The following is a 115343-nucleotide window of genomic DNA, read 5'->3' as shown; positions in this document are numbered from 1 at the left end:
GCCAGGCGCACTTCTACACCGTCGTCTCCCGCGACACCATCGACACCGAGTACGCCGCCCACCGCCAGCGCTTCCTGGCCGAGCAGGGTTACGCGTACACCATCGTCGACGCCGACGACGTGCTCAGCGGCCCCGCAGGCGCCTGAGCACCCGCGCCACCTCCGGAAAGTCGGCCTCGACCGCTGGTAGGCCGCGCACCGCCACCCGGTGCTCCTCGCCCTCCGCCAGTCCCGGGATGGTGAGGAGCACCGGTGCCGGAAGCTCAGTGCCGGTCGAGTCGCGCCTGGTCGTCAGTCATGCCCCATGGTCGCGCGCCCTCCGATGTCACGACAGCCCCTGTGGACAACCGGCTGGAGCCTGTGGATATCCCGACCGCAGGCACACATGCCGCCAGCCGCTGCTCGTTTCGGGACGCTTCAGCGTCCCGAAGCGAGCACTCGCCAACGCGATATACCTGCCGGACGCCCGCTCGGGTCACGATCAAACTTCCGCCACTGATTCGCCCCGGCCGCGAGCGGCCGATCCGGTCCAGCCACACTGCGGGCGAGAGGTGCGGTTCAGGGCGCGGTCAGCAGACCGGCGTGGAGGTCGCCGTGGTGGGCGACGCGGTCGAGGACCTCGGCGGGGCCGAAGGAGGCCGCGGTGAAGTCGCCGTGGGTGACCTCGTCCCAGGTCAGCGGCGTGGAGACGGTCGGCGTGGGGCCGGCGCGCAGGGAGTACACGCATACCGTCGTCTTGGCCTGGTTGTTCTGGCTCCAGTCGATGAAGACCTTGCCGGGGCGCAGCTCCTTGGCCATCTGGTCGGTGACCATGTCCTTGGCGGCCGCGGCGAACTCGGCCGCGATGTCGCGGGCGTAGGTCATGACCTCGTCGAAGGTGCCCTCGAAGACGCTGCTGACCTGCATGCCCTTGCGGCCGGAGGTCTTCGGGAAGGCGTCGCGGCCGTCGGCGGCCAGGCGGTCGCGCAGGGCCAGCGCGACGGCACGGCACTCGTCGAGGCCCGCGGGCGGGCCGGGGTCCAGGTCGAACACGACGCGGTCGGGACCGGGTGCGCCGACCTTCCACTGGTGGGTGTGCAGCTCCAGGGCCGCGAGGTTGGCCAGCCAGACCAGGGTGGCCGCCTCCTGGCAGATGATCAGGCCGTCGGGGGAGACGGGCACCCAGGCGGGCTTCCTGGGCGGGGCGTTCTTCTCGAAGAAGCCGGGGCGGTCCGCGCCGTCGGGGAAGCGGATGCGGGTCAGCGCACGGTCGGCCAGGTGCGGCAGGATCACCGGCGCGATCCGGTGGTAGTAGTCGATCACCTCGGCCTTGGTGGTGCCGTCGGGATAGAGCGGCTTGTCCAGGTTGGACAGGGCCAGCTCGCGGGAGTCGACGCTGACCTTCATCCGCAGTCCTCGCCCAGGCAGTCGCCGGGCAGCTTGTCGGGGCGCAGCCGCAGGAAGATCGGGAAGCGCAGGCGGCCGTCGGGGGTGATCTCGCTGTAGCGGACCTCGGCGACCAGCAGCGGCTCGACCCAGTTCGCCGGTTCGGTGTGGCCGGTGAACGGCGAGGCCGGCCGGACCAGTTCCCGGAGCACGGGCAGCAGCGCCCGTTCGGTGCGTACGGTCAGGCCGCCGCCGACCCGGCCCCGGTAGCGCAGCGTGCCGTCCGGCAGCGGCGTGCCGACGAGCAGCGCACCCAGCGGGCGGGCTCCGGCGCGCCACCCGCCGATCACGAAGTCGCCGGTGTGGACGAACTTCCACTTGATCCAGTCGGGTGAGCGCACTCCGGGCTGGTAGCGCGAGGCTCGGCGTTTGGCCATGACCCCTTCCAGGCCCAGTTCGCGGGCGGCCGCCACGGTGGCCGGTCCGTCGTCGAAGCTGGGTGACACGGTCACGGCGGCGGGCAGGATCAGCCTGTCCAGGATCTCGCGGCGCTGGTCGTAGGTCAGTTCCGGGCGGATCACGTCGAAGGCGACGTACACGGGCGGGGTGCCCTGTTGCATGGCGTGGAAGCTGGGCAGGCCGGTGGCGTCCAGGGCGACCAGTTCGCCGTCGAGCACCTCGGGCAGCCGTGGGAGCGGCGGGCCGGACAGCTGTCGCCCGGACCGGCCGCGGAAGCGCCCGTCGGCGTAGACGGCCCGGAAGCCGTCCCACTTCACCTCGTACGCCCACTGTGGGCCGGTCGGCAGCGGGCCGGCCGTCGCCAGCATCGGCGCGAGGGCGGACCGGCCGGGCGCGACGCGGATCAAGCTGCCTTGGCCTTCTTCGCCGGAGCCTTCTTCGCGGCCGCCTTCTTCGCGGTGGACTTCTTCGCCCCGTCCTCGGTCCCGGCCTTCGCGGATCCGGCGCGGGCTGCGGCGGTCTTCGCGGGCTCGGCCTTGCGGGCCGTCGCCTTCTTCGGCGCGGCCTGCTCCGGCTCTGCCCTGGCGGCCTTCTTGATCGGGTGGACGGTGGCGTGACCGGTGCCCTCGGGCTCGGCCGCGCCGCCACGGGCCGCACGGGCTCTTTCCACCGACTGGCGCAGCGCCGCCATCAGGTCGATCGTCGGCGCGATGGGCTCCTCGGTGGTCGGCTGCACCACCGTGTCCTTCTTGCCGATCTTGACGTCGATGACCTGCTGCAGCGCCTCCCGGTAGGAGTCGGTGAACTCCTCGGGGCGGAAGTCGCCCGACATCGAGTCGACCAGCGAGGCGGCCATCTTGACCTCCTGCGGGCGCAGCTTCACGTCGTCGTCGAGGAAGTCGAACGCCGCCTCGCGCACCTCGTCCGGCCACAGCATCGTGTTGAGCACGAGCACGCCCTCGTGCACCCGTACCGTCGCCAGGGTCTCCCGCTGGCGCAGCGCCACCTTCACCACCGCGACCCGGTCCACGTTCTCCAGCGCCTCGCGCAGCAGCAGGTACGGCTTCACGCCGGCCGCGCCGTCGGGCTCCAGGAAGTAGGCCTTGTCGTACAGGATCGGGTCGATCTGCTCGTTGGGCACGAACTCCAGCACCTCGATGGCGCGGGAGCTGGTCAGCGGCAGGTTCTTGAAATCGTCGTCGGTGAGCACCACGATCTCACCGCCGCCCACGTCGTACCCCTTGGCGATCTGGTCATAGCTGACCTGCTCGCCGTCGATCGCGCAGACGCGCTGGTACTTGATCCGTCCCCCGTCGGCGCGGTGCACCTGGTGGAATCGGATGTCCTTCTCCTCCGTTGCGGAGTAGAGCTTCACCGAGATGGAGACCAGGCCGAACGAGACGGCGCCCTTCCAGATCGCCCTCATATGGGCAGTATGCCCGTATGAGGGCGTGTACCGCGGGAAGTCCGTGGGATCTAGGCTGGCGGCCATGGGTGCTGAGGACGGCTGGGTGAACTCGTACCACGGCAGGATGCGCGCGGCCATGGGCGACGCGACGCTCTTCTTCCTGGGTGCGCGCGGCGTCATCCGGGACGAGCAGGGCCGGGTCCTGCTGATCAAGCGCACCGACAACGGGTACTGGGCGTTCCCGGCGGGGGCCATGGAGCTCGGCGAGTCGATGCGCGACTGCGCGATCCGGGAGACGTTCGAAGAGACGGGACTGAAGGCCGGGAGCGCGACGCTGTTCGCCTTCCTGTCCGGGCCGCAGTACACCTTCACGAACATCTTCGGCGACACGTACCAGCACATCTCCGGGTCGTACCTGCTGACCGAGGTGTCCGGCGAGCTGACCCCCGACCCGGACGAGGCCGCCGACGCGGGCTGGTTCGCCCTCGACGACCTGCCCGAGCCCACCTCGGGCGCGGTGCGCTGGACGCTGGACCATCTGGCCCGCTTCGAGGAGACCGGCCAGATCTACTCCGACTGAGCCCGATAACGGCTTGCCGCGACCGCGTTCCACCAGGCAGTATCGGCGCACGTGACGAGCAAGAGGCGCTTCGCGCTGGACATCTCACCGCTGCGACGGCGCGACTTCCGGCTGGTGTACACCGCGGCCGGGGTCAGCAGTTTCGGGTCGATGATCACGTACGTGACCATCCCGTTCCAGCTCAAGCAGATGACCGGCGACCCGCTCATCGTCGGCCTGCTGGGCGTGGTGGAACTGGTCCCGCTGCTGTTCATGGCGTTCGTGGGCGGCGCGCTGGCCGACTACATGGACCGGCGCAAGCTCGTCTTCTGGGCCGAGGCCACCCTGGCCGTGCTGACCGGCCTGCTCCTGCTCAACGCGCTCGTCGGCAGCCCTCAGGTCTGGGTGCTGTTCGTGATCGCGGGGCTGTCCGCCGCGGTCGACGGCATCCACCGCCCGGCCATGGACGCGATGATGCCCCGGCTGGCCCCGCCGGAGGAGATGGCCGCGGTCGGCTCCCTGAACTCGCTGCGCTGGCAGGTGGCGCAGATCGCCGGGCCGACCCTGGCCGGTCTCATGATCGCCAACATCGACGTGGCGTGGGTGTTCGGGTTCGACCTGGCCACGTACGCCGTCGCGCTGGTCTGCTTCGGGCTGGTGCGCGCGGTCGCCCCACCGGAGGCCGCCGAGCGGCCGTCGCTGCGCTCGGTCGTCGAGGGCATCCGGTACGCCCGCAGCCGCCCCGAGCTGATCGGCACGTATCTGGTCGACATCAACGCGATGTTCTTCGCCTTCCCGGTGGCCCTCTACCCGTGGGTGGCCGACAAGTACGGCGGCGCGTCGGTGCTCGGCCTCTTCTACGCGGCGCTGGCCACCGGCTCACTGCTGGTCACGGTCACCTCCGGCTGGACGGCCAGGGTGCACCGGCACGGTCTGGCGGTGCTGGTCGCCGCAGGTGCCTGGGGCCTGGGCATCGTGCTGTTCGGGATGGCCGGATCACTGTGGCTGGCGCTGGTCGGCCTGGCCGTCGCGGGCGCGTCAGACATGATCTCCGGCCTGTTCCGGGGCATCATCTGGAACCAGACGATCCCGGACCACCTCCGGGGGCGGCTGGCCGGGATCGAGATGCTGTCCTACCTGACCGGACCGATGCTGGGCCAGACCCGCGCCGGGCTGAGCGCCCGCTGGTGGGGCTACAGCGGCGCGGTCGTCTGGGGCGGGGTGCTCTGCGTCGCAGGCACCGGAGCGCTGGCCGCCGCGCTGCCCGCGTTCCTTCGCTACGACGGCCGCGACGGCCTGGCCCGTAAACAGGCGGAGGAGGCGGCCCGCGCCGCGGAGATCGCCGCGCTCCGTCCCGCCGGGGACAAGACCCTCGCGTGAACGATTCGTACGCCAGAAGGTTTCTGCCCGTTCGGTCATTTTGTCCGTGATAGTGGATTAGCCTCCTTAATGGGGCAATTCGCTAGGCGGAACGGAGCGGTCGCCATGCAGACCACGGCTATCGACGTCATCGACTACGACGCAAACGGCTACGACTACCGCGATTACTGGTCGGGCCGGGACTACGAACTCTGGGCCGAGCAGCGGGTGCTGCGGCGACTGGTCCCGAAGCTGGGCCGGGCCCACTGGTTCGCCGACTTCGGCGGCGCGTTCGGCCGCAACGCGGGCCACTACCTGCCCCGCGCCGAACACTCCGTCATCGTGGACTTCTCCGCGACCAACCTGCGCAACGCGGGCGAGCGCCATTCCGCCGAGGTGTCCACCGGGCGGCTGCACCTGGTCCGCGCCGACCTGTACCGCATCCCGTTCCGGGACTTCGCCTTCGACGCGGGCATGGTGGTCCGGGTGCTGCACCACCTGTCCGAGGTCGACCGCGGCCTGACCGAGATGAGCCGCTGCGTCGGCGACCGCTGGCTGGTCGACGTGCCGATCAAGCACCACGTGCTGAGCCTGGCCCGGGGCCTGCGCTGCGGGCAGCTCCGCGCGGTCCGCAGTCCCGCCCCCGTGGCCAAGGGCGTCGAGGAGCAGTTCTGGAACTTCCAGCTCGGCGCGGTCCGCGAACGGCTCGGCGACCTCGGCTGGCGCACCTCGCTCGGCGCGAGCGTGAACAACTTCCGGCAGTGGGAGAAGGTCGCCCCACGCGCGAACCGGCTGGCCCGGCCCCTCGTACACGGCATGGAGGTGGTCGCGCAGACCTGCGGCAGGGGCTGGTGGGGTCCGAGCCAGTTCGTCGTCGCCCGGCGCCACGATCCGGCCCGGCCCGCGTACGACCGACCCGGAGGGCACACCATCGACCTGCCGCCGGAGCTGGCGGGCCTGGCCCGGCGCATGGTCTGCCCGGTCTGCGTGACCCGGCTGAGCTGGACGCCCGAGACCGCGACCTGCACCCGCTGCGAGCACACCTACCACCGCCGCGGGGCGTACTGGGACTTCCTCCCGCCGCAGTGAGCCGACGGGCCCGCGTGGTTCCAGCCCATCGGCAACCCCATTGCCCAATGAGGACCACGTGCCATACCGTGACCCCCTTTGGTGATCACGGGGAGGCAACAGAAGATGCGTTGGAAGATTCTGGCCGGCGCGGCCATCGCCCTGGCATGGCTGGCACCGGCGGCACCGGCGGCAGCCGCCGAGCCCGCGCAGATCGGGCTGAGCCAGGCCTGCGGGCTCGGCCAGCCGGTGACCTACCCGGATCTGGGACCGCTGCTCGACCGGGATGTCGACGCCATGACCGACATCGAGGCGCGCATCGCGGTCAACCAGGTCCTGGCGGCGAGCAAGGGCGTCTACAACCGCACGGCCGAGGTGGCGCAGGAGGCGCTGGACGGCAAGACGGACCTGCGCACCTTCCTGAAGTCCGGGGCGCGGTCGGTCTGGTACACCGACGTGCGGCTCCGGACGTCTCAGACCATGGCCGCAGGCGGCGTCCACGTGAAGGAGGCCGCGAGCACGGCGCTCGACGACGGCTCCGTCGGCGCGCTGCTCGGCTTCCTCAACGAGGGCCAGCACACCGCACGTACGCAGGACTACCGTGACCTGGCCACCACTGCCAAGGAGACCGGCGGTCCCGCAGTGGTCGAGGCCGCGACGGCGGCGCTGAACGGCACCTTCGAGGACCTGCGGGTCTTCCTGTGCAGCGGCTGGCAGGCGGCCCACGACAAGGACCAGGCGGCGGGCACCCCGTCGGCGACGCCCACGGCGGCTCCCACGCTGTCGGCGACGCCGTCCCCGGGCACGCTGCCGATCACCGGCCCGAACACCATGTCGCTGCTGATCGTGGGCGCGTCACTGATCACCGTCGGCGCGGCCGGAATCATGATCGCCCGCCGCGTCCGGGCGTAGCCCACGGGACGATACCCCTGGTACGACAAACCGCCCCCCACAGACGTGGGGGGCGGTTTCGTTGCAGAGCCGCCTAACGGAATCGAACCGTTGACCTTGTTATTACGAGTAACACGCTCTACCGACTGAGCTAAGGCGGCAACGTCGCATCACTATACGCGATCAGTGGCGTCGGAGGCCAACGGGTAGGCGGCGGGTCACATTTTCACGCGGAGACGGGCGTGAACTGCCCGAACTTGAGCCCGTCCTTCTCCCCGAACCGCTCGGCGTGACTCACGATCACGCGCTCGACGGTCGCGGCCCGCTCGGCGTCCTCGGCCTCGATCCGGACCACGAGGGCGTCGGCGGTCGCGGTCAGCTCGGCCCGGCCGGCCTCGAAGCGGGCGCTGCCGTGCTCCTCGCCCAACTCCACCTCGATCTTGTGGCTGAAGTGGGTCAGCGTCTGCTTGAGGTAACGGGCGGCACGGGTGGTGGGGGCGTTCCCCTCAACGATCATCATAGACTTAGGTTAACCTAACTTTTGCTGGTCGCCCACACGACCGAACCCACAGGTGTCCGGTTGGCGGCAGCCGGTGCGGATTGCCCGATCGGGCCGGTGCGACCTGTTCCACTGCGGACTAGGCTGCGCTGCTGTGACCGTGATCCCTCCGCGCAGTCCCTCAGACCCGACGCCGGTGTCTGGCCGGGCGCCTCGTCCGAGCAAACTCGAACCCGCGCAGCTCGGGTTCACCCCCCAACCTCCGGTGGCCTGGCTGAGCCCCTTGCAGCTCGCCGCCACGGGCGTACGCGTCGCGTTCGCCGCACAGTTCGGCGCCTATCTGGACAAGCGCGAACTGCAGAACGCCTTCCCCACCAAGGTCCACGACGAGCACGTCAACGACGAGGAGCTGTGGCTCGACTACGTCGCCGACCTCGGCGACGGGTTCAACGCCACCTACTCGGTCGCCTACCTGCTGGCACAGGACGAGGTCGAGGCGAGCGGCGAGCACCTGCCCCGCGGCCGGGTGCTGGTGCTCGGCGGCGACTCGGTGTACCCGACGGCCAGCGGCAAGGCGTACGAGGACCGGTTCGAAGGCCCGTTCCGCGCGGCGATGCCGCAGGTCCCGGCCGAGAACGGCCCCACGCTGTACGCGCTGCCCGGCAACCACGACTGGTACGACGGCCTGACCGCGTTCCTGCGCCTGTTCGCCCGGCGCGACGGCTCGCGCATCGGCGGCTGGCGCACCAAGCAGACGCGCTCGTACTTCGCGCTGCAACTGCCCCACCGCTGGTGGCTGCTGGCGCTGGACGCCCAGGGCGCGGCCTACATGGACGACCCGCAGCTGGAGTACTTCAAGGGCGTCGCCGCCAACATCGAGGAGGGCGACCGGATCATCCTGGTCACCCCGCAGCCCGCCTGGGTCCAGTCCGAGGAGCACCCGCTCTACTACGACACCATCGACTACTTCCTGCGTACGGTCATCGACCCGACCGGTGCCAGCGTCGCGCTGATGGTCAGCGGCGACCTGCACCACTACGCGCGCTACGCGCAGACCGACAGCGGCCAGCAGCTCATCACCTGCGGTGGCGGCGGGGCCTACATGGCGGCCACCAACCACCTGCCCGAGGCCATCACCGTGCCGCCCAAGCACTCGCAGATGCGGCGGCAGAGCACGGGCATGCCGTACAAGCTGCAGAAGACGTACCCGACGAAGCTGCGCTCGCGCTGGCTGGGCGGCGGCGTCTTCGCCCGCCTGCCGTGGCGCAACCCCGGCTTCGCCACGATGCTCGGCATCATGCACACGCTGCTGATGCTGTCGCTGAACAACGCGGCGGGCCGCATCCTCACCGTGCCGATCTTCATGATGACCGCGCTGGTGATGTTCGCGTGCGTGTTCTTCTCCGTCGGCCTCACCGAGGCGGCCGCCAAGATAACCCCGGTGGTGCTGGGCGCCCTGCATGGTTGCGCCCACATCGCGCTGGGCGTGGTCGGGCTGACCCTGTGGCGGCTGCTGCCCTTCGACGAATACCGGCCCGCGGTGCAGGCCGGGCTGGCAGTGGTGATCTACCTGACCCCGGCGGGCGTCGCGGCGGCGCTGCTGGTCTCGCTGTACCTGCTGATCGCGGCCACGTTCAAGGTCAACGTCAACGAGTTGTACGCCGGGCAGGGCATCGAGGACTTCAAGAGCTTCCTGCGTATGCGCTTCGCCCCCGACGGCACGCTGAGCATCTACGTCGTCGGCGTCGACAAGATCTCGAAGAAGTGGATCCCGCAGCCCGCAGGCTCCTGGTTCCGCCCCTCCACGGCACTCAAGCCGCGCCTGGTCGACGAAGTCATCACGCTCGGCCCGGCCAAGCAGCACGCGGCCCCGCCCGCCGTGCTGCCCTCCGACGCGCCAGACCCGAGCCACACGGCATAGCGGTCCCCACCCGAACCACGGCTCCCGTCCCCTGACGCCCCTGGCGCGGGGCTCGGGAGCCGTTCGCGTTCGTGCCGTGTCAGAGCCGTGTCAGGGCGGTGGCAGGACGCGACGCGATTCTCGACGGCATGGAGAACACGCTGACCCGCCCGGCCACGTCGACCGTACGCCCGAACCGCCTCGTCGAACTGCTGCTAGCGGACCGTCACCCGCTCACGCTGTCGATCGCGCTGCACCTCGTGCCCGGCGCACTCGTCGTCGCGGCCTACCTGTTCCTCGCCGAGCCGTTCGTCAAGGCGATCGACTACCCGGTCTTCCTCGCCTGGGCCATCGCCCTGGTGATCGTGCTGGTGCCGCTCATGTTCGGACTGCTGTGGCTGGGGCGTGTGCGCACCGGCCGCTACACGCTGCGCACCGTGGCGCACTACCGGGATCGGCCCATCAGCCGCGGGAAGATCATCGCGCTGATCGCGGTCCTCATCGTATGGATGACGGTGGTCTCGCTCGCGCTCGTCCCCCTGGACGACTTCATGTTCGGCAACTTCTTCACCTGGGTCCCGTTCGAGGGCGCGGGCGGCAGCGCCACCACCTACATCGACGGGTACGCCCACTCGCAGCTCGTCGTGACGATGCTCATCTGCCTGCCGCTGACCGGTTTCACGCTGCCCCTGATCGAGGAGTACTACTTCCGCGGGTTCCTGCTGCCCCGCATCGCCCACCTGCGCTGGGGCGCGCCCGTACTCAACACGGTCCTGTTCTCGGTCTACCACTTCTGGGCGCCGTGGACCGTCCTGTCGAAGATCGTCTTCCTGTTCCCTGCGGTCTGGCTGGTCTGGCGCAAGCACGACATCCGGATCTCGATCGGCATGCACCCCGGCACGTGCCTGCTGATGGCCACGATCGGCACCATCGCGATCATCCTGGGCGTCACGCCGTAGCGCCCGACCGGCTCAGACGGCATGGCAGCACCTGCGGCTCCCGCATACCGCCCCCGGGCGGACCGTGCGGGAGCCGCCATGCGAACCGGTCAGGCCAGGGTGGCGACGATGTGGTCGAAGATGTCGGCGTCGGTCTCCTGCTGCCAGCCCGGCAACTGCTCCCAGTCGGCGACGTACGCGGGCTTGGGGTCGGGGATGTGCCGGTAGATCTGGGCGATCCAGCACAGTGCCACGAAGCGGCCCCGCTGCTCGCGCGAGAGCTTGTCGGTGCCGCCCTGCCGGATCAGGAGCGCCACCTGCTCGTAGACGGCACCGGCGCTGGCCCGTTCCCAGGCGGGAGTGTCAGCCCAGGGCACGATGTACGACGGCTTGGGCTCACCGGGGAAGTGCCTGCGCACCCCAGCGATCCACGCCTCGCGGAAGATCTCCCCACCGGTCACTGCGCCCCCAGCATCTCGGCCTGAACGTTCAACAACTTTCGCGACAGTAGCCCCGAGCCGCGCCAGATCACCAGCTCTCCTCGCCGAACACGCACAGGGCCACCGTGGCGTCGTCGTGGCTCTTGAACCGGGGCCGCGCGCGGCCGTCGGCGTCGGCGGTCTCGGCGATCCGGACCTGCCGGATCAGTTCGTGTGGCCCGTTTTCGGTGATGAGGTCCAGCATCGCCGTCCAGTCGTAGAGGCCGAACGTGTCCACCGCGCAGGAGGCGCCATCGGTGAGCAGCGCGGCGCGCCGAACAGCGCCCTCCCCCAGCAGCGGGAACCTGCCGGCGAGAGCGTGGGCGGCCGCTTCGGGATCGGCGGCCGCGATCCAGTAGCCCTCGGGCGTGTTGGTGAGTTCTCGTTTGCGGGTATTGGCGGCGATCCGGCGCGCCTGGTGGACCTCGGAGCCGATGGGCACGTCTCCGAGCAGATAGTCGTCGCGTATTCGCTGCATGGAGCGGGCGAACCGGTCGTCGACGAGCAGGACCGGCTCCGCCCCCGTGTCGACGACCAGCGAGCTGTCGCACAGGATCAGGTATTCCAGTTCGGAGCCCGCATCCCTGATGAGGCAGACCGTCGCTGCGGCGGTGCTGGGGTTGGCGAGATCGCACCCGGGATGATCGCGCGTCACCCGTTCGATGGCGCTGCCCAGGATCCCCGCCAGCGACGCGTCCGGAGCGTCGTCGAGCGCGCCCGCCAGGTGCGTCACGAGCCTTCGGGAGTACCAGGCGGCACCGTGCGCGCATCCGGTGTCGAAGCCCTCGGGGACGGTCACGCCGTCGAGGACTCCCACCACGGATCGGTGATGGAAGACCTGGTCTTCGTTGACACGACCCGGCGCGGCCTCGCTCGCGGTGACGACACGCATCATCGTCGAACCTTCCCACCCCGCACCCGATGAGCCAACAGTCGCAGTTCTCGGAGCCCTCGCTCGGGGTCCCGAGCGTTTGCGGGTCAGACGGCGTAGCGGTCCTCGTACGACTTGCGGCTGCCGCACACCGACGCCTTCGGGCAGACGGTGCGGGAGCCGTCCGCCGCCAGGCGGATGACCACGGCGTCGCGGGGCACCGAGTGCCCGACCACGCGGCCGTCGCCCTCGGGCGTGCTGACCTGCTCGCCGATGGCCGGGGCGTTGCCGTGGAAGTCCTGGTACATGGGGTGTTCGTACTTGAGGCAGCACATGAGCCTGCCGCACGCCCCCGAGATCCGCATCGGGTTGAGCGGCAGGTCCTGCTCCTTGGCCATGCGGATGCTGACCGGCTCGAACTCGGTCAGGAACGTGGAGCAGCACAGGTCGCGCCCGCACGAGCCGATGCCGCCCTGCACCTTCGCCGAGTCGCGGGCCGACAGCTGGCGCAGTTCGACCCGGCAGCGCAGGGTCGCGCCGAGGTCGCGGACCAGCGAGCGGAAGTCGACGCGGTGCGGGGCGGTGAAGTAGACGGTGGTGCGGGGGCTCGGGCCGGGGTCGTCGCCGTCGGCGGGGCCGCCGGGCACGTGGTCGACCGCGATGACCTTCATCGGGAGCTGGTGTTCGCGGATCAGCCGGTTCGAGGCGACCCGCGCTTCGGCTTTGCGCTGGCGGATCAGCTCGTCGCGGCTGACATCGTCGGCACCGGCGATGCCGATGACCTTCGGGAAGCCGGAGGTGTCGTCCTCGCTCCACTCGGCGGCCCATACGCAGTCGGCGACTTCGGGGCCGTCGTCGGTGGCGACCAGCACCTTGTCTCCGACACGCGGCCGGAACTCGCCGGGATCGAGGTAGTACAGCTTCCCGTACCGGTTGAAGGTGACCGCGCAGAGCATGCCCATCGGCACACGATAGCCCTGATTCGTGCAAGTGCGGAGATCCGCGACGACCCGGATCGCCAAGGACCTGCTGGAGGAACAGTTCTAGTTGCGTACCTTTTCGGCTGATTGGTCGTTAGCTCATGTGGATAGGTCTTCGGATTCGGCCGTAACCCTGCCCATGAGCCTTCGTTGGGCCACGACGTAGGTGCACGCCCCCGTGCACCCGTCGCCCCGGAGGAAGCATGCGCCGCCATTTCGCCGCAGCCAGCACGGTCGCTCTTGTCGCGCTCAGCTCACTGACGATCCTGTCCACACCCGCCACGGCCGGGGTGTGTGACCGGCCCGCCGGGTACGCCGCGCGTGCCGGTGCGGACCTGTTGAAGGTGGGTGTGCTGAACCTCGGCCCGCTCGGATTGAAGCTGCCCACGGTGGCCGACCTGACGATCGCCTCGGCCAACGCCGGCATGTCCGCCACGAGCCGGGTCACCAGCTCCGCCGCGGCCCGCTACGCCGACGCGAAGCTACTCGGCCTCCAGCTGCCGACCGGGCCGCTGGACGGAAAGGTCTACCAGCAGGCCCCGCCGACGAACGCCAACAGCGTCAAGAACCGGGCGGCCTCGCTCGACCTGGGCCTGGTCAAGGCCGGGACCGGTGATCTCACCGCGCACGCCCGCTGGGCCGAGGGCATGGCCTGCGGCAAGACCGAGGGCCCCGCCGGCGAGTCCGACGCGGCGCTGGTCGACGCGGAAGTCCTGCCCGGTGCGCGGGGCGCGCTGGTCAAGGCGACGCACAACGCCTCCGGCGAAGCCCGGACCGGGACCGTGCGGATGGACGCGCGCACCATCGCGTCCGGCGCGCAGGCCGAGATCGGCCTGGCCGACCTGGAGCTGCTGGGCGGCGCGATCGACGTCGAGGTGCTGGAGCCGCCGAAGCTGACGGTGCTGGCCACCGGCCGCGCCGCCACGACCGTCGTGGACTACGACGCCCCGGTCCTGAAGGTGTCCGGGCCCGGCATCGGCACCAAGACCCTTTCCGGCGTACACCGTGAGATCGAGTTCGCCGTCCCGGCTCCGCCCGCCGGTGGGCTGCTCGGCTCGCTCGACCTGGGTGCCGCGCAGCGGCGTGCCAAGGCCGAGGGCCTGCCCCTGCTCGGCGCGAACCCGCTCGGCGGGCTGCTCGACGGCCTGCCGCTGGGCAGCCTGACGCAGACCGTCAAGGGCCTGGGCGGCTCGGGGGGCGGCGGGACCGGACTGCCCGCGCTGCCGGAGCTCGGCGGCCTGCCCGACCTGGGCGGCCTGCTCGGCGGCAGCGGCGGCAACCTCGCCGGGCTGTGCGAGATCGCCGTCGTGAAGATCTCGATCGGCACGCTGGAGAAGCGGGTCACCGACCGGGGCGCGACCGCGCAGGCGGCCAGCATCCGGATCCAGGTGCTGGCGCTCAGCCGCCCCAACAGCAAGCCCGCCACCGTACTCGACCTGGGCGTGGGCCTGCTCAACGCGTCCGCGACCGCACCGGCCCGCACCACGCCGACCGCGAGCCCGACGGCGCGGCCGTCCAGCTCGCCGAGCCCGAACGGGCCCGGCAACGGCGGCGGCGGCCCGACCCCCTCGCCGGCTTCCGGCACCGATGACGACGACGACGGCTGCGACGGTCCCGGTTGCAGCCTGCCGCGTACGGGCACGAGCATCGCCCTGATCGCGGGCACCGGCACCCTGCTGTTCGTGGCGGGCCGGTTCCTGCTCCTGCTGACCCGCCGCCGCACCTCGGGCGGGCCGGAGGACCTGCTGGGCTGACGCCGTATCTACAGCTCGACGCGCAACGTGGTGGCGGTGGACGTGACGTCCGCCGCCACCACTCTCTCGTCCGGGGGCAGCACCGGGCCACGGGCCAGCAACGCTTCGATCGCGGTCAGCGCGGTGTCGACCTCCGCCAGCAGCACCTGCCCGATCGCCGCCGCCGCCCTGGCCTGGGCGACCGGGTCCAGACCTGGCACGCCCGCGGCCACGCCGCCCGGAGCCGTGTCGCCGGGCACCGGGCCCTCCCCGATGACGAGCACGACGGCTTCGGCGCTGCCCGCGACCTGGGCCAGCCTCCGGGCGACGCGAGCCCGGCCGTCGCCGAGGGCGGCGACCAGCTCCTCGTGGAACGTGACGTCGGCCCGCAGGCGTTCGGCCCACTGCTCGAACTCCCGGCTCACCCTGTCCCGCGACGCGGCGAAGGCGTCGCCGGCCCGCCCGTCCCAGGCCCGCACCCTGCCGAGCTGTTCGCCGATCTCTTCCACCTCGGACAGCTGCAGGCACAGCCGGGCCTTCTGCTCCAGCCACGGCGCGACCGCCCAGCCGATCAGCCCGGCCACGGCGTCGCCGGGCAGCGCGCCCGTGCGCCGCAGCAGCGCCCACACCGGATGGCCCTCGGGCGCACCCCAGCGCACCAGGCAACCGTCGACCCGGGCGAGCAGCCCGCTCGTGCTGTGATGCAGGTGCGTCAGGGCGTCCACGTGGCCATCCCTTTGCCGTCGTCCACGATGTGATAGCCGCCCTCGGCGGCGCGCACGCCCCGGGCCAGCTCCTCGAGCTCCTGGCCGCAGCGGCGTGCCGTGTCCAGGTGCCCGGACCGGCTCGTGCGCTGCCACTCTGCGATCGCGCCGGCCAGGCGGGCCATCCGCCCCGGCGCTTCCGGCCACGACACGGTGGGTTCCGCGCGGTCGATCGTCACCCGCAGCGAGGCCGTGTCGGCGGCCAGGGCCTCGATCCGCCTCACTGACTCATGCATCACCGGGCACCTCCGAGCGCCGTGAAGTCGCCGAACGTCTCCTCGTACACCTTGCGCCGGGCCCACGCGGCAGCGTCGTGCGCCGCGGTGATGGCCTGCTGGATGGCGCGCGACAACTGCGGCCCGGTCAGCCCGTCGAGCGAGCCGGTGACCACCACCCGGCGCACCGCGCCGTCGCCGCCCACCACCACCTCGACCAGGTCGTCGGGGTCGCGCACGGTCACCTCCAGCTCGGCCAGGGCGCGGGCGAGGCTCGCCTGCCGCTCCTCGATCCGCCGGTATGACGCGATCGCCTCCTCGATCCAGGCGTCGTCGATCTCCCGGGGCATAAAGGGGCTCCTCAATGGACGGCAGCATGTCGCCAGAACGCTACCGGTAAATCCCCCACCCCCAACACCCCTGTGGAAAACCCCTGTGGACAACCGCCTCCCCTCAGCCCGCCCCCCACCCACCCTCAATCCGCAACTCTTAAAGAGTCGGGCCTACCAAGGCAGCCTGAAGGCGCGACTCTTTAAGAGTTGCGGCAGGTGGGGCATGCGCGCGGCGGCGGGGGGCCGCCGGGGCGGTGGCGGGGCGCCGGGTGGCAGCAGGTGAGGGGGTGCGCGGTCGGGTGGGGTGGTGGGGCCGGGTCAGCCGCGCCAGAGTTCGAGCATCATGGCTTCGACGGCGATGCGGGGTTTGACGTTGGCGTCGATGGCGGTGCGGCACGCGAGGATCGCTTCGAGGCGGCGCAGGGTGCTTTCGGCGGTCCAGCGCTGGGCGGCGGCCTCGGCGAGCGTCGACGTGTCGGCGTGCACCGGGGAGACGGGGCCGCCCCAGCGGGCGTTGAGCACGTCGCGGTAGAAGCCCGCCAGGTCCAGCAGGGCCCGGTCGAGGGCGTCGCGCTGGGCGCGGGTCGCCCGCGACTTCTGCCGCTTCTCCAGGTCCTTGAGCTGCCCGGCCATGCCGCGGGAAGCGCCTGCCGCACCCTTGCCGGTGCCGCCCGCGCCCAGCGCCGTCTCCAGCGCCGACCGCTCGGCGGCGTCGGTCTCGGCGACCGCGGCGGCGGCCTCGGCCTCGGCGGCCTCGATCAGGGCGCTCGCGGCGTCGAAGCAGGCGCCGACCCCGGTCAGCTGGCGCGGCACGGCCAGCACGGCGGCGCGGCGGTCACGGGCCTTGGCGTCGCCGGCGAGCCGCCGTGCGCGCCCGACGTGGCCCTGCGCGGCCGCGGCGACCCAGGCCGCGGTGCGGGCGTCGACGCCGTCGCGCTCGGTGAGCAGTGCGCTCACCGCTTCGGCGGACGGCTGGCGCAGCGGCACGACCCGGCATCGCGAGCGGATGGTGACCGAGACGTCGTCCGGGTGGTCCGACGGGGCGCAGAGCAGGAAGATCGTCCGCTCCGGCGGCTCCTCGACGGCCTTGAGCAGGGCGTTGCCGGCCGCTTCAGTGAGCCGGTCGGCGTCTTCGATGAGCAGCACCTGCCAGCGGCCGTTGGCCGGGGTGGTGGCCGAGCGCATCACCAGCTCGCGCATCAGCGCGACCGGGATGCTCAGCCCGTCGGGCACCACGAGCCGTACGTCGGGGTGGGTGCCCGCGAGCGTGGTGTGGCAGCCTGTGCAGTGGCCGCAGCCGGGCCCGGCGTGGGGGTCGGTGCACTGCAGCGCGGCGGCGAAGGAGCGGGCGGCGACCGAGCGGCCGGACCCGGCCGGGCCGGTGAACAGCCAGGCGTGGGTCATCGCGCCCGCGCCGACGGTCTCGCCGCGCAGCACGGCCGCGCCCGCGACGGCGGCGGCACGCAGGGTCGCGGTGGCGTCGGGCTGGCCGACGAGCTGGTCGAAGACGTCCGTCACGCTGCCTGCCGCCCCTTCACGCCTGTTCCCGCTTCACTCACTCTCCGACCCTACGGCGACCCGCTGACACGGTCCACGCGCCCGGTCGTCAGCTGCGGGTGGCCCGTAACTCGGCGGAGTGCTCACCGGCGGTGCGGGGCTCGCCCGGGGCCGGAACCCGGCCGGCGGTGCCACCGTCCCCGTCGGCTACCGGCGGCAGCGGCGGCACGGGCGGGAGCAGCTTGGCGACCCGTAGCGCGATCTCCCCGGCCAGGTCCTGCTCGTCGCGGGTGGCGTCGAGCACCAGGTAACGCGAGGGCTCGGCGGTGGCCAGGTCGAGGAAGCCGTGCCGGACCCGCTCGTGGAAATCGATCGACTCCTGCTCCAGCCGGTCGGCCTCGCCGCGCCGGCCCACCCGGGCCAGCCCGATCTGCGGGTCGATGTCGAGCAGCACCACCAGGTCGGGCTTGAGGCCGCCGGTGGCCCAGGCGGACAGCCAGGAGATCTCGTCGACGGGCAGGGTGCGCCCGGCTCCCTGGTATGCCAGGGAGCTGTCGACGTAGCGGTCGGAGATGACGATCTCGCCGCGGCGCAGGGCGGGACGTACCACGGTCGACACGTGGTGGGCCCGGTCGGCGGCGTAGAGCAGCGCCTCGGCGCGCGGGGCCAGCGGGGTCGCGCTGCTCGCGGCGGACTGGGCGTCGAGCACCATCGTGCGGATGCGGGCGCCGATGTCGGTCGCACCGGGCTCGCGGGTCACCACCACGTCGCGGTCCTCGGCCCGCAGCCGCCGGTCCAGCAGGGCGATCTGGGTCGACTTGCCCGCGCCCTCGCCGCCCTCGAACACGATGAACACGCCGGTCTTCGCCGACGGCTCGGCGATGCCGAGCGGGCGGCCCCGCATGGAGCTGAACAGGTCGGCCATCAGCGGCACGCCGGGCTTGTCGTCCATCTGACGCAGCGCCCAGAACCCGGCCAGCACCCCGAGCACCCCGGCGACGGCCAGCAGCACCCGCGTCGACGAGATCGGCACGCCGGTGCTGCCCACGTCGTGCGAGCCGCCCAGGCCGACCAGCACGCCGGACAGCGAAATGGCCAGCATCAGCACGACCCGGGTGCCGGTCTGGACCACGGCGAAGACGCGGCCGCGCACCTCGTCGTCGACCTCGCCGCCGAGCAGCGTGGTGCCGGACAGGAAGGCCATGCCCGCGCCTGAGCCGACCAGCAGCGCGCCGACCACGGCCAGCGACAGGTGCGGGGCCAGCGACAGCAGCGCGACGGACACTCCGGCGAGCATGATGCTCAGGCAGAACCAGCGCCGCCGGGACAGGCCGCCGATCAGGCGCGGGCCCAGCGCGATGCCCAGCCCCAGCCCGATGAAGATCGCCGCGAACAGGATGGCGAAGGTGGCGTCGCCGCCGCCGAGCGACAGCGCGAAGAACTGGCCGGTGCCGATGACGACGCCGCCGGCCGCGAACGCGCCGAGGATGCCGAGCACGAGCCCGCGCACCATCGGGGTCTTGCCGATGAAACGCCAGCCGTCGGTGAACTGGCGCAGCATGCTGGTCTCCTGCTTGCCGCCGCCGTTGTGGCCGGAGATCTCGCGGATGCCGTAGAAGACGACCAGGGCGCTGGCCAGGCGGGAGAAGGCGAGGAAGTACAGGGCGAGGCTCGACGGGGCCGCCCACGCCGCGACGGTGACCCCGGAGCGCTCCAGCCACTGGTAGAGCTGGTTGAGCCCGGCCAGCACCGCGGCGGCGAGCACCGGGGTGATGCCGTACGTCGTGATCAGGGTGAGCTGGTTCGCGGCCTCCAGCCTGGCGCGCGGGATCAGGTTCGGGACCGAGGCGTCCTTGGCCGGGATCCAGATCAGTGTGATCGCCTCGATGAGGAACGTCGCGGCGGCCGCCCAGCCGACAGTGATCTTGGCGTCGGAGGAGTACAGCGCGACGGTCGGGATCGTGGCGAACAACACGAATCGCAGCAGGTCACAGATGACCATCGTGTAGCGCCGGTCCCACCGGTCGGCCATCACGCCGGCCAGCGGGCCGAGCACCAGCGCGGGCAGCAGGCGCACCGCGATGACCGAGCCGAAGGCCAGGCCCTTCGCGGCGTCGCCGGACACCTGCGCGGAGGCGAACGTCGCCGTGGCCAGCAGGCCCAGCCAGTCGCCGAGCGAGGCCACGCTGAGCACGAGCCAGAGGCGGCGGAACGGGCGGATGCGCAGGATCGCGCGCAGCTCCGCGCCGCCGCTCAGATCCGCCTGGGCGGCCAGGAACGGCGCGGCGTCCGCTCCCTGCGATGGCGTGCTGATGGCCGTACCCTCCCCGCGTCACTGCCCGTCCTGGCCCCAGCGTGCTCGCTGTGCCTCGGCCATGGCAATAGCGCCCGGGCGTCCTGCGGCTTCACTCTAGTCCTGCCCCGGCGAGGGCCGACCCTGGTTCGACCCTGAAGACTTGCCACAAAAACGAGGGAGTGGTACGGCCCTACCGTGCCTGCTCAGGCCAGAGCAAAGGTCTGCAGGTAGCCGCGTACCAGCCGCTTCGATTCTGCCAGGACGGCGGCGTCGCCGTCCGGGTGACGGCGGAACGCGAGCTTGATCAGCGCGTCGGCGGCCTCGACCGAGACGGTCAGCGCGAACCGCAGTTCCCGCCCGTCCGGGGCGTTGTGGAAGCGGACGAGCAGGTCGGCCAGGTGATCGGCGATGACCGCGTTGTTGTCGCGCTCCGGGTCGATCAGGTGGACGTCGACCACGTCGCCGAAGTGCAGCGTACGGAAGCCCGGCACGCTGCGGTGCAGCTCGATGTACTCCTCGATGGCCCCGTCGACGCCGTCCCACCAGTGTGCGAGCTCGCCGGCGGGGATCCGCTCGGCCAGCCGCTCCAGGTACGCCTCGACGTTGCGCAGGGTCAGCGCCTGCACGATGGCCCGCTTGTCAGGGAAGAACTGGTAGACCGACCCGATCGCGACGCCGGCCCGCTCGGCGAGCAGCGTGGTGCTGAGCCCGTCGTAGCCGACCTCGTCGATCAATTCAGCGCACGCGTCGAGCATGCGCTGCACCCGCGCGACACTGCGCCCCTGTACCGGCACCCGGCGCAACGGCCCGGCACTGACAGCTGGTGTGGACACTGATCCGCTCCTCACCGCGGCGTACGTTCCGGGAACCGAACCGGTCGCCACGCTCGCATCGACACCCTACCCAGGGTCAACGACCCTGGGCAGGGTCGGTAAGCGGTCAGTCCGCTGTCTTCTTCGCGGCAGCCTTCTTTGGCACGCTCTTGGCGGCCCCCGTGGCGGCCTTCTTGGCGGTCGCCGCCTTGGCCGTGGTGGCCTTCTTCGCAGCTCCTGCCTTTGTGGCCTTGGTCGCCGCCGCCTTCTTCGCGGGCGCCTTCTTGGCCGGAGTTTTTTTCGGAGCCGGGCCCTTCGCGCGCTTCTCGGAGAGCATCTCGCTGGCCTGCTCCATGGTCAGGCTCTCCGGGGTCTGCCCGCGCCGCAGCGAGGCGTTGGACTCCCCGTCGGTCACGTACGGGCCGAACCGGCCGTCCTTGATGACGAGCGGCTTGTCGGTGAGCGGGTCGACGCCCATCTCCCGCAGCGGGGGCTGCGCCGCGCGGCGGCCCCGCTGCTTGGGGGCGGCCAGCAGCGTCAGCGCCTGGTCCAGGGTGACCGTGAACAGCTGCTCCTCGTTCTCCAGCGACCGGGAGTCACCTTCGCGCTCGATGTACGGGCCGTACCGCCCGTTCTTGGCGAAGATCTCCTGGCCCTCGGCGTCCTTGCCGACCAGCCGGGGCAGCGACAGCAGCCGCAGCGCGTCGGCCAGCGTCAGCTGGTCGGGCACGTGCGTCTTCAGCAGGGACGAGTTCGTCTCGCCGCTGGACACATACGGGCCGTACCGGCCGGACTTGAGCACCACCGGCTCGCCGGTCTCCGGATGCTCGCCGAGTTTGCGCTCGCCGCCGCCGCCCAGGAACAGCTCGTCGACCTTCTCCGGGGTCAGCTCGTCGGGAGCCAGGCCCTCGGGGATCGAGGCACGGTCGCCGTCGGCCGCGGTCTCCGCGTCCTGTCCGGCCTTGTCGGCAGGCAGATCCTCTTCGGCTACGGGCGCCTTGGCGGCACCGCCCTGCGGACCGCGCTGCAGGTACGGGCCGAACTTGCCGACCCGGACCACGACGTCGCGGCCCTGGTCGTCGGTGAACAACTTGATCGAGTTGATGCTGCGCGCGTCGATCTCGCCGAGGTGCTCGGTGACCAGCTTCTTCAGGCCGCCCGCCTGCGCGACGCTGCCCTCGGCCGCGCCCGGCGAGCCGAAGTAGAAGGAGGTCAGGAACTCCAGCGCGGTGGCGTCGCCGCCGGCGATCTGGTCGAGCTGGTCCTCCATCGCGGCGGTGAAGCCGTAGTCGACCAGGCGCGGGTAGTGCTGCTCCAGCAGCCCGATCACCGCGAACGCGACGAACGTCGGGATCAGCGCCTGGCCCCGCTTGATGACGTAGCCGCGGTCCTGGATCGTCTGCATGATCGACGAGTACGTCGACGGGCGGCCGATGCCCAGCTCCTCCAGTGCCTTGACCAGCGAGGCCTCGGTGTAGCGGGACGGGGGCTGGGTGGTGTGACCCACCGCCTCCAGGCCCTCCTCGGTCAGCTTCTGGTCCTTGACCAGCACCGGCAGCTTGCGCTCGGCGTCGTCGGCCTCGGCGGACTCGTCGTCGGAGGACTCCACGTACGCCCGCAGGAAGCCGGGGTCGGTGATGGTCCGGCCGCTGGCCGCGAAGTCGGCCTCCTCGTTCTGCGCCGTGGTCGCGCGGATGCGCACGCTCATCGTCATGCCGACCGCGTCGGACATCTGCGAGGCGATGGTGCGCTGCCAGATCAGCTCGTAGAGCCGGTACTCCTCGGTGGACAGCTCGCTGCGGACCGCGCCCGGCGTCCGGAAGGTGTCCCCGGCGGGGCGGATCGCCTCGTGCGCCTCCTGCGCGTTCTTCACCTTGCCGGAGTAGCGGCGGGGCTGCGGCGGGACCGCGCCGGAGCCGTACAGCTCGGCTATCTGGGTGCGGGCCGCGGCGATGGCCGACTCGGACAGGTTCACCGAGTCGGTACGCATGTAGGTGATGTAGCCGTTCTCGTACAGCCGCTGCGCGGTGCGCATCGTGGCCGCCGAGGAGAAGCGCAGCTTGCGGGCCGCCTCCTGCTGCAGCGTCGAGGTGATGAACGGCGCGTACGGCTTGCGCCGGTACGGCTTCTCCTCGACCTTGGTGACGGTGAACGGCCGGTCGTCGAGCCGGGCGGCCAGGCCGCGCGCGCCGTCGCCGTCCAGCTGCACGACACCCGAGCCCGGCCGCAGCCGTCCGGTGGTCGGCTCGAAGTCCTTGCCGGTGGCGATGCGGTCGCCGTCCAGCGCGATCAGCGTCGCGGTGAACGTGCGCGGGCCGGTCTCGCTCGCCTTCTCGACGGCGAGGGTGGCGGTGATGTCCCAGTAGTCGGCGGCGCGGAACGCCATGCGCTGCTTCTCGCGCTCGACCACGATGCGGGTCGCGACCGACTGCACCCGGCCCGCGGACAGGCCGCGCTGGACCTTCTTCCACAGCACGGCGGACACGTCGTAGCCGTAGAGCCGGTCCAGGATGCGCCGGGTCTCCTGGGCGTCGACCAGGTCGCGGTCGATCTCGCGCGGGTTGGCCACGGCGGCCTGGATGGCCGGCTTGGTGATCTCGTGGAAGACCATCCGCTTGACCGGCACCTTGGGCTTCAGCGTCTCGACCAGGTGCCAGGCGATGGCCTCGCCCTCGCGGTCCTCATCGGTGGCGAGGAAGACCTCGTCGGCGTCCTTCATGAGGGCCTTGAGCCGGGTGACGTGCTTCGCGCGGTCCGGGTTGACGATATATACCGGGGCGAAGCCGTTGTCGACGTCGACGCCGAGGTAGGCCCACGGTTCCTTCTTGTACTTCTCCGGCATCTGCTTCGCGCCGGCTGGCAGGTCGCGGATGTGCCCGAGGCTCGCCTCGACGACGTAACCCGGGCCGAGGTACCCCGAGATCGTCTTCGCCTTCGCCGGTGATTCGACGATGACGAGACGGTTCCTGGAAGCTGTCGGCACGTTCTCTCTCCGCAGTGGTCCGGGTGGCTGGCGCCGCCTCCCGAAGGGGGCGGCCGGTCAGGGATGGCTCGGTCTGAGATGGCTCGTCTGAGGTTACGCAGCGGGCGGTCCGCGGTGGGCATCGCGGGCGCGACACGGTCCGCGGATGTCCAAGGTAACGCTCAGTGTGCGCCAGGGGTTGCGCACCCCATCGACGTACGGGCACATTCCTGTGACCGCAGACACCATACTCCCCGCCACAATACGGACAAGGGTGATTCCCGGGTGGCAATCATCTGACCCCCGCCCGGCGGGCTCAGCCCGCGGCGGCGCGCGCCTCCGCCTCGGCCCGCATGTCAGGGAACTCGGGCCACTCCCCAGCCAGGTCGACGCCCAGATCGGGAAAGAGTTTCTCCAGGTCAGAGGTGTACGAGGCGCCGTCCTGCGGCACGAACAGCTCGGGCCGGTCGCCCAGAGTGATCTTCACGGGGACCATGGACAGGCTCAGCATGCCGTCCGGTCCGGGAGCGCCGCAGACGGTCTTCGCCCAGATCGTGGTGAGCTGGCCGACATTGTTCGCTCCTTCGGGAGCCGCCCCGAACGCGCGGACACTGCACGCGACCCGTCCGGGCTCGGTCGAGGTACGGTCCTTGAAGTCGATCTCCATCAGCTGCCGGACCAGCCGGTCCGCGTCGATGGTCAGCGCCTCGCCGCGCCGCAGCGGCATCGCGCCGTCGTCGTCGCCGCACCCCGCCAGCGTCGTCAGCAGCAGTGCCGCACAGAGCAGCGGGGGGAGTGCTCGCAACATGTCAGGCCCATTCGTGTCGGGCGGCGTGCCAGCCCAGCTGCATCCGGGTCTCCACGCCGGCCAGGTCCATCAGGTGGCGCAACCGGCGCTGCAGGGTGCGCAGCGACAGGTCGAGCTGCGTCGCGACGGCCTGGTCGGTGAGGCCGGACAGCAGCAGCGACAGGATCCGGCGGTCCAGTTCGGTGGGTCCGTCGGTGTCCAGCTCGACGTACGGTAGCCCGTCCGCGCCGAAGCTCGACAGCTCCAACGGGTAGGCGCGCTGCCATACCGTCTCGAACAGGGCCTCCAGCGCGGCCAGCAGTCCGCTGCGGTGCAGCAGCACCGCCCCCGGCTCGCTGCCCGGCTGCGCCGCCTGCGGAGCGGTGACCGGCACCAGGGCGAGGTCGCCGTCGGCGAGGATGAGCTTCATCGGCAGCCGGTCGGCCACCCGCAGCTCGACGCCGCGCTCCAGCGAGTCGACGACCTCGTCGATGATCCCCGGCTGGGCGAGCACCGAGCGCTCCAGCACCACCCGGAAGCGCACCCCGCGCGCGGCGGCGGCGTCCTCCTGCGCGTTCGAGCCCGGTGGCACGGCGAGGTAGGGCGCGGTGACGAAGTTGCGGATCTCCGTACGGGCCGCCTGCTGCACCTGCTGGAAGCGGTGCCGGATGGCGTCGACGCCGGAGACGACCTCGATCAGCTCGCTGATGCTGCGCCCGGCGACCGCGGTCCGGTGCTCCTCGGCGAGGCTGACCAGGGCCTGCTCGGCGATGCGCAGCCCGTCCCTGCGCTCGGTGATAAGCGCGCCGAGCGCCATCGCGGGCGGCGCGGCGAGGTACGCCTCGCCGCCGGAGCGCAGCGCCAGACCGGTCTCCACCAGGCGGGCCAGGGCCTTGTCGACTACGGCCTCGGGGCGGTCCAGCAGGTCGGCGAGCAGCATCGCGGTGGCACTGGGCCGGCCGAGCAGGGCGCGGTAGACGAACTCCTCCTCGGGTTCGAGCCCGAGCGCTCCCAGCATCGGCGACCTGCCCCTCTCCGTCAGCAGCGGCGGGGAGAGTATGCGCCATACCGGCAGATCTTGAATAGCCCCTGTTGGGGACCCCGGTGACGGGAAGGGCCCCGAGGAGTCGCCTCCCCGGGGCCCGACACTCTTGCTCATCGCAGGCCGTACGCCCGGATGATCTCGTGCTTGACGCCGAACCCGGCGTCGGTCGCCGCGCTGCCGCGGATCGACAGGAAGCCGCCTGACTTGCCGCTCGCCTTGAACGAGCCGGTCCAGTAGCCGTCGGCGCCCCTGCTCAGGTTGACCTTCTGCCAGGACTTGCCGTCGTCGAAGGACACGTCCAGGGTCACCTTGGTGACCTTGCCGGGCACCTTGCCCAGGTCCATCGACACCGGGTGCAGGCGGATCTGCTGCTGGGCCCCGGCCTTCACGTCACCGTGCAGGTCGCTGTCCAGCAGGTAGTCCATGTTCAGCACCGAGAACGGCTGGAAGAAGTCGCCCTTGACGGTGTCGGACATGAAGGTCCACTCACTGTGCGTACGGGTCGACAGGCGGAACTGCTCGGCGGAGCGCTCGGCGTCGAGCACGGCGCGGTAGGGCAGGTTGCCCGCCGGCACCTCCTGCCACTGCATGTCGGCGCTGTACGCGTTGTCGTGCAGCAGCGTGTCGCCCTGGAACACCTGCAGGTGGGTCGGCGTCGCGCCCCACGGCAGGTAGCCGCCCAGGCGCAGCGTGTCGCTGGCCGAACTCCACGGCTGCACGTTCCAGGTCAGGTAGTTCTGCCAGCGCGAGTTGAACACGCCGAACGAGTCGCTGAAGCCGGGGCGGACCGCCGGGGCGAACCAGTCCAGCCGGTTGGCGCTGCCCTTGGCGTACGTGTTGACGCCGGACACCATCTCCCACGGGAACTCGCCGTAGACGTTCTGCGCGTGCGACTCGACCCAGACCTGGCCGGGGGTGACCCACTCGGTGCGGGTGCCCGGGTGCCACTCCCGCTCGTGGAAGCCCGCGGCCGGGGACAGGGTCAGGTCGTAGCGGTAGCCGGAGCCGTCGGCGGGGGTGGCCGCGTTGGTGTACCGCGCGTCGATCCGGGCGAGGTCGGCCTGCTTCGGCTTGTAGACCAGGGGCTTGTTCGGCACCTGTTGCGGGTAGTCGCGGGTCAGGTCGTAGACCCAGTTCGTGTACTTGACCCGCTTGTTGACCAGCGGGAAGATCCCGCACTTGGCGAGCGCGACGAGCAGCTTGCCCTCCTCGCGGTGCACCGAGGCGACCGGGATGGCCGACTCGCCGACGTACTCCAGCAGGCCGCCGGGGCCGTCGTTGACCACGACCAGCGCCTTGGCGCCCGCCGCGACGGCCGCCGCGGTGCGCTCCTCGGGGCTGACCGCGTCGCTGCGCTCGATCACGACCAGCTTGCCCCTGGCCTTGATCCGCTTGTAGTCGGCCGCCGCGCCCTTGCCCGCGTACACCGTGGTCAGCAGCTCGGTCTTGGTGTCGAGCGCCGAGCCGGCCTGCGCGATGGTCGAGAAGTTCACCAGCCCGGCGAGGCCGGACAGGCCGAACACCGGCTCACCCTTGCGCCAGCGCGTGGTGAGGACGAAGTCGCCCTTGGTCATCTTCTCGGTCGGCGAGACGTACAGGTCGTCGTACATCGTCGGCAGCTGGAACGCGCTGCGGAAGTCGTAGTAGGAGTCGAGGCCGTCGTAGTGGACGTTGAGGTCGACCTTGCGCTGCCGGTCCTCGGACCGCTGCGGCGCGGCGGTGTCGAGCAGGCGTGCCTTGCTCGCATCGAGCACCACCTCGGCCGGACCGCCGCCGAGCACCGTCTCCGGGTCGATCAGCGTGGCCACACCGATGCGGTCGGCCTTCTCACCCGGCACGTCCAGGTACGCCAGCACGGAGTAGGTGCCGGCCGGCATGCGCAGCGTGGCTGTGCCCTGCACCTGAACCTGCCAGGTGAACTCGCCCCCGGCCTGGTTTACCGCGACCAGCGCGGACGCGGGCTTGCCGTCCCGGCCGACCAGCTTGATGTTCAGGTCGTAGCGCTCGTCCTCCTTGACCAGCGCGACCGAGGTACGGGTCACCGGCTTGCCGGTGGCCGCGTCGGTGCCGATCACGTAGCCGACGTGCCGGGCTCCGGCCGCCGCCGCCTGCGGGTCGCCGGTGACCGGGACGGTCGCCTTCGCGCCCGCCGCGATGGTCACCGAGGTCGCACCCAGGGTGAACGGGCCGCCCGCGTTGGTCAGCGCCAGGTTCAGCGTGACGTCGGCGGCGCCGGTGTTGGTGAGGACCAGGTCCTTGGTGACCGGGACGTCGTTCGCGTCGTGCGGCCAGGTGTAGTTGCCGTAGAACAGCGAGCCGGTGGCGCGCACGCCGGTCTTCACGGCGGCGGCCACGTCGAGGCGGCCGGTGCCGACCTCGTACGGCGAGTAGTGGTCGGCCAGGCCCTTCGCGCTGCTCATCAGGTGTTCCTTGAGCATCGCGCCGGTCCAGTCGGGGTGCTGCTGGGCCAGGATCGCCGCCGCGCCCGCCACGTGCGGGGTGGCCATCGAGGTGCCGCTGATGGTGCGGTACAGGCCCTCGCCGCCGTCGGTCATCTGCTGCGAGCGGGCCGCGGTGATGTCCACACCGGGGGCCGCGATGTCCGGCTTCATGCCGCCCGAGTACGCCAGCGGGCCGGTGCTGGAGAAGTACGCCAGCTCGTCGGCCTTGTCGGTGGCGGCCACGGTCAGCGCCGAGGCGGCCGCGCCCGGGGTGGAGATGCTCTCCGGGCCCGCGTTGCCCGCCGCGATGACGAACAGCGCGCCGTACTGCGCGGACAGCGCGTCGACCGCCTGCGACATCGGGTCGCTGCCGTCGGTCGGGTAGGTGTCGCCCAGGCTCATGCTGACGACGTCGGCGCCCTGCTGGACGGCCCACTCCATACCCGCGATGATCCACGAGTCCTGGCCGTAGCCCTCCAGCCCGCCGAGCACCTTGCCGACGATCATGTCAGCGTCGGGGGCGACGCCCTTGTAGTCGCCGTTGGAAGCCGCGCCCGTGCCGACGATCGTCGAGACGACGTGGGTGCCGTGGCCGTTGACGTCGTCGGTCGCCGACTCGCCCGGCACGAAGCTGGCCGTGCCGTCGACGACACCGGCCAGGTCAGGGTGGGTCACGTCGACGCCGGTGTCGAGCACGGCGACCTTGGCGCCCTTGCCGGTGTACCCGGCGGCCCAGGCCTCGGGCGCGCCGATCAGCGGCACGCTCTCCTTCAGGTTGACCGAGACACGGCCGTCCAGCCACAGCTTGGCCACGCCCTCACCGAGGGTCGCCTTGACCGGAACGGCCGTCGCGCCGCCCTGACCCGCCGTCGTGCTGCCCTGTGGCGCGACGGTGGTCCAGAACGAGCGGGCCTGCTTCTTGTCGGCGGTCAGCGCCGCGCCCCGGATGCCCTTGAGCTTGCGGGTCAGCTTGCTGCCGCGGGGAGCCTTCGGCTCGGTCACGGCGCGCGACTGCGCCGCGGTGTACGTCGCGATCAGCGGCACACCGGCCGACTTCGCGTCGTCGTAGCCCATCTCGATCAGGTCGGTGACGTTGAACAGCCGCCGGTCGAGCTTGTTCGCACCGAGCAGCGCCACCGCCTCGTCCGGGATCACGAACAGGTCGCCCTTGATCTCCTGCAGCTTCACACCGCCGACCGCGTCGGCCGGGCGGTCGACATCGGCGATCTGCTTGCCGTCGGCCATCGTGACGACCGTGACGACATCGCCGGTGACCAGCGTGACCTGGTGGGTCGCCGACGGCTTGGCGGGGGTGGAGGGTTTGCTCGGCGCGGCGGCGACCGCGGGCGTCTGCAGGACGGCGAGACCCGCCGCCAGCAGCGGTGCCACGGTGGCCGCCGAGATCAGCTGCCAGCGCCTGCGCCGGGAGCGGGAAGGCTGTGAGGGGGAGAACATGACAACGGTCTACCGGCCCGCCGTCACCGAGTGAATAGGCGGCGATGGCGGGGTTACGCCATGGCGAAACTCCGCCATCGCCGCAGGTGGAACCGGTGTCTGCGCAGCTACGCCGGGTGAAGCGGGACAATGTGGTCAACCGCGCCATGCGCTAGCCTCTGACCTGCGATGTCTTGTCGGACGGTGGTCCTCTGCCCCGGTCCGGCCGTACGCTGAATCGATCTAGTAACGCGGCGGAGGAGTGCGAGGTGGAGTTCCGGTTGCTCGGACCCGTCTCGGCATACGCCGGTGACGAGGCCGTGCCGCTCGGCGGCGCGAAACCGAAAGCGCTGCTCGCCGCCCTGCTGCTGGAGCACGGCCGGGTCGTCTCGGCCCACCGGCTGGTGGACGTGCTGTGGGGCGAGGACCCGCCGGACACCGCCCGCGCCCTGGTCCAGACCTACGTGTCCACGCTGCGCCGCACGTTCGCCCGGTACGGCGCCGGTGACCTCATCACCACCGCGGCTCCCGGCTACGTGATCCGGATCGAGCCGGAGGCGCTGGACGTGGAGCAGTTCACCTGGCTGCTGACCCAGGGGCGGGCCGCGGCGGCCGCCGGTGACTCCCCCGCCGCAGCGGACCTGCTGCGCGCGGCGGACGCCCTCTGGCAGGGCCCGGCGCTGTCCGGCCTGGACGCCACCGAGCTCACCGCGCAGGCCTCGCGCCTGGACGAGCTACGGGCCACGGCCGTCGAGGAGCGCATCGCCGCGGAGATCGCCGCGGGCCAGTGGGGCGACCTGGTCGCCGAGCTGACCGTGCTGGTCGGGCAGCGGCCCACCAACGAGCGGCTGCGCGGCCAGCTGATGACCGTGCTGTACCGGCTGGGCCGCCAGGCCGAGGCGCTGGCCTGCTACCGCGAAGGCCGCGACGTGCTCATCGGCGAGCTGGGCGTCGAGCCCGGCCCCGAACTCACCGCGCTGCACCACGCGATCCTGCGCGGCGGCACCGAGCAGCTGGCCGCCGCCTCACCGGAGCTGACCGGCCCCGGCGCGGTGCACCCGGTGCCCGCGCAACTGCCGCCGGTGCCCGCCGACTTCACCGGCCGCGCCGCCGAGATCGAGGCCCTGGCGCAGGGCCTGCTGCCCACCGACGGCGCTCCCGCCGTACAGGTCATCGCCGGGCCGGGCGGCACCGGCAAGTCCACCCTGGCCACCGCGGTCGCGCACCGGCTCGCCGAACACTTCCCCGACGGCCAGCTCTACGCGGAGCTGCGCGGCATGAGCGACGCGCCCGCCGAGCCGGGCGAGGTACTGTCACGCTTCCTGCGGGCGCTCGGCGTCGAGCAGGCCCAGCTGCCGGAGAGCATCGAGGAGCGGGCCGACCTCTACCGCTCGCTGCTCGCCCAGCGCCGCATGCTGCTCGTGCTCGACGACGCCGCCTCCGAGCAGCAGGTGCGCCCGCTGCTGCCGGGCCGGGCGGGCAACGCGGTCGTCATCACCAGCCGGGACCGCCTGTCCGGGCTGTCCGGCACCACGCTGACCGACCTGCGCGTGCTGGAGCCCGACGAGGCGCTGCTGCTGCTGCGGCGGCTCGCCGGGGACGGGCGGGTCGACGAGGACGTCGACGCGGCCCGGCGGATCGTCGAGTACTGCGGCAACCTGCCGCTGGCGCTGCGCATCGTCAGCGCGCGGCTGGCCGGACGGCGGGCGCTGCCGCTCAAGCCGCTGGCCGACCGGCTCGCCGACGAGAGCCGCCGCCTCAACCACCTGTCCGCCGGTGACGTCGGCGTACGCAGCAGCATCGAGCTGAGCTACCGGGCCCTGGACGACGGCTGCCGGACCACGCTGCGGCGGCTGGGCTGGTTCGGCGTGCCCGACTTCTCCCCGTGGGTGGTGTCCTGGCTCGCCGAGACCTCCCCGACCGAGGCCGAGGAGCTGGTCGAGCAGCTCGTCGACGCGCAGCTGGTCGAGTTCGTCGGGGTGGACCGGATGGGCGGGCTGCGCTACCGCCTGCACGACCTGATCCGGCTGTACGCCCGCGAGTGCGCCGCACTGGAGGAGCCCGCCGAGGACCTGGCCGACGCGGTGGCCCGCGCGCTGCGCGGCTGGCTGGCCCTGATCCACCGCGCCGCCGTCGACTCGCCGCCCGCCGAGATCCGGTGGCGGCGGCCGTTCAGCCCGCACGACGTCGCCGAGGAGCTGACCGCGCTGGTCATCGCCGACCCCTGGGACTGGTTCGAGGCGGAGCAGTCCGCGCTGGCCTCCGGGGTGGAGCGGGCGCTCGTGCTCGGCCTGTACGACCTGGTCTTCGAATTCGCCTCGGCCCGCAACGCGTCGGCTTTCATGGGCGCGAACCGGTTCGCCGCGCGCACCCGCGTCATCGAGGCGGCGCTGACCGCGGCCCGGCGCGCGGCCAAGCCGCACGACGAGGCGGTGATCCTCACCGAACTGGGCCAGCTGCGCTACGACCAGGACCACTACACCGAGGCGCGGCGGCAGTTCCGGGCCGCGCTGAGCCTGTTCCGCGAGCTGAACGACCTGCCCGGACAGGCCACCGCGCTGGCCGGGCTGGGCATCGCCTGCCGCGAGCCGGGCCGCTTCGCCGAGGGTGTGCACTTCCTCGACCAGGCCACGGCGCTGCTGCACGACGCCCGCGACGACATCGGCATCGGCTACTGCCGCCGCATCGCCGGGTCGGTGCGGCTGGAACTCGGCGACTACGACGGGGCGCTGGCCGACCTGACCGAGTCGCTGGCCGCGTACCGGCGCGCGGGCAGCCGGCTCGGCGAGGGCCACACCCTGCGCACGCTCGGCCTCTACCACCGGGCCAGGGACGAGTGGGACGACGCCGAGCGGCGCTGCGCCGAGTCCGCCGAGATCTTCCACGAACTCGGCGACGAGCTGATGGAGGCGTACGCGGTCCGCGCGCTCGCCAAGGCGCGCATGCGGCAGGGCCACCACGGCGAGGCGCTGCCCCGGCTCGAATGGGCGCTGTCGGTCAGCCACACCATGGGCGACCGCTGGGGCCAGGGCGCGACGCTGCGCGTACTCGGCCAGCTCCACCTCGCCGAACACCGGCTCGACCTCGCCCAGGCCTGCTTCGACGCCGCGCACGACATCTGGCAGTCGATGGACGTGCCGGTGTGGCAGGCCCGGCTGGACCTGGACCGGTCCCGGCTGCTGGCCGCACGCGGCGACACCGCCGGGGCGCGGACCGCCCAGGCCCGCGCCCGGCAGGTCTTCCACGACCACGGGGCCCGCGAGCTCGCCGAACTCGACGCCCGCGGCTAGCGCCCGAGGTCGCGACACCCGTCTATTACAGAAAAGTTCCAGCGCCGCCTGGAAGTGTCCGTCCTGTCGGAGGTACGGGTGGCTCGGCACGGGGCGAGCCACCCGTCCCGACGTTCACATCACGACCGGGCAGGTGGGGGACCCCTCGGGCGTACACACCGGGGGCGGGCCCGGCTGGGAGGGATTGCCAATGGCGGAGATGGTGCTGCTGTCGGACACTGCGGTCGTGGAGACGCCGGTGGCCGAGTGCGACGAGTGCCTGATCGACCTGCGTACCGTCGGCGCGCTGCGGCTCGACCGGCGGCTGGCCGACGGCGACGGGGCCTTCGCCCACGTGCGGCTGAGCGTGGTCGACCGGCTGGTCACCGCGCAGACGCTGCTGCCTGCCGGGCTGCGGCTGCTGATCGTCGAGTGCTACCGCCCGCTCGCCCTGCAACAGGAGTACTTCGACTCGCACAAGCAACGGCTGCGCGTGATCCAGCCCGGCAACGACGAGGCCTGGTACCACCGCCGGGCCAGCCGGTACATCTCCCCGCCCGAGGTCGCCCCGCACGTCGCGGGAGCAGCGGTGGACCTGACGCTGTGCACCGCCGACGGCACCGAACTGTGGATGGGAACGCAGGTCAACGACACCGACAGCGAAGCCTGCCACACCGACTCCGCCAACGTCTCCGCCGAGGCCGCCCGCAACCGGCGCTACCTGGGCGACGCACTGACCTCGGTCGGCATGGTGAACTACCCGACCGAGTGGTGGCACTGGTCCTACGGCGACCGCTACTGGGCCCACGTCACCGGCGCACCGGTGGCCCGCTACGGCCCGGTCAGATCGCTGCCGGTCCGGACCGGTCCGGTGGTCCCGGCCTGATCCGGCAGGTCCGGCAGCCCCTGGCCCGCTTCCGGCTCGCCTGGTGGGGTCCGGCCCGCGTCCGGTTTATCCAGTGTGATCCGGCCAGCGTCGGGCTCGACCGGTGGGGTCTGGCCTGCGACCTCCCCCGGCGGCACCTCGCCGTGGGCTGGATCGGGCCGCACGGCCGGCAGGACCTGGCCGGTGTCCAGCTGGCCAGGTGCGACCGGGCGCAGCCGTGACGTCCGGACCGTCCGCACGGGACGCGATCCGGCCTGCTCCGCGCTGTCAGCCTCGGGACCGGTCTCCGAAACCAGCGGCTGGTCGCCGGGCCACGCGCCGAGCGGGGCCATGGCCGGGCGCTCGCCGACCAGCTCGCGCAGGCGGGTCACCCGCCGCCGACCGGCGATCCGCAGCACCGGCCCGCGGCCCAGTTCGGCCATGCAGGCCAGCGCGGTGAAAGCGCGCAGGCCGGTGGCCGCGCAGTGCTCGTCGTTCGCACCGAGCCGCAGCACCGCGCCGTCGCCCTCCGGGTCGACCGCGCCCGCCGCCGCGAACCACAGCCGCAGCCGCGCGCCGTCCAGCGCGAACCCGGCGGGCGGGCGCTTGCCCGACCCGCGCGTCCAGGCCTCGGCCAGCGGCGCGAGCATCCCGGTGTACGCGGTGCGCACCCCGAAGTGCCCGTCGACCGCCGCGGGCTCCCAGCTCGTCTCCAGCCCCCGCGCGGTGAACTCGGCCGCCAGCGCGTGCACCCGCCACGCCGCGTCGACCACCACCGACACCCGGGCCGTGCCGCCCATCCGGGTCACCTGGCCGGGCCCGATGAGCAGCCCGGCCAGGTCGTACGCCGAGGGGCGGGCCGACTCGGCGGAGAACATGGCGAGCTGCCGGTTCACAGACACTCGGGCACCTCACCGAAGGCCTGCTGCAGTTCCGTGGAGCGCAGTTGGCTGGTGTCCAGCGCGCTGGCGTCGTACTCCTGCTGCAGGGTCGTCATCGCCGTACTGACGCCCTGGTAGAAGGCGGGCGGGTCGTCGGTGGACAGGGTGCGCACCGTCTCGCCCGCGCGGCCGTACGCGTCGCGCACCTTGGCCAGCGACCCGGTGACCCCGTCGGCGATGGCGTCGCCGTCGTCCACCTCCGGCACTCCGGCGTCGGCGATGCGCCCGCGCGCCTTCTCGCTGGCGTCGCGGGCCCCCTCCAGCATGCGGACCAGGTTCTCCTTGGCCTGCTGGGGTGTCGTCGAGGTGGGCGTCTGCTGCTGCGCGCGGGTGGTCAGCGTGGCGATCTCGTCGCGCCACGGGCTCAGCGCCGAGCACACCGACGCCGCCCAGACCCGCGGTGGAGGGCCGTCCGCCACACATCCACCCGAGACCGCCGCCACCACGAGCAGCAGCGGCAGGAAACCAGCGCGGGGCCTACGCATGATGTGCAGCCTAGCGCCGCCCCCGGCCGCCGCGGCGATCTTGCACGGATGTACCCCGCGACACGGGCAAACGGGGCGGCGGCGCCGGTGCCGCACCTAGAAAAGCGGCGCCCTCCCGGATGGGGAGGGCGCCGCCGAGGTGCGATGCGTCAGGCGCTGACCTTCTCGCGCTGCGTAGGCGCAGCGTCAGCTTTTCCCGAGTCGCCGCCGACCGTGATCGGCTTGCGCTTGCTGATGAACACCGCCACCACGATCACCAGCGTCGCGCCGAGCGCGATCAGGTTACGCACGGTGGCGTTCTCGGTGCTGCCGTACCAGAGCGACACCACGCCGGGGGCGATCAGCAGCGACACCAGGTTCATCACCTTGAGCAGCGGGTTGATGGCAGGACCGGCGGTGTCCTTGAACGGGTCGCCGACCGTGTCGCCGATGATGGTCGCCTCGTGCGACGCCGAGCCCTTGCCGCCGTGCGCACCATCCTCGACCATCTTCTTCGCGTTGTCCCAGGCCCCACCGGAGTTGGACAGGAACACCGCCATCAGGGTGCCCGCACCGATCGCGCCGGCCAGGTATGCCGCCAGCGCGCCCGCGCCGAGGCCGAAGCCGACGGCGATCGGGGCGAGGACCGCGAGCAGGCCCGGGGTCAGCAGCTCGCGCTGCGCGTCCCGGGTGCAGATGTCGACGACCTTGCCGTACTCGGGCCGCTGCGTGCCGTCCATGATGCCCGGCAGCTCGCGGAACTGGCGGCGCACCTCGTGCACCACCGCGCCGGCCGAACGCGACACCGCGTTGATGGCCAGACCCGAGAACAGGAAGACGACCGCCGCACCGATCAGCAGACCGACCAGGTTGGCCGGGTTCGCCACGTTCAGCATCTCGTCGATGAAGCCCGCGGTGGTCTCGCCGGCCTCGGCCAGCGATACGCCCAGGGTGTCGGTGTACGACCCGAACAGCGCGGTCGCGGCCAGCACGGCCGTCGCGATCGCGATGCCCTTGGTGATCGCCTTGGTGGTGTTGCCGACCGCGTCGAGCTCGGTGAGCGTGCGCGCACCCTGCTCGTCGATGTCGCCGGACATCTCCGCGATGCCCTGCGCGTTGTCGGAGATCGGGCCGAAGGTGTCCATGGCCACGACGACGCCGATGGTGGTCAGCAGGCCGCAGCCGGCCAGCGCGATGGCGAACAGCGACACGATCAGCGTGCCGCCGCCCAGCAGGAACGCGCCGTAGACGGCGGCACCGATGAGCAGCGCCGAGTAGACGGCCGACTCCAGGCCGACGCTGATGCCCGCGAGCACCACGGTGGCCGGGCCGGTCTCCGACGACTTGCCGATGTCCTGCACCGGACGGCGCCCGGTCTCGGTGAAGTAGCCGGTCAGCGCCTGGATGGCGGCGGCCAGCACGATGCCGATGATGACCGCGCCGATGGCGACGATCTGCGGGTTGCCGCTGATCTCGGGCTTGCCGAGCTCGGCGAAGGTCTTCGGCAGGTAGTACAGCGAGGCGCCCGCGACCGCGACCGCGGACAGCGCGGCCGAGATGTAGAAGGCACGGTTGATCGCCTGCAGGCCGTTCTTGTCGGACTTGCGCAGGCGGGTCAGGAACACGCCGACGATCGCGATCAGCACGCCGATGGTCGACACGATCAGCGGGAAGACGAGGCCCTCCACGCCGAACGCGGCCCGGCCCAGGATCAGGGCCGCGACCAGGGTCACCGCGTACGACTCGAACAGGTCGGCGGCCATGCCGGCGCAGTCGCCGACGTTGTCGCCCACGTTGTCGGCGATGGTCGCCGCGTTGCGCGGGTCGTCCTCGGGGATGCCCTGCTCGACCTTGCCGACCAGGTCCGCGCCGACGTCGGCGGCCTTGGTGAAGATGCCGCCGCCGACCCGCATGAACATCGCGAGCAGCGCCGCGCCGAAGCCGAAGCCCTCCAGCACGGTCGCGGCGTCGGCACGGTAGATGAAGACCACCACTGCCGCGCCGAACAGGCCGAGGCCGACGGTCATGAAGCCGACCACACCACCGGTGCGGAAGGCGATCGCCATGGCGGCCTCGCGGCCACCCTCGGCCGCGCGGGCCGCCGCGGCCACCCGCAGGTTGGCGCGGGTCGCCATGGCCATGCCGGCACCGCCGATGAAGGCGCTGAACACCGCGCCGACCACGAAGAATGCCGAACGGCCGATCTTCAGCGCGGTGTCGTTGTCACCGTCGCCGTGGACCGGCAGCAGGAAGAGCAGGATGACCGCGAGCACCACGAAGATGCCGAGCGTCTTGAACTGGCGGAACAGGTATGCAGAGGCGCCCTCCTGGACGGCCCCGGCAATCTCCTGCATCTTTTCGGTGCCCTTACCGGTTGCAAGCACGGACTTGACCAGCACGGCGGCAAAAGCCAGAGCCACCAGTGCGATCACAGCCGCGACGATCACGTACGAAACGTTTGCGCCGGTAAGGGCCAGCTCGCCGCCGGGGGCGGCGAGAGTGGACCCGGACATCTTTGTCCTCCCAAAGATCACGATCTACTTGTGAGGCAGCCGCGCCGGCGGTCATGGGTGACGTCGGTTACGGCCTGGAAACAACCCGTGAACTGTAAACCGGACACGTGGTCCGGGTCACACCCGCCACCTGCTGTGTCGCGGTGATCTTCGTTGCTGCGGGGCTACGGGGTTGTGCGGTACGCTCAGCGACTCTATGCCCGCGGGTGAGTGAATCAGCGCCCAAGCCGCGAGGCGCGCCGGACCGGCCAGGCCATCTGCACCTCGGTGCCGGGGCCGCCTTCGAGCGGGCGCACCTGCAGATCCTTCACGATCGCCTGCAGCAGGCTCGCGCTCACGTCGACGGTGATCTGCTCCTCGTCGTCGGCGTGGTCCCACACCTGCACGACATACCGGTCGCCGTCACTGAACGCGACCGAGACCACGTCGCGCAGGCCGACCCGCTGGTGGCGCGCGACCGCACGGGCGCACGCCTCGCCGATCGCCAGGCGCACCTCGTCGAGCTGGTCGTCGGGCACACCGGCGCGCCGGGCCACGGCCACGCCGACGAGCCGCGCAGTGCGTACATGCGCGGGTTCAGGGGTGAATTCGAGCCGGACGGTCGCCATGTCCGCGCTGGTCAACTCGCGGTGGCCGCGTCGACGGACGGGTACAGCGGCAGCACCTGGTCGAGCGCGGTGATGCGGAAGATCTTCAACAGCGACTCCCGCGAACACACCACACCGAAGGTGGCTCCCGCGGTCCGCGCCCGGCGCTGCGCGCCGACCAGCACACCGAGCCCGGTCGAATCCATGAAGTCGACCCGGGCGAGGTCGACCACCACCGCGGTCACCCCGCTCTCCAGCAGCTCACCGATGCGCTCGCGCAGCTTCGGAGCGGTGTAGACGTCCACCTCGCCGCCGACTTCGAGCACGGTGTGCGCGGCGACGACACGCGTTGCCAGCGACAGCTCCATCGGCACCTCCTCTACGACGTCCGGTCACTGCCCGGAATCTCTCCGTGCCAGATCCCCATGCATCTAACCACTGGTCGGGTTTCCGGGCTACGCGCCCTTTGCCCTTAACGCGCACCTGGGCGGGCCGCTCCCGGCCGCCGGAACGGCCTGCGGTTTCCGGCAAGGTACCGCCCCGACCGGCACCCCGGTGGGCCGTTCGGAGAAACCGCAGGTCGCGCCCTCGTGCCGGGAGTCACGCCACGACCGGTTCCGGCGGCTGGCCGGGGCCCGGTCCGCGGTGGCAGAGTGCGGGGGTGGACCTGCTGCCGTACTGGCTCGAACGTGACCAGGTCACGCATGTCGAGCGGCTGCCCGCACGGGCCGGGCGCGCCGGTGCGTGGCCCGACTGGGTTCCCGCGGCACTCGTCGGGACGCTGCGCGACAGCGGCATCGCCGCACCCTGGGAGCACCAGGTCGAAGCCGCCGAGCTGGCCTGGGGCGGGACCGACGTCGTCATCTCCACCGGCACCGGCTCCGGCAAGTCCCTGGCCTACCAGCTGCCCGCCCTGTCGGCCGTGCTCACCCAGCCGCGCGCCCGCGTCCTCTACCTCGCGCCGACCAAGGCGCTCGCCGCCGACCAGCACCGCGCCCTGACCGGGCTGAACCTGCCCGGCCTGCGGGCCGCAGTCTGCGACGGCGACACCCCGCGCGAGGAGCGCGACTGGATCCGCCAGCACGCCAACGTCGTGCTCACCAACCCCGACCTGCTCCACCACAGCCTGCTCCCCGGCCACCAGCGCTGGTCCGGCGTCCTGCGCAACCTCCACTACGTCATCGTCGACGAGGCCCACAGCTACCGGGGCGTCTTCGGCGCCCACGTGGCCCACATCCTCCGCCGCCTGCGCCGCCTCACCGAGAAGAAAGGCACCCTCGACCCGCGTCTGCGCGACGAGCAGCAGCTCCGTACCTCGCCGTCGGCTGAGGAAGGGCGCCTTCTCGACGCCGGGTCACGCGCGCCGCGGGTCGGACGGCCGGCGAGGTCGGCCGGGGGCGGGCCGGTGTTCCTGCTGGCCTCGGCGACCTCGGGCGACCCGGTGGGCAGCGCGAGCAAGCTCATCGGCCGGCCCGTGCGGGCCGTCACCGAGGACGCCGCGCCGCGCGGCTCGATGACCTTCGCGCTGTGGGAGCCGCCCGAGCTGCCCGGCGCGGACGGCAACGGCGACGCCGCACCCGTCCGCCGCTCCGCGCTGCGCGAGACCGGCGACCTGCTCGCCGACGCTGTCGTGCAGGGCGTACGCACCCTGGCCTTCGTGCCCTCCCGTCGCGGCGCCGAGGTAGTGGCCGCGCACGCGCGCGCCGCCCTGGAAGAGGCCCAGCCGGGGCTCGGCCGACAGGTCGCCGCCTACCGGGCCGGCTACCTGCGCGAGGAACGGCGCACCCTGGAGCAGCAGCTCACCGACGGCACCCTGACGGGCGTAGCCACCACCAGCGCCCTCGAACTCGGCATCGACGTCACCGGCCTGGACGCGGTGCTGCTGGCCGGCTACCCCGGCACGCGCGCCGCGGTCTGGCAGCGCGCGGGCCGTGCGGGCCGGGCCGGGCGCGACGGGCTGTGCGTGCTCGTCGCCCGCGACGACCCACTCGACACCTACCTCGTACACCACCCGCAGGCGCTGTTCGGCAAGGCCGTCGAGGCGACCGTGTTCGACCCCGCCAACCCGTACGTGCTCGCCCCGCACCTGTGCACGGCCGCCGCCGAGCAGCCGCTCACCGAAGCCGACCTGCCGCTGTTCGGCGCGGACCCGGCCCTGCTCGACGAACTCGTCGCCACGGGCGCGCTGCGCCGCCGCCCCACCGGCTGGTACTGGACCCACCCGCAGCGCCCCGAGATCGACCTGCGCGGCACCGGCGGCCCGCCCATCGCCGTCATCGAAGCCTCCACCGGACGCCTCATCGGCACCGCCGACGCCACCGCCGCCCACCACCACCTGCACGCCGGAGCCGTCTACACCCACCAGGGCCGCACCTACGTCGTGCAGGCGCTCGACCTCGCCGACGCGGTCGCCCTGGTCGAGGCCGAGAGCCCGCCGTACTCCACGCACGCCCGCGACACCATCGACCTGCGCGTGCTGGAGGTGCGCTCCCAGGTCGACGCCGGGGGAGTCCGGCTGTTCCTCGGCGAGGTCGAGGTCACCAGCCAGGTCGTGTCGTTCCAGCGCCGCCGGATGGACAGCGGCGAGATCCTCGGCACCTGGCCCCTCGAACTGCCGACCCGTACGCTGCGCACCGTCGCCGTATGGGCGACCCTCGCGGAGTTCCTGGTCGGTGAACTGGAGGACCTGCCCGGTTCGCTGCACGCCGCCGAGCACGCCGCGATCGGGCTGCTGCCGCTGGTCGCCAGCTGCGACCGCTGGGACATCGGCGGCCTGTCCACGGCCCGGCACGCCGACACCGACCTGCCGACCATCTTCGTGTACGACGGCCACCCCGGCGGAGCCGGTTTCGCCGAACGCGCCTACGGCATGGCCGCCGAATGGCTCGGCGCGACCCGCACCGCCGTCGCCGAATGCCCCTGCGACCACGGCTGCCCGAGCTGCGTCCAGTCCCCCAAATGCGGCAACGGCAACAACCCCCTGGACAAACCCGGCGCCGTAACCATCCTCGACACCCTCCTCACCCACCTCCCGTCCCCGTCCCCGGCTCCGGCTCCGGCTCCGGCTCCGGCTCCGGCTCCGGCGGCATGATCGCTGTTTCAGGTCAGAACCTCTGGTTAAACCGCAGGTTCTGACCCGAAACAGCGATCATGGACCCGCGAGCGCTACGGAACTCGACTCGCGAGCGTTGCGGAACTTCACCGACAGCGTCACGGTGCGGTCAGGCGGCGGCGGACGGCGGCGATCTGGCGGAGGACGCCGTCGAGGTCTTCGGTCAGGTCGCTCCAGGTGAAGCGGAGGACCGTCCAGCCTGCCCGGACCAGCCGGTTCTGCCGGGTCCGGTCGCGCTGGAAACGGTCGTCCGCACTGTGCCAAGCACGACCGTCGACCTCCACTGCCAGCAGAATCTCCGCGAACCCGAAATCCACTTCGCCGATCAACCCTCCCTCGTCGTACACCGTCAGGTTCGCCTGCCAGCCGCTGATCCGCCGCCGCCGCAGCCCCTGCGCCAGCAGCCGCTCCGCGACCGACCGCGCCCCGTGCGCATGCCGGGCGACGGCCTGCACCAGTGCTCGCACGCCATGCTGCCCAACCATGGCCTGAACCCGCGCGACGAAATCCTCGTAGGTGATCAGCCTGCGCTGCAGCGCCCTGTCCAGCAGCACATCGGCGTGGCCCGGAGCCATCTCACGCACGCAGTCGACGACGGTGCGCACCGGTCCGGTCAGCAGCACCCCGTCCACCAGACACAGGTCCGCCGGGTCCAGTGGCTCCCGGCGCACCGAGACACCGGCGAGCCGCACCCGCTGACTCGGCCTCACCGTGAGACTGGTCCACGGTTCCGGCACGTCCAGTCCGTACCGCCGCGCTGCGGACGGGCCGCTCAACACCGCATCCGGCACCGCCAGCACTGCCGCACGGTCCCGCACCAGCGGGGTGACCGACCGCCCGGCACGGGCCAGCACCGGACCCAGCACCACCTGCCAGTCACCCCGCCTCAGCCGCCGCCGGATCTGATCGTCGGAGAACCCGTTCTCCCGCGCCTCCGCCCTGGTGAAGAGTCCGCCCCGGCTCTCCGCCAGAGCGTCGAGCCGCCGGTGATCGTCGTCTCTGGTCATGATCTGCGGTCACACCTCACTTTCTGACACGAACCAGCGATCTCCACGGGTCATGGGGACTCGCGGAGGGGGCCGGCGACGGCGGTGGCTTCGGCGGCACCGGCGCCGGTCACCACCTGGACCGTGAGGGTGAGGTCGAGGCCGTCGAGGTGGCAGGCGGTGACGGTCGCGGCGTTCGCGGCGGCGATCACCGCCGCCCGGGCACAGGCTCCGCCGGCCCCGCCGACCGCGTACGCCGCGCCCGCGAGCGCACCCAGGTCGGCAGCGGTCTGCGCCTGTTCACGGGCGATCAGCTGTGCGCCGTCGGCGGCCACCACGGTGCCCGCGGCGACGAACACCAGACCCACGCCGAGGGCGTACAGCGAGCTCATGGCGCACCTGGTTCCCGGGCGGCGGTAGCCGTGCAGGTCAGCTCGGTCACCCGGAGCGAGCGCCGCACCGTCGCAGTGACGGTGTCCCCGCTGACGTCCACGTTCGCGCCGCCGGTCGCACCGCCACCACGGGCCGCGGTGAGGGCCGCGTCGCGGGCGGCGGCGACGCAGCCGAGTTTCACGGTCACGGCGGCGACCGCGCCGATGCCGGTCACCAGCAGCAGCACCACGGCGGGTAGCGCGACCGCCAGCTCGGCGGTCCCGCTACCCCGATCCGTTCGGCTCACCCGAGAGCCCGTTGGATCACACCGGCCAGTGCCGCCTGCACGCTGTCACTGGTCAGCACCTTGAGCAGCAGTCCCGCGAACGCGACCGCGGCCAGCGTGCCGACGGCGTACTCCGCGGTGTTCATCCCCGCGTCCGGCGCGACGGACAACCGGGCCCGGCCAGCGGGCACCGCGCCCACCTTGACCGTATGGCGTGACGGCTGATCCGGGACCTCGCTCGGCACGGCGTACGCCGGGTCGCCGGGCACCCGGCCGACGGCCTCGGTGAGGATCGCGGCGGCGTCCAGGTCGACGTCGCGCAGCAGGGCGGGCACCGGCACGGGCGGGCGGCTCGGCATCCGGACCCCGGTGTCCAGTGACGGCGTGGCCGCGGCTCGCAGGTACCTCTGTCGGGGCATGACGATCTCCTTTCGGGGTGGGTCAGAGCACCTCGCCGAGTACGGCGAGGACCACCGGCACCAGGCCGGCGAGCACGAAGGCGGGCAGGAAGCACAGCCCGAGCGGCAGGACGATCAGGACACCGGCGCGCTGCGCACCGGCCTGGCGGCGTACGGCGGTGTCGGCGCGCAGGTCGTCGGCGCAGCGGTGCAGCGCTCCGGCCAGCGCGGACCCGTTCGCGGCGCTGCGTTCCACGGCCGTCACCAGGCGGCGGGCGGGCGGCAGGTCGGCCAGATGCGACCAGGCTTCGGCGGCGGTCGCGCCCAGCCGCAGGGATCGCCCGATCCGCTGCAGCCGGGTGCCGAGCGGCCCGTCGAGCGCCGTGGCCACACTGAGCACGGCATGGTCGAGCGGGGCACCGGCCCGCAGTGCGGTCCCGATCAGGTCGACGGCCCACGGCAGGTCGGCGAGCGCCCGCTCCCGTTCGGCGCGGGTCGCCGCGGGTTCCATCCGCCGCAGCACCAGCACCGTTCCGGCCGCCACACCCGTGCCCAGCACGGCACCGGTCGCCGACGGCAGCAGCGCGAACACCGCACCGCCCGCCACGACCCCGAACAGCCACGGCGTACGGCGGCTCGGCGGTGCGACGGCCCGCCGCAGTGGCAACCCGCGCAGTCGCCGCCGCGCCGTGAACCGGCCCGTGGATCGGCCGACGGCGGACCGGCCGCCCGTACGCTGCAGGCGCCTGGTCCAGGCGAGCCCGGCCGCCTGCAGCACTGCCGCCCCGCAGGCGCAGGCGACTCCGGTCGGCGTGTGCAGCAGGATCCGCAGCGCGTCGACGCCGATCAGGTAGCCGAGCCCGATACCGCCGACCGGCAGCGCGGCGAGCAGCACCGCCGTCAGCTGCGCACCGGCCGCCTGCGCGTGGGCGGCGGCGTCGGCCCGGTCGGCCGCACGGCTCTGCGCCTCCAGCCGTTCCAGCAGGTCGGCCAAGGGAGCGCCGGTGCTCGCCGCGAGCCGCTGCGCGGCGTGCACCGACCGGTCCAGGTCGTCGTCAGGTAGCAGCAGGACCGCACCCACACCACCGGCCCGCAGCTCGGCCACCGAGGCGGCGAGCAGGTCGAGAGCCGCCTCCCGGTGGACGGCCTCGCGCCGCCCGGCCCGCTGATCACGCCACATCCGCAGCGCCAGCACGGTGTATCCGGCCACGATCAGCCCGCCGACGGGCGAGCCGAGCGCCAGCCACCCGCCGACCCCGACGCCCGCCGCGAGGAGCCGGGTGCGGCCCGGCGACCACGAGTCCACCGTCACACCAGGCCGCGCAGCCCCTTCCGGTTCCATGCCGTCGTCCCCGTACGACGTGCGGCCTGCCGGCCCTCCCCCGGTCGCCCGCGCCAGGCGTCGCCGGGCGGCGGGCGCGAACACCGGTCCGACGAGCCCACGCAGTCGATCCGCCCTCATCGGCACTCCAGCCAGGCTGGTGGGGTCACGTCGCGGGACCGCAGCAGCGCGGCGAGTTCGGCGGACGCGGGCAGCAGGCCGCCGGTACGCCGCCACACCGGCCGGGCTGCCACCAGGCGCTCCGGCCCGTCGGCGGCCAGCAGGCAGACCTCGTCGAGCACCCGGCCCGACGGGGTGCGCCGCAGGTGCAACAGCACCCGGATCGCGGCGGCGACCTGCGCGTGCAGCGCCGGGCGGGGCAGCCCGCCGAGCAGGCCCAGCGCCTCCAGCCGGGCGGGCACGTCCTCGGGCGCGTTGGCGTGCACCGTTCCCGCGCTGCCCTCGTGCCCTGTGTTGAGTGCCGCCAGCAGGTCCACCACTTCCGCGCCCCGGCATTCGCCCACCACCAGCCGGTCCGGGCGCATCCGCAGCGCCTGGCGGACCAGCTCGGACAGCCCGATCACACCGATGCCCTCCAGATTGGAGGTACGCGCCTGTAGCGCGACCACGTGCGGGTGCGCGGGACGCAGCTCGGCCGAGTCCTCGACCAGCACGATGCGCTCCCGGCCGGGCACCGCGGCGAGCATCGCGCCGAGCAGCGTGGTCTTGCCGGACCCGGTGCCGCCGGAGACGAGGAAGGTCAGCCGGGCCGCGACGATCGCCGACAGCAGCGCGGCGATCTCGGGCGGGGCCAGGTCGGCGAGCGCCATCGGCCGCTGCCGGAACGTACGCAGGGACAGGTACGGCCCCGCTGTCGCGACCGGGGGCAGCACCGCGTGCAGGCGGGTGCCGTCGGCGAGCCGCGCGTCGACGTACGGCTGCCCGTCGTCGAGCCGCCGCCCGCACGCCGCCGCGAGGCGCTGCGCGAGCCGTCGCACCGCCTCCGCCGAGGGCATCGTGAACGGCTCGCGGACCAGGCCCGATCCCCGATCGGTCCACACCTGCACGCCGTTGACGAGCACATCGGTGACCTCGGGCACGGCCAGCAGGGAACCCAGCGGCCCGGCCCCGACCAGTTCCGCCGGAACGCTCATGCCTGCTCTCCGCTGCGCTCGCCGGGGCCGTGCACGCGCGTGCTTCGTACGCTCATGCCATGACCTCGCCGATGAGGCGCCCGCACAGGGTCGCCAGCGGGCCACGGGGCGCGCTGCCGGGCGCCTGACCGCGTTCGAGGGCGGCCGCCAGGCGCGGCTCCGGGGCGAGCATCCCGGCCAGCGGCAGGCCCAGTGCCTGAGCCAGGTCGCCGGGGCCCAGCCGACCGGGGGCGGGACCGCGAACGACCACGGACAGCTCTCGCCGGTACGCCGAGACGACGTCGACGACCCGGGCGGCCGCGGCGGCAGCGCGCAGTTCGGCGGGCACCACCAGCAGCACCCGGTCGGCCGACTGCAGCACCACGGCCGCCGCGTCGTCGAGGCGGCGGGGCAGGTCGACGACGACGAGGTCACGGCCGCGCCGTCCGGCGTCGAGGGCGGCGGCCATCGCGTCGGGCGGCAGCTCCGGCGAGACGGGGCAGTCCTCGTCGGGGATGTCCCGGGCACAGGACAGCACCACCAGGTCGCCGCGGCTGGGCAGCGCGTCGACGAACGCCGCCGGGTCGACGGGGCCGCTGGCCCTGGCGAGTTGCGGCCAGCGCAGCCCGCGCAGTTCCTCCCAGCCGAGCAGCAGGTCCGCGCCGCCACCGAGCGGGTCGGCGTCGACGAGCAGGGTGCGCAGCCGGGTCCGGCACGCCGTCACGGCCAGACCCGCGGCGAGCACGCTGGCTCCGGCCCCGCCCCGGCCGCCGAGCACCGCCAGCACCCGCCCGCTGCCCCGGGCCGGGCCGCGCCCGATCCCGGCAAGGCGCTCCACCAGCCAGGATTCGGCGTCCGGCAGCAGTGCGACGTGTTCTGCCCCGAGCGGCTGGGCGTAATCCCAGGGGCGCGTGTCCTCGCTGTCGCGGCAGACCACGATGACCCCTGACCGGCGCGGCAGCCTGGCCCGCAGGCAGCCGGGCACCATGTCGCCGCCGATCAGCACGAGCGGGGCGGGCCCGTAGCGCAGGCGGGCCGCGGACAGGTCGTGGGCGACCTCGACCTCGGCGCCCGCGGCGGATCCCAACCGCAGCAGATCGTCGAGCAGGTCGGCGTCGGCGGTGACCAGCAGGATGCGGGCTGACGCGGGCGGGGCGGCGATCTGGCGGCTCATGCCGGGGACTGTGCGCCGTGGCCGGGCCTCTGCAACAGGGCCGACGGTCCGCGCCTGTGGACGGACCGGCGCTTGTGGACAGTACGCCGATCATCACGTGGATCTGTTATGAGCCCACTGCTCGTGCCGTGCACCTCCGCGACGAGCGGGGCGACCTTCTCGGGGAGCGGGGCGAAGATGGCGACGACCCCCGTCCGGGGAGACGGGGGTCGTCTTGGGGTCCGGCTCTCAGGGGGGATGGTGAGCCGGAGCCCGCTCAGCGGCTGCGGGGGGGATGGCACCCGCTGAGGGCTGTTGGCGAAAGCATGCCTGACTTGACGGCGCGCCGTCGAGGGGGATCGTGACCGACACACCACGACACGCCGTAGACCAACCCAAGATCCTACGCTGCGCAATCACTGAGTCGTCGCTCAGTTACCAAGTTGCGGAACCCTTCCGCCCGCCGCCGCCGCGAGTGCCCTGCCGGTATCCGACCCACGGCCGGACGCCGCGGCGACAGAGCTACGGCTACACTTTGCGACCGTGGGCCGCAGCGCCGCGTTTTTCGACTTGGACAAGACCGTCATCGCGACTTCGAGCGCGCTGGCATTCGGCAGACCGTTCTATCGTGACGGCCTGATAACCAAACGCGACGTCGTTAAGACGGCTTTCGCCCAGTTCATGTTCAAACGCGGCGGTGCCGACGACCAGGCCATGGTCCGCACCCGCGACTACATGGCCGAGCTGGTCAAGGGCTGGCGCGTGGACCAGGTCCGGCAGATCGTCAACGAGACCCTGCACGAGCTGATCGACCCGTACATCTACGCCGAGGCCGCGACCCTCATCGAGGAGCACCAGGCGGCCGGGCGCGACATCGTGCTGGTGTCCGCGTCCGGCGAGGAGATGGTGCAGCCCATCGGCGCGCAGCTCGGCGTCTCCGACGTCATCGCCACCCGGATGAAGGTCGCCGAGGGGCAGTACACCGGCGAGATCGAGTTCTACGCCGCGGGCACGGGCAAGGTCGACGCCGTGCGCAAGCTCGCCGCCGAGCGGGGATACGACCTCGCCGAGTGTTACGCGTACTCGGACTCGATCTCCGACGTCCCCCTGCTGGCCGCCGTCGGGCATCCCAGCGCGGTCAATCCCGACAAGGCGCTGCGCCGCGAGGCCAACGAGCGCCACTGGCCGGTGCTGGAGTTCCGGCACCCGGTGCCGCTGGGCCGCCGCCTGCGCAACCGCCCGGCCGTTCCGGTCGCGGCCGCGCTCGGCATCGGAGTCGGGGTCGCCATCGGCATCGCCTGGTACGGCCGCCGTAAGCGGGCGCGTGCCGCGGCTTCTGCCCTCTGACGGGTGATTTCGCCGCCACAACAGCCCCACCGGTCACACATTCAGCCGCAAGCCTGGCCATCACCGGCGAACGGGCGTAGAAAAGTGGTTACGAAAGCATTCTGCGGCTGAAGTAGCTGGCAGAAACCAGCTTTCGGGCACGGCCTCCGGGCACCCACGCGCGATCTAGCCGTCGTGAAGGCAAAGTCCCGGTGTGACCCTCGGGTCCACCGAGGGCGGTTGTCAAAGGATGCACGCCTGGTAACCCGGTGGGACGTGCGCGATGGCGCCGCAGAAGTGCGGCGCCATCCATCGTGTTGGCGCACGCCTTCACGGGCCGGCCCGGCCTCGGAAGCCTCCCTTACCCGCCGGGCGCTGGTCCGCTGCGCGGACTTCGCTCCTGGGGGCGCGCCCGGCCACTGCCTCCGGGTGGTCGCGGTCAGGCCACGGAGGCGAGCACCGCGTCGCCGACGACCGCGATCTCGGCGCAGCCCTGCTCGACCGCGGTGGCGTAGTGGCGCAGCCAGGACCGCAGGCCGTCGGGGGTGCCGGTGGCGAACGCCCCGGCCGCGCCGATGTACTCGGGTTCGCGGGCCAGCTGCGCCAGTTCGACCGCAACCAGGCCGCGCGGATCGAAACCGCTGCCGACCAGGGTGAGCCGGGCGGCCGCGCGGGCCACGATCCCGTTGACGCCGGGGAACGGCTGTGCCGCAAGCAGTTCGCCGTGTACGACGGCGGCGCGGATCAGCGGGTTGCCCGCCTGCCCGGTCACGATCTCCAGCAGGGTGTCCAGCCGGGCGGCACTCTCCTCGGCGGGCCTGCCGAGCGTGGCCGCGGGCAGCACTCCGGTGCCTGCCAGCAGGTGCAGCTTCGCCAGCACCTGCCGCGGCGCGCTGTGCCAGTGCTGGTGCAGGCCGGGCAGCGCCTCGGCGACCCGCAGCGCCCCCTGCAGCACCGCGTCGAGCACGGTGCCGCCGCGTACGTCGCTCAGGTCGTAGCGGTGTCCCTCCAGCGCGGCGCTGGCCACCGCGCAGCGCAGGCTGATCTCCGCGGCCACCATGCCGCCCTGACGGCGCAGCGCGCGATGCTTGTAGGCACCGTCCACCGCAGCGCGTGCGCCATTCACCGCAGATTCGACGTCGGCCAGTGTCAGCAGCGGTGCCAGCGGATCCATAGTCACAGCCAGAGAGTAACCAAGTCGGTTGCGGGGCAGCCGAGGCAAAATAGTTAGGGACCCTTACTGTAAAGCCGGGTCACCGGGCCGTAACATCTCCCGGAGACCCAGGTCACATGGCATGACCATCACCCCTAGGGAGGCGCCGTAGTGAGCGAGACCCTCGAAAACCTGCTGCACGAGTCGCGCCGGTTCCCACCGTCGGCGGAGTTCGCCGCCCAGGCGAACGTCACCGCGCAGGCGTACGCGGAGGCTGACGCCGACCGGTTGGCGTTCTGGGAGACCCAGGCCGGGCGGCTCGACTGGGCCCGGCCGTGGGACGAGGTACTGGACTGGACCAACCCGCCGTTCGCGAAGTGGTTCGTCGGCGGTCAGCTCAACGTCGCGTACAACTGCCTGGACCGGCACCTGGCCAACGGCCTGGGCGACCGGGTCGCCATCCACTGGGAGGGCGAGCCGGGCGACACCCGCACCATCACGTACGCCGACCTGCACGCCGAGGTGTGCCGCGCGGCCAACGCGCTGACCGGCCTCGGCGTGAACGCCGGTGACCGGGTCGCAATCTACATGCCGATGATCCCCGAGGCCGCGGTCGCGATGCTGGCCTGCGCCCGCATCGGCGCGACCCACTCGGTGGTGTTCGGCGGCTTCAGCAAGGACGCGCTCGGCGGCCGGATCCAGGACGCCAGCGCCAAGGTCGTCATCACCGCCGACGGCGGCTACCGCCGTGGCGCGCCGAGCGCGCTCAAGCCGACCGTCGACGAGTCCGTGGCCGAGTGCCCGACCGTCGAGAAGGTCCTGGTCGTACGCCGCACCGGCCAGGAGGTCGCCTGGGATGACAGCCGCGACCTGTGGTGGCACGACGTGGTCGGCAACGCCAGCCCCGAGCACGAGGCGCAGCCGTTCGACGCCGAGCACCCGCTGTTCATCCTGTACACCTCGGGCACCACGGCGAAGCCGAAGGGCATCCTGCACACGACCGGCGGTTACCTGACGCAGACCTCGTACACCCATCACGCGGTGTTCGACCTGAAGCCGGAGACCGACGTCTACTGGTGCACCGCCGACATCGGCTGGGTGACCGGGCACAGCTACATCGTGTACGGCCCGCTGTCCAACGGCGCGACCCAGGTCATGTACGAGGGCACCCCCGACACCCCGCACCGCGGCCGGTTCTGGGAGCTGATCGAGAAGTACCGCGTCACGATCCTCTACACCGCGCCGACCGCGATCCGCACGTTCGCCAAGTGGGGCGACGACATCCCGGCCCAGTTCGACCTCAGCTCGCTGCGGCTGCTCGGCTCGGTCGGCGAGCCGATCAACCCCGAGGCCTGGATGTGGTACCGCAAGCACATCGGCGGTGACCGGTGCCCCGTGGTGGACACCTGGTGGCAGACCGAGACCGGGGCGATCATGATCTCCCCGCTGCCGGGCGTGACCGACTGCAAGCCGGGCTCGGCGATGGGCCCGCTGCCCGGTGTCAAGGCCGAGGTCGTCGCGGACGACGGCTCGATCGTCGGCAACGGCGGCGGCGGTTACCTGGCGCTGACCGGCCCGTGGCCGTCGATGCTGCGCACCATCTGGGGCGACGACAAGCGCTTCCTGGAGACGTACTGGTCGCGCTTCGCCGAGCAGGGCTTCTACTTCGCCGGCGACGGTGCCAAGCGCGACGAGGACGGCGCGATCTGGCTGCTCGGCCGGGTCGACGACGTGATGCTGGTGTCCGGCCACAACATCTCCACCACCGAGGTCGAGTCGGCGCTGGTCGCCCACCCGGCGGTGGCGGAGGCGGCGGTCGTCGGCGCCACCGACCCGACGACCGGCCAGGCCATCGTCGCGTTCGTGATCCTGAAGGGCGGCGCCGAGGTCGGCGTGCCCGAGCTGCGCGAGCACGTGTCCAAGACGCTGGGCCCGATCTGCAAGCCGCGCCAGATCATGCTGGTCACGGAGCTGCCGAAGACCCGGTCCGGCAAGATCATGCGGCGGCTGCTGCGCGACGTGGCGGAGAACCGCTCGCTCGGCGACGTCACGACGCTGCAGGACTCCGCGGTGATGAACCTGATCTCCGAGGGTATGCAGTCGAGCAAGTCCGACGAGGACTGATTCGGGCCGATCACAGGGGGCGGCCACCTGCCGGTGGCCGCCCCCTCGTCGTCGGCACGCGGTCCCCCGTATCCGCGGGCTGACACCCACAGGCACGCACGTACCCCGCAGCGCCGGACCGGCCGCCCGATCGGTGTCCGCACCGCCGGACGCCCGGGGCCGGTGCCCCGACCTCCACCTGGAGGGACGTCGCGTTCTGAACATAGGCCCCGTGACGGAAACGACCAAGATCACTTCGCGACCGTTGCACGATCCTGCAATCTGCGGGACTGGCCTGGCCTGGGCCGACAACGCTGTCTAGGTTGCTCTAGTCCGGCCGGGCGGTCCTCGCACCGGCATGTTTCGACGGGGAGGCCTCTATCACTCATGCAGCTCACCCCACGTGAGAGCACCATCGTCGCGCTCATGGCCGCGGGCCACACCGATGCCGCCATCGCCGCGCAGCTCGACCTCAGCGTGCGCACCATCGCCTACACCCTGTCCGCGCTCATGGAGCGGTTCGAGGTGTCCAACCGATTCCAGCTGGGACTGCGACTCGGCGCCGAGGCGCCGCAGCAGACCCCCATCGAGGATCCGGCCGAAGAGGAACCTGACGAGACGTGACCGGTGCGGGCGGCGCTGATCCGCCGCCCCCGGGCACGGCATGGACGACCCTCTCCTGTGCGAAGGGGCGGCTACCGGCGTGACACCGGCAGCCGCCCCTTTCGTCGCCGCCGGCACGTGGTCCCCCGTACTCCGCCGGGCAGGGCCCGCCGTGCACGCACGTACTGCGCGGCACCGAGGTTCCGGCCGCCGCGGTTCGCACCCGCTCACGCCCGGACCCGTGGCCCGCGACCTGCCCCGTACGGGGAAGGTCATGTCCACGAACATAGGGCGGGGCGAGCACACCTCCAAGATCACTAGACGTGATTGCACAAACATGCAATCCGACGGACGGTCCCTGGTCGGCCTTGATCCGCCTGTCTAGATTGCTGTTGTCCGGCGCGACGCGAGCCAGCGCCGGAGAGGTTTCACGGGGAGGCCTTGATGCTCGAATCACCGGTCGTGCCCTCATTGCTGAAATGGGGCGTGTCGCCGCACGCCGACCTGGTCTATCGCACCCTCATCACCTTCGGGCCCTGGTCCGTGGAGCACATCAGCCGGTCCCTGGAGATGAAGCCGCGGCTGGTCCGCAGCGCCCTGGACGAACTCATCGCGCTGGGCGCGGCCGCCCCGGTGCACCGCAGCTCCCACGAGAGGGCCGAAGACGACCGCGTCTGGTCCAGCCGCGAACCCGCCCAGGTGGTTTCGCTGCTCCAGGACCGGCACCACCACACCGCGCTGGCCAGGCACCGGCTGCGCCAGCGGCTGACCCGGATGACGTACCCGGACATCATCACCGACCTCGCCCGGCTGCCCGCCGGCGCCGCACGGCCGCTCGACGGTCTCACCAGGACGGTCGACCGGCTCATGGAGCTGGCGGCGGCCGAACGCCACGAGCACATGGGGATGAATCCGGAGCCGGCCTTCAGCTCCAGCGCCCTGAAGACGGCCGCACCTGCGGAGCGCAAGATGCTCGCGCGCGGGATCTCGATCCTCAGCCTGGGCGTGCCCGCGTCGACGGAGGACGAGTCGGAGGTGCACGACACCGAACTCCGTTTCCACGGTATGCAGTACCGGGAGCTGCCGCAGGTGCCGGGGAAGATGATCATTTTCGATCGGACCACGGCGCTGGTGCCCCAGAATCCCTCCGACCGCACCCGCGGCATGTGGGAGGTCGTCGCACCGGGCATCGTCGCCGAGCTCACCGCCCTGTTCCTGCAGCAGTGGGCGCGGGCCAGGGACCCGGGTCGCGACTGGTCACCGCCCGCACACCTGACGCCTCGCGAGAGCACCATCCTGGCGCTGCTGGCCAGGGGCTACACCGACACCGCACTCGCCGCGAGGCTCGACATCAGCATGCGGACCATCGCCTACACCCTGTCCGCCCTCATGGACAGATACCACGTGAGCAACCGATTCCAGCTCGGACTTCGGCTGGGCGCAGAAGCAGCGCGGCAGGCGCCCGCCGAGGAGACACCGCACAAACCCAAAGGGGAGTGACCCGTGCGCCGTACCATCCGCGCCTTGGTCCTGACTGCCACCATGATGATCCTGACCACCGCGACGGTCAGCCCCGCGACGGCGGTTCCCGCGTCGCAGGCCTACTACACCTGGCTCGACTGCCCCGCGGGCACGAGCAACGCCGTACGCATCGACGACGCCTCGACTTTCGTCGACTACCAGGGCCGCGCCTTCGCCTCCTTCGGCGGCCAGGTGTTCCCCTGCAAGTCACCGCAACTGGACCAGGACGCCTGGGGCATGGCGGCGTACCGCGTCGACTCGGCCTACGGCACCCCCATTCCCTACAAGTTCGACAACCTGTTCAGCGGCCACTACACCGGCGCGGTCCGGATCAGGCCGGGTGTACGGGCGGTGTGTGTCATCGCCGACGAGACCACGCGTCTCGGCTGCGTGTCGATCAGCTGGGTCGACACCGACGGAGTACTGCTGCCCGTCGTCGGCGGCCCGGTGCCCGTCGACTCACCGCTGGTGGCCGCACCCGCGGTCACGAACATGCTGATGAATCCCGGTCCCATCGGGCCGGGTTGCGTGCTCTGCCCCTGACACCACCTCCGACGTCCGGCCCGCGCCGGTGCGGATCACCGCACCGGCGCGGGCCCTGATCGTCATGCCCGCCGAGTACGAGAGCGAACAGGAGCCACCCCCATGAACAGGATCGTCCGCGCGGTATTCGCGGCAGCGACGACGGCGCTGCTGGCCGTCGCCGTCAGCGCGGCGCCCGCCGCGGCGGCGGACCCGCCGAAGGAGACCAGATACCGGTGGCTGTCCTGCCCGCCGGGCACCAGCACCACCGCGACCATCGACAACACCTCTGTCGAGCAGTACTTCGAGTACGTCGACGTCTACTTCGTCCACATCGTCGGCACCGTCGTCGCCTGCCGAACACCGACCAGCGGATACGAGGTGTTCGGGCTGGCGGCGTACGGCGGCACCGGCGCCTACGGCTCGCCGCGCCCGTTTCCCCGCAACCCTCCCCCGGAACATCCGCTCCTGACGGCCATCCGCGTCTACCCCGGGGCGCAGGCCGTGTGCGTCATCGCCGACGAGACCACCCGTCTGGCCTGCGTGTCGCTGAGCTGGGCCGTCGTCGGCGGCACGGCACGACCCACCGTCACCGGGCCGCTGGCCGTCGACTCGCCGCTGGTCGCCGCACCGGCCGTCACCGACATGACCGTGCCGACCGGCGGACCGGGCGGGCCGGGCTGCGTGCTGTGCCCGGACCCGTTCTGAGCATCCGGCATGACCCACCGCCATGCTGGCCGACTGTCCTGATAGGCGCGCAACCTCGCGCAACTCATCTTTTCGGTCACGACTATCCGGCCATATGGATCCTGGGACATCGACTGTTCGCGGTGCCCTGATCCGTTAACCGGGCCATGCCTCGTCGTGTGTTCATTTGCGATTGTGAAGTGCTTGCTTCACGTGAGCCGCACAACTCCATCCGCCACGTGAAGCCGCGTATGGCATGGGAGGGCAGGCTTGCACGCCTCCGTCTCCACCTGTCACCGCCACGGCATCCCCTGCCCGTGACGGACACCCCGAGGAATGGAGTGACCATGAAGCACGCCATCCATGCGCAGCGGAGACGGCGGCTACTAGCCGCTGTCCCTGCGCTGGCACTGGCCGCTGTCGGGCTGGCCGCACCCACGACGGCCGCCGCCGCCACCGGTCCGACAGCCGTGATCAGCCCCAGCGAGTTCTACATCAACTACGCCGAGCCCGCCGTCCAGCCGGACACCACGGGCAAGGAGACCAAGGGCGCGGGCGGCGTCTTCGGCGCGAAGGCCGACAAGACCCGTGCCATCGACAAGAAGCACGCGGCGGGCAACCCGCTCACCGCGCGTGAGATCGCCAAGCTCGAAGCGAAGTCCATCAAGGAGCGCAAGAGCCCCCGCAAGATCAAGCAGGCGCCGACCACCCAGGTCGCCAAGCTGCTGACGATGCTGGTCGAGTACAGCCCGACCGCGAACGACGACTTCACCGGCGTGATGGTGCCGCGGACGGTCAACGAGTCGCGCGAGTGCGTGCCGGGCAACATCCAGAACGGCCCGCTGCACAACGGCATCCCGAACCCGGCGACGTTGTCCAAGCTGGACAACAACTCGATGTGGGTCTCGGACTTCAACCAGGACCACTACAACAAGATGCTCTACACCTCCAAGGGCATCACCAAGCGCGTGCGCACCGACCTCAAGGGCCCGGACGGCAAGCCCGGCATCGACCTGACCGGTCTGACCATGCGCAACATGTACCTGGAGATGTCGAAGGGCGCCTACACCGTCGAGGGCCAGGCGACCCCGTGGATCACCCTGCCGCACTCGGAGGGCTGGTACGCCGCGACGACCTGCTCGCCGGACGGCGCGGGCGGCTGGGTCGCCCCGGAGATCCAGGGCATGCAGGGCCACCCGGACAACCCGCAGGGTCCGCAGCGGATGGCCACGGACGCTGTTGTCGCGCTCGCCGCGGCCCAGCCGAACTTCCCGTGGGCCGACTACGACATCGAGGACCAGGGCGACCGCGACGGCGACGGCAACTTCTTCGAGCCGGACGGCGTGATCGACCACCTCGTGCTGGTGCACGCGGGTGAGGACAAGTCCGGTGGCGGCGGGGCCCAGGGCCCGTACGCCATCTGGGCGCACTCCTCGGCCGTCCCGAACGGTTTCACCATTCCGGGCACCAACCTGAAGATCTCGAACTACATCGTGCAGCCCGAGGACTCGGGCGTGGGCGTGTTCGCCCACGAGTACGGCCACGACCTCGGTCTGCCGGACCTGTACGACACCTCCGGCAACGGCGAGTCCGGCATCGACTTCTGGGACCTCATGTCCTCGGGTTCGCACTCGGGCCCGATCTTCCAGTCGATGCCGACGCACATGGGCATCTGGGACAAGTGGGTGCTCGGCTGGGCCGACCCGCAGGTCATCACGCCGGGTTCGGGCACGCAGAACATCAAGCTGGGCCAGACCTCGCGTACGCCGGTCGGCACCCAGGACGGCATCAAGATCGACCTGCCGCCGAAGACGGTCACGCTGGCCGCCCCGCACAGCGGCGCCAACATGTGGTACACCGGCGCCGACCAGGACTGGGCCGACATCAAGATCGCGCGTGACATCGCGGTTCCGAACGCGGCCGACGCCAAGTTCTGGATGTGGAACAACTACGTCATCGAAGAGGACTGGGACTACGGCCTGGTCGAGGTCTCGACGGACGGCGGCGCCACCTGGGCCGACCTGAAGGTCTACAACGAGGCCGGCACCCTGGTGTCGACCGATGACGACTACGCCGACCCGAACGGCAACCTGCACGGCAACTTCGGGCGGCACTACGGCCTGACCGGCACCAGCGGCGGCTGGCGTCACGACTACGTCGACCTGTCGGCGTACGCGGGCACCAACGTCAAGGTCCGGCTGCGCCAGGCCACCGACGCCGCCTTCCAGGAGCGCGGCTGGTTCGCCGACGACTTCTCGGTCACCGGCGGCGGCGCGACCACGTGGAGCGACGACGTCGAGAGCGGCGCCAACGGCTGGACCGCCAGCGGCGGCACCTGGACCGACACCACCGGCCCCGGCTGGCGGATCGACACCGGCACCTCGTCCAAGGCGCACTACTACCTGGCCGAGTGGCGTAACTTCGACGGGTTCGACAAGGGCCTGCAGTACGCCTACGACACGACCTACGCGCACGAGGCGTGGAAGGTCGAGAAGATCAAGTACAACGCGCCCGGCATGCTGCTGTGGTACCGGGACACCACGTACGGCAACACCAACCACGTGACGGCCAACTCGACCGCGCTGCCGAGCTACGGCGCCAAGGGTGGTCTGCTGCTGGTGGACTCGCACTTCGACCCGCTGCGCCGGACCGGCACCGCGGCCACGAAGGACACGTCCGTGCTGAAGAACCTGCCGGGCCGTCCGCAGTCGTCGAACGCGGCGTTCACGCTGCACCCGACGTACGCGTTCAAGGAGTGCCTGGAGGTGCCGACGGAGCTGTACGTCGAGTACTGCACCAAGTTCAAGGCGCAGAAGGGTGTCGGCGAGTTCACCGACGCGAAGGGCTGGGCTCCCGGCCTGGAGCTGGTGGGCGAGGACCTGTACGCCCGCGACGCCGACGCCTCCGTCGTCATCCCGTCGCTGGGCAACGCTCCGTACACCACGCGGATCGTCAACCCGGACGGCACCCCCGCCACCGACCTGTACGGTGCCAGCCTCGGCTTCACCGTGCTGGGCAGCGGCAACCCGGGTGACGCGAACGTCGCCAACGGCGTCAAGCTGAAGCTGCTGTGGGCGACGCACGACAACGCCTACGTCTACGTGGCGGTCACGTCGGCGAACGGCTGACAGCACCACGCACCTGAGCAGTAACGAAGAGGGCGGTCCGCGACAGGCGGGCCGCCCTCTTCGCCGTCCACGGCGCAGAGCCCGGGGACCGCTCCGCCGACACCCGCACAGGGCCGCCTGGCGGGACGGACGGTCCGCGGGTGGGGACCTGGTGCCCCAGCACCGCCAGGTCCGACACCGACCCGATGAGACCCCCTGCGGCGCGATCGTGGGCGACCCCCGGCGCCGCGGCCACCGACAGGCCACCGGGCACCTGGCGGCCGGAGTGGCCGGACACGAAGAAGGGCCTGCCCTCGCGGGCAGGCCCTTCTGTGCTGCTAGGCGGTGCGGGTCAGTTCTTGACCTGGAGCAGAACCACCGGCAGGGTGCCGGGGATCTCCAGCCAGACCGAGATCTTGACGCCGTTGCCGGCCACCTTGACCGAGTTCAGCGGGTTGGCGGCGTTCCAGTACGCGTCCGGGTTCGTGTCGTCGAACGTCGGGATCGCGGCCTGCGGCGCCACCGTCACCGGAACGCTGTTGCGGTGGAACGTCACGGCGTCGGTCTTCTGCAGACCGAACGTGGCGTCCCACGGCTGGCGGCGGTTGCCGAGCTTGCCGCCGTCCGGCCACAGGGCGACCTGCGGACGGGCGTCGACCGGCAGAACCTCGCCGTGACCGGGGTGTTCGATGGTGTTGTTGTCCGCGTAGGCGTAGTTGATGTACCACACCAGCAGACCATCCTGGTACGGGAACCGCTCGACCTTGTCCGGCAGCACGTTCGCGAAGCCGAACTGGTAGGGACCGGTCTTGAGGTTCTTGTCGTAACCGGTGTAGGACCGGTACTCCGCCAGGTAGAAGTGCGGGTAGACGCCCGTGGTCGAGCCGATCATGCGGGTGAAGCCGACCGCGGCCCAGCCGTTGGTGCCGCCCTCGACGTCGTCGCTGAGGACGGTGGTGCCGTCCTTCACGATCTTGATGTCGTCGAAGAAGGCGCCCTTGGGCGCGAAACCACCGTCGGTGGCGTAACGGAACCGCACGCTCACGGACTTGCCCGCGTACGCGCTCAGGTCCCACGACACCGGCACCCAGCCGGGGCTCTTGTCCTGGAGGACGTCGCCGACCCCGTTCCAGCCGCTGCCGTCGTTGACCTCGAGGTACAGGTAGTCGTAACCCGCCTCGATGTCGTACCACGCCTGGGCCGACAGCGAGGCCGACGTGGCGCCGGTCAGGTCGACGGTCCGGGTCAGCGTGTTCTGGAGGTCGTCACCGGAGCCGCTCCACCACTCGTACGAGCCGGAGTACGGCGTGTTGTACTCGGTGGTGATGACCTGCTCGGGCAGTTCGACCAGAACGGCCTGCGGCAGGCCCTGCGGCGTCGCCGCGGAGCCCAGCGAGACCAGCTTGGTCTTGCCGTCCTTGACCGTCGCGTAGTCGAGCCAGCCGAGGAACAGCTTCTCCCACGGACCCATGTAGCCCGGCGAGGTGCCGATGCTGTTCGGGTCGTGGTTCAGCCACGAACCGCCGGACATGACCGTCCAGAAGCCCGTGCCGTTGTCGCCGCCCGCGGTGTCGTACAGGTCCGGCAGACCGAGGTCGTGGCCGAACTCGTGGACGAACACGCCCAGGCCGCCGTTCTCGGGCTGGATCGTGTAGTCGCCGATCCAGATGCCCGAGTTGCCGATCTGCGTGCCGCCGAGGAGGGCTCCGGCGGGGCCGGTCTTCTCCCGGTCGGTCGAGTACGCGTACCAGCGGTGCGACCAGATGGCGTCCGCACCCTGCGCGCCGCCGCCGGCCTCTTCGCCCTCACCGGCGTGCACCGCCTGGAAGTGGTCGATGTAGCCGTCGGGCTCGTTGAAGTTGCCGTCGCCGTCCGCGTCGTAGCGGTCGTAGACGTCGAACTTCTTGAGGTACGTCGCGATCTCGGCGGCCGACTTGCCCGCCGCCACCTGCGAGGCGTACCACGCGTTGGCGCTGTCCCGCACGAACTGCCAGTACGTGTACCGGTCGTCCAGCGGGTTGCCGTCGGGGTCCGTGGCGTTGTCCGGGAAGTTGTGCCCGTACCGCGCCTCGTTGTACGACAGCTTGACCCAGTCGGTGACCTCGGCCTTGGTCGAGTACTTGCCACCGGACTGGTCGTAGTAGAAGTCGGCGACCGACTCACTCTTCCCGTTGTACATCCGGTCGAAGTGGGCCTTGTTGAAGTCGGCCTCCCAGTACGTGGAGTTGTCCACGCTGCGGTCCGGTGCCGCGATCCCGTTGTGCACGGGGCCGCTGCCGCCACCGGTGAGCGGGTCGACCTGGTCGCCGAACTCGGAGAGCACGACGAAGATCGGGTCGACCTTGTCGGCCTTCCGCTTCAGCTCCGCCCACCGGTTCTTGCCGACCTGCACGACCGTCGAACCGTTGCGCTCGACGGCCTTGGCCTTGCCCGAGACGACGTCGGCGATGGCCTGCTTGCGCAGCCCGGACCGCGAGTCGTCGAGGGGGTTGGGCAGGTTGTCCGGCCGGCTGACGCCCGCCGTCGGCTCCAGCGGGTTCGCCACCTGCTGGGGCGCCCCGCTTGCGGGGGCACCCGAGAGACTGGCAGCGACCAGTGCAGCGGTGATCCCGACTGCGCTGCCGATTCTGCGGATTCGCAAAGGGTCCTCCCTCCCTTTGACGGAAACGATCCCGGGCAGCACGCGGCAGGGGTGAGCCAGCGGCCCGGGTCGTCAATTATGAAAGCAGCCTTGCATAACTATCTGTCTCTGTCATCACCCTGCGCCGCAGGAGATTGCGGGGGTCCACATCAGAGGGTATAAGTCGTTCCTTCTCCGCCCACACAAGGCGGCCCAGGCACGAGACGGACAAACCGTTCATCTAAATCCATGAAAACGGTCCAAATCGTCTCCGAGCGATCCTCGACCGCGTCGCGCTCGTCGGCATGGCGACAGATGGACACCGGATGGCTGTGGTGATCCTGCAGAACCGTCCGCAGGTCGGCGGGCGTCAACGGCGTGCGCACCCCGTCCAGCAGCCGTCGCGCCCGCGCCGACCGGAACAGCGAGGAACCACCCCAGTCCTTGATCGTGTCGTACACCGGCAGCGCTGTCTCGAAGTGGTTCGCGTGCACCAGCACTCCGTCCACCGGATGCAGCCAGCCCGCGTCGCCCGGCACCAGTTCCAGGTCGATCAATTCACCGCCGCCCGCGTACGCCTGGCCGACGAGCAGGTTGATCGATGCCGAACGCGGCACCCGCATCGCGTTGCGGATCGCCCACGACAGCGAGTCCGCCTCCAGCACCGACCGCAGCAGCACGTGATATGGCACCCCGCCGGGCCGGCCGTCACGGTCGCAGCCGAGCAGGTTGACGCAGACCCCGACGCCCGCGGAGTTGAGCCCGGCCTTGGCGAGCATGCCCGCCTCGGTCAGCGCCAGCACCTCGTGCCCCCGCTCGTCCCGGGTGATCAGCAGGACGTTGTAGTCCCGGTGGTCGGGATGCCAGTCCCAGTTCTGCGCGAGCAGGGTGCGCCCGCCCTCGCTGCGCGGGCCGAGCACGCCCAGGCTGGTGCACTCGCCGCGGTCGCCGCCCGCCGGGCCGGGGTCGCCCGGCGAGCCGCAGGACGGCATGCCGTACAGCAGCTCGGACCGGGCGTTGATCGCGTAGATCAGCTCGGGTGCCAGCGACGCGCCCTCGGCGACGCCGTCGAGCATCGCCGCGAGCCGGGGCAGGTGGGCCGATGTCGTCTCCCGGAACGCCGCGCCCTGCTCGACCACCGCGGCCCGGTCCAGCCCGGCGGCGTTCGCGAACCGGCCCAGGTAGGCCGCCACGTTCAGGTTGATCAGATCGGCGGCGGCGGTGCCGTACGCCAGGCCCATCGCGGCGGGGGTGCCGGTCACGTCGACCACGGTCAAGGGGGTGTTCATGCCCGGCCACTCTGCCGCACCGGCCGCTGCGCGCGCCACCGGGAACCTCCGGTGGACGGCCCCGCTTCGCGGCGAACCTCCTGTTACGCCCCGGCGGTGACCGTAGTATCCGGATCATGGGAGACAGCCGGACCCGGCCGAAGGCCAGCCCGCGCGTGAAGCGGATGAAGCGCCGCCGCGCCCAGGCTGCCCGCAGCGCCGCCGCCGACGTGGTGCGCTTTCTGCGTACGGAGCAGATCGGCGGCCTCGTGCTGCTCGGTGCCACGGCGCTGGCCCTGATCATCGCCAACTCACCGCTGTCCGACGCCTACCAGCGGCTCAGCGCGTACACCTTCGGGCCGCAGTCGCTGCACCTCGACCTGTCCGTGGCGCAGTGGGCCCAGGACGGGCTGCTCACCGTGTTCTTCGTGGTCGCGGGCCTGGAACTGAAACGCGAACTCGTCATCGGCGAGCTGCGCAGTCCGCGCCAGGCCGCGCTGCCCATCGCCGGTGCGATCGGCGGCATGGTCGTGCCCGCCCTGCTGTGCTTCCTCATCGCGTTCGGCGCACCGGGGGGCTCCGACGCGTGGGCGGTGCCGGTCGCCACCGACATCGCCTTCGCCCTGGCGGTGCTCGCCATCTGCGCCCGCGACCTGCCCCCGAGCCTGCGTGTCTTCCTGCTGTCGCTGGCCATCGTCGACGATCTCGGGGCCATCCTGCTGATCGCGCTGGTCTTCACCGCGCACGTGGCCTTCCTGCCGCTGCTCGGCGCGGCCGCGGTGCTGGTGGTGTACGCCCTGCTCCAGCAGTTCCGCTTCCGCGGCTGGTGGCTCTACCTGCTGCTGGGCCTGGCCGCCTGGGCGCTGGTGCACGCCTCGGGGGTGCACGCCACCATCGCGGGCGTCGCCATCGGGCTGCTCACCCGGGTCAAACACGATCCCGGCGAGCACGAGTCACCCGCGGAGGCGCTGGAGCACCGCATCCAGCCGATCTCCGCCGGGATCTGCGTCCCGCTGTTCGCGTTCTTCTCCGCGGGCATCGCGATCAGCGCGGGTGCGCTCGGTGCGATCTTCACCGACCGGGCCTCGCTCGGCGTGCTGATCGGCCTGGTCGTCGGCAAGACGGTCGGGGTGCTGCTCGGCGCGGCGGTGGCGGTGCGCGCGAAGCTGGCCGAGCTGCCCGAGGCGCTGGACTGGCGCGACCTGTTCGCCGTCGCCGTGGTCACCGGCTGCGGCTTCACGGTCAGCCTGCTCATCGCGGAGCTGGCCTTCGACTACGGCGAGCAGCAGGCCCGGGTCAAGGGCGCGGTGCTGCTCGGCTCCTTGATCGCATCGCTGCTGGCCGCGGGCCTGCTGCGCAGACAGGTCCGGGTGCGCACACGCTAGCCTGCACTCATGAATGAGCACGCCGCCAGCTCCGTGGACGAGTCGTGCGTCCTGGACGAGGGTCCGTGGACGCACCGGTTCGTCAACGCCAACGGCAGCCGCTTCCACGTCGTGGAGCAGGGCACCGGACCGCTGGTGGTGCTCCTGCACGGCTTCCCCGAGTTCTGGTGGGCCTGGCACCGGCAGCTTCCCCTGCTCGCGGACGCTGGCCTGCGGGCGGTCGCGGTGGACCTGCGCGGCTACGGCGCGACCGACAAGCCACCGCGGGGGTACGACGGCTTCACGCTCGCCGCCGACGTGGTCGGCCTGATCCGCGCGCTCGGCGAGCGCAACGCCACGGTCGTCGGGGCCGGTGCGGGCGGCCTGATCGGCTGGTCCGCGGCGGCGCTGCACCCGCGGCTGGTGAACCGGCTGGTGGTGCTCGGGGCGGCCCATCCGCTGCGGCTGCGCTCGGCGCTGGTCGCCAACGCGGCGCAGCGCCGGGCCGGGCGCGACCTGCTGCGTTTCCAGCTCCCCCGGTACGAGCACGTGCTGACCCGTGACGACGCCGCGCTGGCGGGCGGGCTGATGCGGGCGTGGTCGTCACCGGCGTTCCGGCAGACCGCCGACTATGCCGAGTACGAGCACCGCTACCGCGAGGCCATGCGCATCCCGCAGGCCGCGTTCTGCGCGATGGAGGCGTACCGCTGGGCGTTCCGGTCCACGCTGCGCCTGCACGGATACCGCTTCCTGCGCGCGATCCGGCAGCCGATCATCTCGCCGACGCTGCAGTTGCAGGGCGCCCTCGACCCGATCACGCTGCCCGCCACCGCCCAGGGCTCCGGGCGCTACGTGCTGGCCGACTACGAGTGGCGGCTGCTGGAGGACACCGGGCACTTCCCCCATCTGGAACGCCCCGACCTGGTGGCCGGCGAGATCATCCGCTGGACCAAGTGACCCGGGCCGGGCCGGTCAGAGGCGGGATTCGCGCAGGTCGGTGACGTCCTGCTTGGGTGCCCAGCCCTGGTAGACGCCGTAGTCGAACTCCTCCAGGCCGAGTTCGGCGGCGACGGGGGCCTTGCCGCCGGTGTACTCGACGCGCAGCCAGGCCTCGTGTTCGGCGAGCACGATGAAGGGCTCGCCGCGCCAGTTGCAGACGCTGCGCACGTACGCCAGATCGTCGACGTCGGCCGCGGGAACCACGCGCACGAACCGGCCGGGCCGGACCTCCTCGAACCCCTCCGCGGCATCGGGGCGGTACAGGCGCACGGTGTCGCCGTCGGGGCTGGCCTCGTACTCCCGGCCCAGGAAGCGGGCGATGTAGCCGTCGCGCATCACTCCTCGCCCCCGTCGGTGCGCAGCCAGCGCGGCCCGTCGGCGTCGAGCACCGCGACCATCTCCTCTTTGCCCTCGGCGTCCACGCGCAGCAGGCGCGCGCCGTGCGGCAGCCGGGCGCTGTCCACCTTGAACTCGGCGATGATCTCCGTGCTCTCCCCGGGGGCGAAGCCGTTGCCGCGGAACGGGCCGCGTTCGATGACCCAGCCCTCCATGGCCTTCATCGCCGCCTCGTGCTGCCCGCCGTACGGAATCCGGTACAGGCTGGGCCGGTAGGCCGGCCAGCGCAGCACGTAGATCTCCTTGTCGTCGGCGGCGAACGGGGAGCCCGTCCAGGTCAGGCCGAGCGCGCTGCGCAGGGCCTGGGGGCCGCGCAGGTGACCGACCTCGCGGGCGCGGTGCACGAATCCGGACACCCGGTCGTAGCCCCGGTCCAGGTAGTAGCCGATCTGGCTGGGCGCGATCACCTTCTGCATCTCGGTGATCTCCGGGTCGCGGCGGGCGGGCGGCGGGGCGGATCCGGCCGTCGGCGCGGTCACCACCGGCTCGCTCTCCTCGCCGCCGAGGCCCATCTCGGCCGCCCAGCGGGCCAGTTCCAGCAGCTGGTCACCGGGCAGACTAGCGCCGACCGCGGTGCCCGGGTTGACCGCGAACGACCATGACGGGTCGGGCCAGGCCGCGATGAGCTTGACGAAGCGCACCGGCACCGCGTCGACCGGCTCCGGCATGGTCTGCACCGACGTGTAGCAGACGATGTGCTGCTCGCCGCCGATGTCGCGCGGCTGCCAGGAGAACCCCGCCTCGCCGGGCCGGGGCGCGCTCGGGCCGCCGGACACGGGCAGCAGCACGGTCGCCAGCAGCAGCGTCGACAGGAAGGCGTCGGTGTTGCCCGCGTCGGCGGCTTCGAGCAGCTGCTCCTCGACGGAGTTCGACGGCGTGAAGTCGTCCTCGGGCGCCTTCGGCCGTTCGTGCCGGGGCCCGGTTTCCCGGACCGGCGGCACCACGGCGGGGGCTGCCGTGACCGGAGCCACGGGCCCGGGCGGCGGCCCTGCGCCCGGTTGTACGGCAGGCGGCACCACGGCGGGCGGCGGCTCGGCCGCGAGCGGCACCGTGGCCGTCGGCGGCTCGGTGGCGGGCGGCATCGTGGCCGGTGGCCGTGCCGACACCGGCTCGAACAGCGAGCCTTCGGCCGACCGGCCCGTGGTCGTGGGCTCGGCTGCGGCCTGGCGCGACGACGCGGGCTCGAACAGTGACCCTTCACCCGGCCGCACGGCGGGCGGCGGCGCGGTGGCCGGGCGGGCGGACACCGGCTGGAACAGCGAGCCCGGGGCCGGACGCTCAGCGGGTGCGGGCTCGGCCGGCGGCGGGGCGGTGGGCGGCACCGCGGGAGGCGGTGCGGCGGCCGCGGGCACCAGCGCGGGCGGTGCGGGCGGCGGCGGGAACGTGTGCGCCGGTGCGGGCGGCGCGACCTGTTCGGCGGAGAAGGCCGGGTCTGCCGGGAAGAACCGGCCACCGGGCTGCGCGACGGGCACGCCTGACTGCGGCTGGGCGGCCGGGGACTCGATCGCCATCGGCCTGTGCACCTGAGGCGCGGCGACCGGGCGCACCTCCTCGACGTCGATCACCTCAGCGTCGAGGATCAGGTCCTCGTCGGGGTGCGGGCCGTACGCGGGCTGCTGTGGCGCGCGGGCCGGTGCCATCGGCGGCGGCGCGGTCCGGGCGGCCTTGGCGCGTTCGAGCGCCTCCAGCCGTTCGAGCCGCCCGCGGGCGACCGCCGGTGCGCCGGGAATGCGCACGTCGCCACGGACCAGCTGGGTCACGAACCAGGCCGGCAGGTATCCCTCGATCGGCAGGCCCGGGTCGACCGCCAGCCACCACTCGTGGTTGGGCCACGAGGACGCCAGTTCCTGGAACGGCACGCGCCGCGCGGGACCGGCATGCTCGGCCAGGCAGGCGCGCAGCGCCGCGGACGAGGTGAAGGCGAGCACGTGGGTGCGGTTCTCCGCGGTCCAGGTGCCCCAGCCCGCCGGACCGCGTCCCGCAGCGCCGTCACCGGCGACCGGCAGCAGCAGTTCCGAACGGCCGAGGATGCGGAAGTAGAGTTCCTGATCCCCGGCGCGCAGGGCGTCACGCAGCGCGATCTCGGTATCGGTGGCCGGCTCCCAACCCATCACGCGCTCACCTCCTGGCTGCCGCGAGAGTACTGAGACACAACTTACCTTGCGCCCCGTAGGCGTGTCGCAACCAGCAGTCTAGGTCCGCTCCTTCCAGTAGCATCTGCGCCGGGGATCAGCCACGCGGATTTTCCGCCCTCGCGAGCGCTTCGCGCGCGCCGCGTGGCCGACCCGGACAAGGCCTGGGGAGGCGACATGCACCGCAGCCGGCCGATGGTCGCCTTCGCGGCCCGCACGGTGGTGTTCAGCGTGGTGGTCGGTTGCGGCGTGGTCGGGATCGCGACAGCGCCCGCGTTCGCCGGGCCGTGCCCCGACGGCGTGCCCGCGCCGGGTCAGGTGATCACCGCCAAGCCGTGGCCGCAGCAGCGCTGGGACCTGTCCGCGCTGCCCAGGGGCATCGACGGGTCCGGTGTCATCGTGGCGGTGCTCGACTCGGGTGTCGACGGGAACCACCCCCAGCTGCGCGGTCGGGTCATCGCGGGCCAGGACCTGCTGCCCGGTGGCGGCACCGACGGCCGGCAGGACTGCCTGGGCCACGGCACCGGCGTCGCCAGTGTCATCGCCGCCAGACCTGCCGTCGGCGTCGAGTTCCGGGGCATCGCCCCCGGCGCGCAGATCCTGCCGCTGCGGGTCAGCGAGCAGCTCGGCGGCAAGGAGAAGACCGGTCGCGGCCGCCAGGCCGACGTGCCGGGCATGGCCGCCGCCGTCCGCTTCGCGGTGAGCAAGAAGGCCCGCGTGATCAACCTGTCGCTGAGCTACGGCAACAGCACCACGGCCAAGCTCGCCGAGCTGCGCGAAGCGGTCCGGGAGGCGATCGCCCAGGACGTGGTCGTGATCGCCGCGGCGGGCAACCAGAAGAACGAGGGCAACCCCACGCCGTATCCCGCCTCCTGGGACGACGTGCTCGGGGTCGGCGCGATCGACGAGTCCGGGCAGCGGCTGGCCGCCTCGCAGACGGGGCCGTACGTGGACCTCGTCGCCCCCGGTGACCAGGTGATCGTGGCACGGCCCGGCCGCGGGCACACCACGGAGAGCGGCACCAGTTTCGCCGCCCCGATGGTGGCCGCCACGGCGGCGCTGATCCGCCAGGCGTACCCGAAGCTCACCGAGTCGCAGGTCCGGCGGCGGCTGCTGGCCACGGCCGACCCTGCGCCGGGTGGCCGCCTCAGCGGCGACTACGGCGTGGGCATCCTCAACCCGGTGCGGGCCGTGACCGACGTGATGGACGGCGCGGCCCGGGTCACCCCGGCCGCGCTGGTGCCGCGCGCGGCCGACCCGGCTGCCGAGGCCGCCGCCGTGCGGGCCACCGAGCAGCGCTCGCGGGCACTGTGGCTGGCCGGCATCGGGATCGTCCTGGCCGGGCTGGTGCTCGGGCTGGCCATGGCACTGCCCAGCGGCATCCGCCGCCGCTGGCGCGCCGCCGGGCAGCACGGCGGCACCGACTGACGGAACCCTGACAGCGGGCACCGTTTGCCCACGTCGGAGCCGAGTGTCGGCGACAGCCGACTCGACGGAGGATCCGCCGCAAAGCCGCGGCGGCCATCATGTCCATCTGTGACGGGCGCCCTGCCCTGTGGAGAAGGAGAGCCGATGAGCGCGACCCAGCCGGGACTGCTGGTCACCGGGCTGCCCCGGAGCGGGACGAGCTGGGTGGGCAAGATGGTGGAGGCCGGGCGGCAGGTCGTGTACGTCAACGAGCCGCTCAACGTGCGCCACCCTCCGGGCCGCTCGCCGGGAGTGCTCGACGCCGACGTCACGCACCGCTTCCAGTACATCTGCGCCGACAACGAGGACGTCTGGCTGCGCGCGTTCCGCCGCACCCTGGCCCTGCGCTACGGCGTCGGCCGGGAGCTGCGGCGCAACCACGCGCCCTACGACATCGCCCGGATGGTGAAGTACGCGACGGCGTTCACGTCCGGCCGGCTGCGCGGGCGGCGGGCGATGCTCGACGACCCGTACGCGCTGATGGCGGTGCCGTGGCTGGCGCGCAACTTCGGGGTGCGCTCGGTGGTGCTGGTCCGCGACCCGGTGTCGCTGGTCGGCAGTTACCGCAAGCTCGGCTGGCACATCAGCCTCGACGAACTGCTGGGCCAGCCGCTGCTGACCCGCGACCTGCTGGCCGATCACGTCGACGAGCTGCGCGAGGCCGCCGCCACCAAGGACGAGATCCACACCACGGCACTGCTGTGGCGGGTCGTCTACGACGTGGTGGACCGGGTGCACCGGCACGAGCCGGGCGTGCTGGTACGCCGTTACGAGGACTTCGCGATGCGGCCGGTGGAGGAGTTCGGGGCGCTGTACGCCCACTTCGGCCTCGACTTCGACGAGCAGGCCCGCGCACAGGTCGTCGCGGCGACCACGGCCGGGGAGCAGGACTCGCAGCGCGGGTTCGTGCGCTCGGGCACGTCCAAGACCGCGTTCCGGCCGATGGACTCCAAGCAGGCGCTGGCGGCGGCGCAGAACCGGCTGTCGGCCGAGGACGCCGCCCGGGTCACCGCGATCACCGGCGAGGTGCTGGACCGCTTCCGGCCGGCGGGCACCTCAGCCTGACCGCGCTACGCGCGCAGCCCGGGGCAGCGGTTGTCGCCCTGCCCCGGGCCACGGCGACGTTGGGTCAGTGGAACAGCCGGGTGTTGCGGTCCTCGGCGTCCTTGAACTGGACGGCGGCCTCGTCGACCGCGCCCTTGATGTCCTTCAGCATCACGGACAGTTCGTCCGCGGCCTTACGCCACTTGGCCTGACGCTCGTGGTACGCCGTCTGCGCGGCGCCGCTCCACGTGGACACCATCGGCCCGGCGTCGCTCTCGAGCTGGCTCAGCGTGGTCTCCAGCTTGCCCAGCGCCGACTGAATGTGCCCGCTCGCCTCGTGCAGCGAAGCGAAGTTGACGACGAGCCTGTCGCCGTTGCTCATATCGGTCCTCCCCCTTTCGGTCCGTGGTCTGCCGCGCTCACAGGTTCAGCGAGACGCCGCCGGTGTTCTTGGAGGCCACCCGGCCTGCCTGCTCCTCGTCGGCGCGGCTGTACTCCCGGCCGGCCGTACGGATCGCTTTCGACGTCTCAGCGAGCGCCTGGTGAAGTGCCTTCTGGTCCTGCGACCATGCGATCTTGACCTGCTCGAAGGAGCTGCCCGCGCGACCCACCCAACTGGTCTGCAGCATCTCCAGCTCGCTCAGCAAGCGGCTGAGCATGGTCTGCAGATCGTCGTTGGCCGAGTCGAACTTGCCTGCGGTCGAGGCCATGATCGCGGCTTCGGAGGCGGTTTCCGCCATTGTCGTACGTCACCCCATTCCCTTTGTGCAGTAACGCATCCACCGTCCTTTGCGGAGCATTGGTGGTGGTGCGCCTGTCTCGGTGACGGTAGCGTCCCGCGTCGAGGAGTGCCAGCCCGGAGCCGCTGCCTGTGGATAACTCCGTGCCTTCGCGCGATCAGCCGAGGGCCAGCTGCGCGGACGCCGCCTGCGGGTCGAGGCCGGGGCCCGGGGGCAGCAGGTCGACCAGCGACGAGGGCAGCCGCAGTGGCACCGGGTCCTTGTAGCCGAGCATCGGCAGCACGTCCGGGCGGGCCGCGTCGTAACGCACGCCCTGGTCGGTGACCAGGCTCAGCGTGGTGCCCGCGGCGACGATCGCGCCCCGGCCCGAGGGCACCAGCACGTAGTCGGCGTACGAACCGCCCTCGGCGCTGCGGGCCACGGTGGCGATCCGGCCGTTCAGGTCGAGCGGCACCTCGGCGCGCACCTCGGTGGTCCCGGCGTCGTCGCGGGTCACCGCGCACAGCGCGCCCTGGCCGTACGACGCGATGGTCGGCATGTTCGCCGGAGGCTGCCGCGGGTCGTTCGCGTCCGGGACGAGGCTGGCGGGCGCGCTGTCGTACTCGGTCAGCTCGGTCTGGTCGATCTCGATCTCACGCCCGATGGCGTACCGCTGGCGGAACCGGCCGAGCAGCAGCGCGGCCTGCACCGGCGTGATCATCGCCAGGCCGTCCGCGCGGACCACCGCGTACTGGTGGGACTTGCCGTCCAAGCCTTTGATCTTGATGACCTGGCCGTTCTTGAGCGCCTTGACGCTGGAGAGGTCGCCCGGCCTGCTCACCCGCGGCTCGTCCAGCGGCTGCCCCTGCGGCATCCCGTTGACGAACGCGGCGGGCACGGTCACCGGTTGCGCGCCACCGGCCAGGTCCGCGTACTCGTCGGGGTCGGCGTTGTAGAGGCGGCCGTGCCAGAGCAGGTAGATCTGCTCCCCGGCGCGTACGAACAGCGCCTCCTCGCCGCCCATCACGCGGCCCCGGCCCGCGAGCGCGGTGTCGCCGACCACCAGCGCCGCGGCGGGCTTGCCCGCGGCGCTCGCCGAGCAGATCATCCAGGGCAGCCCCAGTAGCGAGCGCGGATCGGGCAGCGAGTCCGGCAGGTCCACCACGCCGACGGTGAGCCCGCGTGGCACGTCCAGAAGCGACTTGCGGGACACCGTGGCCACCTTCGGCTGGCCGACGCCCGCGGCCAGCATCGCCGAGGTGAGGTTCAGCGCCGGGTGCAGTTTTCCGTTGCGGTACACGAAATGCGCGCCCGAGTCCTGCTCGATGATGACCGTGCCCTCGGCCTTCCAGGCGTTGTCACCACGGTTGGTGAACACGCCGTACACCCCGAATCCGGCGGCGATGACCACCGCGAGCAGGATGCTGGCCAGCGTGGCGCCAGCGGCGCGGCGAAACGGCGCCTGCGCCGGATCGGTGTCGCGCATCACCAGCGCCGAGACCACGCGCTGCACCGTGAACTGGTACGAGTGCAGTTGGTCCTGTCTCGACGGCATGGGCCCTCCCCACGGGTCAGCCTGCGGCTCTACCATGAGCCGGGCGAAGTGCGGCGGTTCAGCTGTTGGGTTGTCCTCGGCGATCCGCCGCCGGGCGGGCCGCGGGGCCGCCACAAGCTGGAGCCTAGGGGAGGCTATCGCGATGACGGTCGACACGGTTACCGGGCCGACGGCGCGCACCGGCGGCGAACAGGCTCCACCGGCGGCGTATCCGCGTCCGGCCAGGCGCTTCCTCGGCCTGGGCAGCGGCCAGATCGTCGCCGTGCAGCTGGCGCTGGTGCTGCTGGTGGGCGCCATGGCGGCAGGGGTCGGCTACCTGCTGCCCGCCGTGCCGCTCGCCGCCGCCCTCGTCGTGCTGGCCTGGGGCCGCTGGCGGGGCCGCTGGCTGTCCGAGTGGACCGCGGTCTACCTGCGCTACCGGGGCCGCCGCCGCCGGATCGAGCCGTCCGGCGACGCCGCCGAGCTGCTGGCCGCCGCCGCGCCGGGCAGCCGGCTGTCCACGCTGGACATCGAGGGCGTGTCCTGCGCCACGCTCACCGACGCCGAGGGCATGTGCGTGCTGCTGGAACTGGGCGACCAGGCGGTGATGCCGGCCCGCGGCTGGCACCCGCTGCCGTCACCGGCCACGCTGCTGCCCGCGCCCGGCGCCGACACCCCGCCGGTGCGGTTGCAACTGCTGCTGCACGCCAACGCGGCCAACGGCTCGTCGCCCGCGGCGTCGTCCTACCGCCAGCTGTCCGGCGGGCGGCTGCTGGCCAACGAGCGCGCCGTTCTCGCGGTGCGGGTGCAGCGGGCCGAGGGCTGGCAGGAGGCCGACCTGCAGCGTGCGCTGACCGGCGCGGTGCGCAAGGTCCGCGCGAAGCTCGGCGAGGTCCCGCACCGGCTGCTCGGCGACGTCGCGGCACTGCGCGCGCTGGCCGAGGCGGCTGGGCACGACGGCACCAGCCCGGCCCAGGAGGGCTGGTCAGCGCTGCACATCGGCGGGCTCTACGCCAGCTCGTACGCCGTGGAGCGCTGGCCGACGCCGCACCCCGACCCGGCCCACGCGCTGCTGCCCCGGCTGCTCCGGCTGCCCGCCACCACAGTCTCGGTGTCACTGACCGCCGGCCCCTGGGCCGACGGCGGCGCGACCCTGCAGGCCGAGCTGACCGTGCGGCTGACCGCCCCCGACCACACCTCGCTCGGCAACGCCGGCACCGCGCTGCGTCAGTTGCTGGCCAACGAGCACGCGCACGCCCGCCGCCTGGACGGGCAGCAGTTCGACGGCCTGACCGCCACCCTGCCGCTGGCCGGGCCAGGCCCCGCCGAACTGGGCGCGGGCGGGCGCGGCGGCGTCAACCGGCGACCGGCCGCGGTCGCCGCGCTGGCCACCCCGTACGGCGGCAGCGGGCTCATGATCGGGGTCAACCGGCACAGCGAGCCGGTCTCGTTCCGGCTGTTCCGCCCGGAGGCCACCCGTCTCGTCATGATCGGCGGCGTGGCAGTCGCCCAGATCCTGGCCGTGCGCGCCATGGCCCTCGGGGCGTACGTGCTGGTCCAGACGACCCGCCCGTGGGCGTGGGAGCCGTTCAGCCGCGGGCTGGGCTCCGGCGCTCCGCTGGCCGTGATGGCGCCCGGCCCGGTCAACGTGCCGCCCGGCACGCCGCTGCGCCCGCTGCTCAGCATCGTCGACGCGGGTCCCGTGGCCGCCGACCGCACACCGGGCACGCCCTGGCACAGCACCCTGGTCGTCCGCGACGATCTGTCGCCCGTGGACGTCGACGTGCTCGGCCGCGCCGACCTGGCGCTGCTGCAGCCGTTGCAGCCCGCCGAGGCCGGCGTCGCGGTGTCCGTGCTCGGCCTGAGCCGCGACCAGGAGGCGTGGCTGTCCCGCGCCCAGCCCGGCATGATCGGCGTGGTGCACCGGCGTTCGGTGCGCTGGGCGGCGCTGAGCACGACCGGCTACGAGCAGCAGCTGATCAACGCGACCCAGCAGAACGGACGCTGACCGGCGCGAGTGGGGGGTGCGCACCGGGGCGAATCGTGGCACGATGCCGCACCATGGGCATCCTCCTCCGTCTGGCCGCCAGCGCCGCCGCCGTATGGGTGGCGACCATGCTCGTGCCGGGCATCCGCGTGACGGCCGACACCGTCCTCGGCACGATCGGCACGTTCGTCGCCATCGCCGTGATCTTCGGACTCTGCAACGCGTTCATCCGCCCCATCGTCAAGATGGTCGGCTGCGGGTTGTACGTCTTCACCCTCGGCCTGATCGCGCTGGTCGTGAACGGCGCGCTGTTCATGCTGACCAGCTTCATCGCCGGCCTGCTGGACGTGCCGTTCCACGTCGACAACTTCTGGCCCGCCGCGATCCTGGGCGCGCTCGTCGTCGGTCTCACCAGCTGGGCGCTGAACTGGTTCATCGAAGACTGATCTTTCCCAGACTCTGAGCGACCTGGCTCACATGTCAGGAGCCGGGGCGGGGCTGGCCCTTACCATCAGGGGGTGAGTCAGCTTCGCCTCGGCTACCTGTACGGGTTCGGCGCCTACGCCCTGTGGGGCTTCTTCCCGGCGTACTTCAAGCTGCTCAAACCTGCCGGGCCGATCGAGGTCCTGGCGCACCGGATCGCCTGGTCCGCGCTGTTCATGGTGCTCGTGCTGACCGCGGTGCGCCGCTGGCGGCAGATCGCGGCACTGCTGCGCAAGCCCGCCACGGTCGCCGGCATCGCCATGGCCGCCGTCTTCATCGGCGTCAACTGGGGCACCTACATCTACGGCGTGAACGTCGACCGGGTCGTGGAGACCTCGCTCGGCTACTTCATCAACCCGCTCGTCGTCATCGTGCTCGGTGTGCTCGTCCTCGGCGAGCGGCTGCGCCCCGCACAGTGGGCCGCCGTCGGCGTCGGCACGTTCGCCGTGCTGGTTCTCGCCGTCGACTACGGCCACCCGCCGTGGATCGCCATCACCCTCGCGGTCACCTTCGCCCTGTACGGCCTCACCAAGAAGCGCCTGGCCCTGCCGCCCGCCGACGGCCTGTTCGTCGAGTCGGCGGTGCTGACCCTGCCCGCGCTGGCCGTGCTCGGCTGGCTCGCCTTCTCCGGCGACCTGAGTTTCGGCCAGGTCAGCACCGGCCACACCCTGCTGCTGGCCGCCGCAGGCGTGATCACCGCGATCCCGCTGCTGATGTTCGCCGGAGCCGCCAACCGCATCCCCCTGACCGGCCTCGGCATGCTCCAGTACGTAGCCCCCACCCTGCAACTGGCCCTCGGCGTCTTCGCCTTCCACGAGCCCATGCCCGCCGCCCGCCTCTTCGGCTTCGGCCTCGTCTGGCTGGCGCTCGCCGTCTTCACCTGGGACGCCCTCCACAACGCCCGCCGCCACCGCCTGGCCCTAACCACCGGCGACGCCACCCCCCTAGCCCCCGCCACCCGCCCCGCCTGACCCCCTCCCCTGCCCGACACCCCCTCCCTGTCGCAAGTCTTAAAGACTCGCGCCCAAACACCCTCCCGGTAGGCGCGACTCTTTAAGACTTGCGGGACTCGTCAAAGACTTGCGGGGCTCGTCAAGGCTTGCGGGGCGAGACGCGGGTGAGGATTTGTCCGGGGTATGGGTGGAGGAGGGTTCCGCCTGGCAACCGGGCGAAAGCGTGCTCAAGATACGCACACGTGCCAGGAAAATCGAACGATCCTGGCGCGGGCGGACTGCGGCCTGGTGGTGTTCATACGGGGTTCATCGGTGGGATGAGCGCGGCTCACCTCGCCTCCCTACGTTCCGGTCGACGGCACTTACCTGTCGACCCGACGTATGGAGGCAACTCCCATGAACGAATCCCGCCGCCGGCTCCCCCTGCTCGGCGGGGACGGCCACAGCGGAGGCAGCCGGTCGTCCATGACCTGCCTGTACCGCTGCGGCAACGCCTGTGACCACCCGGTCCCGAACACGTCGTCGAACGAGCACTTCAACGATGTCGTGCAGGGCGAGGTGTCCCGGCGCGGCATGCTCAAGGCCGGTTCGGCCGGTGCCATCGCGCTCGGCTTCGCCGGTGCGGCGGCCGGTGCCACCGTCGCGGCCGCCCCGGCGTTCGCCGAGACCGGCGAGGCAGGCGCGGCCGAGGAGTTCTCCGTGGACGCGCTGACCCGTACGGGCAGGCCGACCGCGCTGACGTTCTCGCCGATCCCCCCGAACACCCTGGACAACCTGGTGGTGCCCAACGGGTACGACCACAATGTGATCATCCGCTGGGGTGACGAGGTCGTGCCGGGCGCGGCGGACTTCAACCCGGCCACGCAGACCGCGGCCACCCAGTCCAAGCAGTTCGGCTACAACAACGACTTCGTCGCGGTGCTGCCGCTGGGCCGGGGCAACGACCGCGCCCTGCTGGTCTGCAACCACGAGTACACCAACGAGGAGCTGATGTTCCCCGGTTTCGCGGGGCTCGACGCGCTCACCGCCGACCAGATCCAGGCCACCATCGCCGCGCACGGCATGTCGGTGGTCGAGCTGGAGCGGGTCGGGCGCACCGGGCAGTGGGTCGTGGTCGGCAAGGGTCGGCGGCCGTACAACCGGCGGATCACCGGACTGTCCACGGTCTTCGCGATGACCGGCCCGGCCGCGGGTTCGGCGATGCTGAAGACGGCCGCCGACCCGACCGGCAAGAAGGTCATCGGCACGTTCAACAACTGCGCGGGCGGCGTCACGCCGTGGGGCACGGTGCTGTCCGGCGAGGAGAACTGGAACCAGTACTTCGTCGGCGGCGAGGGCGCGCCGGAGGAGAACAAGGCGTCGCTGAACCGCTACGGCGTCTCGACCACGGCCCGCTACCCCAGCGGTTCGCGCAAGTGGGACCGGGTCGACGCCCGGTTCGACCTGACCGCGACCCCGAACGAGATCCACCGGCACGGCTGGATCGTCGAGGTGGACCCGTTCGACCCGGGCTCGACCCCGCGCAAGCACACCGCGCTGGGCCGGTTCAAGCACGAGGGCGCGAACGTCATCGTGGCCGACAGCGGGCACGTCGTGGCGTACATGGGCGACGACGAGCGGCACGACTACATGTACAAGTTCGTCTCGCACAGGAAGTTCACCCGGGGCAGCTCGTACTGGGCCCGCAAGCAGAACATGTCCCTGCTGGAGTCCGGCGACCTGTACGTGGCGCAGCTCGGCTACACCAGCGCCGCCGAGATCGACGGCACCGGCAAGCTGCCCAGCGACGGCGCGTTCAACGGCACCGGCGTCTGGATCCCGCTGGTCAAGGACAACAAGCCGATGGTGCCGGGCTGGACCGTCGAGCAGATCCTGGTGCACACCCGCCTCGCTGCCGACCTGGTCAAACCGACCAAGATGGACCGTCCCGAGGACGTCGAGCCGAACCCGGTCACCGGCAAGATCTACGCCGCGCTGACCAACAACACGGCCCGCGGCACCACCGGCGGCCGCAACGCGCCCGCCGACGAGGCGAACCCGCGCAACGCCAACAAGCACGGGCACATCTTCGAGATCACCGAGGACGGCGGCAAGCACACGGGGACGACGTTCACCTGGGCGGTGCCGATCGTCTGCGGCGACCCGGCGGACCCGTCGACCTACTTCATGGGATACGACAAGACCAAGGTCTCGCCGATCTCCTGCCCCGACAACCTGGCGTTCGACGGCGCGGGCAACCTGTGGATCTCCACGGACGGCAACGCGCTGCTGAGCAACGACGGCCTGTTCGCGACCGCGCTGAGCGGCCCCGAGGCCGGTCACCTCAAGCAGTTCCTCACCGTGCCCCGCGGGGCCGAGGCCTGCGGCCCGTTCATCAGCGTGGACAACAAGACGGTGTTCGTCGCCCCGCAGCACCCGGGCGAGATCAGCGGAGCGTCGATGGACTCCCCCGCCAGCACCTGGCCGGACGGCGACTACGCCAAGCCGGGCATCGTCGGCGTGTGGCGGCTCGACGGCCGCCCCGTCGGCAGCTGACCCACCGGTGACGGCGTCCGCGGCCTTCGGGCCGTGGGCGCCGTCACTGTCTACGCTGGCCGGTATGACCGCGAACCCGCCCCGGCTGGAGTTGTCCGGCATCGTGCTGGACTCACCCGACGCGCAGGCCCTGGCCGCCTTCTACGAGCGGCTGCTCGGCTGGTCCCGCGAGCAGGACGAACCCGACTGGGTCAAGCTGCGCGGGCCCGGCGGCGGGCCCGGCCTGAGCTTCCAGACCGAGGTGGCGTACGCCCGCCCGGTGTGGCCCGCCGCACCCGGTGACCCGCAGATGATGGTCCACCTCGACATCGCCGTCGACGACCTGGCGGCGTCCGGGGCGCACGCGGTGGCCGCTGGAGCCACGCTGGCGGACTTCCAGCCGCAGGAGGACGTCCGGGTCTACCTCGACCCTGCCGGGCACCCGTTCTGCCTCTTCCTGGCCGGCTGAGCGCGCCCCGGACCGTGCGGGGGGTCTTCAGGCCGCCGCCGCGCCCGGAGTGGCGACCAGCGGGGCGTTGAGGGCCGCCTGGAGCGCGCGGGCCGTGGCGTGCAGCCGTTCCCGGACCACCGGGGCCTGCTTCACGAGGTCGACCGCGGGCAGCGCGCAGGCGACCACGAACCGCTGCGACAGGTCGCCCGACGTCTGCACGGAGACCGACGCGCAGGCCACGCCCTGCCGGAACTGCCCGATCTCGACCTGCATGCCGCGCCGCATACCCGCCGCGATGTCGGCGTCCAGTGCGGTGTGCGAGCGCAGCGTGGCCTGGGTGAAGGCCCGCATGCCGTGCTCCTTGAGGTAACGCTCGCGCTGCACCTGGTCGAGGGTGGCCAGCAGGTTCTTGCCCAGCGCGGTGGCGTGCGCGCCCTCGTCGAACCCGGGGACCAGGTCCTCGACGTGCGGCGAGCGGAAGCCCTCGGCCACCGCGGTGATCGCGATCCGGCCGTCGACGAAGCTGCCCAGGTAGTGGCTGTAGCCGATCTCGGCGCTGGCCCGGCGCAGCACCGAGCCGACCTCGGCCGGGCCGCGCATCGCGCTGACCAGCTCACGGAAGCGGTCGGCGACCGCGAGGCCCAGCGTGTACGCCCCGTCGGCGCGGCGCATCACGTAACCCTGGTGGGCCAGCGTGCGCAGCATCCGGTATGCCGCCGCGATGGTGATGTCACACCGGCGGGCGATCTGTTTGGGCGACAGCCCGGCGGGCGACTCGCCCACGACCTCCAGCACGCGCAGCGCTCGCGCCACGCTGCTGACCATGTCCGATGGCGGAACCGCTGAATCTCGCACCGTCACCTCCATGCAGTCGCACCTACGATATGCAAATGCACGCCCGGCGTGAAGGCCCCCGACGTAACGAAATCCCTCGATCCATTCGCGACGGTCCCCACCCCCGCCCGCCAGCCCACCGACACATCACGATGGCAATGCGCCGCACGCGCGTGATCGCTCCCAACATAGACGTTGGCCTATCTGGATGATTATTCGGCGATCGAACTCATCCGGATAGGCCAACGTCTATGCAAAACGGGGTAGGGGCGCGCGACACCCCGAGGTCAGCGGGCGGTCAGGCGATGCGGTCGGCGATGACGTCGCAGAGCGACTCCAGCGCGTCGCGGGCCGCGTTGCGGGGCAGCCCCTGCAGCTGGGCGCGGGCCTGCTCGGCGTAGCCGCGTACGGTCTCCCGCGCGCGCTTGAGGGCCACGCTGTCGCGCAGCAGCTCCAGCGCCTCGGCGTGCAGCGCGTCGTCGGTGACCGGGCCGTCGGCCAGGATCCGCCGCAGCCGCACCGCGGCCGGGTCGCTGTCCTCGGAGGCCAGCGCGTACAGCACCGGCAGCGTCGGCACGCCCTCGCGCAGGTCGGTGCCGGGCGTCTTGCCCGAGTCCGTCGAGTCGCTGGAGATGTCGAGCAGGTCGTCGGAGAGCTGGAACGCCAGCCCCAGCGTCTCGCAGTAGGTGGTCAGCGCGGCGGTGGTCGCCGGGGACGCCCCGGAGAACATGCCGCCGAAGGTGCCGCAGGTGGCCATCAGCGACGCGGTCTTGCCGTCGAGCACCTTCAGGTGGTGCTCGACCGGGTCGGCGTCGCGCGGGCCCACGGTCTCGGCGATCTGGCCGTGGACGAGCTGGGCGAAGGTCTGCGCCTGGATGCGCACCGCGTCGGGGCCCAGGCCCGCGGCCAGTTCGGCGGCGCGGGAGAAGAGGAAGTCGCCGACGAGGATGGCCAGCGAGTTGCCCCAGCGCGCGTTGGCGCTGGGCGTGCCGCGGCGCACGAGCGCCTCGTCCATGACATCGTCGTGGTAGAGCGTGGCGACGTGGGTCAGTTCCAGCACCGCCGAGGCGTCGACGAGTTCGGGCGCGTCGGGGTCGCCGAAGTGCGCGCAGACCGCGACCAGCATCGGCCGGAACCGCTTGCCGCCCGCCTCCATCAGGTGCTTGGCGGCCTCACTGACGAAGGGGTCCGCGGACTCGACGCACTCGCGCAGGCGGTCCTCCACCAGCGCCAGGTGCGCCATCACCGAGGCCTCCAGGGCCGGGTCCTCGAACTGGACTCCGGTGCTCCGGGCAGTACGACCGTTCACGCTGCTCACCACGTCCCCACGATGCCACATGGCTGTCACATGATCGAAGCTCCCCCCATGCCCAGTGAACCGGCCGCGGGGGGAGCTTCGGACTTACGACTATCTACCGGATGAAGTTGGACACGTTGGTCGTCAGATCGATGAGCGGCGTCGGCCAGACCCCCAGGACCAGCGTGACCAGCACGCCGATCATGAGGGCGGTCGAGGTCAGCGCACCCGGGATGGAGACGCTCGGCGTGGTCTCACCAGGCTCGCTCAGCCACATCATCACCACCACCCGCAGGTACGGGAAGGCGAGGATGATGCTGCTCAGCACACCGAACAGCACGAGCCAGGTCTGGTTGCCGGCGATACCGGCGCCGAAGACCGCGAACTTCGCCACGAAGCCACTGGTCAGCGGGATACCGGCGAAGGCCAGCAGCAGGAACGTGAAGACCCCCGCGAACAGCGGCGACCGCTTGCCCAGACCCGCCCAGCGGGCCAGGTGGGTGGCCTCCCCGTCGGCGTCGCGGACCAGCGTGAGCATCGCGAAGGCCGCGATCACGAGGAAGCCGTACGCCACGAGGTAGAACAGCATGCTGCTCAGGCCCTCCTTGCCGCCGCCCAGCACACCGACCAGCAGGTAGCCGGCGTTGGCGATGGACGAGTAGGCGAGCAGGCGCTTGAGGTCGGTCTGGGTGACCGCGAGGATCGCGCCGATCAGCATGGTCAGCACCGCGATCACGCCGAGCACCGGCGTGAACTCCCAGCCGAGCCCGTCGAAGCCGACGTAGAGCACCCGGGCCAGCGCGCCGAACGCGGCGACCTTGGTGCAGGCCGCCATGAACGCGGTGATCGGGGTCGGCGCGCCCTGGTACACGTCCGGCGTCCAGACGTGGAACGGGGCCGCGGCGGCCTTGAACAGCAGGCCGATCGACAGCATCGCCAGGCCCGCGATGAGCAGGATGATGTCGTTCGGCGAGTTGTTGATCGAGGCGTGGATCGAGCGGAAGTCGACCGCGCCCGCGTAGCCGTACACCAGCGCCAGGCCGAACAGGAAGAACGCCGAGGCGTACGCGCCGAGCAGGAAGTACTTGAGCGCGGCCTCCTGCGACAGCAGCCGCTTGCGCCGGGCCAGCGCGCAGAGCAGGTACAGCGGGAGCGAGAAGACCTCCAGCGCCACGAACATGACCAGCAGGTCGTTCGCGGTCACGAACAGCATCATGCCGCCGACGGCGAACAGCGCCAGCGGGTAGACCTCGGTCGCCCCCGGCTGCTTGGCAGCCTGGTTGCGGTCGAGTTCCGAACCGACGGTGATCGCGGCCTGGGCGACGAACGGGCCGCCGTTCTCCAGCGTGCGCTCGCCGAACAGCAGCAGCGAGACGATGGCCAGCACCAGGATCGAGCCCTGCAGGAACAGGCCCGCCTGGTCGATCGACAGCGCCCGTGCGGCGGTCTGCGCGTTGGCGTCGGTCACGTGCGGAGCCCGCAGCACGACAGCCACCAGCGCGCCGATCAGCGCCAGCAGGCCCAGCACCAGCTGCACGGCGTTGCGGGCCGCACGCGGCACGAACGCCTCGATGAGCACCCCGAGGCACGCCGCGCCGAACAGGATCAGCATCGGCGCCAGTGCGGCGTAGTCCAGCTTCGGCAGCTCTAGGACAAAATCTTCGCCCATGGTCACTTTCCTGCTTCCACAGTGGGGGTGGCGGGCGCCGGGTCGGCCCGCTCCGGGGTGACCACGTCCGACAGCGTGTACTCCACCGCCGGGTTGATCACGTCGAGCACCGGCTTGGGGTAGAAGCCCAGCACGATCAGCAGCACGATCAGGGGGGCCACCACGATGCCCTCACGCAGCGACAGGTCACGCTTCATCGGCGCGAGGTCGTGCAGCACGGGGTTGGTGTTGCCCTGGGTGGTGCGCTGGATCATCCACAGCACGTACGCCGCCGCGAGGATGATGCCGACCGTCGCGATGACCGCCACCGGCTTGTTGACCGTGAACGTCCCGATGAGCACCAGGAACTCGCTGACGAACGGGGCCAGGCCCGGCAGCGCCAGCGAGGCCATGCCCGCGATGAAGAAGACGCCCGCCAGCACCGGCAGCAGCTTGCCCGCGCCGCCGAAGTCGGTCACCAGGGTGCTGCCGCGGCGCGCCACGAACATGCCCACGACCAGGAACAGCAGGCCGGTGGCGAGACCGTGGTTGACCATGTACAGCACCGCGCCGGAACCGGCCTGGTAGGTGAAGGCGAAGATGCCGACGCCGATGAAGCCGAAGTGCGCGATCGAGGTGTAGCTGACCAGCCGCTTGAGGTCCTTCTGGCCGATCGCCACGAGCGCGGCGTAGATGATGCCGACCAGTGACAGGCCGATCGCCCACGGCGCGAACCAGCGCGACGCCTCCGGGAACAGCGGGAGGCAGTAACGCAGGATGCCGAACGTGCCGACCTTGTCCATCACGCCGACCAGCAGCGCGGCGGCGCCGGCCGGAGCCGCCCCGCCCGCGTCGGGCAGCCAGGTGTGGAACGGGAAGAACGGGGCCTTGATGGCGAACGCGACGAAGAAGCCGAGGAACAGCCACCGCTGCACGGTGGTGGTGAACTCGACGTTGGTCAGCGTCTGCCAGTCGAAGGTGTGGCCGCCGTACACCCACATGCCGATGACCGCGGCCAGCATGAGCAGGCCGCCGACCAGCGAGTAGAGGAAGAACTTCACCGCGGCGTACTGGCGCTGCTTGGCCGGCACGTCGGTGCCGAACGAGCCGATGATGAAGTACATCGGCACCAGCATGACCTCGAAGAAGAGGTAGAACAGCAGCACGTCGGCGGAGGTGAAGGTGCCGATCATGGTGCCTTCGAGCGCGAGCAGCAGCGCGAAGTACGCCGGGACGCTGCGCTTGCTCTTCTCCGCGTCGTGCCAGCTGGCCAGGATGACCAGCGGGACCAGCAGCACGATCAGCGCGATCATCACCAGTGCGATGCCGTCGACGGCGAAGCTGAACTTCGCGCCCCACTGCGGGATCCAGGTGTAGGACTCCAGCAACTGCAGGCGCGGGCCGTTGGGCTTGTACGCGACCCAGGCCCCGACGCCCACCGCGAGCACCACGATCGACCAGATCAGGGCCAGCCGCTTGGCCAGCTCCGGCTTCGACCGTGGGACGAACGCGACCGTCAGCGCGCCGACGAGCGGCACGAGGGTCAGGAGTGACAGGTATTTCATCGTTATCCCATCCAGCCGAGCTGCACCGCGACGAAGGCGCCGAGCACCAGCACACCGCCGAGAAGCATCGAGAGCGCGTACGACCGCACGAAGCCGGTCTGGAGCCTGCGCAGCCTGCCCGAGCCCCCGCCGACCAGCGCGGCGAGCCCGTTGACCACTCCGTCGACGCCCTTGTTGTCGACGAAGACCAGCGCGCGGGTGAGCCACTTGCCCGGCTTCTCGAACACGGCCTCGTTGAAGGCGTCGGTGTAGAGGTTGTTGCGGGCCGCGGTGACGACCGGACCGGCCGGCTGCGGCGCGAGCGCCGTGCCCTTGTTGAACAGCCAGTACGCCACACCCGCACCGGCCACCGTCAGCACCAGGCTGAGCACGGTGATGGTGAGGTGACCCATCTTCGGGTGCTCCTCGGTCGGCGGGCCCACCACGGGGGTGAGCCACTGCGCCACCGGGGAGGCCATGAGCCAGCCCGCGAAGATCGAGCCGAGCGCCAGGAAGATCAGCGGGATGGTCATCACCAGCGGGGACTCGTGCGGGTGCTGGTCGACCGAACCCTCCTTGGCGGTGGTCCACCGCTTCGGGCCGTGGAAGGTCAGAATGAACAGGCGCGTCATGTAGAACGCGGTCAGGCCCGCGCCGATCAGCGCCGCCAACCCGTAGAGCCAGCCGGTCCAGCCGGGACGCGCGAACGCGGCCACGATGATCGGCTCCTTGGTGAAGAAGCCGCTCAGCGGCGGGATGCCGATGATCGCCAGCCAGCCCATCATGAAGGTGAGCCAGGTGATGCGCATGTACTTCCACAGCCCGCCGAAGCGGCGGATGTCCACCTGGTCGTTCATGCCGTGCATGACCGAGCCCGCGCCGAGGAACATGTTGGCCTTGAAGAAGCCGTGCGCCAGCAGGTGGATGATGGCCAGCGCGTACGCGCCGCCGCCCAGCCCGACGCCGAGGAACATGTAGCCGATCTGCGACACGGTCGACCAGGCGAGCACCCGCTTGATGTCGTCCTTGGCCGAGCCGATGATGCAGCCCAGCAGCAGGGTGAGCGCGCCGACGCTGACCACGACCGTCTGCAGCGTCAGGTTCGCCGAGAAGATCGGGTTGGAGCGGGCGATCAGGTAGACACCGGCGGTCACCATCGTCGCGGCGTGGATCAGGGCCGAGACCGGGGTCGGGCCCTCCATCGCGTCGGGCAACCACGCCTGCAGCGGGAACTGGCCGGACTTGCCGGTCGCGCCGAGCAGCAGCAGCAGGCCGAGCACGAGCACCGTGGTGCTCGGCAGCAGACCGGCGTTGCTGAACACCACGTCGTAGTTGACCGAGCCGAGCTGCGCGAACATCAGGAAGATGCCGAGCACCAGGCCCGCGTCACCGATGCGGTTCATGATGAACGCCTTCTTGCCGGCGGTGGCCGCGGACGGCCTGCCGTACCAGAAGGAGATCAGCAGGTAGGACGCGAGACCCACGCCTTCCCAGCCGAAGTAGAGCATCACGTAGTTGTTGCCGAGCACCAGCAGCAGCATCGCCGCGATGAACAGGTTGAAGTAGCCGAAGAAGCGGCGGCGGCCCGGGTCGTGGGCCATGTAGCCGGTCGCGTACAGGTGGATCAGGAAACCCACGCCCGTGATCAGCAGCACGAAGCACGCGGTCAGCGGGTCGAACAGGAAACCGAAGTCGACCTTCAGCGAGCCGACCGGGATGAAGCTGTACAGGTTCTGCTGCACGGCCCGATTGGGCAGGTCGCGCAGTTCGAAGAACATGCCCGCGCCCAGCACGAAGGAGACCAGCACCGACGCACAGCCGAGCCAGTGGCCCCACTTGTCGGCCCAGCGGCCGGTCGTGAGCAGGATCAGCGCGCTGACCGCGGGGATGGCGATCAGGAGCCACATGTAGGAAAGGAGGCCCGTGGCCGAGGCGTAGACGACGGGCGCCGGTGCCCCTTCGGCGAGCATCAGAGTTGGTTGCATCTCCGCCTCAGTACTTCAGCAGGTTCGCGTCGTCGACGCTCGCCGAGCGTCGCGTGCGGAAGATCGACATGATGATGGCCAGGCCGACGACGACCTCGGCTGCCGCGACCACCATCGAGAAGAACGCCATGACCTGGCCGTCCAGCGTCCCGTTCATCCGGGCGAAGGTGATCAGTGCCAGGTTCGCGGCGTTGAGCATCAGCTCGACGCACATGAACAGCACGATCGCGTTGCGCCGGATCAGCACGCCGACGGCCCCGATGCTGAACAGCGCAGCCGACAGCACGATGTAGTACATGGGGGTCATCGGTTCACTTCCCCTCGGTGGGCTTGTTCGCGATCTCCGCCGAGGTGAGCTCACGGGTGGGGAGGATCGGTGAGATGCTGCGCTCGGCGGGGGTGCCGTCCGGCAGCTTCGCCGGGGTGGCCACCGAGGTGGAGTTCGCGAAGACACCGGGGCCGGGCTTGGGACCGGCGTAGTTGCCGGGCTCGAAGCGCGCCCGCATCTGCGCGGCCTGGCCGACCCGCTCGCCCTTGGCGCGCTCGCGGTGGGCCAGCAGCATCGCGCCGACCGCCGCCGTGATCAGCAGCGCGGAGGTGACCTCGAAGACGTACACGTAGCGGCCGAACAGCAGCTGGGCGATGCCCTGCACGTTGCCGTTGGCGTTGGCCAACTCCAGGCCGGCCGAGGGCATGCCCCGGGTGGCCTGGTAGACGCCGGTGCCGAGCAGGCCGGCCAGGCCCAGGCCCAGCAGGACCGCGACGACCTTCTGCCCGCGCAGCGTCTCGATCACCGAGTCGGACGCGTCGCGGCCGACCAGCATCAGCACGAACAGGAACAGCATCATGATCGCGCCGGTGTAGACGATGATCTGCACCATGCCGATGAACGGCCCGGCCTGCACGATGTAGAAGACGCCCAGGCTGAGCATGGTCAGCACGAGCCACAGTGCGGAGTGCACCGCGTTGCGCGCGATGATCATGCCCAGCGCGCCGGCGAGCGCGAGCGGCGCCAGCAGGAAGAAGACCCACTTCTCCCCGGTCGGCACCTCCGCCGCGGCGGCGAGCACCTGAGTCGAAAGCATCATCGGGTCTCAGCTCCCGCCGACGTACCGGGGTTCGCCGGGGCGCCCAGGTAGTAGTCCTTCTCGGTGTCGCCCAGGCGCATCGGGTGCGGCGGCTGCTCCATGCCGGGCAGCAGCGGCGCGAGCAGCTGCTCCTTCGTGAAGATCAGGTCCTGCCGGTTGTCGCGGGCGAGCTCGTACTCGTTGCTCATGGTGAGCGAACGGGTCGGGCAGGCCTCGATGCACAGTCCGCAGAAGATGCACCGAGCGTAGTTGATCTGGTAGTTGGACGCGTACCGCTCACCGGGCGAGAAGCGCTCGTCGTCGGTGTTGTCGCCGCCCTCGACGAAGATCGCGTCCGCCGGGCAGGCCCACGCGCACAGCTCGCAGCCGATGCACTTCTCCAGGCCGTCCGGGTAGCGGTTGAGGATGTGCCGGCCGTGGTAACGCGGGGCCGTCGGGTCCGGCTTCTCCGGGTAGTGCGTGGTGACGGTCTTCTTGAACATGTGCGAGAACGTCACGCCGAAGCCCTTGACGGCATCAGTCATCGAACCCATGTCACACCTCCTCTTCGCTGGTCGCGGGCACGGTCTCGCGCTCGGCGGTGAGCCGGTTGGCGCGCGGGCTGACCGGCACCTGCAGATCCATCGGCGGCAGCGGGAAGCTGCCCTCGGGACGCCGGGCCACCTGCTCCTCGATGGGCAGGACCGGCTCCTCCTTCTTCTGCGGCCAGAGCAGCGCGAGCAGCAGGATCACACCGACCGCCAGGCCCGCGTAGATCAGCTTCTCCTGCGCGGGGATGTTCTGCTTCTGCAGCGTCTTGATACCGGCCAGGGTCAGGATCCACACCAGGTTGACCGGGATGAGGACCTTCCAGCCGAAGCGCATGAACTGGTCGTAGCGCAGCCGGGGCAGCGTGCCCCGCAGCCAGATGAAGACGAACAGCAGCAGCAGCACCTTGATGGTGAACCACAGCAGCGGCCACCAGCCGGAGTTGATGCCCGGCCAGAAGCTCTCGAACGACGTCGGTGCGCGCCAGCCGCCCAGGAACAGCGTGGCGCACAGGCCGGACACCGTCACCATGTTGATGTACTCGGCCAGGAAGAACAGCGCGAACTTCAGCGACGAGTACTCGGTGTGGAAGCCGCCGACCAGCTCCGACTCGGCCTCGGGAAGGTCGAACGGGGCGCGGTTGGTCTCGCCGACCGCCGAGATCGAGTAGATGATGAAGCTCGGCAGCAGCAGCAGGAAGAACCAGCTCGGCGCGGTGAACTCGAAGCCGAACAGGTTGACCGGCGAACCCTGCGCCTGCGCGTTGACGATCTCCGAGGTGCTCATCGTGCCCGCGGTCATGAACACGGCCACGAACGACAGGCCCATCGCGACCTCGTACGAGACCAGCTGGGCCGCCGAGCGCAGGCCGCCGAGCAGCGGGTAGGTCGAGCCGGAGGCCCAGCCGCCCAGCACGATGCCGTAGATGCCCATGCCGGAGCAGGCCAGCACCAGCAGCACCGCCACCGGGATGTCGGTCAGCTGCAGCGGCGTGCGCGTGCCGAACATCGACACGAACGGGCCGAACGGCATGATCGAGAACGCCGTGAAGGCGCACACGGTCGAGATCACCGGCGCGATGAAGAAGACCACCTTGTCCGCCTTGAGCGGCATGATGTCTTCCTTGAACGCCAGCTTCAGACCGTCGGCCAGCGACTGGAGCAGACCGAAGGGCCCGTGCCGGTTGGGGCCGGGACGCACCTGCATCCGGGCCACCACGCGGCGCTCGTACCAGATGGTGAACAGCGTCATCACCACGAGGAAGACGAAGACGCCGACCACCTTGACGAGGACGAGCCACCACGGGTCATGCCCGAAGTCGGCCAGCGTCGGATCGCCGGTTACCGGGTCCTCCGCCAGGAAACCGATGGGGGCGAGGATCATTTGCTTCCTCCGCTCACGGTCACGACCGCACCCGCGTCCGCGCCCAGCGTGCGGCGCAGCGTGGAACCCGGGGAGTTGGTCGGCACCCAGACGACGTCATCGGCGATCTCGGTGATCGCGGCCGGCAGGGTGATCGCACCCCGCGCGGTCCCGACGGTCACCGGGTCGCCGTCGGCGACACCCAGCGCGGTCGCGCGGGCCTTCGACAGGCGCACCACCGGCGGGCGGGCGGTGCCGGCCAGCACCTCGTCGCCGTCGGTGAGGCTGCCCAGGTCGATCAGCTGCGCCCAGCTGGCCAGGATCGCCTCGTTCTGCTTCAGCGTGGGCGCGGCCGCGCCCGTCTCCGCCGGTGCGGCCGGGCGCTGCGCGCCGGTCGCGGGCAGGCTGCCCAGTTCGCGGCGCACCGCGAGCACGTCACCGGTGCCCAGCGTGACACCCAGGCGGGCGGCCAGCGCGTCGAGCACCCGGGCGTCGGTCAGCTTCGCACCCGTGTTCGGGGTCTCCAGCGCCTGCTCGTAGGTGCGCAGGCGGCCCTCCCAGTTCACGTACGAGCCCGCCTTCTCGGCGGGCGCGGCGACCGGGAACACCACGTTCGCGCGCCGGGACACGGCGCTCATCCGCAGTTCCAGCGAGACCAGGAAGCCGACCTTGTCCAGCGCTTCCTCGGCGGCCTTCGGGTCGCTCAGGTCGGCCGGGTCGACGCCCGCCACGACCAGCGCGCCGAGCTTGCCCGCGGCAGCCGCGGCCAGGATCTCGTCGGTGTCGCGGCCGGTCTTGCTCGGGATGACGCCCGCCGCGACGCCCCAGGCCGCCGACAGCTCGGCCCGTGCCGCCGCGTCGGCGACCGAACGGCCACCGGGCAGCAGCGTGGGCAGGCAGCCCGCGTCGACCGCGCCGCGGTCACCCGCGCGCCGCGGCACCCAGGCCAGCTTCGCGCCGGTGCGCGCGGCCAGGGCCGCCGCCGCGGAGAAGCCGCCGCGGACCGTCGCCAGGCGCTCGCCGACCAGCACGATCGTGCCCGGCTCGACGCCCTCCAGGTTGGACAGCGCCGCCGGCTCCTGGCCGGGCACGCAGGCGACCAGCGTCGCGCCGGCCTTCTCCGTGCCGCGGGTCAGGAACGGGGCCACCGAGGTGACCTTGAGCTTGCCCTTGGCCGCCGCCTTGCGCAGGCGGAGCAGGATGATCGGGCTCTCCTCCTCCGGCTCGAAGCCGACCAGCACCACGTGCTTGGCCTGCTCCAAATCGGTGTAGGTGACCGCCTGCTCGCCGACGACCGACGACGCCAGGAACCCGGCCTCCTCCGCCGACAGCGGGCGGGCCCGGAAGTCGATGTCGTTGCTGGCCAGCACGATCCGGGTGAACTTCGCGTACGCATACGCGTCCTCGACGGTCAGCCGGCCGCCGGTCAGCACGCCGACGCCGTACGCGCCGTCCCGCGCCGCCCGCAGGCCCTCGGCCGCGACGGTGATCGCCTCGGTCCAGGAGGCCTCGCGCAGCTCGCCGGTCTCCTTGTCGCGCACCAGCGGGGTGGTGAGCCGGTCGAAGGCGGTGGCGTAGCGGAAGCCCCACCGGCCCTTGTCGCAGTTCCACTCCTCGTTGACCTGCGGGTCGTTACCGGCCAGCCGGCGCAGCACCTTGCCGCGGCGGTGGTCGGTGCGCATGTCGCAGCCCGACGCGCAGTGCTCGCACTTGCTCGGCGAGGACACCAGGTCGAACGGCCGGGCACGGAAGCGGTACTGCTCGCTGGTGAGTGCGCCGACCGGGCAGATCTGGATCGTGTTGCCCGAGAAGTAGGAGTTGAACGGGACGTCGCCGGACTCCGGGTCGTCCTGGTCGTAGGCCAGCTCGTCGATCGTGCCGTGCTCGTGGGAGTGCCCGAACGAGGCGTCGCGGTAGATGCCGATCTGCTCGGCCGACGACCGGTCCATCAGGTCGATGAACTTGTCGCCCGCGATCTCCTCGGAGAACCGGGTGCAGCGCTGGCAGAGCACGCAGCGCTCGCGGTCGAGCAGCACCTGCGCCGAGATGTTGATCGGCTTCTGGTACTCGCGCTTCTCCTCGCGGAAGCGCGACTCCGGGCGGCCGACCTGCATCGCCTGGTTCTGCAGCGGGCACTCGCCGCCCTTGTCGCACATGGGGCAGTCCAGCGGGTGGTTGATGAGCAGCAGCTCCATCACACCCTCCTGGGCCTTGCGGGCGACCTCGGAGGTGAGCTGCGTACGCACCACCATGCCGTCGGCGACCGTCTGGGTGCACGAGGCGACCGGCTTGCGCTGGCCCTCCACGTCCACCAGGCACTGGCGGCAGGCGCCGGCCGGGGCCAGCAGCGGGTGGTCGCAGAACCGCGGGATGTCGATGCCCAGCCGCTCGGCGGTGCGGATGACCAGCTCGCCCTTGGGCGCGGTCACCTCGATGCCGTCGATGGACAGGGTGACGGTGTCGGTGTGCTTCTGTACTTCCTGGCTCATAGTCAGTGCGCTCCTGCCAGGGCGTGGGCGCTGAGCTTCGGCGCCTTGCGACCCTCGATGTAGTCCAGGTAGTCCTGCTTGAAGTACTGCAGGGAGGAGGTCACCGGGCTGGTCGCGCCGTCCCCGAGACCGCAGAAGGAGCGGCCCAGGATGTTGGCCGCGGTGTCCAGCAGCGTGTCCAGGTCCTCGAGCGTGCCCTCGCCGGACAGGATGCGGCGGTAGACCCGCACCATCCAGTAGTTGCCCTCGCGGCACGGGGTGCACTTGCCACACGACTCGTGGTGGTAGAACTCCAGCCACCGGTACGTCGCGTAGACCGGGCAGTCCTGGTCGCTGAACAGCTGCACGGCGGTGGTGCCCAGGATCGAGCCCGCCGCCGCGACCGACTCGAAGTCCATCGCGGTGTCGATGTGGTCACCGGTCAGCAGCGGCGTCGACGAGCCGCCCGGGGTCCAGAAGCGCAGCTGGTGGCCGTCCTGCATGCCGCCCGCCAGCTCGATCAGCTCGCGCAGCGTGATGCCCATCGAGCACTCGTACTGGCCCGGGTTCTTCACCCGGCCGGACAACGAGTAGATCATCGGGCCGGACGACTTCTCGGTGCCCATCGTCTTCCACCAGGCGGCCCCGCCCAGCACGATGTACGGCACGCTGGCGATGGTGCCCACGTTGTTGACGACGGTGGGGCTGGCGTAGAGGCCGTGCGTCGCCGGGAACGGCGGGCGCAGCCGAGGCTGGCCGCGGAAGCCCTCCAGCGAGTCCAGCAGCGCCGTCTCCTCGCCGCAGATGTACGCACCCGCGCCCGAGTGCACCACCAGGTCGAGGTCGTACCCGGTGCCCAGGATGTTCTTGCCGAGGTAGCCGGCCTTGTAGGCCTCGGCCACCGCGTGCCGCAGCCGCCGCGCGGCCTGCACGGCCTCACCACGGATGTAGATGTAGGCGCGGTTGGCGCGGATCGCGTACGAGGCGATGATGACGCCCTCGACCAGCGAGTGCGGGTCGTGCGACATCAGCGGCAGGTCCTTGCAGGTGCCCGGCTCGCCCTCGTCCGCGTTGACGACCAGGTAGTGCGGCTTGCCGTCGTTCTGCGGGATGAAGCCCCACTTGAGCCCGGTCGGGAAGCCCGCGCCGCCGCGGCCGCGCAGACCGGAGTCCTTGATCAGGGCGATCAGGTCGTCGGGGTGCACGGCCAGCGCCTTGCGCAGGGCGGCGTAACCGTCCAGGCGCTCGTACACGTCGAGGCGCCAGGCGTCGGGGGACAGCCAGCGCTTGGTGAGGACAGGGGTGAGCTTGGCCAGGGTGCCGGCACTCGGAGTGCTCACTTCGCCGCCTCCTTCGAGGGAGTCGGGATGGGCGTGTTGATGTCGAAACCGGCCGGGCTGATCCCGTGCTGCTGCGCCAGGCGTACGCCGCGCAGGGTGGAATCTCCCGCCGGGCCGTCGGCGACCGCGCCCTCGCGCTCGTCGGCGAAGCCCGCCAGCTGCAACGCCGTCTCCTTCAACGAGCACAGCCGCGCGCCGCGGGTCGGCATCGGCCGCTGCCCGGACTTGAGCTTGCCGACCACGTCGAGCGCGCTCTCCGGGGTCACGTTGTCGAAGAAGTCGTAGTTGACGGTGAGCACCGGGGCGTAGTCACACGCGGCGAGGCACTCGGCGTGCTCCAGCGTGATCTTGCCGTCCTCGGTGGTCTCGTCGTGGCCGACGCCCAGGGTCTCCGACAGCGTGTCGTAGACCTCCTGCCCGCCGAGCACGTTGCACAGGGTGTTGGTGCAGACGCTGACCAGGTACTCGCCGGTCGGGCGGCGCTTGTACATGGTGTAGAAGGTGGCGACCGCGCCGACCTGGGCCTTGGTCAGGTTGAGCTGCTCGGCGCAGAACGAGACGCCGGCCGGGGAGACGTACCCCTCGACCGACTGGACCAGGTGCAGCATCGGCAGCAGTGCCGAGCGCTCCTTGCCCTCCGGGAAGCGCGCGACGATCTCGCGCGCCAGCTCCCGGGTCTTGTCGTCGAACACGTCCACCGACTTCTGCGGCGCTGTCATCGGTCACACCCACCCATCACCGGGTCGAGGCTGGCCCCACCCGCGATCACGTCCGCCAGCAGGCCGCCCTCGGCCATGGCCGGAATTGCCTGCAGGTTCACGAAGCTCGGCTCCCGCATGTGCACCCGGAACGGCCGGGTGCCCCCATCCGAGATCACGTGCGCGCCCAGCTCGCCGCGCGGGCCCTCGATCGGCACGTACACCTGGCCCGGCGGGACCCGGAAGCCCTCGGTGACCAGCTTGAAGTGGTGGATCAGGGACTCCATGGACTGGCCCATGATGTGCGCGACGTGCTCCAGCGAGTTGCCCAGGCCGTCGTTGCCGAGCGCGAGCTGCGCGGGCCAGGCGATCTTCCGGTCCTCGACCATGATCCGGCCGGGCTTGAGCCGGTCCAGCGCCTGCTCGATGATCTTCAGCGACTCGCGCATCTCCGCCAGGCGCACCAGGTAACGCGCGTACACGTCACCCTCGGGCTGGGTCGGCACCTCGAAGTCGTAGGTCTCGTAACCGCAGTACGGCATGGTCTTGCGCAGGTCCCAGGCCAGGCCCGAGCTGCGCAGCACCGGGCCGGTGACGCCGAGCGCCACGCAGCCGGTCACGTCCAGCACCGCGACGCCCTTGGTGCGGGCGGTCCAGATCGGCTGGCCGGAGAGCAGATCCTCGTACTCCTTGATGCGCTTGGGCATGAAGTCGAGGAACTCGCGGATCTTCGCGATCGCGGTGTCCGGCACGTCCTGCGCGACGCCGCCCGGGCGCACGTAGGCCATGTTCATGCGCAGACCGGTGATCATCTCGAAGATGTCGAGGATGAACTCGCGCTCACGGAAGCCGTAGATCATCATCGACAGCGCGCCGAGCTCCATGCCGGTCGTCGCCAGCCACACCAGGTGCGACGAGATCCGGTTGAGCTCCATCATCAGCACACGGATCGTGTTGGCCCGGTCCGTGATCTGGTCCTCGATGCCCAGCAGCTTCTCCACCGCGAGGCTGTACGCCGTCTCGTTGAAGATCGGGGCGAGGTAGTCCATGCGGGTCACGAACGTGGAGCCCTGCGTCCAGGTGCGGTACTCCATGTTCTTCTCGATGCCCGTGTGCAGGTAGCCGACGACGAGGCGGGCCTCGGTGACGGTCTCGCCCTCCATCTCCAGCACCAGGCGCAGCACGCCGTGCGTGGACGGGTGCTGGGGACCCATGTTGACGACGATCCGCTCGTCGTGCATCGGGTCGACACCCGAGACGATCGAGTCCCAGTCGCCGCCGGTGACCGTGAAGACCTTGCCCTCGGTCGTCTCGCGCTCCTGCGCGTAACCAGCGTTGCTCATCGGTGCCTCCTGATGGTGGCGCTTGCGGTACTCCGCTTCGCTTCGTTCCTCGCGCTCACCGGTAAGCCCTCCGGCTGTCGGGCGGCGGGATCTCGGCGCCCTTGTACTCGACCGGCACGCCGCCCAGCGGGTAGTCCTTGCGCTGCGGGTGGCCGTCCCAGTCGTCCGGCATGAGGATGCGGGTCAGGTTCGGGTGACCGTCGAAGATGACGCCGAACATGTCGTAGGTCTCCCGCTCCTGCCAGTCCGCGGTCGGGTAGACCGTGGTCACGCTGGGCAGGTGCGGCTCGGCCGCGGTGACCGCGCACTCCAGGCGGATGCGGCGGCGGTACGTCATCGAGGTGAGGTGGTACACCACGTGCAGGCGGCGCTCCTCGGCGATGTAGTCGACCCCGGACACCGACGAGCACAGCTCGTAGCGCAGCGACATGTCGTCGCGCAGGATCTGGCACACCTCGGCGATCTTCGCCGGGACGATGTGCAGGGTCAGCTCGCCACGGTCGATGACGACCCGCTCGATCGCGTCGGAGAAGCCCGGGTAGGCCTCCTCCAGCGCGTCGACGACCTCGTCGTACCAGCCGCCGTACGGCCGGGCCGCGTCGAGCTGCACCGGCCGATTGCGGACCAGGCCGCCCATGCCGGAGGTGTCACCGGTGCCGGTGACGCCAAAGAGTCCTTCAGGCTGAGTCACCGGTGGTTCCCCCGCTCCATCCACTTGGTGATCCGCAGCTGCTCCTCGCGGCCCTCGGCGGCGGCCTGCTCCCACTCGGCGCGCAGCGCCTTGTTGTAGCGGTAGCTCGACGGCATCGCGCCCGGCGCGACCACGGGCCTACCCTCGCGGGCTTCTTTCGCGGCCAGCATCTTGCGGCCACCGGCGCCCAGCGGCTCGGCGAGGATCTTGTCGTGCAGCTTGAGGATCGCGTCGAGCAGCATCTCCGGCCGCGGCGGACAGCCCGGCAGGTACATGTCGACGGGGACGATGTGGTCCACGCCCTGCACGATCGCGTAGTTGTTGAACATGCCGCCCGACGAGGCGCAGACGCCCATCGACAGCACCCAGCGGGGCTCGGGCATCTGGTCGTAGATCTGGCGCAGCACCGGGGCCATCTTCTGGCTCACCCGGCCGGCCACGATCATCAGGTCGGCCTGGCGGGGCGACGCCCGGAAGACCTCCATGCCGAAGCGGCCCGAGTCGAATCGGGCCGCGCCGGTGGCCATCATCTCGATGGCGCAGCATGCCAGGCCGAAGGTGGCGGGCCAGAAGCTGGCCTTACGGGTCCAGTTGACGAGCCCCTGAACGGTGGTGAGCAGCACCCCGGAGGGGAGCTTCTCTTCGAGTCCCATGTCAGTCCCAATCCAGGCCGCCGCGACGCCATACGTAGGCGTACGCGACGAACACCGTGCCGATGAACAGAAGCATCTCGACGAAGACGAATGCCCCCTGGAACGCGTCGAAGGTGACGGCCCAGGGGTACAGAAAGATGATCTCGATGTCGAAGACGATGAAGAGCATCGCGGTCAAGTAGAACTTGATCGGGAAGCGCCCGCCGCCGATCGGCTGCGGGGTCGGCTCGATACCGCACTCGTAGGCGTCGAGCTTCGCCTTGTTGAAGCGGCGGGGTCCGATGAAGGGCGCGGCCGTGACCGAGAAAAGCCCGAAGGCCGCGGCCAGCGCGAAGAGCCCAACGATGGGCACGTACGCGGAGAGCGACACCTGCCTACGTCCTTTCTTCCCGGTTGATAGTGTTTCGCCTGCTTGCAGCTCGGATTATGATCCTCGCCCCGCGGCCCGCTACACCGCGGGTGCCACGCGGGACATGGCATTGATGATCCGGTCCATGGAGTCGCCGCCCCGCGGATCGGTGAGGTTGGCCAGCAGCTTGAGCACGAACCGCATCAGCGTGGGATGCGGCATGCCGTGCTTCGTCGCCACCTTCATGATCTGCGGATTGCCGATCAGCTTCACGAAGATCCCGCCGACGCGGTAGTAACCGCCGAACCGGCGCTTGAGCTCCGTCGCGTACGCCTGCAGGGCCAGCTCCCGGGCCGGGCCCGCCGGGCGTGCGAGTGCCTGGATCAGCACCTCCGCCGCCAGCTGGCCGGACTCCATCGCGTACGCGATGCCCTCGCCGTTGAAGGGGTTGACCATGCCGCCCGAGTCACCCACCAGCATCATCCCCCGCGTGTAGTGGGGCGTGCGGTTGAAACCCATCGGCAGGGCCGCGCCGAGGATCTTGCCGTCGGCGTTGGCCTCGGTCAGACCCCACTCCTCGGGGGTGCTGCCGATCCAGTCGGTGAGCATCGTGCGGTAGTTCGTCGCCTGGTAGGCCTTGGAGGAGTTGAGCACGCCCAGGCCCACGTTCACGCGGCCGTCGCCCAGGCCGAAGATCCAGCCGTAGCCGGGCAGCTGCGCCGCCCCCGCCTCACGGCTGCGCAGTTCGAGCCAGGACTCCAGGTAGTCGTCGTTGGCCTTGACCGGGCTGTGGTAGTAACGGCGCACCGCGACGCCCATCGGGCGGTCCTCGCGCTTGGCCATGCCCAGCGCGAGCGCGAACCGGCCGGACACGCCGTCGGCGGCCACCACCAGGTGCGAGCGCAGCGTCCGGTCGCCATCGGGCGTACGCACCTCGACGCCGACCACGCGGCCGTCGGTGTCCAGCACCGGGCCGGTCACGTTGTGGCCGGTGCGCAGGTCCGCACCCGCCGCGACGGCCCGCTGGGCGAGCATGTCGTCGAAGTCCATGCGCGTGCGCACGAGGCCGAAGTCGGGGAAGCTGGCCAGGTCGGGCCAGTCCAGCTCCAGCCGTACGCCGCCGCCGATGACCCGCAGGCCCTTGTTGTGCAGCCAACCGGCTTCGGGGCTGACGTCCACGCCCATGTCGATCAGCTGCTTGACCGCGCGCGGGGTCAGCCCGTCGCCGCAGACCTTCTCCCGCGGGAACTCGGTCTTCTCCAGCAGCAGCACCTTCGCACCATGCTTGGCAAGGTGATAGGCAGCGGCGGAGCCACCGGGACCGGCTCCAACGACGATCACATCCGCATCGACATCGGTCGGTGTCATGCTCACCTCCACCTCGGCCTTAACGCTCGTTCGGGGCTCGTGAAAGTCTTCACAAGCTAGTCCGGCGTGCAGTCTAGAACTGCGTCAAGGACCCGTAGTGGTTAGGTGAACCTAACTGCACATTCGGCCCGGCCGCGCTCCCAGCGCGCGACCAGGTCCGCAGGCAGGGCGGACGACACGGCACCGTCACGGCGGTCCGGGCTGGGGATCCGGGGTCGGCTCGGGAACCCGGTCCGGATCGGGATCGGGCGGCACGCCGGGATCCGGGGCGGGCGGCGGGGCGGGATGCGTCGCGCCCCGGGCAGCCGACCTGCGCCGGGCCGCCTCCTCCAGGTCGGCGACGCGCACCGGCGGTTCGCCGAACCCGCCGCCGAGTACGCCGATGACCGCGCTCTCGTCCTGCCGCATGGTTCGATCCTGCGGCGGCGGGGCGCGCCGTGTCCGGCGAACGCGGGGATCAGGCGGGCTTGACGGCCTTGTGCAGCGCCACGATGCCGCCGGTCAGGTTCCGGTACTTCACCTGCGACCACGAGTTCTCGCCGATGATCTTCGCGAACTCGTTCTGGTTCGGCCACGCCCGGATCGACTCGGCGAGGTACACGTACGCCTCGGGGTTGCTGGACACCTTGCGGGCCACCGCGGGCAGCGAGCGCATCAGGTACTGCAGGTAGACGGTGCGGAACGCGCCGTTGACGGGGTGCGAGAACTCACAGATCACCAGGCGGCCGCCGGGCTTGGTGACCCGGGCCAGCTCCCGCAGCGCGGCCGGGGTGTTCGCCACGTTGCGGATAACGAACGACGTGGTCACCGCGTCGAAGGTGGCATCGGGGAACGGCAGCGCGAGCGCGTCCCCGGCGACCAGCGGCACGTGCGGCCGGTCCCGGCGGCCCACCGCCAGCATGCCCAGCGACAGGTCGACGCCGACCACGTACGCCCCCGAGCGGGCCAGTTCCTCGGTGGATACACCGGTGCCCGCGCCCAGGTCGAGCACCTTCTCGCCACGCTTGAGGCCCAGCGCGGACCGGGTGGCGCGCCGCCAGCCCTTGTCCTGGCCGAACGACAGCACGGAGTTGGTCTTGTCGTACTTCTCCGCGACGCCGTCGAACATGGCGGCGATCTCGTACGGCTCTTTATCCAGGTCTGCGCGGCTCACATCGCCACTCTGCCAAACGCCGTCCAGGCGCGCTGCGGCGGCCGCCACACTGCGCTACCGGATCACCTGGGTCGCGTCCATGTCGGGGCCGCCGTCGTCATCGTCGTCATCGTCGCGACCGGCGCGTACCCGCCACAGGTACACCGCGCCACCCAGGCCGACCAGGCCTAGCAGGACGACCCCGAAGCCGACCAGCATCATCCCGCTCACCAGCGAGTCGCCGGAGGAACCCGGCTCCGACGGCGCGGCCACGACCGGGTCCGTCGACTCCTCGGCCCCCGGCTCCTCCGTGGTCTCGGGGGTCTCGCTCGGGGTCGCCGACGGGCTCGCCGACGGCGACGCGGAGGGCGACGGCTTCACCGACGGCTTGGGCGACGCGCTCGGCGGCACCGGCTTGGTGACCCCGTTGACCACGACGTTCGTGGCGTTGTTGCCCTTCTTCGGGTCGCAGCCGCAGGCCACGGTGAACGCGCCGGGCGCGGTGATCTTGCCGTCGATCCGCAGGTCGAGGTTGCGGCTGGCGAACTCGCCGGGCTTCTTGAGGGCGATCTCGCCACGCCATCCAGCCGCCAGTTGACAGCGGGCCGTCGTGCGGGAAGCGTTGAACTGGCAGTTCGTCCCGCCGTTCGCCCGGACGATCACTGCGCCGGCCGGAGCGCGGTAGGTCAGCGTCACGGCGTCCATCCCGATCGGATCGGGGCCGTTGTCGGCGATGCCCACCGACACGCTCACGGTCTGCCCGAGGCCACCGTTCGCGTCGTCGCTCGACCGCACCTTGAGATCGGCGTCGGCCGCCCACGCGGGGGATGCGACGAGGCCCAGCCCGGCGACCAGTGCCGTCAGCACCGTCGCGAGCCTGATCACGTGCCGTTTCATCGCCGTCCTCCCACGAATCGCCAACCCTGGACGGTATCCGGGCGTCGGGGTGGCGGCCCATAGGCCGATCAGTCACGCACCGCGTGGGGATGATCACGATTTCGGGTCAGAAAGTGAGGTCCGACTCCACTTTCTGACCCGAAACGGCGATCTTGGCCAGGGCGCGGCGACCGCTCAGCGGGCCTCGACCAGGGGGAGCTGGCGGCCGACGCCGCCGCCCTCGATGGCGATCGAGGAGAAGTGCGAGGTCACGCGATCGTCCGTCGGGTCGTCCTCGGGGGTCCAGTGGACCCGGAGGTGACGGTAGAGGGTGTCGCGCTGGGCCGGGATGCGGCCGGCGGTGCGGATGAGCTGGATCAGGTCGTGCAGGTTCGAGCGGTGCTTGGCACCGGCCGAGGAGATGACGTTCTCCTCCAGCATGATCGAGCCCAGGTCGTCCACGCCCATGTGCAGCGCGACCTGGCCCACGTCCTTGCCGGTGGTCAGCCAGGAGGCCTGCAGGTGCGCCACGTTGTCGAAGAACAGCCGGGCCACCGCGATCAGGCGCAGGTACTCCAGCGAGGTCGCCTGCGTACGCCCCTTGAGGTGGTTGTTCTCGGGCTGGTAGGTCCACGGGATGAAGGCGCGGAAGCCTCCGGTGCGGTCCTGCACGTCGCGGATCATCGTCAGGTGCTCGATGCGCTCGGCGTTGGTCTCGCCGGTGCCCATCATCATGGTCGCGGTGGACTCGACGCCGTGCCGGTGCGCCACCTCCATGGCCTCCAGCCAGCGCGCGCCCGACTCCTTGAGCGGGGCGATCGCCTTGCGCGGGCGGTCGGGCAGCATCTCCGCGCCCGCGCCCGCGATCGAGTCCAGCCCGGCTGCCTTGATGCGGACCACGGCCTCCTCGATGGAGACGCCGGAGACCTTGGCCATGTGCAGGATCTCGCTGGGCCCGATCGAGTGGATCATGAGCTGCGGATACGCCTGCTTCACCGAGGCGAACAGCGTCTCGTAGTAGTCCACGCCGTACTCGGGGTGGTGGCCGCCCTGGAGCATCACCTGGGTCGCGCCGAGCTCGACCGCCTCGCCGCAGCGGCGCAGGATCTCGGCCGTGTCGTGGGTCCAGCCCTCGCTGTGCTTGGGGGCCCGGTAGAAGGCGCAGAACTTGCACGCCGTCACGCACACGTTGGTGTAGTTGATGTTGCGATCGATCAGGTACGTGACGACGCCGTCCGGGTAGCGGCGGCGGCGCACCGCGTCCGCGGCCTCACCGAGCGCGTGGAACGGCGCGTCGGTGTACAGCAGCAGCGCCTCCTCGGAGCTGATCCGGCCGCCGTCCGCGGCCCGCTGCACGATGCTGTCGATCTCCCGGTTCGCAGTCACGCCCCGAGACTATCGGGTCGCCGCCGTGCCGGAACTGGCTGGTCCGTCACACACCCCGCCGCCACCGGCCGTGACCGGGGAAGACGTCCCCGATGATCGGGAACGACGGATCTGTCCGTCAGGCGTCGAAGTCGAGCACCAGCGCCTCGCTCGTCGGGCTCGACTGACAGGTCAGCACGTATCCTGCGGCCAGCTCGTCGGGCTCCAGCGCCCAGTTGGCGGCCATCTGCACCCCGCCGGAGACGACCTTCGCGCGGCAGGTCGAGCAGACCCCGCCCTTGCACGCGTACGGCAGCTCGCCGCGGTGCCGCAGCGCCGCGTCCAGCACCCGCTCGGAGCGGTCCATGGTGAAGTCGGTCGACCGTCCGTCCAGGAGGATGGACACCTCGACGTCGCCGCCCGTCACGTCGACGACCGCGGGCGCGACCTCCTCGGCGTGGAACAGCTCGACGTGCACCTTGCCCTTCGCGTCGGCCGCCGCCAGCGCCTCGCGCGCCGCGCGCACCACGCCCAGCGGCCCGCACAGGAACCACTCCTGCACCCCGGCCAGGTCGAACTCGCGCAGCAGCGTGGTCACCCGGTCGGCGTCCAGCCGCCCGGACAGCAGCTCACTGGGCTGCATCTCGCGGGAGAGCACGTGCACCAGCTGCAGCCGCCCCGGGAAGCGGTCCTTCAGGTCGGCCAGCGCGTCGGCGAACATCACCTCGGCCGCGCTGCGGTTGCCACAGAGCACCGCGAACGTGCTGCCCGGCTCGGTCTCCAGCGCGGTCGACACCAGCGACAGCACCGGCGTGATCCCGGACCCCGCCACGATCGCGCCGTAGCGGCGCGCGCGGGCCGGGTCCAGTTCGGTGGTGAACCGGCCCAGCGGCGGCAGCACGGGCAGCGTCTCGCCCGCCGCGAGCCCCTGCGCCCGGGTGGAGAAGACCCCGCCCGGCACCCGCTTCACCCCGATCGTCAGCGTGCCCCGGTCGCGCAGCTGCGCGGGGGTCGAGCAGATCGAGTACGAGCGGCGCAGCTCGTCGTCCAGCCGTACGGTGACGTGCTGTCCCGGCCGGAACGCGAAGGCCTGGCGCAGCTCGGCGGGGACCGCGAAGGTCAGCGCCACCGCGGACGGGGTCAGCGGCTCGACGGCGGTGACGGTCAGCTCGTGGAAGGTCGTGCTCACAGCGGCGTGCTCACAGTTTCTTGATCGCGTTGAAGGGTTCCAGGCAGGAGCGGCAGCTCCACAGGCTCTGACACGGCGTCGAGGCGTACCGGCTGATCTGCAGCACCGGCGTCGGCTGTCCCTGGTGCGCGCAGCGCGGGCAGGTCGGTGTGCCGGACGCCCCCGGCGCGGCGATGCCGGTGCGCTCCAGCGCCGCCCAGCCCGACTCGGTGATCATGTCGGTGGACCAGGCCGGGCTGAGCACGGTCCTGACCTCCACGTCGGCGAACCCGGCACCGGCCAGCGCCGAGCGGATGTCGTCCCGGATCGCGTCCATCGCCGGGCAACCCGAGTAGGTCGGCGTGATCGTCACGACCACCCGGCCGTCCTCGGCCGTCTCGGCCCCGCGCACGATGCCCAGCTCGCCGATGGTCACCACGCGCAGCTCCGGGTCGGGCACCGCCCCGGCGATGTCGGCGAGGTCCGTCCGCACCGTCGTCATCACGCTCTCCTCCCCGGGCCGCCGGTGGTCACCACTGCGCTCCGGGATGGGCCCGGTGCAGGGACTGCATCTCGGCCAGCAGGTAGCTCAGGTGCTCGGTGTGCCGTCCGACCCGGCCGCCGTCGGGCCGCCAGCGGTCGGCGGGCCTGGTCAGCCCGGCCTCGGCGAGCACCGGTTCGACGATCGCGAGCCAGCGGTCGCGTACGCCCTCGGTCAGCTCGTGGCCGTAGGGCCACAGCGCGTCCACGGCCTCCTGCACCCGGCGGTGCGACTGCTCGGTGCCGCCGCCGAGCCGGTGCATCCACATCGTGGCGTGGTCGAGGTGGTACGTCGACTCCTTGACCGCCTTCGCCCCGATGCCCGCCGCGTGCTCGTCGGCGACGGCCGCGAGGTCGGTGTAGCGCAGCAGCTGCGCCGCCGACAGCATCAGCAGCCAGCTCATCGTCCAGCCGAAGTCCAGGTCGCCCCGGCTCGGCCCGAGCGGCAGCTCGGCCAGCAGGCAGTTGCGGAACTGGTGGTCGTCGCGCCGGTAGGCCAGCTCGTCCTCGTCGCCCACGGTGGCCAGCAGCATCCGGGCCGCGCCGAGCTGGTCGAGGGCGATGTTGGCCAGCGCCACGTCCTCCTCCAGGGTGGGCGCGCGCGACACCCACTCGGCCAGCCGCTGCGCCGCGATCAGCGCGTCGTCGCCGAGGGCCAGCAGCTCCATCCGCTCGCTCACAGGTGGGCCACACCTTCGGGCAGCTCGTAGAACGTCGGGTGCCGGTAGATCTTGTCGGCGGCCGGGTCGAAGAAGGAGTCCTTCTCGTCCGGGCTCGACGCCGTGATCTCGGCGGCGGGCACCACCCAGATGGAGACGCCCTCCTGACGGCGGGTGTACAGGTCACGGGCGTGGCGCAGGGCCATGTCCGCGTCCGGCGCGTGCAGGCTGCCGGCATGGGTGTGGGCCAGCCCGCGCCGGGGCCGGACGAACACCTCCCACAGGGGAACGTCACTGGTCACGCCATTACCTTCCTGTTCTTCTTCGCCGCGTACGCCGCGGCGGCCTCGCGCACCCAGGCGCCGTCCTCGTGTGCCCGGTTGCGGTGTGCCAGCCGCTGGCGGCTGCAGGGGCCGTCGCCCTTGACCACGCGCATCAGCTCGTCGAAGTCGGGAGACGTGTAGTCGTAGTGGCCGCGCAGCTCGTTCCAGGTCAGGTTCGGGTCGGGCAGTGTCACGCCCAGGATCTCCGCCTGCGGCACGCACATGTCGACGAAGCGCTGGCGCAGCTCGTCGTTGGAGAAGCGCTTGACCTTCCACGCCATGGACTGCGCCGAGTGGGTCGAGTCCGCGTCCGGCGGGCCGAACATCGCCAGCGACGGATACCACCAGCGGTCGACCGCGTCCTGCGCCATCGCCCGCTGCTCCGGGGTGCCCTGGGCGAGCACGTACAGCGACTGGTAGCCCTGGCGCTGGTGGAAGGACTCCTCCTTGCACACCCGGATCATGGCCCGCGCGTAGGGCCCGTACGAGCAGCGGCACAGCGGGACCTGGTTCACGATCGCCGCGCCGTCCACCAGCCAGCCGATCGCACCCATGTCGGCCCAGCTCAGCGTGGGGTAGTTGAAGATCGAGCTGTACTTCTGCTTGCCGGTGAGCAGCGCGGTGTCCAGCTCGGCCCGGCTGACGCCCAGCGTCTCCGCGGCCGCGTACAGGTAGAGCCCGTGCCCGGCCTCGTCCTGCACCTTGGCCAGCAGGATGGCCTTGCGCCGCAGCGAGGGGGCCCGGCTGATCCAGTTGCCCTCGGGCTGCATGCCGATGATCTCGGAGTGCGCGTGCTGGGCGATCTGGCGGATCAACCCGGCCCGGTACGCGTCGGGCATGGCGTCGCGCGGTTCGATCTTCTGGTCGGCGGCGATCACCGCATCGAAGGACGCCTCGCCGTCCAGCGCCCGCTCGGCGGCCTCACGCAGCGCCGCCTCGGCCTCCTCGACCTCGCCGAGCAGCCGCTCCGCGCCCGCCACCGCAGGCATACCCGTCTCCATGCGGCCAGTGTTACAGCTTCTCGCGTATCGGCGCAACAACTGTCACAACGCACTTGACTGCCGTGACCTGCGTCACTGGTGGCCGCTGGGCTGAGCGCGAGCAAGACTCGGAAATGGCAGCTCACGACGGTACGACCTACCGTTGCGGCCAATCCGGGACCACCCCATACCCGGGCGACCCACGACAATGCCGTCAACGGGAGCACTCCTCGATATGCGCCGCCGCACACCGTTCACCGCCGCGACGACCGCGCTGGGCGTACTGGTCCTCGCGCTGGTCGCCCCTACCGCCACCTCGGCACTCACCGGCTCGCACAATGTCCAGGTGAGCATCGAAGCCGGCCTTCCGCAGTCCCCGGCCGCCGCCGCAGTCCCCGAGGCGGCACCCGCCGCGGCGGCCCCGCCGACGGCGTCCTCCGACCAGACCCCCGCCGCCGCGAAGCAGCGCGCCACGCACGCCGCGCAGCGGCCCAGCCGCTCGCTGACGGCGGGCCGGGTCAACCTGACCTTCACCGGCGACTTCATCGGATACGCCATGCTCGACCGGCATACCGGCGAGATCATCGCGTCCCGCAACGCCACGCGGACCAGCAGCACCGAGTCGATGATCAAGGTGTGGCTCGTCGCCGACGACCTGCGCCGCGCGGCCGAGTCGGGGCGCACCGTCACCCCCGATGAGCTGGCCCGCGCCAGTGCCGCGATCAGGCACTCCGACGACGGCGCCGCACAGGCTCTCTACCTGGCCGGCGGCGGCAACGAGGTCGTCCAGCGGATGATCGACGTTTGCGGGCTCACCGACACCACGCTGTTCGACCAGTGGTGGAGCCGTACCCAGATGTCGCCGCGCGACGCGGTCCGGCTCGCGCAGTGCGTCGCCGACGGCACCGCGGCGGGCCCGCAGTGGACCGGCTGGGTGCTCTCCGAGATGCGCTCGGTGTCCGGTTCCACGGCCGCCGAGGAACAGTTCGCCACCACGGGCGGCGGCCGGTGGGGCATCATCGACGGCATACCCGACACCCTCGCCCGCACCCTCGCCATCAAGAACGGCTGGACGGCCATCGGCGCGGACGGCAACTGGCACCTGAACTGCCTCGCGATCAGCGATGACTGGATCATGAATGTGATGACCCGCTACCCCGTCGACAACGGCCTGCAGTACGGGGCCGACGTCTGCGCCGACGTGGCGCGACAGCTGGTGACGCCACCGGCGCCCTGACCTCGGCGGACCACCCCTCCGCACCGCTCTCCCCCCTCGGAGCTCCCCCTCATGACAGAACTGTTCACCCGTCGACGCGCGCTGCTGTCCGGCGCCGCCGGACTGGCCGCGCTGACCGGCGGCGGTTTCTGGCTGGCCTCCCGTGGCGGCGAACCGGCCGCCGCCGCCCACTGGCAGGACCCTGTCGCCTCGCCCAGCGCCTCGGCGACTCCCGAGTCCGCGGTCGCGCGCAGCGTGCCGGTCCAGCCCGGCCCGCCCGGCGTGGAGCAGGGCGCGGTGGACGTGCTGGCCGCTCCCAACCCGGGCGCGCTGGTCACCGTCAAGACCAGTGCCTGGTGGAGCTGGGCGCTGATGGACCGGAAGACCGGCAAGATCGTCGGTTCGCCGAACTTCAACCAGACCAACATGACCGCTTCGATGATCAAGGCATGGCTGGCGGCCGACTACCTGCGCCGCGCCGCCGAGGCCGGGCAGACGCCGAGCACGGCCCGGATGAACGAGATCCGCACGATGATCCGCGACAGCGCCAACGGACCCGCCTCGACGCTCTACGCGGAGCTGGGCAGGTCGGCGACGATCGCGCGCCTGATCGACGTCTGCGGGCTGACCGACTCCAAGGCCGGGGACGGCTGGAGCACCACCCGGCTGTCGGCCCGCGACACCTGCCGCATCGCGCACGCCATCGGCAGCGGCAAGGCGGCCGGGCCGACCTGGACCAGCTACCTCGTCGGCGAGATGCGGGCGGTGCGCGGCACCGGCAACTTCGGCATCCGCAAGGCCTTCCCGGCCGCCGAGCAGTCCCGCATCGCCATCAAGAACGGCTGGGTCGACCGGCAGGCCACCAGCGAGTGGAACGTCAACTGCCTGGCCCTGGGCGACAACTGGACCATGGCCGTGCTGACCCGCTTCCCGATGAGCACCGCCTGGTCCCACGGCGGCGACATCGCCAAATCCGTCGCCACCCAACTCCGCACCAAGACCGCCCTGGTCTGAACCGTCCCCATGGCCAGGGCTTGATCGGTGCCATCCGGCCCGCCCGGACATGATCGGCGTTTCGTGTCAGAACCTCTGGCTAAACCGCGGGTTTCGACCAGAGACAGCGATCAAGGTAGGCGGTGCCGCGTTCCGGGGGGCGTGGGCCGCGGGGGTCGGCGGATCAGAGTTCCATGAACTCGGGGCCGCCTTCGGGCAGGGCGGGGGCGGCGCCCGCGAGCGCGGCCCGGCGGGCGAACTCGCGCAGGCCGTTGATCTGGCGGCTGCCCAGCGAGAAGTCCAGCACGCGGAAGTACGAGGCGAGCGTGGCGGCGTCGAAGGGCTCCCAGCGGGCCGCCGACGCGGCGACCTCGTCGAGGTTGTCGACGCACAGGTCACGCGAGCGCAGGAACGCCTGGTGCACGTCCTTGACCAGGCCCGGGTGCGCGGCGGCGAAGTCGCGCCGGACCGCCCACACCGCGAACACCATCGGCAGGCCGGTCCACTCGCGCCAGGCCTGGCCCAGGTCGGTGACGGCCAGCCCGCGCTTGGGCGCCTCGAACAGCGCGCGCAGCGCCGTGTCGCCGATCAGCACCGCCGCGTCGGCCTCCAGCAGCATCTGGGTCAGGTCCGGCGGGCAGGTGAAGTACTCGGGGCTGGCGTTGTAGCGCTCCAGCAGCAGCATCTGCGCCAGCAGCACGCTCGTGCGCGAGGTGCTGCCCAGCGCGACCTTGGCCCCGTCGAGGTCCGACAGCGGCTTGGTCGACACCACGTTGACCGACAGCACCGGGCCGTCGGAGCCGACCGCGAGATCGGGCAGCAGCAGCAGTTCGTCCGCGTGGCGCAGGTACTCCACCAGCGAGATCGGGCCGATGTCCAGGTCGCCTTCGACCAGCGACCGGCTCAGCCGGTCCGGGGTGTCCTTGCGCAACTCGACGTCGATCAGGGCGCCCGAGCGCATCAGTCCCCAGTAGATCGGGAGACAGTTCAGGAACTGGATGTGCCCTACCCGAGGACGCTGCACCGCGTTCATGATCAGGGAGCCTACCCGCCGGGGGCGACCGTTCGGGGGCTGCCCACGGAAGGTGTGACCTGTGCGGCCCGCCCGGTCAGTCGACCGGAACCGCGCGTATCTGGCAGGTGACCCGCCGTGCGTCGGCGGGCACCTCCTGGCGCTGGCTCACCTTGTACGGCTCCAGCAGCTCGGCCATCTTGTCGGTGAGCGCGGTCAGCTCGTCGGCCGTGATGACGATGCCGAACTCGCTCATCAGCGCCGCGTCGAACCACTGCGTCGTCTCCTGGCTGGAGCGCGACAGCCACCGGCGCACCCGCTCGTCGCCCTGGGCGAGGAACACCCCGGCCACGGCGCTCTCCGCCGCACGGGCCTCCGAGCCGCCGTCCGGACCCACCTCCAGGGACCAGCCGCGCGTACGGGCCCGCCACACCCGCTCCCGGCCGTCGCCGCGGCTCGGCGCGTCCTCGATCAGACCCGCCTTGGCCAGCGCCCTCAGGTGGTAGCTGGTCGCACTGGGGGACAGGCCGACCATCTCAGCGCACTCGGTGGCCGTCGCGTCCTCACCGGTGGCGGAGAGATGGTCCATGATCGCAATACGGGCTGGGTGCGCCAGCGCCCGCATCACCGACGGGTCGGTGATCTTCAGCAGTCCCTCGGAGCTCACCGGTAAAGAAAATCACGTGACTGCCCGTCGATGACAGCTAGCATGGTCGGTCGATTGCGAAGGGCACTGCCGACAGCGCTTTCTACCAGCGCAGAGCCGGGCGGCCGATCTTTCTCCCGTAGAGAGGACGGCGATGACCGCCCACGCCCCGACCACCCACGAGACCCCCGCCCCCACCGGAGAGCTGGCCGCCGAGCGGGCCCACCTGGTCACCTCCCGCGCCGCGCTGAAGGCCATGCGGGAACGCGCCGAGCAGCTGTTCACCGTCGGCGACCAGGTCGCCGGGGACGCGTACACCGCCGAGCAGCTCGGCCGCCAGATGGCCCAGCGCATCAAGGAGCTGTCCGACGACCCCGCGGTGCCGCTGTTCTTCGGCAAGCTGACCATGGCCGCCGAGGAGCGCTGGCACATCGGCCGCCGCCACGTCTCCGACGCGGTCGGCGAACCGCTGGTGCTCGACTGGCGCGCGCCCATGTCGCGCCGGTTCTACCAGGCCAGCGCCCGGGACCCGCAGGAGGTCGCGGTGCGCCGCCGGTTCGGCTGGTCGCCCGCCCCGGCCGGTGGCAGCACGGCGCTGACCAGCTTCGAGGACGAGCACCTCGACCACGGCCAGGAACTCGGCACCGGCAGCGCCATCCTCACCGCCGAGATCGAGCGCCCCCGCGTCGGCCCGATGCGCGACATCGTCGCGACCATCCAGCCGGAGCAGGACGAGCTGGTCCGCGCCGACCTGGAGGACACCATCTGCGTACAGGGCGCGCCCGGCACCGGAAAGACCGCGGTCGGCCTGCACCGTGCCGCGTACCTGGTCTACCTGCACCGCGAGCGGCTGCGCCGGTCCGGTGTCATGATCATCGGGCCGAACCGCTCGTTCCTGCACTACATCTCAGCCGTGCTGCCCGCCCTGGGCGAGCTGGAGGTCACCCAGGCGACCGTCGGCGAACTGCTCGACCACCTGCCGGTACGCGCCGAGGAGGACGTCGCGGCCGCCACGCTCAAGCACGACGCCCGGATGGCACAGGTGCTGCACCGCGCCCTGTGGGCCCGGATCTCCCGTCCCACCGGCCCGATCACCGTCTCCGACGGCTCCTACCGCTGGCGCGTCGACGAGGGCGTGCTGCGCCGCGTCGTCGACGAGGTACGCCGCGAGCAGCCCCCGTACGCCCTGGGCCGGGAACGGGTGCGCGCCCGGGTGGTGGGGCTGCTGCAGCGGCAGTCCGAGGCCCGCCGCGGCGACTCCCCGCCGGACGCCTGGCTGCGCAAGATGGGCAAGGTCAAGCCGGTCGCCGAGCTGCTGGACCACTGCTGGCCCGCGATCACCCCGCAGCAGCTGCTGGCCGACCTCTACACCGATGCCGAGGCGCTGAGCCGGGCCGCCGACGGGCTGTTCAGCCCCGAGGAGCAGGAGCTGCTGCACTGGGCCAAGCCGCCGCGCAGCCTGCGCAGCGCGCCGTGGACCGCGGCCGACGCGGTGCTCGCCGACGAGGTCGCGGGCCTGCTGGACCGCCCGGCCGGGTTCGGGCACATCGTCATCGACGAAGCGCAGGACCTGTCCCCCATGCAGGCGCGGGCACTGGCCCGGCGCAGCGGCCACGGCTCGCTGACCGTGCTCGGCGACCTCGCCCAGGGCACCACCCCGTGGGCCGCCCGCGACTGGCGCGACATGCTCGGCCACCTGGGCCGCCCGGACGGCCGCATCGTGCCGCTGAGCACCGGCTTCCGGGTCCCCGCCGCGGTGCTCACGCTGGCCAACCGCCTGCTGCCCGCCCTCGACGTCGCGGTGCCCCCGGCCCGCTCGCTGCGCCGCGACGGCTCGCTGGAGGTCACCGAGTCCGCCGACGTCGCCGCCGCGGCCCGCAACGCGCTGACCCGTGAGGGCTCGGTCGGCGTCATCGCCGCCGACGCCGCCGTGCCCGCGATCGTCGACGCCCTGCGCGCCGCCGGTCTCGAACCGTCCGCCCTGGACGGTGACGGCCGCCTGACCGTGGTGCCCGCCACCCTGGTCAAGGGCCTGGAGTACGACCACGTGATCGTGTGCGAGCCCGCCGCCATCGTCGCCGCCGAACCCCGTGGCCTGCACCGCCTGTACGTCGCCCTGACCCGCGCCGTCACCAGCCTCATCGTCCTGCACACCGAACCCCTCCCCGAACCTCTGCGCTAGGAGCCGCCGCTGTATCCGATGGCGGACGGCGCTCGGGCGTGGTCCGATAGGGCGATGGGTGAGCTTTCTGTCAGCCGTCGGGGGCTGCTGGGCGGATTGACCGCCACCGCCGCACTGGGGGCACTGTCCGCATGCGACGCCGACCCGGTCATCGAGAACCCGCCGCCGGTGTACGCCCCGCTGGACCCCAGCGACTGGGCCAGCGTGCGGCACCAGTTCCTGCTGGACACGGGCCGGTCGCAGTTCGCCGCGTTCGTGTTCGCCAGCCCGCCCGCTGAGGTACGGGCCGCGATCGCGCGCCACCGTGACGGCCTGGACCGCGACACCGTCGGCTACCTGCACGCCCAGGAGGAGAACGCCCGGCAGCGCCTGCACCTGGCGGCGGGCAAGTATCTCGGCGGGTCCGGTGACCAGGTGTACTTCACCGATTCGACCACGATGGGCCTCGGCCTGCTCTACGGCGGCATCGCGCTGCGCCCCGGCGACGAGGTGCTGACGACCGAGCACGACTTCTACTCGACGCACGAGTCGCTGCGCCTGCGCGCGGCGCGGGACGGGGTGACGGTGCGCCGGGTGCGGCTGTTCGCCGAACCCGCCACGGCGAGCGCCGACCAGATCGTGCAGGCCCTCACGAAGGCGCTCACCCCGGCGACCCGGATCGTCGCGGTGACCTGGGTGCATTCCAGCACCGGGTTACGGATGCCGATCCGGGCCGTCGCCGACGCGCTCGCCGCGCACAACCGCGACCTGCCCCCGCAGCGGCGCGCGCTGCTGTGCGTCGACGGGGTGCACGGGTTCGGCGCGGTCGACGCCGGGCCCGCCGAGCTGGGCTGCGACTTTCTCGTGTCGGGATGCCACAAGTGGCTGTTCGGGCCGCGCGGCACGGGGCTGGTCTGGGGCAGGCCCGAGGCCTGGGCCCGGTTCCGGCCCACGATCCCCACCTTCGAGACGGCCGGCTTCGCCCACTGGCTGGGTGTGGACCCGGCCCTGCCCGCACCGTCGGCGTCACCGGGCGGTTACCACAGCTTCGAGCACCTGTGGGCGCTGGAGCAGGCGTTCGACTTCCACGCCGCGCTGACCCGCCGGCGCGTCGCCGAGCGCACCGCCACGCTGGCCACCCGGCTGAAGGAGGGCCTGGCCGGGATCAGCGGCGTCAGGGTGGTCACGCCGAGGTCGGCCGAGCTGTCGGCCGGGCTCGTCTGCTGCGCACTGGAAGCCATGAACCCGGGGGCGGCGGTCTCCGCGCTGCTGGGCAAGGACGTCGTCGCCAGCACGACGCCGTACGACCCGTCCTATCTGCGGTTCGGGACGAGCATCGTGACCAACGAGGCGGACGTGGACCGGGCGGTCGCGGCGGTACGCGAGATCAGCTGAGCCGCACCGGGACCACGATCGGGCCGAACTCGCCCGCGATCACCCGCACCCGGGCCCGGTAGTGCAGCGCGAGCAGTTCCTCGGTAAGCACCTGCTCCGGCGGGCCGTCGGCGGCGACCCGGCCCTCGGCCAGCAGCACCAGCCGGTCGGCGTACTCGCCCGCGACGGACAGGTCGTGCATGGTGGCCAGCACGGTCAGCGCACGTTCCTGGCGCAGCCGGTCGACCAGCTCCAGCACCTCCTGCTGGTGGCCGATGTCCAGGGCCGAGGTCGGCTCGTCGAGCAGCAGCAGCGGCGCGCCCTGGGCCAGCGCGCGGGCCAGGAACACCCGCTGGCGCTCGCCGCCGGAAAGCGTCTCCAGCTCCCGGCCGGTGAACCGGCGCAGCTCCAGGGAGTCCAGCACCTGCTCCACGATGGACAGATCCTGCGCCGACTCCCGGCCCAGCGGGGCGATGTACGGCGTGCGCCCGAGCAGCACGTAGTCCAGCACCCGCATGCCGGGCGGCACCACGGGCTGCTGGGCGACGGTGGCCACGAGCTGCGCCCGGCGTCGGCGCGGCAGCGCGCTCGTGGGCGTACCGTCGATGATGATCCTTCCTTGGCACGGCACCGCGCCGCCGACCGCTCGCAGCAGGGTCGACTTGCCCGCGCCGTTGGGCCCGATCACGGTGACCCACTCGCCCGAGGCCACGGTCAGGTCCACGCCGTGCAGCACCTCGGCGTCGCCCAGGGTCACCCGGACGCCCTCGACGGCCAGCATCAGACGCTCACCCGCCTGGTCGTACGCAGCACCAGGACGAAGAAGGGCGCCCCGAAGAACGCCGTCACCACGCCGATCGGCAGCTCGCCCGGGGCGATCAGGGTGCGCGCCGCGAGATCGGCCAGCGCCAGGAACGCCGCGCCGAACAGCAGCGACAGCGGCAGGATCGACCGGTACGAGCCACCGGCCAGCATCCGCACCAGGTGCGGCACGATGATGCCGACGAAGCCGATCAGGCCGGACACCGCTACCGCCGCGGCGGCCCCCAGCGAGGCCGCGGCCAGCAGGATCATCCGCGAGCGCTGCGGGTGCAGGCCCAGGCTCGCCGCCTCGGTGTCGCCGACGCTGAGCACGTCGAGCTCACGCCGCAGGGCCAGCACGACGACCGTGGTGACCAGCGCGTACGGCAGCAGCAGCGTCACCTCGTGCCAGCCGTTGGTGGCCAGCCGCCCGAGCAGCCAGGAGTACACCTCGCGGATGGTGTCGACGTTGCGCTGCAGCAGGTAGGTCTGGATCGCGGCGAGGAAGCTCGACACGGCCACCCCGGCCAGGATCAGCGTCGCCGACGTGCGGTCCCGCCCCCCGGCCACGCCGAGCAGGTAGGTGGCCACGACCGCGGTCGCCGCCCCGGCGAACGCCGCCAGCGGCAGCACCGCTCCGGCCCGGAACGCGATCGCCATCGTCGCGCCGAGCCCCGCCCCCGCCGCGACGCCGAGCAGGTACGGGTCGGCCAGCGGATTGCGGAAGACGCCCTGGTAGCAGCCGCCCGACAGGGACAGCATCGCGCCCACCAGCAGCCCCAGCACCACGCGCGGCAGCCGCAGCTCGGTGATGATGGCGATCTCGCGCTCGTTCAGCCCCGACGGCAGGTCCACGCCGGGGATCAGGTTGAGCAGTTCCGCCGCGACCGAGCCGGGCGGCAGCGTCACCGGGCCCAGGGCGACCCCGGCGACGAGCGCGACCAGCACGGCCCCGATCCCGGCGGCGAGCCACCCGGGGCGCAGCCGGGCCGGTCGCAACGTCGCCATCGTCAGGCCGGAACCTTGTTGACCGCGTCGACGATCGCGCGGACCAGGTCCACGATGCGCGGGCCCCAGCGCGAGGCGATGTCGTCGTCCAGCGCCACGACCTGGCCCTTGCTGACGGCGGTCATCCCGGCCCAGCCGGCGCGCGCCTTCACGCTGTCCAGGTTCTGCTGGCAGCACTTGGTGTCGGCCAGGAAGATCAGGTCAGGGTTGGCCTTGACCAGTGACTCCGCCGTGAGCTGCGGGTATCCGGTGCCCTTGGTGTCGGCCGCGTCGGCCACGTTGGTCAGCCCGGCCATCTCGAACAGCGAACCGATGAAGGTCTTCGAGGTCACCGAGTACAGGGTCGGGTCCAGCTCGTAGTAGTACGACAGCGGCGTGGCCCGCTTCGGCAGGTCCTTGACCAGCTTGGCGATGTCGTCCTTCATCCGCTGGGCGAGTGCGGTCGCCTCGCCGGTGTGGCCGGTCAGCATGCCCAGCTCGGCGATCTGCAGGTACGCGTCGTCCAGGGTGTCCGCGGCCGGAGCCTTGTACACCGGGATCTTCAGGGCGGCCAGCTGGGCCACCACGTTGTTGGCGTCGGTGTCGAGCACGACAAGGTCGGGGCTCTTGGCCGCGACGGCCTCGGCGTTGGGCTGGAAGCCCGACAGCTCGGTCTTCGGGGCGTTCGCCGGGAAGTTCGAGTTGTCGTCGACGGCGCTCACCTGGCCGCCGGCCCCGATGGCGAAGAGCATCTCGGTCAGCGTCGGCGACAGCGAGACGATCTTCACGGGCTGCGCGGGCAGGGTCAGCGAGCCGACGGTCACCGGGTACGCGGCGGCACCGCTCGACGGCGCCGGGGTCACCGCGTCGTTCTTGGCGCAGGCACCGAGCGCGGCGACGAGGCCGGCTGCGGCCAGCGCGGCGAAAGCGCGGCGGGACAATGAAGGGGTACGCACTGATCCTCCTATCGGTCGAGGCAGGTCCTTCGCCGACAGGGCCCGATCAGGTGGGGCAGCCCGGTCCGCGAGACGCCCTTCCTCGAGAGCGTGATTCGCGACTGCCGCAGGCGACCTGGCTTGCCCACCGAGGTGGGATCACAGTTGCGGGACAGCGCCGGGTTCGCACCGGCTTCGCTGCGGGACAGTCAGACGACACGCTAATACACACCCGGGCCGATGCTCACGACACGGAGTGGAGGATGTGCGCAGGCTCATCACGCCTGGGTCTTGTGGACCTCTCCGGCGTCGGCGGGAACCTCGTCCTCACCGGCCAGGGCGGCGCGCAGCCGGTCCTTCTCCGCCTTGCGGCGGTCGACCGCACTCTCGACCTGCGCGGTCACGTCGTCGCGCAGGTTGCGCAGCAGGAACCAGCTCGCCGCGGCCGAGACCAGGATCGCGATCATCAGCTTGAGCAGCAGGCTCAGATTCGGGACGAACCAGAGCGCGGCGAAGACGGCCAGGAACAGAACAAGCCTGGCGAGCGTGTACTTGACAGCAGGACTCACCGGTCCAGGGTAGCCGCCGCACCTGCCCGTCCCCGGTCAGCCCCGCTCGGGGACGCGGTCAGCCCCGTTCGGCGACGGTCAGTCCGAGATGCCACAGCACCGCGTACGCAACCGTGGTGACCAGCGCGCCCAGCCCACCGGACACCAGCGGCGGGAAGCCGGACGCCGCGCCGACGGCGAGCACGCCCAGCACCACCGCCACCAGACCGGCGGCCGGGGCGACGGCGATCCGCCCGCGGTGGCCCGCCGCCGCCTTGAACTGCTCCACGAAGATGATCGCCGGGAAGATCACCGCGAGCCAGCCGGTCAGGTCACCGAACTCGCCCATGCCCAGCAGCGCGAACATGCCGTCGAAGGCGACCATGCCGAGCACGCTGATGACGAAACCCGCCAGCGCGTACGCCACCAGGTCGGTCAGCGAGACGATGCGCCCGGACGCGTCCCGCCGCGGGCCCCTGCGCTGCTCGTCGGCCGGGCTGGAGTCGGCCACGGGTCAGGCCCAGACCTGCTGCGGCTCGCTGCGCCGCTCGGCCATGCTGACCGGCGCGCCGTACTCCTTGACGACCTGGTAGCGGGTGTCCCGCTCGACGGGGGTGAAGCCCGCGTCCCAGATCAGGTGGAGCAGGTCGTCGCGGTGCATGGTGTTCGGCGTGCCGTACGAGTCGGCGTCGTGCGTGATCTTGTACTCGACGACCGAGCCGTCGAGGTCGTCCACGCCGAAGTTCAGCGACAGCTGCGCCAGCGACAGGCCGTGCATGACCCAGAAGCACTTGACGTGGTCGAAGTTGTCCAGCATCAGCCGGGACACCGCGAACGTCTTCAGCGACTCGGCAGGCGAGGCCATCGTGGTCTGCGCCTGGATCCGGTTACGGATCTTGCCGTCCGCGCTGTCGTGGAAGTCGTGCTGGTAGCGCAGCGGGATGAAGACGGTGAAGCCACCGGTCTCGTCCTGCAGCTCACGCAG

101 protein-coding genes, 1 tRNA gene, 1 pseudogene and 1 riboswitch (2 of these 104 running past the window's edge) are annotated in these 115343 nt (G+C 71.4%); of the genes and pseudogenes, 31 read left to right on the top strand and 72 right to left on the bottom strand.

The genetic code is table 11. From position 1 onward, the window contains the following. Positions 1-146, top strand: the end of a protein-coding gene (locus HAV40_RS14460) for a DNA repair helicase XPB (RefSeq protein WP_166381465.1). Its footprint begins 1525 nt before the window's first position; only the last 146 of its 1671 coding nucleotides appear in the window; the start codon falls outside the window, past its left edge; its stop codon occupies positions 144-146. Positions 147-557: 411 nt separating this feature from the next. Here HAV40_RS14460 and ligD read toward each other — a convergent pair whose 3' ends face one another. Genes ligD through ku form a run of 3 tightly spaced genes read right to left on the bottom strand, consistent with a single transcriptional unit; the run spans position 558 to position 3249 of the window. Further along, positions 558-1385, bottom strand: a complete 828-nt coding sequence (ligD, locus tag HAV40_RS14455) for a non-homologous end-joining DNA ligase (RefSeq protein ID WP_166381464.1) — start codon at positions 1383-1385, stop codon at positions 558-560. Continuing rightward, on the bottom strand, positions 1382-2230 hold the full coding sequence (locus HAV40_RS14450) for an ATP dependent DNA ligase (protein WP_409364946.1): 849 nt from the start codon (positions 2228-2230) through the stop codon (positions 1382-1384). Before HAV40_RS14450 ends, ligD begins: the two co-directional genes overlap by 4 nt. After that, the gene (gene ku / locus HAV40_RS14445) at positions 2227-3249 is read right to left on the bottom strand and encodes a non-homologous end joining protein Ku (RefSeq protein ID WP_166381463.1); all 1023 of its coding nucleotides are present in this window, start codon (positions 3247-3249) and stop codon (positions 2227-2229) included. Before ku ends, HAV40_RS14450 begins: the two co-directional genes overlap by 4 nt. 64 nt (positions 3250-3313) lie before the next feature. On the opposite strand from ku, the gene HAV40_RS14440 reads away from it, so the two are divergent. From HAV40_RS14440 to HAV40_RS14425, 4 genes are all read left to right on the top strand, one after another. Then, positions 3314-3811: an NUDIX domain-containing protein gene (locus HAV40_RS14440; protein WP_239086031.1), complete on the top strand. Its 498-nt coding sequence runs from the start codon at positions 3314-3316 to the stop codon at positions 3809-3811. Positions 3812-3862: 51 nt separating this feature from the next. Then, the gene (locus HAV40_RS14435) at positions 3863-5170 is read left to right on the top strand and encodes an MFS transporter (protein WP_239086032.1); all 1308 of its coding nucleotides are present in this window, start codon (positions 3863-3865) and stop codon (positions 5168-5170) included. A 105-nt stretch (positions 5171-5275) separates the two neighbouring features. After that, positions 5276-6238, top strand: a complete 963-nt coding sequence (locus HAV40_RS14430) for a class I SAM-dependent methyltransferase (protein WP_166381462.1) — start codon at positions 5276-5278, stop codon at positions 6236-6238. 105 nt (positions 6239-6343) lie between these two features. Continuing rightward, positions 6344-7129, top strand: a complete 786-nt coding sequence (locus tag HAV40_RS14425; protein ID WP_166381461.1) for an ALF repeat-containing protein — start codon at positions 6344-6346, stop codon at positions 7127-7129. A 67-nt stretch (positions 7130-7196) separates the two neighbouring features. Here HAV40_RS14425 and HAV40_RS14420 read toward each other — a convergent pair. Further along, positions 7197-7269 (bottom strand) — tRNA-Thr (locus HAV40_RS14420). A gap of 65 nt (positions 7270-7334) precedes the next feature. Then, positions 7335-7628: a DUF2218 domain-containing protein gene (locus tag HAV40_RS14415; RefSeq protein ID WP_166381460.1), complete on the bottom strand. Its 294-nt coding sequence runs from the start codon at positions 7626-7628 to the stop codon at positions 7335-7337. A gap of 133 nt (positions 7629-7761) precedes the next feature. Here HAV40_RS14415 and HAV40_RS14410 point away from each other — a divergent pair, with 133 nt between their 5' ends. Both HAV40_RS14410 and HAV40_RS14405 read left to right on the top strand, forming a co-directional pair. Continuing rightward, positions 7762-9528 carry a metallophosphoesterase gene (locus HAV40_RS14410; protein WP_239086033.1) on the top strand — a complete coding sequence of 589 codons (1767 nt, stop codon included), beginning with the start codon at positions 7762-7764 and terminating at the stop codon, positions 9526-9528. Positions 9529-9656: 128 nt separating this feature from the next. Then, complete coding sequence (locus tag HAV40_RS14405; protein ID WP_166381459.1) at positions 9657-10466, top strand: CPBP family intramembrane glutamic endopeptidase; 810 nt, start codon at positions 9657-9659, stop codon at positions 10464-10466. Positions 10467-10555: 89 nt separating this feature from the next. On the opposite strand, the gene HAV40_RS14400 is transcribed toward HAV40_RS14405, so the two are convergent. The 3 genes from HAV40_RS14400 to HAV40_RS14390 form a co-directional block, all read right to left on the bottom strand. Beyond that, the gene (locus HAV40_RS14400) at positions 10556-10906 is read right to left on the bottom strand and encodes a hypothetical protein (RefSeq protein WP_166381458.1); all 351 of its coding nucleotides are present in this window, start codon (positions 10904-10906) and stop codon (positions 10556-10558) included. A 67-nt stretch (positions 10907-10973) separates the two neighbouring features. Next, the gene (locus HAV40_RS14395) at positions 10974-11819 is read right to left on the bottom strand and encodes a hypothetical protein (RefSeq protein WP_166381457.1); all 846 of its coding nucleotides are present in this window, start codon (positions 11817-11819) and stop codon (positions 10974-10976) included. A gap of 83 nt (positions 11820-11902) precedes the next feature. Next, positions 11903-12757, bottom strand: a complete 855-nt coding sequence (locus HAV40_RS14390) for a PSP1 domain-containing protein (protein WP_166381456.1) — start codon at positions 12755-12757, stop codon at positions 11903-11905. A 221-nt stretch (positions 12758-12978) separates the two neighbouring features. Between HAV40_RS14390 and HAV40_RS14385 the strand changes: the two genes are divergently transcribed. After that, entirely contained in the window at positions 12979-14529 is a 1551-nt protein-coding gene (locus HAV40_RS14385; RefSeq protein ID WP_166381166.1) for a hypothetical protein, read from the top strand. Between the two features lie 8 nt (positions 14530-14537). Here the strand turns inward: HAV40_RS14385 and HAV40_RS14380 are convergent, their stop codons facing one another. From HAV40_RS14380 to HAV40_RS14335, 10 genes are all read right to left on the bottom strand, one after another. Beyond that, a complete protein-coding gene (locus HAV40_RS14380; RefSeq protein ID WP_166381455.1) occupies positions 14538-15233 on the bottom strand; it encodes a hypothetical protein in 696 nt (231 codons plus the stop codon). Continuing rightward, positions 15221-15508 carry a hypothetical protein gene (locus HAV40_RS14375; protein WP_166381454.1) on the bottom strand — a complete coding sequence of 96 codons (288 nt, stop codon included), beginning with the start codon at positions 15506-15508 and terminating at the stop codon, positions 15221-15223. The genes HAV40_RS14380 and HAV40_RS14375 overlap by 13 nt, the downstream gene beginning before the upstream one ends. Next, positions 15508-15837 (bottom strand): YbaB/EbfC family nucleoid-associated protein, encoded by a 330-nt coding sequence (locus HAV40_RS14370; protein WP_166381453.1) that lies wholly within the window; start codon positions 15835-15837, stop codon positions 15508-15510. Before HAV40_RS14370 ends, HAV40_RS14375 begins: the two co-directional genes overlap by 1 nt. 300 nt (positions 15838-16137) lie before the next feature. Further along, positions 16138-17337: a DNA polymerase III subunit delta' gene (locus tag HAV40_RS14365; RefSeq protein ID WP_166381452.1), complete on the bottom strand. Its 1200-nt coding sequence runs from the start codon at positions 17335-17337 to the stop codon at positions 16138-16140. An 88-nt stretch (positions 17338-17425) separates the two neighbouring features. Continuing rightward, positions 17426-19510 (bottom strand): dTMP kinase, encoded by a 2085-nt coding sequence (gene tmk, locus HAV40_RS14360; protein ID WP_239086038.1) that lies wholly within the window; start codon positions 19508-19510, stop codon positions 17426-17428. Between the two features lie 305 nt (positions 19511-19815). After that, entirely contained in the window at positions 19816-20445 is a 630-nt protein-coding gene (locus tag HAV40_RS14355) for a TetR/AcrR family transcriptional regulator (RefSeq protein WP_203671169.1), read from the bottom strand. Positions 20446-20551: 106 nt separating this feature from the next. Continuing rightward, a complete protein-coding gene (topA, locus tag HAV40_RS14350; protein ID WP_166381451.1) occupies positions 20552-23407 on the bottom strand; it encodes a type I DNA topoisomerase in 2856 nt (951 codons plus the stop codon). Positions 23408-23702: 295 nt separating this feature from the next. Further along, positions 23703-24194 (bottom strand): hypothetical protein, encoded by a 492-nt coding sequence (locus HAV40_RS14345; RefSeq protein ID WP_166381450.1) that lies wholly within the window; start codon positions 24192-24194, stop codon positions 23703-23705. A 1-nt stretch (position 24195) separates the two neighbouring features. Continuing rightward, the gene (locus HAV40_RS14340) at positions 24196-25191 is read right to left on the bottom strand and encodes a helix-turn-helix domain-containing protein (protein ID WP_166381449.1); all 996 of its coding nucleotides are present in this window, start codon (positions 25189-25191) and stop codon (positions 24196-24198) included. 137 nt (positions 25192-25328) lie between these two features. Then, positions 25329-29114: a S8 family serine peptidase gene (locus HAV40_RS14335; RefSeq protein ID WP_166381448.1), complete on the bottom strand. Its 3786-nt coding sequence runs from the start codon at positions 29112-29114 to the stop codon at positions 25329-25331. Positions 29115-29362: 248 nt separating this feature from the next. Here HAV40_RS14335 and HAV40_RS14330 point away from each other — a divergent pair, with 248 nt between their 5' ends. Further along, a complete protein-coding gene (locus HAV40_RS14330; RefSeq protein ID WP_203671171.1) occupies positions 29363-32383 on the top strand; it encodes an AfsR/SARP family transcriptional regulator in 3021 nt (1006 codons plus the stop codon). Between the two features lie 190 nt (positions 32384-32573). Then, on the top strand, positions 32574-33248 hold the full coding sequence (locus HAV40_RS14325; protein ID WP_166381447.1) for a M15 family metallopeptidase: 675 nt from the start codon (positions 32574-32576) through the stop codon (positions 33246-33248). Here HAV40_RS14325 and HAV40_RS38430 read toward each other — a convergent pair. The 5 genes from HAV40_RS38430 to HAV40_RS14300 all read right to left on the bottom strand — a co-directional run bounded on the left by HAV40_RS38430 (position 33194) and on the right by HAV40_RS14300 (position 38100). Further along, a complete protein-coding gene (locus HAV40_RS38430) occupies positions 33194-34129 on the bottom strand; it encodes a hypothetical protein (RefSeq protein WP_239086039.1) in 936 nt (311 codons plus the stop codon). The two genes, HAV40_RS14325 and HAV40_RS38430, sit on opposite strands and share 55 nt — an antisense overlap. Then, positions 34120-34653 (bottom strand): hypothetical protein, encoded by a 534-nt coding sequence (locus HAV40_RS14315; RefSeq protein ID WP_166381446.1) that lies wholly within the window; start codon positions 34651-34653, stop codon positions 34120-34122. The genes HAV40_RS38430 and HAV40_RS14315 overlap by 10 nt, the downstream gene beginning before the upstream one ends. 149 nt (positions 34654-34802) lie before the next feature. Further along, the gene (locus HAV40_RS14310; RefSeq protein ID WP_166381445.1) at positions 34803-37145 is read right to left on the bottom strand and encodes a sodium-translocating pyrophosphatase; all 2343 of its coding nucleotides are present in this window, start codon (positions 37143-37145) and stop codon (positions 34803-34805) included. A 215-nt stretch (positions 37146-37360) separates the two neighbouring features. Continuing rightward, positions 37361-37753, bottom strand: a complete 393-nt coding sequence (locus tag HAV40_RS14305; protein WP_166381444.1) for an ATP-binding protein — start codon at positions 37751-37753, stop codon at positions 37361-37363. A gap of 11 nt (positions 37754-37764) precedes the next feature. Next, the gene (locus HAV40_RS14300; RefSeq protein WP_166381443.1) at positions 37765-38100 is read right to left on the bottom strand and encodes an STAS domain-containing protein; all 336 of its coding nucleotides are present in this window, start codon (positions 38098-38100) and stop codon (positions 37765-37767) included. A 293-nt stretch (positions 38101-38393) separates the two neighbouring features. Here HAV40_RS14300 and HAV40_RS14295 point away from each other — a divergent pair, with 293 nt between their 5' ends. Continuing rightward, complete coding sequence (locus HAV40_RS14295) at positions 38394-40823, top strand: DEAD/DEAH box helicase (protein WP_166381442.1); 2430 nt, start codon at positions 38394-38396, stop codon at positions 40821-40823. Between the two features lie 119 nt (positions 40824-40942). On the opposite strand, the gene HAV40_RS14290 is transcribed toward HAV40_RS14295, so the two are convergent. The 7 genes from HAV40_RS14290 to ssd form a co-directional block, all read right to left on the bottom strand. Next, a complete protein-coding gene (locus HAV40_RS14290) occupies positions 40943-41713 on the bottom strand; it encodes an endonuclease domain-containing protein (protein ID WP_239086041.1) in 771 nt (256 codons plus the stop codon). A gap of 188 nt (positions 41714-41901) precedes the next feature. Further along, positions 41902-42222 (bottom strand): Rv3654c family TadE-like protein, encoded by a 321-nt coding sequence (locus HAV40_RS14285; RefSeq protein ID WP_166381440.1) that lies wholly within the window; start codon positions 42220-42222, stop codon positions 41902-41904. Continuing rightward, a complete protein-coding gene (locus HAV40_RS14280) occupies positions 42219-42509 on the bottom strand; it encodes a hypothetical protein (protein ID WP_166381439.1) in 291 nt (96 codons plus the stop codon). The genes HAV40_RS14285 and HAV40_RS14280 overlap by 4 nt, the downstream gene beginning before the upstream one ends. Further along, positions 42506-42634 carry a DUF4244 domain-containing protein gene (locus tag HAV40_RS14275; RefSeq protein WP_120321631.1) on the bottom strand — a complete coding sequence of 43 codons (129 nt, stop codon included), beginning with the start codon at positions 42632-42634 and terminating at the stop codon, positions 42506-42508. Before HAV40_RS14275 ends, HAV40_RS14280 begins: the two co-directional genes overlap by 4 nt. A gap of 295 nt (positions 42635-42929) precedes the next feature. Further along, entirely contained in the window at positions 42930-43664 is a 735-nt protein-coding gene (locus HAV40_RS38425) for a type II secretion system F family protein (protein WP_409364954.1), read from the bottom strand. Between the two features lie 680 nt (positions 43665-44344). After that, positions 44345-45466 (bottom strand): TadA family conjugal transfer-associated ATPase, encoded by a 1122-nt coding sequence (locus HAV40_RS14265; RefSeq protein WP_275413458.1) that lies wholly within the window; start codon positions 45464-45466, stop codon positions 44345-44347. Continuing rightward, complete coding sequence (gene ssd / locus HAV40_RS14260) at positions 45414-46514, bottom strand: septum site-determining protein Ssd (RefSeq protein ID WP_166381437.1); 1101 nt, start codon at positions 46512-46514, stop codon at positions 45414-45416. Before ssd ends, HAV40_RS14265 begins: the two co-directional genes overlap by 53 nt. A 522-nt stretch (positions 46515-47036) precedes the next feature. On the opposite strand from ssd, the gene HAV40_RS14255 reads away from it, so the two are divergent. Continuing rightward, positions 47037-47840 carry an HAD family hydrolase gene (locus HAV40_RS14255; protein WP_166381436.1) on the top strand — a complete coding sequence of 268 codons (804 nt, stop codon included), beginning with the start codon at positions 47037-47039 and terminating at the stop codon, positions 47838-47840. 418 nt (positions 47841-48258) lie between these two features. Here HAV40_RS14255 and HAV40_RS14250 read toward each other — a convergent pair whose 3' ends face one another. Next, on the bottom strand, positions 48259-48999 hold the full coding sequence (locus tag HAV40_RS14250) for a Fic family protein (RefSeq protein WP_166381435.1): 741 nt from the start codon (positions 48997-48999) through the stop codon (positions 48259-48261). Between the two features lie 144 nt (positions 49000-49143). On the opposite strand from HAV40_RS14250, the gene acs reads away from it, so the two are divergent. The 6 genes from acs to HAV40_RS14220 all read left to right on the top strand — a co-directional run bounded on the left by acs (position 49144) and on the right by HAV40_RS14220 (position 57536). After that, positions 49144-51096: an acetate--CoA ligase gene (gene acs, locus HAV40_RS14245; protein ID WP_166381434.1), complete on the top strand. Its 1953-nt coding sequence runs from the start codon at positions 49144-49146 to the stop codon at positions 51094-51096. A gap of 366 nt (positions 51097-51462) precedes the next feature. After that, on the top strand, positions 51463-51699 hold the full coding sequence (locus HAV40_RS14240; RefSeq protein WP_166381433.1) for a helix-turn-helix domain-containing protein: 237 nt from the start codon (positions 51463-51465) through the stop codon (positions 51697-51699). 423 nt (positions 51700-52122) lie between these two features. Continuing rightward, positions 52123-53178: a helix-turn-helix transcriptional regulator gene (locus HAV40_RS14235; protein ID WP_166381432.1), complete on the top strand. Its 1056-nt coding sequence runs from the start codon at positions 52123-52125 to the stop codon at positions 53176-53178. Positions 53179-53202: 24 nt separating this feature from the next. Beyond that, positions 53203-53742, top strand: a complete 540-nt coding sequence (locus tag HAV40_RS14230; protein ID WP_166381431.1) for a hypothetical protein — start codon at positions 53203-53205, stop codon at positions 53740-53742. A gap of 102 nt (positions 53743-53844) precedes the next feature. Then, the gene (locus HAV40_RS14225) at positions 53845-54429 is read left to right on the top strand and encodes a hypothetical protein (protein WP_166381430.1); all 585 of its coding nucleotides are present in this window, start codon (positions 53845-53847) and stop codon (positions 54427-54429) included. A gap of 326 nt (positions 54430-54755) precedes the next feature. Next, positions 54756-57536 carry an immune inhibitor A domain-containing protein gene (locus tag HAV40_RS14220; RefSeq protein ID WP_166381429.1) on the top strand — a complete coding sequence of 927 codons (2781 nt, stop codon included), beginning with the start codon at positions 54756-54758 and terminating at the stop codon, positions 57534-57536. Positions 57537-57867: 331 nt separating this feature from the next. On the opposite strand, the gene HAV40_RS14215 is transcribed toward HAV40_RS14220, so the two are convergent. Next, positions 57868-60060 (bottom strand): immune inhibitor A domain-containing protein, encoded by a 2193-nt coding sequence (locus tag HAV40_RS14215; protein WP_239086042.1) that lies wholly within the window; start codon positions 60058-60060, stop codon positions 57868-57870. A 245-nt stretch (positions 60061-60305) separates the two neighbouring features. After that, complete coding sequence (locus HAV40_RS14210; protein ID WP_166381428.1) at positions 60306-61424, bottom strand: C45 family autoproteolytic acyltransferase/hydrolase; 1119 nt, start codon at positions 61422-61424, stop codon at positions 60306-60308. 116 nt (positions 61425-61540) lie between these two features. Between HAV40_RS14210 and nhaA the strand changes: the two genes are divergently transcribed. Then, positions 61541-62788: a Na+/H+ antiporter NhaA gene (gene nhaA / locus HAV40_RS14205; RefSeq protein WP_239086044.1), complete on the top strand. Its 1248-nt coding sequence runs from the start codon at positions 61541-61543 to the stop codon at positions 62786-62788. Between the two features lie 9 nt (positions 62789-62797). Then, positions 62798-63724: an alpha/beta fold hydrolase gene (locus HAV40_RS14200; protein ID WP_166381427.1), complete on the top strand. Its 927-nt coding sequence runs from the start codon at positions 62798-62800 to the stop codon at positions 63722-63724. Positions 63725-63739: 15 nt separating this feature from the next. Here the strand turns inward: HAV40_RS14200 and HAV40_RS14195 are convergent, their stop codons facing one another. Both HAV40_RS14195 and HAV40_RS14190 read right to left on the bottom strand, forming a co-directional pair. Further along, a complete protein-coding gene (locus HAV40_RS14195) occupies positions 63740-64105 on the bottom strand; it encodes a hypothetical protein (protein WP_166381426.1) in 366 nt (121 codons plus the stop codon). Next, positions 64102-66273 (bottom strand): SseB family protein, encoded by a 2172-nt coding sequence (locus HAV40_RS14190; protein WP_409364947.1) that lies wholly within the window; start codon positions 66271-66273, stop codon positions 64102-64104. The genes HAV40_RS14195 and HAV40_RS14190 overlap by 4 nt, the downstream gene beginning before the upstream one ends. Before the next feature lie 198 nt (positions 66274-66471). Here HAV40_RS14190 and mycP point away from each other — a divergent pair, with 198 nt between their 5' ends. Then, the gene (gene mycP, locus HAV40_RS14185) at positions 66472-67722 is read left to right on the top strand and encodes a type VII secretion-associated serine protease mycosin (RefSeq protein ID WP_166381424.1); all 1251 of its coding nucleotides are present in this window, start codon (positions 66472-66474) and stop codon (positions 67720-67722) included. A 144-nt stretch (positions 67723-67866) separates the two neighbouring features. Then, positions 67867-68826, top strand: coding sequence for a sulfotransferase (locus HAV40_RS14180; protein WP_166381423.1), 960 nt, complete (start codon positions 67867-67869; stop codon positions 68824-68826). Positions 68827-68890: 64 nt separating this feature from the next. Here HAV40_RS14180 and HAV40_RS14175 read toward each other — a convergent pair whose 3' ends face one another. The 3 genes from HAV40_RS14175 to eccB all read right to left on the bottom strand — a co-directional run bounded on the left by HAV40_RS14175 (position 68891) and on the right by eccB (position 71079). Next, positions 68891-69187 (bottom strand): WXG100 family type VII secretion target, encoded by a 297-nt coding sequence (locus HAV40_RS14175; protein WP_166381422.1) that lies wholly within the window; start codon positions 69185-69187, stop codon positions 68891-68893. Positions 69188-69224: 37 nt separating this feature from the next. Further along, on the bottom strand, positions 69225-69545 hold the full coding sequence (locus HAV40_RS14170; RefSeq protein ID WP_166381421.1) for a WXG100 family type VII secretion target: 321 nt from the start codon (positions 69543-69545) through the stop codon (positions 69225-69227). A gap of 157 nt (positions 69546-69702) precedes the next feature. Beyond that, the gene (eccB, locus tag HAV40_RS14165; RefSeq protein WP_166381420.1) at positions 69703-71079 is read right to left on the bottom strand and encodes a type VII secretion protein EccB; all 1377 of its coding nucleotides are present in this window, start codon (positions 71077-71079) and stop codon (positions 69703-69705) included. A 142-nt stretch (positions 71080-71221) separates the two neighbouring features. Here eccB and eccE point away from each other — a divergent pair, with 142 nt between their 5' ends. From eccE to HAV40_RS14140, 5 genes are all read left to right on the top strand, one after another. Continuing rightward, positions 71222-73066, top strand: coding sequence for a type VII secretion protein EccE (eccE, locus tag HAV40_RS14160; RefSeq protein WP_166381419.1), 1845 nt, complete (start codon positions 71222-71224; stop codon positions 73064-73066). Positions 73067-73119: 53 nt separating this feature from the next. Next, the gene (locus tag HAV40_RS14155; protein WP_155369002.1) at positions 73120-73491 is read left to right on the top strand and encodes a phage holin family protein; all 372 of its coding nucleotides are present in this window, start codon (positions 73120-73122) and stop codon (positions 73489-73491) included. A gap of 72 nt (positions 73492-73563) precedes the next feature. Next, complete coding sequence (gene rarD / locus HAV40_RS14150) at positions 73564-74499, top strand: EamA family transporter RarD (protein WP_166381418.1); 936 nt, start codon at positions 73564-73566, stop codon at positions 74497-74499. Positions 74500-74877: 378 nt separating this feature from the next. After that, positions 74878-77016, top strand: a complete 2139-nt coding sequence (locus HAV40_RS14145; protein ID WP_166381417.1) for a PhoX family protein — start codon at positions 74878-74880, stop codon at positions 77014-77016. A gap of 64 nt (positions 77017-77080) precedes the next feature. Beyond that, on the top strand, positions 77081-77464 hold the full coding sequence (locus HAV40_RS14140; protein WP_166381416.1) for a VOC family protein: 384 nt from the start codon (positions 77081-77083) through the stop codon (positions 77462-77464). A gap of 27 nt (positions 77465-77491) precedes the next feature. Here HAV40_RS14140 and HAV40_RS14135 read toward each other — a convergent pair whose 3' ends face one another. From HAV40_RS14135 to paaA, 26 genes and pseudogenes are all read right to left on the bottom strand, one after another. Beyond that, on the bottom strand, positions 77492-78301 hold the full coding sequence (locus HAV40_RS14135; protein ID WP_409364948.1) for an IclR family transcriptional regulator: 810 nt from the start codon (positions 78299-78301) through the stop codon (positions 77492-77494). 277 nt (positions 78302-78578) lie between these two features. Further along, complete coding sequence (locus tag HAV40_RS14130; RefSeq protein WP_239086090.1) at positions 78579-79598, bottom strand: polyprenyl synthetase family protein; 1020 nt, start codon at positions 79596-79598, stop codon at positions 78579-78581. 94 nt (positions 79599-79692) lie between these two features. Continuing rightward, on the bottom strand, positions 79693-81246 hold the full coding sequence (gene nuoN / locus HAV40_RS14125) for an NADH-quinone oxidoreductase subunit NuoN (protein ID WP_166381413.1): 1554 nt from the start codon (positions 81244-81246) through the stop codon (positions 79693-79695). 2 nt (positions 81247-81248) lie between these two features. Then, entirely contained in the window at positions 81249-82790 is a 1542-nt protein-coding gene (locus tag HAV40_RS14120) for an NADH-quinone oxidoreductase subunit M (protein ID WP_166381412.1), read from the bottom strand. Between the two features lie 2 nt (positions 82791-82792). Further along, entirely contained in the window at positions 82793-84754 is a 1962-nt protein-coding gene (gene nuoL, locus HAV40_RS14115; RefSeq protein WP_166381411.1) for an NADH-quinone oxidoreductase subunit L, read from the bottom strand. A 7-nt stretch (positions 84755-84761) separates the two neighbouring features. After that, positions 84762-85061: an NADH-quinone oxidoreductase subunit NuoK gene (nuoK, locus tag HAV40_RS14110; protein ID WP_166381410.1), complete on the bottom strand. Its 300-nt coding sequence runs from the start codon at positions 85059-85061 to the stop codon at positions 84762-84764. 4 nt (positions 85062-85065) lie between these two features. Then, the gene (locus tag HAV40_RS14105) at positions 85066-85839 is read right to left on the bottom strand and encodes an NADH-quinone oxidoreductase subunit J (protein ID WP_166381502.1); all 774 of its coding nucleotides are present in this window, start codon (positions 85837-85839) and stop codon (positions 85066-85068) included. Continuing rightward, positions 85839-86375: an NADH-quinone oxidoreductase subunit NuoI gene (nuoI, locus tag HAV40_RS14100; protein ID WP_166381409.1), complete on the bottom strand. Its 537-nt coding sequence runs from the start codon at positions 86373-86375 to the stop codon at positions 85839-85841. The genes HAV40_RS14105 and nuoI overlap by 1 nt, the downstream gene beginning before the upstream one ends. A 1-nt stretch (position 86376) precedes the next feature. Continuing rightward, the gene (gene nuoH / locus HAV40_RS14095; RefSeq protein WP_409364955.1) at positions 86377-87738 is read right to left on the bottom strand and encodes an NADH-quinone oxidoreductase subunit NuoH; all 1362 of its coding nucleotides are present in this window, start codon (positions 87736-87738) and stop codon (positions 86377-86379) included. An 11-nt stretch (positions 87739-87749) separates the two neighbouring features. Continuing rightward, a complete protein-coding gene (locus HAV40_RS14090) occupies positions 87750-90221 on the bottom strand; it encodes an NADH-quinone oxidoreductase subunit G (RefSeq protein ID WP_166381407.1) in 2472 nt (823 codons plus the stop codon). A gap of 2 nt (positions 90222-90223) precedes the next feature. Further along, the gene (gene nuoF, locus HAV40_RS14085; protein WP_166381406.1) at positions 90224-91540 is read right to left on the bottom strand and encodes an NADH-quinone oxidoreductase subunit NuoF; all 1317 of its coding nucleotides are present in this window, start codon (positions 91538-91540) and stop codon (positions 90224-90226) included. 26 nt (positions 91541-91566) lie between these two features. Beyond that, positions 91567-92259: pseudogene (nuoE, locus tag HAV40_RS14080) on the bottom strand (NADH-quinone oxidoreductase subunit NuoE); the annotation flags it as partial. Beyond that, positions 92256-93581: an NADH-quinone oxidoreductase subunit D gene (locus HAV40_RS14075; RefSeq protein ID WP_166381405.1), complete on the bottom strand. Its 1326-nt coding sequence runs from the start codon at positions 93579-93581 to the stop codon at positions 92256-92258. The gene HAV40_RS14075 and the pseudogene nuoE, both read right to left, overlap by 4 nt. Before the next feature lie 55 nt (positions 93582-93636). Then, entirely contained in the window at positions 93637-94272 is a 636-nt protein-coding gene (locus HAV40_RS14070; protein WP_239086045.1) for an NADH-quinone oxidoreductase subunit C, read from the bottom strand. Further along, positions 94269-94925: a NuoB/complex I 20 kDa subunit family protein gene (locus tag HAV40_RS14065; RefSeq protein ID WP_166381403.1), complete on the bottom strand. Its 657-nt coding sequence runs from the start codon at positions 94923-94925 to the stop codon at positions 94269-94271. The genes HAV40_RS14070 and HAV40_RS14065 overlap by 4 nt, the downstream gene beginning before the upstream one ends. Before the next feature lies 1 nt (position 94926). Next, the gene (locus HAV40_RS14060) at positions 94927-95295 is read right to left on the bottom strand and encodes an NADH-quinone oxidoreductase subunit A (protein ID WP_166381402.1); all 369 of its coding nucleotides are present in this window, start codon (positions 95293-95295) and stop codon (positions 94927-94929) included. Positions 95296-95373: 78 nt separating this feature from the next. Continuing rightward, a complete protein-coding gene (locus HAV40_RS14055) occupies positions 95374-96642 on the bottom strand; it encodes a geranylgeranyl reductase family protein (protein WP_166381401.1) in 1269 nt (422 codons plus the stop codon). Positions 96643-96828: 186 nt separating this feature from the next. Continuing rightward, positions 96829-97050, bottom strand: a complete 222-nt coding sequence (locus tag HAV40_RS14050) for a hypothetical protein (protein ID WP_166381400.1) — start codon at positions 97048-97050, stop codon at positions 96829-96831. Between the two features lie 49 nt (positions 97051-97099). Beyond that, positions 97100-97795, bottom strand: a complete 696-nt coding sequence (locus HAV40_RS14045) for a demethylmenaquinone methyltransferase (RefSeq protein ID WP_166381399.1) — start codon at positions 97793-97795, stop codon at positions 97100-97102. A 54-nt stretch (positions 97796-97849) separates the two neighbouring features. Next, entirely contained in the window at positions 97850-98671 is an 822-nt protein-coding gene (locus HAV40_RS14040) for a hypothetical protein (RefSeq protein ID WP_166381398.1), read from the bottom strand. A 174-nt stretch (positions 98672-98845) separates the two neighbouring features. Continuing rightward, positions 98846-100036 (bottom strand): cyclic dehypoxanthinyl futalosine synthase, encoded by a 1191-nt coding sequence (mqnC, locus tag HAV40_RS14035; protein WP_166381397.1) that lies wholly within the window; start codon positions 100034-100036, stop codon positions 98846-98848. A gap of 118 nt (positions 100037-100154) precedes the next feature. Beyond that, the gene (locus HAV40_RS14030) at positions 100155-101204 is read right to left on the bottom strand and encodes a 2Fe-2S iron-sulfur cluster-binding protein (protein ID WP_166381396.1); all 1050 of its coding nucleotides are present in this window, start codon (positions 101202-101204) and stop codon (positions 100155-100157) included. Positions 101205-101214: 10 nt separating this feature from the next. Beyond that, positions 101215-101685: a 1,2-phenylacetyl-CoA epoxidase subunit PaaD gene (gene paaD, locus HAV40_RS14025; RefSeq protein ID WP_166381395.1), complete on the bottom strand. Its 471-nt coding sequence runs from the start codon at positions 101683-101685 to the stop codon at positions 101215-101217. Between the two features lie 28 nt (positions 101686-101713). Next, on the bottom strand, positions 101714-102391 hold the full coding sequence (gene paaC, locus HAV40_RS14020; protein WP_166381500.1) for a 1,2-phenylacetyl-CoA epoxidase subunit PaaC: 678 nt from the start codon (positions 102389-102391) through the stop codon (positions 101714-101716). A gap of 8 nt (positions 102392-102399) precedes the next feature. Beyond that, positions 102400-102684: a 1,2-phenylacetyl-CoA epoxidase subunit PaaB gene (gene paaB, locus HAV40_RS14015; protein WP_166381394.1), complete on the bottom strand. Its 285-nt coding sequence runs from the start codon at positions 102682-102684 to the stop codon at positions 102400-102402. Further along, complete coding sequence (paaA, locus tag HAV40_RS14010; protein ID WP_166381393.1) at positions 102681-103706, bottom strand: 1,2-phenylacetyl-CoA epoxidase subunit PaaA; 1026 nt, start codon at positions 103704-103706, stop codon at positions 102681-102683. Before paaA ends, paaB begins: the two co-directional genes overlap by 4 nt. A 214-nt stretch (positions 103707-103920) precedes the next feature. On the opposite strand from paaA, the gene HAV40_RS14005 reads away from it, so the two are divergent. Together HAV40_RS14005 and HAV40_RS14000 are read left to right on the top strand one after the other, a co-directional pair. Beyond that, entirely contained in the window at positions 103921-104922 is a 1002-nt protein-coding gene (locus HAV40_RS14005) for a hypothetical protein (RefSeq protein ID WP_166381392.1), read from the top strand. A gap of 51 nt (positions 104923-104973) precedes the next feature. Beyond that, positions 104974-105915 (top strand): hypothetical protein, encoded by a 942-nt coding sequence (locus HAV40_RS14000; protein WP_166381391.1) that lies wholly within the window; start codon positions 104974-104976, stop codon positions 105913-105915. Between the two features lie 163 nt (positions 105916-106078). Here the strand turns inward: HAV40_RS14000 and HAV40_RS13995 are convergent, their stop codons facing one another. Beyond that, complete coding sequence (locus tag HAV40_RS13995; RefSeq protein ID WP_409364949.1) at positions 106079-106927, bottom strand: menaquinone biosynthetic enzyme MqnA/MqnD family protein; 849 nt, start codon at positions 106925-106927, stop codon at positions 106079-106081. Between the two features lie 76 nt (positions 106928-107003). Beyond that, a complete protein-coding gene (locus tag HAV40_RS13990; RefSeq protein WP_239086046.1) occupies positions 107004-107573 on the bottom strand; it encodes an ArsR/SmtB family transcription factor in 570 nt (189 codons plus the stop codon). 133 nt (positions 107574-107706) lie between these two features. Between HAV40_RS13990 and HAV40_RS13985 the strand changes: the two genes are divergently transcribed. Both HAV40_RS13985 and HAV40_RS13980 read left to right on the top strand, forming a co-directional pair. Then, positions 107707-109734: a HelD family protein gene (locus HAV40_RS13985; protein ID WP_166381390.1), complete on the top strand. Its 2028-nt coding sequence runs from the start codon at positions 107707-107709 to the stop codon at positions 109732-109734. Positions 109735-109788: 54 nt separating this feature from the next. Then, positions 109789-111108 carry an aminotransferase class V-fold PLP-dependent enzyme gene (locus HAV40_RS13980; protein ID WP_166381389.1) on the top strand — a complete coding sequence of 440 codons (1320 nt, stop codon included), beginning with the start codon at positions 109789-109791 and terminating at the stop codon, positions 111106-111108. On the opposite strand, the gene HAV40_RS13975 is transcribed toward HAV40_RS13980, so the two are convergent. The 6 genes from HAV40_RS13975 to mqnE form a co-directional block, all read right to left on the bottom strand. Continuing rightward, a complete protein-coding gene (locus HAV40_RS13975; RefSeq protein ID WP_166381388.1) occupies positions 111101-111868 on the bottom strand; it encodes an ABC transporter ATP-binding protein in 768 nt (255 codons plus the stop codon). The genes HAV40_RS13980 and HAV40_RS13975 overlap by 8 nt on opposite strands. After that, a complete protein-coding gene (locus HAV40_RS13970; RefSeq protein ID WP_166381387.1) occupies positions 111868-112896 on the bottom strand; it encodes a FecCD family ABC transporter permease in 1029 nt (342 codons plus the stop codon). Before HAV40_RS13970 ends, HAV40_RS13975 begins: the two co-directional genes overlap by 1 nt. A gap of 2 nt (positions 112897-112898) precedes the next feature. Beyond that, on the bottom strand, positions 112899-113816 hold the full coding sequence (locus HAV40_RS13965; protein WP_166381497.1) for an ABC transporter substrate-binding protein: 918 nt from the start codon (positions 113814-113816) through the stop codon (positions 112899-112901). A 103-nt stretch (positions 113817-113919) separates the two neighbouring features. Continuing rightward, positions 113920-114042: riboswitch (cobalamin riboswitch) on the bottom strand. 46 nt (positions 114043-114088) lie between these two features. Next, positions 114089-114379 (bottom strand): DUF4229 domain-containing protein, encoded by a 291-nt coding sequence (locus HAV40_RS13960; RefSeq protein WP_166381386.1) that lies wholly within the window; start codon positions 114377-114379, stop codon positions 114089-114091. Between the two features lie 58 nt (positions 114380-114437). Continuing rightward, a complete protein-coding gene (locus tag HAV40_RS13955) occupies positions 114438-114869 on the bottom strand; it encodes a hypothetical protein (RefSeq protein WP_166381385.1) in 432 nt (143 codons plus the stop codon). A 3-nt stretch (positions 114870-114872) separates the two neighbouring features. Next, positions 114873-115343, bottom strand: partial view of an aminofutalosine synthase MqnE gene (mqnE, locus tag HAV40_RS13950; protein ID WP_166381384.1) — the 3' portion only. The gene runs 699 nt beyond the window's last position; 471 of the gene's 1170 nt are visible here — the last part of the coding sequence; its start codon lies beyond the right edge, outside the window; the stop codon is at positions 114873-114875.

It is taken from the genome of Catellatospora methionotrophica (assembly GCF_011297335.1).
Classification (GTDB): domain Bacteria; phylum Actinomycetota; class Actinomycetes; order Mycobacteriales; family Micromonosporaceae; genus Catellatospora; species Catellatospora methionotrophica.
The sequence above is the reverse complement of the archived record's forward strand: the minus strand, read 5'-3'. Positions and strand labels throughout refer to the sequence as shown.

Coding starts and splice junctions, on each gene's coding strand:
- HAV40_RS14440 (WP_239086031.1), top strand. CDS start 3,314: ATGGGTGCTGAGGACGGCTGGGTGAACTCGTACCACGGCAGGATGCGC.
- HAV40_RS14200 (WP_166381427.1), top strand. CDS start 62,798: ATGAATGAGCACGCCGCCAGCTCCGTGGACGAGTCGTGCGTCCTGGAC.
- HAV40_RS14415 (WP_166381460.1), bottom strand. CDS start 7,628: ATGATGATCGTTGAGGGGAACGCCCCCACCACCCGTGCCGCCCGTTAC.
- HAV40_RS14315 (WP_166381446.1), bottom strand. CDS start 34,653: ATGCGTAGGCCCCGCGCTGGTTTCCTGCCGCTGCTGCTCGTGGTGGCG.
- HAV40_RS14395 (WP_166381457.1), bottom strand. CDS start 11,819: ATGATGCGTGTCGTCACCGCGAGCGAGGCCGCGCCGGGTCGTGTCAAC.
- HAV40_RS14375 (WP_166381454.1), bottom strand. CDS start 15,508: ATGCATGAGTCAGTGAGGCGGATCGAGGCCCTGGCCGCCGACACGGCC.
- mycP (WP_166381424.1), top strand. CDS start 66,472: ATGCACCGCAGCCGGCCGATGGTCGCCTTCGCGGCCCGCACGGTGGTG.
- HAV40_RS14040 (WP_166381398.1), bottom strand. CDS start 98,671: ATGAAACGGCACGTGATCAGGCTCGCGACGGTGCTGACGGCACTGGTC.
- eccE (WP_166381419.1), top strand. CDS start 71,222: ATGACGGTCGACACGGTTACCGGGCCGACGGCGCGCACCGGCGGCGAA.
- HAV40_RS14220 (WP_166381429.1), top strand. CDS start 54,756: ATGAAGCACGCCATCCATGCGCAGCGGAGACGGCGGCTACTAGCCGCT.
- nhaA (WP_239086044.1), top strand. CDS start 61,541: ATGGGAGACAGCCGGACCCGGCCGAAGGCCAGCCCGCGCGTGAAGCGG.
- HAV40_RS14240 (WP_166381433.1), top strand. CDS start 51,463: ATGCAGCTCACCCCACGTGAGAGCACCATCGTCGCGCTCATGGCCGCG.
- HAV40_RS14175 (WP_166381422.1), bottom strand. CDS start 69,187: ATGAGCAACGGCGACAGGCTCGTCGTCAACTTCGCTTCGCTGCACGAG.
- eccB (WP_166381420.1), bottom strand. CDS start 71,079: ATGCCGTCGAGACAGGACCAACTGCACTCGTACCAGTTCACGGTGCAG.
- HAV40_RS14300 (WP_166381443.1), bottom strand. CDS start 38,100: ATGGAGCTGTCGCTGGCAACGCGTGTCGTCGCCGCGCACACCGTGCTC.
- HAV40_RS14345 (WP_166381450.1), bottom strand. CDS start 24,194: ATGTTGCGAGCACTCCCCCCGCTGCTCTGTGCGGCACTGCTGCTGACG.
- HAV40_RS14190 (WP_409364947.1), bottom strand. CDS start 66,273: ATGGGTTGGGAGCCGGCCACCGATACCGAGATCGCGCTGCGTGACGCC.
- HAV40_RS14065 (WP_166381403.1), bottom strand. CDS start 94,925: ATGGGACTCGAAGAGAAGCTCCCCTCCGGGGTGCTGCTCACCACCGTT.
- HAV40_RS14430 (WP_166381462.1), top strand. CDS start 5,276: ATGCAGACCACGGCTATCGACGTCATCGACTACGACGCAAACGGCTAC.
- HAV40_RS14145 (WP_166381417.1), top strand. CDS start 74,878: ATGAACGAATCCCGCCGCCGGCTCCCCCTGCTCGGCGGGGACGGCCAC.
- HAV40_RS14140 (WP_166381416.1), top strand. CDS start 77,081: ATGACCGCGAACCCGCCCCGGCTGGAGTTGTCCGGCATCGTGCTGGAC.
- HAV40_RS14155 (WP_155369002.1), top strand. CDS start 73,120: ATGGGCATCCTCCTCCGTCTGGCCGCCAGCGCCGCCGCCGTATGGGTG.
- HAV40_RS14390 (WP_166381456.1), bottom strand. CDS start 12,757: ATGGGCATGCTCTGCGCGGTCACCTTCAACCGGTACGGGAAGCTGTAC.
- HAV40_RS14385 (WP_166381166.1), top strand. CDS start 12,979: ATGCGCCGCCATTTCGCCGCAGCCAGCACGGTCGCTCTTGTCGCGCTC.
- HAV40_RS14235 (WP_166381432.1), top strand. CDS start 52,123: ATGCTCGAATCACCGGTCGTGCCCTCATTGCTGAAATGGGGCGTGTCG.
- HAV40_RS14000 (WP_166381391.1), top strand. CDS start 104,974: ATGACAGAACTGTTCACCCGTCGACGCGCGCTGCTGTCCGGCGCCGCC.
- ssd (WP_166381437.1), bottom strand. CDS start 46,514: ATGAGCCGCCAGATCGCCGCCCCGCCCGCGTCAGCCCGCATCCTGCTG.
- HAV40_RS14425 (WP_166381461.1), top strand. CDS start 6,344: ATGCGTTGGAAGATTCTGGCCGGCGCGGCCATCGCCCTGGCATGGCTG.
- HAV40_RS14180 (WP_166381423.1), top strand. CDS start 67,867: ATGAGCGCGACCCAGCCGGGACTGCTGGTCACCGGGCTGCCCCGGAGC.
- HAV40_RS14225 (WP_166381430.1), top strand. CDS start 53,845: ATGAACAGGATCGTCCGCGCGGTATTCGCGGCAGCGACGACGGCGCTG.
- HAV40_RS14055 (WP_166381401.1), bottom strand. CDS start 96,642: ATGACACCGACCGATGTCGATGCGGATGTGATCGTCGTTGGAGCCGGT.
- HAV40_RS14090 (WP_166381407.1), bottom strand. CDS start 90,221: ATGAGCCAGGAAGTACAGAAGCACACCGACACCGTCACCCTGTCCATC.
- HAV40_RS14310 (WP_166381445.1), bottom strand. CDS start 37,145: ATGTCCGGGTCCACTCTCGCCGCCCCCGGCGGCGAGCTGGCCCTTACC.
- HAV40_RS13980 (WP_166381389.1), top strand. CDS start 109,789: ATGGGTGAGCTTTCTGTCAGCCGTCGGGGGCTGCTGGGCGGATTGACC.
- HAV40_RS14340 (WP_166381449.1), bottom strand. CDS start 25,191: ATGCTGGGAGCGCTCGGGCTCGAACCCGAGGAGGAGTTCGTCTACCGC.
- HAV40_RS14120 (WP_166381412.1), bottom strand. CDS start 82,790: ATGAAATACCTGTCACTCCTGACCCTCGTGCCGCTCGTCGGCGCGCTG.
- paaC (WP_166381500.1), bottom strand. CDS start 102,391: ATGGAGCTGCTGGCCCTCGGCGACGACGCGCTGATCGCGGCGCAGCGG.
- ligD (WP_166381464.1), bottom strand. CDS start 1,385: ATGAAGGTCAGCGTCGACTCCCGCGAGCTGGCCCTGTCCAACCTGGAC.
- HAV40_RS14370 (WP_166381453.1), bottom strand. CDS start 15,837: ATGCCCCGGGAGATCGACGACGCCTGGATCGAGGAGGCGATCGCGTCA.
- HAV40_RS13985 (WP_166381390.1), top strand. CDS start 107,707: ATGACCGCCCACGCCCCGACCACCCACGAGACCCCCGCCCCCACCGGA.
- HAV40_RS13970 (WP_166381387.1), bottom strand. CDS start 112,896: ATGGCGACGTTGCGACCGGCCCGGCTGCGCCCCGGGTGGCTCGCCGCC.
- nuoN (WP_166381413.1), bottom strand. CDS start 81,246: ATGGGCGAAGATTTTGTCCTAGAGCTGCCGAAGCTGGACTACGCCGCA.
- HAV40_RS14275 (WP_120321631.1), bottom strand. CDS start 42,634: ATGAACACCGCGGAGTACGCCGTCGGCACGCTGGCCGCGGTCGCGTTC.
- paaD (WP_166381395.1), bottom strand. CDS start 101,685: ATGACGACGGTGCGGACGGACCTCGCCGACATCGCCGGGGCGGTGCCC.
- HAV40_RS14335 (WP_166381448.1), bottom strand. CDS start 29,114: ATGTTCTCCCCCTCACAGCCTTCCCGCTCCCGGCGCAGGCGCTGGCAG.
- HAV40_RS14105 (WP_166381502.1), bottom strand. CDS start 85,839: ATGCTTTCGACTCAGGTGCTCGCCGCCGCGGCGGAGGTGCCGACCGGG.
- HAV40_RS14075 (WP_166381405.1), bottom strand. CDS start 93,581: ATGAGCAACGCTGGTTACGCGCAGGAGCGCGAGACGACCGAGGGCAAG.
- ku (WP_166381463.1), bottom strand. CDS start 3,249: ATGAGGGCGATCTGGAAGGGCGCCGTCTCGTTCGGCCTGGTCTCCATC.
- HAV40_RS14170 (WP_166381421.1), bottom strand. CDS start 69,545: ATGGCGGAAACCGCCTCCGAAGCCGCGATCATGGCCTCGACCGCAGGC.
- HAV40_RS14285 (WP_166381440.1), bottom strand. CDS start 42,222: ATGAGCTCGCTGTACGCCCTCGGCGTGGGTCTGGTGTTCGTCGCCGCG.
- HAV40_RS14405 (WP_166381459.1), top strand. CDS start 9,657: ATGGAGAACACGCTGACCCGCCCGGCCACGTCGACCGTACGCCCGAAC.
- HAV40_RS14210 (WP_166381428.1), bottom strand. CDS start 61,424: ATGAACACCCCCTTGACCGTGGTCGACGTGACCGGCACCCCCGCCGCG.
- HAV40_RS14005 (WP_166381392.1), top strand. CDS start 103,921: ATGCGCCGCCGCACACCGTTCACCGCCGCGACGACCGCGCTGGGCGTA.
- HAV40_RS14050 (WP_166381400.1), bottom strand. CDS start 97,050: ATGCGGCAGGACGAGAGCGCGGTCATCGGCGTACTCGGCGGCGGGTTC.
- nuoK (WP_166381410.1), bottom strand. CDS start 85,061: ATGACCCCCATGTACTACATCGTGCTGTCGGCTGCGCTGTTCAGCATC.
- HAV40_RS13995 (WP_409364949.1), bottom strand. CDS start 106,927: ATGAACGCGGTGCAGCGTCCTCGGGTAGGGCACATCCAGTTCCTGAAC.
- paaA (WP_166381393.1), bottom strand. CDS start 103,706: ATGGAGACGGGTATGCCTGCGGTGGCGGGCGCGGAGCGGCTGCTCGGC.
- nuoI (WP_166381409.1), bottom strand. CDS start 86,375: ATGGGTTCGATGACTGATGCCGTCAAGGGCTTCGGCGTGACGTTCTCG.
- HAV40_RS14325 (WP_166381447.1), top strand. CDS start 32,574: ATGGCGGAGATGGTGCTGCTGTCGGACACTGCGGTCGTGGAGACGCCG.
- HAV40_RS14305 (WP_166381444.1), bottom strand. CDS start 37,753: ATGGCGACCGTCCGGCTCGAATTCACCCCTGAACCCGCGCATGTACGC.
- HAV40_RS13975 (WP_166381388.1), bottom strand. CDS start 111,868: ATGCTGGCCGTCGAGGGCGTCCGGGTGACCCTGGGCGACGCCGAGGTG.
- nuoL (WP_166381411.1), bottom strand. CDS start 84,754: ATGCAACCAACTCTGATGCTCGCCGAAGGGGCACCGGCGCCCGTCGTC.